This window comes from Taishania pollutisoli (assembly GCF_014518315.1).
GTDB lineage: Bacteria > Bacteroidota > Bacteroidia > Flavobacteriales_D > Crocinitomicaceae > Taishania > Taishania pollutisoli.
Window position 1 is genome coordinate 288,357 of sequence record NZ_JACVEL010000004.1, and the last position, 90,224, is coordinate 378,580.

Below are 90,224 nucleotides of genomic sequence, written 5' to 3' on the forward strand. Positions count from 1 at the left end.
TCTTCCGTTTCAAAACTTACTAATTTATCGTCTTCCGTCCAATCGTATGTGATTACGATTTCATTGGCATCAACATACGTTACTACTCCGGAACCTTCTGCATTTACCAATACACGTGAATCTCTTGCAACCAGGCGCTCGATTCCTGTTCCAACAATCGGTGAAGATGGTTTTAACAACGGAACTGCCTGACGCTGCATGTTGGATCCCATCAGGGCACGGTTGGCATCATCGTGCTCTAAGAACGGGATGGAAGATGCGGCAATGGATGCAATCTGGTTGGCACCTACGTCCATCAGGTTCAACTGATCCGGGTTCACCAACGGGAAGTCTCCTTCGTAGCGCGCTTTTACAAACTCAGTAAGGAATTGTCCTTTTTCGTCTACTTTCGCGTTTGCCTGTGCAATTGTTTTTGCATCTTCTTCTTCTGCTGTCAGGTAAATCGGCTCATCTTTCAAGTTAACGACTCCTTTATCTACCGGACGGTATGGAGTTTCAATGAATCCTAATTTATTCACTTTCGCAAATACACACAATGAAGAGATCAAACCGATGTTCGGTCCTTCCGGTGTTTCAATCGTACACAAACGACCGTAGTGCGTGTAGTGAACGTCACGTACCTCAAATCCGGCACGGTCACGGGAAAGTCCACCAGGTCCTAATGCAGACAAACGACGCTTGTGAGTTACCTCCGACAGCGGGTTGGTCTGATCCATAAACTGAGACAACTGGTTTGTTCCGAAGAATGAGTTAATCACGGAAGACAATGTCTTCGCGTTGATCAAGTCGATAGGAGTGAAGACTTCGTTATCACGAACGTTCATACGCTCACGGATTGTTCTGGCCATACGAGCCAAACCAACACCGAACTGAGCATATAATTGCTCACCTACCGTTCTTACACGGCGGTTAGACAAGTGGTCGATATCATCCACATCTGCTTTTGAGTTAATCAACTCGATCAGGTATTTGATGATCAGGATGATGTCTCCTTTCGTTAATACGCGGGACTCTTCTGAATCGTCGATACCCAGTTTTTTGTTCAATCTGAAACGACCAACTTCTCCTAAATCGTAACGTGTATCAGAGAAGAATAGTTTTTCGAATACAGATTTTGCCGTTTCGTAATCAGGTGGTTCTGCGTTACGCAACTGGCGGTAAATATGTTCAACGGCTTCTTTTTCCGAGTTGGAAGTATCTTTTTGAAGTGTATTGTAGATGATTGTAAAATCAGCACTGTTGGAATCTTCTTTGTGAAGGATCACTGTTTTGATTCCCGCATCGATGATCAAATCAACGTGATCGTCTTCCAGCACCGTTTCACGATCCAATAATACTTCGTTACGTTCGATGGATACTACTTCTCCTGTATCTTCATCCACGAAATCTTCGATCCATGATTTCAATACACGTGCAGCCAGTTTTCTACCTACTAATTTTTTCAGGGCAGCTTTAGAAACTTTGATTTCATCCGCCAGTCCGAAAATTTCTAATATATCTTTATCGCTTTCGTATCCGATCGCGCGGAAAAGAGTTGTAACAGGCAACTTTTTCTTACGATCGATATAAGCATACATTACATTATTGATGTCTGTTGCGAATTCAATCCATGATCCTTTGAAAGGGATAACACGAGCTGAATACAACTTTGCTCCGTTTGCGTGTCGGCTTTGACCGAAGAACACACCGGGAGATCTGTGCAACTGAGAAACGATCACACGTTCTGCTCCGTTCACAACAAATGATCCTTTCGGAGTCATGTAGGGAATAGTACCCAAATATACGTCCTGTACGATTGTTTCAAAATCTTCGTGTTCAGGATCCGTACAGTATAGTTTTAACTTTGCTTTCAGTGGAACACTATACGTTAACCCACGTTCGATACACTCTTCAATTGTATATCTAGGGGGATCAATAAAGTAGTCGAGGAATTCCAATACGAACTGATTACGTGTATCAGTGATCGGGAAGTTTTCTGCAAATACTTTAAATAATCCTTCACTTTCACGGTTTTCCGGGGTTGTTTCCAACTGGAAGAATTCCTGGAAAGATTTTAACTGAATATCCAAAAAGTCAGGATAATCAAATTGAGCTTTGCCAGATGCAAAGTTCACTCTTGTTGATATGTTATTTGATGTTGCCAATGTCAAACGTTTTTGTATATGAATATGGGCATTTCTGCGTCTCTACGCATTAAAAACAGGAATAGGCATCCGTCAAATGACGAACGCCTTCCTGTGCTATAAAGTAATAATTACTTAACTTCAACTTCAGCTCCAGCTTCTTCCAAAGACTTTTTCAGACCTTCAGCCTCGTCTTTAGAAACCGCTTCTTTCAATGTTGCAGGAGCACCATCTACTAATTCTTTCGCTTCTTTCAAACCTTGACCAGTCAATTCTTTTACCAATTTAACTACAGCCAATTTGTTAGCACCACCTGATTTCAAGATTACGTCGAACTCAGTTTTTTCTGCTGCAGCTTCTCCAGCTCCAGCTCCACCAACTGCTGCTACAGCTACTGCTGCTGCTGCTGGTTCAATTCCGTACTCATCTTTCAAGATAGTAGCCAATTCGTTAACTTCTTTAACTGTCAAGTTAACCAACGTTTCTGCGATTTGTTTTAAATCTGCCATTTTATTTAATTTTTAAAAAGGTTCAAAAATAATTTTAATTAATTTATGCTCTTTCTTCGAGCGTTTTAAGAATCCCGGCAATCTTGCCTCCTTGCCCTTTAAGAGCGGAAACAACATTTTTAGCAGGACTTTGAAGTAATCCGATGATATCGCCAATAACTTCTTCTTTGCTTTTGATCGCAACAAGCGCATCCAATTGGTTGTCACCAATAAACACAGCTTCTTCGATGTACGCACCTTTCAACAAAGGTTTTGCGTTTTTCGCACGGAAGTCTTTGATCAATTTCGCAGGAGCATTTCCTACTTCGGAGAACATGATTGAAGTTGCTCCACTAAGAACAGTTGGTAATTCACCGAAGTTTTTCCCTTCTACTCTTTCCAATGCTTTTGCCAGTAACGTGTTTTTAACAACACGGATACCGATGTTTTGCTGAAAGCATTTTCTTCTTAACTGGTTAACAACATCAACAGTCAAATCTGCCGTATCTGCCAGGTAGATGATGTTTGCCTCATTTAACTGGGCAACCAATTCATCTATATACTTTGCTTTTTCTTCTCTATTCATAATAAATCAGTTTTAAGCAACAACAGACTTTGTATCAACTTGTACACTTGGGCTCATTGTTGCACTCAAGTAAATACTCTTGATATAAGTCCCTTTTGCAGCAGACGGTTTCAATTTAATAAGCATTTGGACCAATTCGTTTACGTTTTCCTTGATTTTATCTCCGCTGAAGCTTGCTCGTGCAATTCCTGCGTGGATGTTACCAAATTTGTCAACTTTGAAATCGATCTTTCCTGCTTTTACTTCTTCAACAGCTTTAGCTACATCCATAGTAACCGTTCCTGTTTTAGGGTTAGGCATCAATCCTCTAGGACCTAAAATACGTCCCAAAGCACCTACTTTACCCATTACCGAAGGAACTGTAATAATCACATCGATATCTGTCCAACCTCCTTTGATTTTTTCGATATAATCGTCCAAACCAACGTGGTCAGCTCCGGCAGCTTTAGCTTCTGCTTCTTTGTCCGGAGTACACAATACCAATACTCTTACATCTTTACCAGTTCCGTGAGGCAATGCCACTGTTCCACGAACCATTTGGTTTGCTTTACGCGGATCTACACCCAAACGAACGGATACATCAATAGACGCATCAAATTTAGTAGTTGAGATTTCCTTTACCAAATTACTAGCGTCAGCCAAGTTGTAAGATTTGGAGAAATCGTATTTCGCCAAAATCTCTTTTCTTTTCTTAGATACTCTTGCCATAACTTACTAGTTTTTAGATTTAGGTTCTTCACCACCTTTTACTGTTACACCCATGCTTCGTGCAGTACCTGCAACCATCGACATTGCTGAGTCAACTGTAAAACAATTCAAATCCGGTAATTTGTCTTCTGCAATCGTACGAACCTGGTCCCAAGAAATAGATCCGATTTTAGAGCGGTTAGGCTCACCTGATCCTTTCTTGAATTTACCAATTTCCATGATTTGAGAAGCCGCCGGTGCTGTTTTCAATACAAAATCAAATGATTTATCACTGTATACAGTAATAACCACTGGAACTACTTTCCCTGCTTTATCCTGTGTTCTGGCATTAAACTGCTTACAGAACTCCATGATGTTAACTCCTTTAGAACCTAATGCAGGTCCTACCGGAGGAGCAGGATTGGCAGCACCACCTTTGATTTGCAATTTAATCAAGCCTGATACTTCTTTTGCCATTTGTATTTAAATTATGTAGTCAAACATGAGTATAGACGGGAAGCTTTAGTCGTCACTCACTCCTACGGGTTAAAAAAACGATTAAATTTCTTTTTCTACTTGCATGTAGCTTAGTTCCAGCAAATTCTTTCTTCCAAAGATTTTTACCATCACTTTTAATTTTTTCTTCTCTTCGTTGATTTCTTCGATTGTACCGGAGAAGTTATTGAATGGTCCGTCGATTACTTTCACGGATTCTCCCACAACATAAGGGATTTTCATTTCTTCTTCCGTTTCGGAAAGTTCATCTACTTTTCCTAAGATTCGATTCACTTCCGCCAGGCGCATCGGAACGGGATCACCTCCCTTTTCTGTTCCAAGGAAACCAATGACATTCGGAATACTTTTGATAACGTGAGAAACCTCACCAACCAAAGCTGCTTCAATCAACACATATCCGGGAAGGTAAGCTCTTTCTTTGCTTACTTTTTTCCCGTTTCTCATTTGAAATACTTTCTCAGTAGGGATCAATACCTGATCCACATAATCTCCCAGCTTTAAACGGGAAATTTCAAGGTCAAGATATTCTTTTACCTTTTTCTCTTTCCCACTTACAGCTCTTACAACGTACCAACGTTTCTTAATTTCTCCCATTTCCAAGAACTATTTAAAATCCACTGTAAATGAAGCCAAGAAGACCTTTCCAGAATCCATTTGAATCAACAGGTACGATTCCAACCAAATAATCGATCACGAAAATGATCAACGATATAATGATGGAAGCAACGACCACAATGATTGTGTTACTTTGCAACTCTTTCCAGGTTGGCCACGATACATTGTGAACCATCTCCGTAACTGTTTCGTTGATATAGTTTTTTACTTTTGACACTTTGCTTGTTTTAAAGTTGCACGGGCGGTAGGATTCGAACCCACGACCAATGGTTTTGGAGACCACTACTCTACCAGCTGAGCTACGCCCGTGTATAAGTAAGAGGAAGCCGAAACTTCCTCTTTATTTTTTGTGACTAATTAGTCAACGATTTCAGTTACCTGACCAGCTCCTACAGTTCTACCACCTTCACGGATAGCGAAACGTAATCCTTTGTCCATTGCAACCGGTACGATCAGGTTAACCTGGATAGATACGTTATCACCTGGCATAACCATTTCACGTCCGTCAGTCAAGATGATTTCACCTGTAACGTCAGTTGTACGGAAATAGAATTGCGGACGGTATTTGTTGTGGAACGGAGTGTGACGTCCACCTTCTTCTTTCTTCAAAACGTAAATCTCAGCTTTGAATGTTTTGTGCGGTTTTGTTGAACCTGGTTTACAGATAACCATTCCTCGTTTGATTTGAGATTTTTCAATACCTCTCAACAACAAACCAACGTTGTCACCAGCTTCACCTCTGTCCAAAATTTTACGGAACATCTCAACTCCTGTAACAGTAGAAGACAATTTCTCGTCACCCATTCCCAGGATATCTACTGCTTCACCAGAGTTGATAACACCTGTTTCAATACGTCCTGTTGCTACAGTACCACGACCAGTGATCGTAAATACGTCTTCAACCGGCATCAAGAAAGGCTTCTCAATATCACGTGGAGGCAATTCGATCCAAGTATCAACAGCGTTCATCAATTCGTTTACTGTTTCTACCCATTGTGGTTCTCCGTTCAAAGCTCCCAAAGCAGAACCTTTGATAACCGGTGTATTGTCACCATCATAATCGTAGAAAGAAAGCAAATCTCTGATTTCCATCTCAACCAATTCCAACAACTCAGCGTCGTCTACCATGTCCACTTTGTTCATGAAAACAACCATTCTTGGAACACCTACCTGGCGTCCTAAAAGGATGTGCTCACGTGTTTGTGGCATTGGTCCGTCAGTTGCAGCTACAACCAGGATCGCTCCGTCCATCTGAGCAGCTCCCGTAACCATGTTCTTTACATAGTCGGCGTGACCTGGACAGTCAACGTGCGCGTAGTGACGGTTTACTGTTTGGTACTCAATGTGAGATGTGTTAATTGTAATACCACGCTCTTTTTCTTCCGGTGCGTTGTCGATAGAAGAGAAATCGCGTGATTCAGCCAGACCTTGAGATGCCAATACACTTGAGATTGCTGCAGTCAAAGTTGTCTTTCCGTGGTCAACGTGACCAATTGTTCCAATGTTTACGTGTGGTTTGGAACGGTCGAAATTTTCCTTAGCCATTGTTTATCTTTGTTACTTAGTTAATAAAAAAACAAATTTATATATATACCAAATTTCACCCATACTATTGAGTGAAAGTCAATCCAAAGTAATTCTCGAGCCAATGACGAGAATTGAACTCGTGACCTCTTCCTTACCAAGGAAGCGCTCTACCACTGAGCTACACCGGCTGAAAAGATCTTTAATTTTTGTTGAGCGGGAGACGAGATTCGAACTCGCGACCCTCAGCTTGGAAGGCTGACGCTCTACCAACTGAGCTACTCCCGCTTAATCTTTTGTGGGGGGAGCAGGATTCGAACCTGCGAAGACATAGTCAGCAGATTTACAGTCTGATCTCGTTGGCCGCTTGAGTATCCCCCCAAAAAATATATTCAAACAAATAAGAGCCGATAGAGGGACTCGAACCCACGACCTGCTGATTACAAATCAGCTGCTCTAGCCAGCTGAGCTACATCGGCTTATTGTTTTGATTCAAGAATTAAAGAACTTTTTTCAACCAATTTTCACAAATCGGATTGCAAAGATATACAAGAATTCTTTATCTGCAACAGAAGAAGCGATTTTTTTTGAAGTATTTTAAAATAATTTTTGAAGTGCCGATCTTGTTATTTGATGCATGTTCGTTTAATTTGCTCACTTTCATGCTGAAAGCGTATAGCCACAGGATGATTTTCATGCAAAGGAACGGACTTCTTTTTTTGTGATGAAGACGGGATTTGGAGGTGTTTATCCGCCAATGAGTTCAAACAGTGCGCTCAGGTTGGGCGAGATGATGATCTCAATGCGTCTGTTTTTCGCTTTGTCATTCGGATCGACAGGAAGAAACTCAGAACGACCACCGGCCATTAGTTGCTTCGGGTTCATTTTTGAATTTGCCAGCATGATTTCAATCACGGAAGTTGCTCTGAGGACGGAAAGCTCCCAGTTATTTTTCGGATGTGATGCACTTGCCAGTTTATCTGTGTCTGTATGGCCTTCAACGATGATCTCAAGGTCTTTTTCAGATTCCAATACTTTGGATAATTCTACCAACGCTTTTTTCCCTTCCTCTTCTACTTTTGTACTTCCGGATGCAAACAATAATTTAGCTTCCAGGCTGACATAAATTTTTCCGTTTTTCTCGTTGACAGTCAACCCTCTGTTTTCAAAACCTTTCAAGGCATTTGCAACTTTTTGTTTCAATGCTTTTGTTGCCTGCTCCTGACGGGCAATCATTTCTTCCAGTTCATTTACGCGTTGTTCACGTTCTGCCAGTAGCTGAAGTTTTGACTTCAATTCGTTTTCAAGGCTTGTTAGTTCGTCTTGCTTGCGCTGTAATTCGATACTCTTGGCATCCAGATCTGCCTGTAACATTGCTGTTTGTTTTTCTCCTGAAAGACGGTATTTGTCAAATGTTGTTTCCAGTGTTTCTACACGTGCTACAATTTTATCGTATTGTGCCTGTAGCTCCCGGTATTCGTTTCCTAACCTGGTTGTATCGTTTTTTAGTGCGTCTACTTCTTTGGTCAGGACATTGTATTTTGCTTCGAATTCGGCCGCTTTTCCTTCACCTGTCAGTGCACGGCTTTTATAAGATTCCAGTTCTTCGTTGCATTGCTTTTCACGTTCCAGTAATTCGTTGTATTTTTTGGAAGGTACACATGCTGTTAGTGCAAGCATTAAAATCGCGGAAAAAAGAATCTTGTTGTTCATTATTTTTTGTTTTTTACAAAATTCTGAAGTTATCGGACAAGATTTCCCTGTATTGATCATAACTTGTTAACAACGGATATTGGATAAAGCTTTTTTTTAGAGAGCCGGTTCTAAAGATTCGGAAGATGATGTAGTGCCAATTTGCATGGTTTTTAGGTAGTTGATACAGGGAACTCCGGACTTCAGGTGAAAATATTCCCGAAAATTGATTCAACGATGCAAATGATTGATAGATTGGAGAACAAGTCGTTTAAAACAGCGTATCTCTTCGCTGGCTGTCTAACTTTAATAAAATGAAGAACATGGCAGAAAAGGACATCATGGATGATCCTCCGTAGCTAAAGAAGGGCAACGGGATCCCGATGACAGGAGCCAGGCCGATGTTCATTCCGATATTGATGGCAAAGTGATAGAAGAGAATCATTCCGACCGAATATGCATACACCCGGTTGTAAACAGAACGTTGTCGCTCGGCAATATATACAATGCGCAGGAGCAGGAATAAATACAGTCCCATCAGTACGGATGTTCCGACAAATCCCCACTCTTCGGCAAACGGACAGAAGATGAAGTCGGTTTCACTTTCGGGAACGTGATTGGATTCGACAGATGCGAGCGTTGCTTTTTTATATCCTTTACCGGTTAGTCCGCCTGAGCCTACTGCTGTCATAGCGCGGTTCCTGTTGTAGTCGTCTCCGTCCCGCTGATCTTCTTCATTCAATCCAAGTAGCAACTCAATGCGATTCTTCTGGTGTTGTTTCAGGTGACTGAATACGGTGGAGATAGATGCGGACAGGAATGAGACGATGCTAAAGGATAAAATCACGATGAATAACAATCTCCGCTTATTCCGGTTTCCGACAATCGTTCTGCCCACTACATAAAATAAGAGACCAATGATAAAATAAGCGGCAATGATTCCAAAAATAGAAGGCAATTCATACAGGCCCACGAAAGCGAGATCAAATGTGGTTTTACTCAACAGTAATGTGACAACGGATATGATTACAATGATGAACAGGAGCGGGATAAAGTGTGTTCCGATCCAGGTTTGTTTGAATTTCACTCCCGGGATGAGATTGATGAGGGAGAGGACAATCGGATCAAATGTAATTCCTTCCCTGTATAAAACGAAGAAAAACGAAGTGAATACAACAAACGTTCCCGCATCGGGTTGCAGAATAATCAGTCCCATCGGAATGATGATGATGGCCAGACAGGTCAGGACATTTTTTACGTTCTGTTGCTTGATGTTCATCCGATTGATGTAGTTAGCCAGCAGAATGGCCGTTCCGATCTTTGCAAACTCTGCGGGTTGAATACCAAAAGACCCTACTCCCAGCCATGCACGGGCCCCGTTGATTGGTGGTGTAAACAGTACTACTACCAGCAACATGAGCGTTCCGATGTAGATAGGAATTGAGAATTTCCGGTATATTTCCGAGTCGATCAGAAAGACAACAAGTCCCAGGAAGAGTGAAACGCCAATCCACATAACCTGCCGCCCGTAGAGCATAGAAAAATCAAGGATGTTCGGATGTTCGGCATCGTAAGCAGTGGAATAAACGGTCATCAATCCCATTCCGAGAATCAGGAAGTACACCAATAAAATCGGCCAGTCAATATTGCTTGTGAGTTTATCGCCCTGTCTCATTATTTGATATTATCCAGTACAGCATCCAGAATCCGTTTTTCTTTTTCTTTGTCTTTCACTTCACCAGTAAGGTATTTTTCAATCATCAGACTGGCAATCGGTGCGGCCCATGTTCCTCCGAAACCGGCATTTTCAATGAAGACGGAAATGGCTATTTTCGGGTTGTCCATTGGTGCGAACGCAATAAAGACGGAGTGATCTTCACCGTGTGGGTTTTGCGCTGTACCGGTTTTTCCGCAAACAGTGATTCCTTCGATTTTCGCTCGTCGTGCCGTTCCCCCCGCTTCGTTTACAGCCATGCGCATTCCTTCCACAACAGGAGGGTAATATTTGGGGTCAATTAATGTTTTGTGAACGACATTGAACTGTGACAATGGTCCGTTATCTCCGATTGATTTTACGACATGCGGGGTAATGTACCACCCGCGATTGGCCATGATCGCAGACAGGTTTGCCATCTGGAGCGGGGTTAATTTCACCTCTCCTTGTCCGATGGAAACAGACCGGATGGTTGAGAATGCCCAGGCATGGTGCCCGTACCATTTATCATAAAATTTTGGACCCGGAATCAATCCCGGCCGGATGGCAGCAATGTCGGAATCCAGTTTCATCCCGAGCCCGAAGCTGTGGAGGTATTCCTCCCATTTACCCAGTCCTATTTCGGCGTCTGCAAATATGTTTTTCTTTTTCCCCTGTTGAATAATTTTTCGGGTTACGTAGTAAAAATAAGGGTTGCAAGACATTTGAATGGCCTTTGATATACTCGTTGCCTGCGGATGGGAGTGACAGCCCACCATGCTTTGTGTACACGGAAACGATGCATTTTCGTCAATGACACCTTCCTGCATACCAATGAGTGCCTGTGTGAGTTTGAAAATCGATCCCGGGGGATATTCCGCCTGTAATGGACGCGGGAATAAAGGTTTTTTCGGATCGTTTACCAGGATCGGGTAGTTTTTAGCGATGTTGGATTTTCCTACAAACAAGTTGGGGTCATAAGACGGCGCGGAGACCATCGCCAAAATTTCCCCGGAGGAAGGTTCTATCGCTACAATACAACCCATCTTATTTTTCATCAGCAATTCCCCGTATACCTGCAATTCGATGTCCATACCGAGCTTGAGTGAAGGTGCCTGAATGGCCATCGTATCGTATTTACCACCGGCATAGGACTCAATGGCGTTATTCAACGCTGAAGTGACAATGTAGTGTACTCCTTTTTGTCCGCGAAGTTCCTTTTCATAATATTTTTCAATACCTGCTTTCCCGATGTTATCTCCTGAGCGGTAGAATTTGTCTTTTTCAATTTCTTCCCGATTTGTTTCCGCCAGGTAGCCTAAAATGTTCGCACCACCGGCATAGGGATAGTCCCGCATGCTTGTCACCTGCTCGTAAAAACCAGGGTATTTGTCCAGGTGAGGTGCAATCATCGCGATTTCATCGGCAGTCAATTCCTTTAAAAAAGGGTAGGGACGTACAGGTTGGTAATTGGGTATTTTCTTTCCGTCTTTACGGGTGAAATAACCTTCCCGCTCACGGATTTCGATGAACCGTTTTTTTACTTCCTCAGGAGTCATCCCGACAAGTTTTGCAAAGGCGATTGTATCCAGGTCTTCAATGTCCTTTTCTACAAACATTAAGTTGTAATACGCTTTGTTGGATACGACTTTTTTCCCGTTCCTGTCAAACATAACAGCGCGGGGAGGGGTAATGTACCTTCGTTTTTCAGCAATTTCCTGGGCACGTACTTTCCATTGATCATCTACAACCTGCATCTGAAACAAACGGAGGATATACACCACACCGATCAGTGCAACAAAAATAATGATGACATATTTACGGTTGTCGAAGTTCATTTATGACTTGTTTCGTTTGAGGAACAAAAACTGGAGCAGGATCACCAGGGAGTATGAGACCGGCAGGGTGAAGGCCAGTTTTCGCACGACGTACAATAACTCACTGAATTTAAATACTTCCATAAAGAAGAACCACAGGTGATGAATCAGCAATAGGGTGCCGAAGCTGTATAAGAACCACCGTTGCCCCATTTCGTATATCGAACCTTCTTTGGTGGGGTCATAACCATCCCGTGGACTGAATGCTTTGAAAATGACCGGACGGAATAGCGCAAATGCAAGCAGGGAAGAGGCGTGCAGTCCTCCGGTATTTGAAAGCACGTCAATGGAAAGCCCCATTCCGAATGCAAGTACCAGTAATAAAACCGAATTCGTGTTGAATGGCAGTAACATGATAAACAACGGATAGATCATCGGATGAATGCCCAACCCGATTTCCAGCTGATTGAAAACAAGTGCCTGTAATAATACAAACAGTATAAAACGAATGCTATGGATGAATATGATTCTCATTCTTTCGGGTCCCGGGGAATTAAGCGTTCCAATTTTTGTTGTTCAGTGGCCAACAAATTTTTTACGACATATACACGTTGCAGTTTTCTGTAATCTTCGGAGAATAGAATAGAGACATCCCAGAACGCTTCTCCTTCTACATTTTTTAATTTTTCAACTTTTCCGACCATGATTCCTTTCGGAAAAATTCCGGTTCCTTCGCGGGTTACTACTTTCGACCATTTTTTGATGTGCAGGTCATTGGAAATTCCGGCTACAGAACCTCTTCTTGGATCCATTCCATCCCATTTCAATAATCCGTAGAGTCCCATGTCTTCAATGACAACACTGATGTTGATGTTTTCCGTCAGTACTGATTTGACAATGGAATAATGTTCGCTGCACCGGTGAATTACACCCACAACTCCGTTGTCGGAAATCACTCCCAATCCTCTTTCTACGCCGTGGATTGAACCGACATTGATCGTAAAGTAATTATTGCGCTTTTCTACAGTAGAATTAATCACTTCAGCAGGGATGTATTCATATTGCTGACGGTAAAGGGTGTCATTTATTTTTACCAGGTTATCATCGATCCGCATGAAACTTTGAGGGAGCTTCTTCATCAGTTCGGCGTTGCTTTTTTGCAATTCCGTATTGGTATGACTCAATTTCAGTTGTTTGGTAACGGCATTGCGTGCTTCCCAGATTTTTGCATTGACAGTTGCTGTTGTAGTAAGGTATTGAGATCGTGGATAGTAAAAAAATGAGAAATAGAATGACAATGCAATAACCTGCAATACTGCAAAGACCAAAAATATTTGAAAACGCCTTAAAAAAGCAATGAGATTCCGCATAATTTACAAAGATAATAAAGCCTCAACATATAAGCAGACAATTGAAAAATACTTTTTCAATTCATACACCGGAATGGCGTCAGACTGAAATTTCTGAATAAGGATCCCAAAATAATTCCTTAAACTGAATGACTTTATCATCTTTTACCTCTACTCCTTCCAATCGGAGTAATCGCTCCATCTCATCCGGTGTTGAAAAATGCATCTTTCCGGTTAATAACCCGTTTCTATTGACCACCCGATGAGCGGGAACGTCTTCTTTGGAGTGCGCGGCATTCATTGCCCATCCAACCATGCGGGAAGAAGAAGCAGTTCCTAATGCTTTCGCGATGGCACCATATGAAGTTACCCTTCCCTCCGGAATCAAACGAACAATAGCATAGACCTTTTCGAAAAAGTCACGGTGTCGTTCATTCAGGTTCATCCGTTTATTCTACCGTTACGGATTTTGCAAGGTTACGCGGTTGATCCACGTTGCATCCTCTCATAATCGCGATGTAATAAGAAAGTAACTGGAATGGAATCGTTGCCAGTAAAGGAACCAAATGTTCATCCGTTTTCGGAATTTCGATTACCTGGTCAGCCATTGCCTTCACATGCACATCTCCTTCTGTGACAATTGCAACTACCTTTCCTTTTCGGGCTTTTACTTCCTGAATGTTGGATACTACTTTTTCGTAAGAAGGACCTTGTGTGGCGATTACAAACACCGGCATTTCTTCATCAATTAATGCAATTGGTCCGTGCTTCATTTCTGCTGCCGGGTAACCTTCTGCATGAATGTAGGAGATTTCTTTTAGTTTTAAAGCCCCTTCCAGTGCGACTGGAAAACAATTCCCTCTTCCAAGGTACAGTGCATTTGTTGCTTTACTATACAAAGAGGCAATGTCCTGAATCAGTTTGTCGGATGAATCCAGTACTTTTTGTACTTTTTCAGGAATGGCATCCAGCTCTGCGAGTAATGTTCTGTATTTGGATTCACTGATTGTACCTTTTTTATGTGCCAGCATCAATGCCATCAATGTCAAAACCGTTACCTGAGCCGTAAATGCTTTTGTGGAAGCAACTCCGATCTCTGGCCCTGCATGCGTGTAGGATCCTGCATCCGTAATGCGTGAAATGGAAGAGCCGACAACGTTACAGATTCCAAGGATAGTTGCTCCTTTTGATTTTGCCAGTTCCAATGCAGCTAATGTATCAGCTGTTTCTCCGGATTGTGATACGGCAATAACAATATCATTCTCGGTAATAATCGGGTTTCTGTATCTGAACTCACTGGCGTATTCTACTTCCACATTGATGCGCGCCAGGTCTTCAATTAAATACTCTCCGACAGTACATGCGTGCCAGGAAGTTCCGCAAGCCACCATGATCAGGCGTGGAGCTGCAATCAGTTTATTTTCGTAATCCTTGATTCCTCCCAGGGAAACCCATCCTTCCGCTACATTTAATCTTCCTCTGAAACAATCGCGGATAGAGCGTGGTTGTTCGTGAATCTCCTTAAGCATAAAGTGATCGTAACCTCCTTTTTCAAGTGCTTCCAATTGTAGCTCCAGTTGCTGGATGTACGGGATTTTTTCCTCACTGCTATTGATGTTATATACTTTCAATCCCTCTGTCCTGTCGACAATGGCAATTTCCATATCGTTCAGATACACCACATCTTTGGTGTATTCAACAATCGGAGTAGCATCGGATGCCAGGTAGAAGTCACCTTCCGTTCCGATTCCGACTACCAGCGGACTACTTTTTCGTGCCGCTACCAATCGGTTCGGATTGTTTTTGGAGATGACAACAATTGCATAAGCTCCTACGACTTGTTCCAAAGCCAGGCGTACGGATTCTGCAAATGAAACGTCTGTTTTTTTCTGAATGTCATCGATTAAGTGAACCAATACTTCTGTATCCGTTTCACTTCTGAAGGTATATCCTGCTTTCAACAGCTCGTGTTTCAGGCTGTCATAATTTTCAATAATCCCATTGTGAATCAGTGCTAAATCTCCGTTTTCAGAGAAGTGCGGGTGCGCATTCACGTCATTTGGTTCACCATGCGTTGCCCAACGTGTATGACCGATTCCGATTGTTCCGGAAATATCTTTCCCGGTTGCAAATTCTTCCAGGTTAGAAACTTTTCCCTTTCGTTTGTAAATATTTAAATCCTGCTGATTATTTAACAGGGCGATTCCTGCGCTGTCGTATCCGCGGTATTCAAGGCGTTTTAACCCGTTAATAATAATCGGGTAGGCTTGCTTTTGTCCAATGTAAGCTACAATTCCACACATAATTAAAACTTGGTATATGAAATGATAAGTCGGGGTTTTACTTTTTTATCGGTTAGTTGCCCGTTAAAAACAATCCGGTCAGCAGCGGATACAAAAGAAGTGGGTGAAACAGTCAGTTCTGCCAGTGTTTCAACACCTATTTTGTAGTCCTGAACAAACTTTCGGAGGTCTGCTACATACCCTTTAGTATAAGGGTCGTAAGTTGCTGTGATTGTAGAAGTCAGGCTGGGAGGGACTAAATAAATCGTACCTGGTGCTGAAAATTTGCTTCCCGGAAGCTGTTGGATCGGCAGGTAAATTTTAGCTGCGTGCACAACAATATTGTCCGGTAAATTTTTCAACGTCGGGAAATTGATTTTTCCCCTGTATTTTCCCGCTTGCACATAAAATTCGGATTGCCCCAGGGTTGAGTCTGCAATTACAGCCTCCACCCGTTTTCCTGTACTGTTGATTTTGTACCGGTTGTAATCTGCGCATTCGGAGTTGAGTACAAGATCGAAAGGTGGTTTAACAGCACCGTTTTCCTTATAGTAAATGATCAGTTTGGTGTCCTGGTCGAGCAAGTTAAAATAACCAACCATTCCGGCGTTTTGGGCAGGTGCAACACCATTTGTTTTTACGTACAACCCTTTCAGGTAATTAGCGGTAAATAAACTGTTGTTGGCATATTCTGCCGGGAAATTAGCTGCATCCTGAATAATTTGCAGCGCCTTAGCCGGTTTCAGGTGGATTCTCAATTGCGTTGTAACCGTATCGTTCCCTACCACCGTAATTCCATTGGGATTCATGTCATAGGTACCGGATCCGTTCACCCAGTTTTCTGATTTCACTGCCAGGTCTTCCGTTGCTAAATAAGCAGAGTCCAGGTACATTCGTTCATCAACTTCAAATACTTCGAATGTTTGATTTCCCATATAACCGTAACTTCCGGCATATTCCAGAGCCATCACAAAGGAATCGATCGTAATGAGAGAGGGGTTTCCAAAATTCGGGTTTAACCCGGATAAACGTACCTGTGTATAAAACCCAAGGTCCACGATTCCGAATTGCGGGTCGTTTAAAATACCCAGCAAACCGTAACGTGGATTGCTGGTGTTGATATTATCTTGCTCTACGGTATAAGTGATCAGTGAAAAGGTATCAATCCCTCCTGAATTCAACAGGTTGTCAGAATCAATCGCTTTTCCGCCCAGCAGGTTGTCTTTTTTCTTACATCCGCCGGTAGTAAGCCCGATACCAACTAAAAACAAAAAAGTAGCGGAAAGAATCATTCCTTTCCGCCACCCTAAAAAGATGTTTTTTAACATACTATTATATAAGTACTTCTTCAATTACTTTGTCAAAAAATTCGGACAACACTTTGTGCTGGTGTTCTTCCGGTACGAAATCCTGCTTGATGCAAGTCAAACCATCATAGATTTTTTGCAGTTCAGGGTTCAGATCTTCAGAAGCAATGTTGACACCGTCCACATATTTCAGCATATTTTCCGTCACGGAATGGAAGTCCGTTTGGGAAAAATTGTTGAGTGTTTCTTTATCCACGCCATCAAATTTAAGCTTTTCAGCTAATCGCGGATCCCAATTTTTGTTAAACTCATTATTGTACATGCTGTAGACGATTTTTGTATCGGCAAAATGTGGGTCTTTGTTGTAAATTTTCTTCACATAGAGCCCCATCGGAATGGTCATCCAGCCGTGGCAATGAATCACATCCGGTTGCCATCCAAGCTTTTTTACTGTTTCCAACACACCGCGACAAAAGAAGATGGAACGCTCATCATTGTCTTCAAAGTAAACGTTGTTTTCGTCTGCAACATTTGTTTTTCGTTTGAAATATTCATCATTATCGATGAAATACACCTGCATCCTTGCCTGAGCAATAGAAGCGACTTTGATAATCAGCGGATGGTCGGCATCATCAATCACAATATTCATTCCTGACAAACGAATAACTTCGTGTAACTGGTGCCTTCTTTCATTGATGCTGCCAAATTTGGGTGCGAAGACCCTGATTTCTTTTCCGGATTCCTGAATGGCTTGCGGTAATCTTCTTGCCGTCGATGCAATTTCTGATTTAGGTAAGAAAGGAGCAATCTCCTGTGAAATGAAAAGTATTTTCTTTTTCTCCATCTGATGTTTTTGGTTTGAAAAAACAGCACAAAAATATAGAAAAAAATGCGGAACTTCAAGAAAAAAAAATAGTTTTGCCGATTTGGACCAGACTGTAGAAACGGGAAATGAATAGAATAAGCACCGTAAAATCAATTCAGGACGAGGTTTTTGCCCTGAAAAAACAAGGAAAAAAGATTGGACTGATACCAACAATGGGTGCATTGCATGAGGGGCATCTTTCTCTCGTTGAACAGGCACGACAGCAATGTGATGTTATTATCGTCAGTATTTTTGTCAATCCCACGCAATTTAACAACCCCTCAGATCTTGCGAACTATCCGAGAACGATCGAAAAAGACATGGATTTGCTTTCCGGTCATGGCGTTATGTTTGTTTTTGCACCGTCAGTGGAGGAGATTTACCCTTCGGATTATGTGAAGCCGGCGATTGACCTGGGGGCACTTGGCCTGGTGATGGAAGGAAAATTCCGTCCGGGACATTTTCAGGGCGTCATCGAGGTGGTAAAACGATTGTTGGAGAGTGTGCAGCCCGATGCTGCTTATTTTGGGCAGAAAGATTTTCAACAGCTGGCCGTTATTCATTATATGGTCAACTACTTCAAGATTCCCGTTGCGATTGTCGAATGCCCGATTGTCAGAAGCGATCGCGGACTGGCGTTGAGTAGCAGAAATATGCGTTTATCTGAAGCTGAAAAGGAGCAGGCACTTGTGATTTACACTACATTGTTGTTTGTGAAAGCACATGTGGCTGATGCTTCTCCGGAAGCATTGATGAAACAAGCGGTTGAGCGGATTAATGCAGCAGGATTAAAAACGGAATATGTCGAAATTGTGCATCCGCTTACGCTGGAAACGTTGACTGATAAATGGATTCCGGGAGCTGTTTGCTGTGTTGCTGCCTATTGCGGGGAAGTACGCCTGATTGACAATATGTTGGTGGGGTAGTTGTTTAGTGAGAAGTGAATAGTTGAGAGTGAATAGTTGGAAGTGAGAAGTTCAATTATCAAAGCTTCGTAAAATATTGAATACTGAATTTTGAATGAGGTAGCTTAAAATCAATCACTCATAAAGCCAATCACTCATAACATCAAACAGTCAACCAGTCAATATTCCATGCCCAAAACTTCTTAATCAGAGAGATTCATATACAACATTTGACACTTCATAATTGAATCATTGATAATTAAACGTTGAAATGATTACTTTTGCACAAAATCTGTCTAATATGAAAAGCATTTCTGCACTTGAAGTCAGTAAAAATCGAGACGCTTATTTTATCCTGGATATCCGGGAGCGGTACGAGTATGAATTTGTCAATATTCAAGCGACCAATATTCCGATGGCTGAGGTGTGTTCACGCTTACAAGAGTTGCCGAAAGACAAACCTGTCGTTCTGATGTGCAAATCGGGGAATCGTGCTTCTGCATTGGCAAATTTATTGATCGTTGACTACAATTTTTCAAATGTATTGATCATGGAAGGCGGAATTACTTCCTGGTGTGAGTATGTAGACCAAACATTAATCTTAGAATAACTAATAAACCGATACCTGATGGAAGTACTTCATTCGTTTTTAGATTTTTTCCTGCACCTTGACGATCATTTGTTCGAAATGATTTTGAATTACGGAGTATGGATTTATGCCATTCTTTTCCTGATCATTTTTGTAGAAACAGGCTTGGTAGTGATGCCATTTCTTCCAGGTGATTCTTTGTTGTTTGCCGCCGGAACATTTTGCGCAGGAATTACAAAAGACGGACAAACAGCGGAACTCAATCTTTGGTTGGTACTTATCCTGTTACTGATCGCTGCGGTGATCGGAGATGCATTGAATTACTACCTGGGAAAAAGGGTTGGATTGAAAATGCTGCAATGGAAAATTCGTGGCAAACAATTAGTGAAGCAGGAATACATTGATAAAACACACACATTTTATGAGAAACACGGACCGAAAACGATTATCATCGCACGCTTCGTTCCGATTGTAAGAACATTTGCCCCTTTTGTTGCCGGAATCGGTGAAATGAGTTACGGGAAATTTTTCCGGTTCAATTTAATCGGTGGATTTTCCTGGGTAGTCGGCTTGACGTTACTCGGTTATTTTTTCGGTGGACTGGAAATTGTGCAGGAAAACTTCGAAACAGTGATTTTCGGTATCATTCTGATCTCAATCATTCCGATCATTATTGAGTTTATCCGCAATAAGGCGGCCAGTAAAAAAACGAAAAAATGAAACGCTTCGGATTGATTGGGAAGACACTCAAACACTCGTTTTCTCAACCCTTTTTTACAGAATTCTTCCGGGAAAACGGTATTGATGCGGTATACGAAAATTTTGAACTGAAGGATAAGAGTGAGATTCGTTCGTTGTTGCAAGAGAATCTTTCGGGGGTCAGTGTGACCATTCCGTACAAAGAAGAAATTATTCCGTTTCTGGAAGAACTTTCCCCGGAGGCAGCCACCATCGGAGCGGTCAACTGTGTTGCATTCAAAGAAGGGAAAACAATCGGACACAACACCGACGCGTACGGCTTTCATCAATCCATCAAGCCTTTTCTGACCAATAAGCACGAACGTGCCATTATTTTTGGTACAGGGGGTGCTTCCAAGGCGGTTGTGTACGTTCTGAAACAGATTGGAATCGATTGTATTTTTATTTCCCGGAATCCCGATGGGGGAAACCAGTTCTCCTATGCCGATATCAATGAACACATGTTGAATGCCTGTAAGTTGATCGTGAACTGTACTCCGGTTGGTATGTATCCCGATAGCGAGGCATGCATCGACCTTCCTTTTCAATACCTTACACCGGATCATTTGGTAGTGGACCTGATTTATAACCCGGTTAAAACACAGTTATTGCAACGAAGTGAAGCGCAAGGGGCACAGATTCTGAACGGTGAAACCATGTTGAAGCAGCAGGCGCTGATGGCCTGGAAAATCTGGCAGCAGGCACAGTGACATTGTAAAAAAATATAAAATCCGCGAACGTCGGGTTCAATTACTGTTTTCTTTCGCTTTTTATTGTATCTTAGCGACACATTAACAAGCAATGATTCACGACCTTTCAAACACCAATTCTGTTTTTAATACATTCCTTGCGGAAATGCGGGATAGTTCGATCCAAAAAGACCCGATGCGCTTCCGAAGAAATCTGGAACGGATTGCGGAAATTATGGCGTACGAAGTTTCAAAAACGCTGGAGTATGAAGCACGTGTCGTTACAACTCCCCTGGGAGAGGCAAAGACGCACCTGTTAAAAGAACAACCTGTTCTGGCAACTATTTTACGGGCTGGATTGGGGATGCACAGCGGATTACTGCATTACTTTGACAGAGCTGAAAGTGCATTTGTTTCGGCGTACAGAAAGCATTCTACCGCAGAGGACTTTGAAATTTACGTGGAATACATTGCGGCTCCGAATATCAATGGAAAAACATTGATCATTACAGATCCGATGCTGGCAACAGGCAGTTCAATGGTAACTGTTTACAAGGCGTTGCAGCAACAGGGGAAACCGGCAAAGATTCATATTCTGGCTGCGATTGCGCATCCGGATGCGATCAACTTTGTGCGGGAGCATTTACCTGATACAACGGAAATCTGGGTAGGGGCCATTGATGCTGAATTAACAGCACAATCTTATATCGTTCCTGGGATGGGAGATGCAGGGGATTTGGCTTACGGAACAAAATTATAAGAAGAATTTATGCAGTGGGTAGCGTTGAGTACCGTATTCTTTACGGCGATGGTGAAGTTCATGTTCAGTCCGGCATTGGGACCGGCGATGAAGTTGTCTTATATTGAGACATATATTGCAAATGCGGCGGGGGCAATTGTCTCCATGACCATTTTTTATTTTGCGGCGGAGTTTTTTCTAAAACGAAGTCATAAAAAAAAGGTGGAAAAATACCGGATGGCTGTTGTAGCGGGAATCGACGTGGTTCCTGTGAAATCATTTACCAAACGAAATAAAACAATTATCCGGCTAAAAAATCGAATCGGCATTGTTCCGTTTTGCTTTTGGGCACCGTTTCTTCTTTCCATTCCAATCGGAACAATTATTACCGCTAAATTCTTTGGTAAACGAAGATTGACGTTTCCATTGATGATCGTCGGTATATTTTTAAACAATACCATTACGGTAAGTTTTGTCTATTTTGTAAAAAATGAAGCGACATCTGTTCTTTGATCTGGACCGGACGCTATGGGATTTTGACCGAAATTCCGAGATAGCTCTGAAATGCCTGTTTGAAGATACACAATCGGTTCATCAGCTACCGAGCTTTTTCAAATTTAACCAGGTGTATAAAGAGGTAAATGCGAACCTCTGGAAAAAATACGGAAAAGGAAAAATCTCCAAGGAAGAATTGCGTGATACCCGTTTCCAGAAAGCTTTTTTGAAACTGGGAATCAACAATGCAGAACTTCACGAGCATTTCAATGCAGAATACCTGCGGATTTCTCCGCTTCAGACCGGGTTATTTCCCAATACAATTGAAACCCTTGAAACCCTGAAAGGGGAGGGATACCAGATGCATATTATTACCAATGGCTTCAAAGAAGTACAGTTGACAAAACTTGAAAAAAGTGCTATTCTTCCGTTTTTCGACGTTATTGTCAGCTCAGAAGAAATCGGGATCAACAAACCGGATCTGCGTATTTTCCGCCATGCGATGGATGCTGCCGAAGCTCAGCCCCAGCACTCAGTCATGATCGGTGACGACATGAACATCGATGTGATGGGGGCCGAACGGGCAGGAATGCACGGCATCCACTTTGATCCCAAAGAAGAACTCAGCCGGAAGAAAAATGATTTCCGCATCCGCGATCTGAATGAACTTCCGGGATTACTACCGTGGGTGTTTAGAGGGTGATTCTTGTCGTTTGTGCTTGCACAAAGTACATTTTTTCCTTATTCCCATGAATTATCAGGAATAATGGTGTCTTCCTGGAATGGTTTGGTGTCGCTTACGGACATTTTATTGGTAAACTGAGGCTTAACCGATCCGAACATATTGTACCGGGCAAAATTTGCAATAGGTGTAGATTTCACTCCTTCTTTAGACCAAAATTCTCCGTTGGTAGCTCGTGATTTGATGAAATTAAAATCAAATTTCAAATCCGCTATTTGGGAAACTTCTTGTGATACTTTTGCTGACAGAACTACTTTTGATTCTTTTGATTGCGCAAATGCAAACTTTAATTCAGTTTCCCAGATTTGCCATACGAATTTATATGAGTTTTTCCAGGATCCGTCATTTTTTAATGATTTTAGTATGTTCTTTAAATCATCGTTAAGATAAATGCTTCCGGTACGTGTATTCGTCAGATGTGCTACAAATCCGCTTTCAGAGTTAAAGCTATATTCAACATCTACTCCCACTAATTCATTGACTTCTCCTTTTATTTCTATGGGTAAAGATGTAGCCTCTTTGTTGTTAATCAGGTAATTGAATGCCGGTGATTCTTCAATTTTATCATTGATAAAGTCGTTTACATGCGTTCCGCTTTTCACAAAGAGGTTACCAACGACAAAAAAATCCCCTTGATTGTAAAAACCATAATCCCCAAGCTGAACTTTGCTTGTGGGAGGAAAAATAATAGCTGCAGAACCCAGGTTTTTTTTAACCGATTCTCTAAAACTTTCTTTAAGACTCATAATTATTAGAAATAAAAAACAACGCCTACTCTATAAGGTTTTCGGCATCTCCTTTCCCTACTCCCGTTTTGCGTGTATTTTCAGGTTGTTCCCACGTGTTTTTCATGAGAGGATAAATACTACCAATTCAGACTTCTTTCCCAAAGAATTAAGCTGCGTGATAATACAGGATGTGTAAGTGTGGAAATGTGACTTTCAAAAAAGCGGATTTCAAAATGTAGTATAGTGAGACGAGGTAATAGTAGTTAATCAGTTCATTTTTTTTAGTTTTAAAGTGTTTGTTTACAAATGTTTAAGTAGTAAAACAAATGTATGTTACTTTTTCCTGAAAAAAAATACCTATATGTAGTTATTTTATTGGGAATCTGTTGGTTATTTTTTTAAAATCAAAAAAGAGAGACCTGTTGATTGATCCCTCTTTGAGTAGTAGCTCCGGTTTTAATTTCCTTATTTTCCTACCTGAAGACTGCTTTCTTTCAGATGCGGTTATAAGTTTGCCCTCCCAGGCTAAAAGATGTTCCGTCTTCACTTACTTCCAGTTGCAAATAGTCGCCATCCGTCCAGGTGCCATTGTTATTGTAGTCATAAATGCGGTTTAGAAAGCGGTATGTAGTTCCTCCCGCATTGGTGATTTCTTTCATTGAATAGCCTCCGACAGCACCATCCGGCATTGCCGTACCATTGTCAATGACCATTCCGTTCCCCGATTTATCAGTGTCAATCCATACGGTAAATCCTGTCGATTCGTGTCTCCATTTTCCGGAAATAACACCGAACCCGCTTTTATTTCCGGGTACACGACTGTTTTCTTTTTCAGAAATATAAAACGGGGTATATGTCCCATAGGGAGTGATCATCTCGTATCCTTTGTTTTTGTGCTTGTATCCCATGCTTTTGAGTGATTCACCGGCATGATAGACATATTCCCTGTACACATCGCCAAAACCGGGAGTGGAAGATTCCAATACTGTAACACGTTCACCATCCTGTAGTGCGATATCATTTCCTGTTACGACACAATAAAATGAACTGTTACCGGTCTGGGCACCTACAAATTGTCCTCCCAAACCGTCATCAAAAACATAATATTGATATTCCCTGATTTCCAGTACTCCCTTCTTACTTTTCTTACACCCTGTGGTGAATACCAGTAATATAATTACAAGCATATTCACACCAATTGGTAGTGCTTTTTTCATGTGTTTTTGTTTTCAATAAATACACAACAAAGATAGTGCTGCGTCCAATGACAAAAAATCCCTATTTGTAGTGATTTTTTTCGTCATTTTTCTAACTTTAAAGCACTAAATCTGATGTATGTACAGGTTCTGGTTAAACGAGAAGCACGAATGGAGTTGATCAGGTATGATGAAATGAAAAAGACCTGGTACCAGATTGCCAGGAACAGCGACGGAAATATTCCCCCTTCGTTTGAATTGGAAGTATATAAAAAACTGCTCAACCTGTTTCATGTCGGGAGTTTCTATTACTATATCGTCAACATTGCGTCTGTAGAAATGGAGTTTGTGAGTGACACAGTGGAAGGTGTTTTGGGATTCAGGCCGGATGAATTTTCCGTTGAGCGAATCTTTGAAAACATCCATCCGGAAGATAAACAACGGTTTGTTGACCATGAGCGCCAGGTTACCACATTTTTTAATCAGCTTCCCCCCGAAAAAGTACTGAAATACAAAGTCAGTTATGATTACAGATTGAAATGCGCAGACGGATCGTACAAATGGATTTTGATGCAGACAGTCACGGTTCAGACAAATGAACAGGGGGCTGTCATCCGCGTTTTAGGTGTACAAACAGACATTACACATATGAAAACGGATAATCGTCCTTCGGGTCTGTCCTTTCTCGGATTGGAAGGAGAACCTTCGTTTTACAATGTTCCGATTGAATCAACCGTTTTCATTCCAACCAAAAAAATATTTACGAAGCGGGAAGCGGAAGTATTGAAACTCATCGTCAATGGACTTACATCGTTTGAAATAGCAGACCTACTGTGCATTTCTATGTATACAGTGAATTCCCACCGGAAAAATATCCTGCGGAAATCCGGGTGTGGCACACCGAACGAACTTGTTTCAAAAGCAATCCGGGAAGGGTGGGTGTGAAATAATTGTTTTTCCTATCAAAAATCCACGTACATTTGCTCCTATGAAGAAACTACTTTTTATTGCCGTGTCAATGGTGTTGGTGCCCACTATCGGATCGGCGCAAAAATGGAGCAAATCCGACAGTGAGATTTTTATTGAAAGTTGTGTAGGGGAAGCTCAAAACTACTTTACACCTGAAGGTGCTTTGCAGTATTGTAGCTGTACGATGGAAAAAATCATGGTACTCTACCCGGATGCAGCATACGTTGATGAGATGACCGATGAGGAGATGAACACTGTGGCAGAGGAATGTATTTTACAGATTGGTGAAACAACCGGTGACGATATTTTCCTGAAATGGACAGACGAAACAAAAGCAGCATTTATTGAAGGATGTTCGGGAGAATTGCTCGGTTCCGGTATCGACCCTTCCGTTTATTGCCCGTGCGCACTGGAGGAGATCATGAAGGTTTATACAACTCCGTTTGCAGCCATGAGCATGTCGGAAGAAGTCCTGTTTGAAATTGCTGCAAAATGTTTGGGAGGAGAATAGCTTGACTATTCAAATTCCAGTTCTACCTTCTTACGGCTCTTATCCTCCTGTTCCATCTTTTTGAGGAAATTGTTCAGTTTGGAATCTTTCTTTTTCTTTTCCTGTTCAAACTCTTCTGTTTGTTGCTTGTCTTCACCGTATTGAACTTCCAGAATTTCCTTTGGTCGTTTGACCTCCTGGTAGTGCTGGACCGTTGTATCTTTCTTAAACAAGCCCAGGTCACTTTTGAGCATACTTTTTACCGTTTGTTTTTCTTGTTCAATGTATGCTTTTCGATCCGCAACTTTGGAATCCTTATCCCATTCGAATTGAGGGTTGTCAATGGTTCCGAACATGCGCAGGTAAACAATCATACCGGTATTGTCGTCGACAATGTCACCGAATTCGGATGTCTTTTTCTCTTTGAGGTCGCGCAAACGGAATGAGAAGCGGTAGTCAATCTTATTGTCAAACGTATGTGTTCCCCGGGTTTCGATATTCAATGCGGAGGAATTGATCTTCATTTCAGGGATGGTAATAACTCCGTCACGGATGGTGAGCGTATTCTCAAGGGTTTCAAATTTCAAATCGGATAATTTATCCCCCAGACTTTTGATGTTCCCGGATCCCAGCACCAATTTGGCGGCCGGTGTTTTCAAACTTTCGACGATGTCTTTAAATGCTTCCACTCCCTTGAGACGCCCGTTTTCAATTTTCAATTGCAGGTCTGCCTTTACGTGTTTGAAATTGGCTCCGCTCCGTAGATCAAAGGGTGCATCCAGGTAGAGACTTGCGGCTGCCTGCCCGGAAATATGCTCGTCACGGATCACCGTTTGCGTAAAGTTATTCCAGTCTTTCATTAACGTCTTCAATTGGATATTGGAAGAACTTAATGTGCTCACGGTCTGAAAATATTCTTCTGATTGTTCCTTGATTTTAACGGATCCGGCTACATTCGCTCCGGACGTTTTAAATTTGATGTCGTTGAAACTTAAGGTTCGGTCACTCAGGAGTAAATTCCCCTGGATTTGTTCGAATGTATGTCCCTCATAACTCAATTTTCCTACTGCCAGTTTCAGTTTTCCCTCAATTAGTTGAGGCAGAACATACGCCCGTGGCGCATTGGTTTGTTTTTGGACTTCCTTACTGGTTGTCCCGAGGTCTTCCACACGAATGGCAGTACTTTGTACATCCATTGTTGCCTGCAGCTTACTTTCTTCTTTAAAGTAACCGATGAGGTTGGTAAACATTCCGTTCAGATTCAGGTCTGAATTTCCCAGTTTAACAGAGAGTCCATTGACTCCGACATCATTGTTTTTCAGGAACACGGCACCGTTGATGCTGTGAAAATAGCGCCGGTCATCGATCAGTTGCACAAAATTGTTGACCAGTTCCACACCTCCTTCACACTGAAGAATATGGTAGGTTGTTTTCCCGTTTTCTTTGGGGATTGATTGCACATTGAACGTTGTATTAACGACCAGGTTTCCTCCCAGCTTGTCGACAGTCGGTACCGGAAACAACAGATGTACTGCTGCCAGATCCAGGTTTCCGTCGGCCTTTCCTTCAAATCGCGGTGCATTGAATTCGCTGACTTTCAGATTTCCCCGGAACGGGCCTGTTTTGGTTTGGAAATGAATGTCGTTCAACAACAGGTATTCGTTTCCTTTTCCATTGTTATTGGTGTATTTTCCGTTCAGACTCAAGTCACTAATCCGGATGTTTTGAGTCGGCTCGATGAGTTTTCCGTTTTTTACACCGAATTCACAGTCCACGGCAACAGGGATGTCATCTTTTCGGCTGTCTTCAATGAGGAGGTGAAAATTAACCGTACCTGTTCCGGAATATTTTTTGACATGTTCCACTTCTTTCATCGAAAAATTGTTGGCTACATCTGTCAGTGCCAGTTTTTTTGCCTCGATACTGAATTTCATGTTGTCGGGACTCAGAAACCCGGAGAATTGAAACGGGAGTTTAGCAATATAAATGGTTGTAAGTGGAATGTCCAGCGTTCCTTTGTTCTGATCAATCGCAAGATTGATGTCCATATCGACGGCTTTACCGGAAACAAAATTTACCCGACCGCTTCGGGTTTCCCGCACGATCTGACTGCATTTTGCATGTACAGTAAATACTTTCTCCGCAAATTTTCCTTCCAACTCGGTGGTAATCAAATCCGTTGCGTACCGGTGATTGATTTGCCTGTTGGTATAAGAAAAACGCAAGTTATCGATGTTTACTTTCTGGAGGTCAAATTCAAATTCCGTTGCGGTGGTATCTGAGGTTTCTTTCAGGATATCATAATTCGGTTTTCCGTTATCGTCTACTTTGAGTTGCAGCGTTCCGGGATAAATATCAATGCGTTTCAACCGGTATTCTTCCCGCCAGATATCCATCGGGTTAAACCGAAGCCGAATCTTATCCGAATAGAACAAGGTATCTTTTGAGGTAGCATATTCATACGTATCCTGTATAAATACGTGATTGAAGTCGACAGACAGATTCGGAAAGCTGCTCCAGAAAGCAATGTCGACGTGTTCTACCTGTACTTTTGCTTTCAGATGGGCATTTACTTCATCAAGTACCATCCCGATAATTTCATCCTTGAAGTAATACAACGCGCCGGTAATGAGCAAAACGATGCCGACAACAATTCCGAAGAACCATTTTAAGATACGGATTATTCGTTTTTTTGTCATTGATAACAAAGGTATGCGATTCTGAATGGAGAATGATGGAGATATACCGAAGTTATTAACGTGGAAATGTTGTTTTTATTTCAATGATCAATGCTATAATTATGAATGATCAATGATCAAATGATCGGATATGCATTACCACCCTTTGATCATTGATAACGCGATCATTCAGAATTCAAAATTCAGTATTCCACAATCTCATCTATCCGTTCCGTCGGTCGCGCGATTACAGCTTTTCCGTTCACAATGACAATCGGTCGCTGCATGATCTTTGGCTCTTTCAGTATGTGTTCTGCCACCCAGCTTTTTGTCAGTTTTTCCGGCATACTGATCCCCAGTTTTTTTGCATCCGGCTTGCGAATCAGTTCATCGAGTTGGTCGCTCAGTAAATCAACGATATAACGGGCTGTTTCTTTACTCAATGGCTCATCCATGTACAAAATCACATCGATTTCATCTTCGCTGATTCCTTTTTCTTTCAGGTAATTCAGCGCCTGGTTGCTTTTCGAACAACGCTTATTGTGAAATAGGTGTATCCGATCCATTTTAATTGCCAAATTCCATTAAGTACGACTTTAGGAACGGGAAAATATCACCGTTCAATACTTTATCCGGGTCATTAACCGTATAATCTGTGCGGTGATCCTTCACACGCCTGTCGTCCAGTACATAACTCCGGATTTGCGACCCCCATTCAATCTTCTTTTTACCGGCTTCAATTTCCTGGCGGGATTCCATGCGCTTGCGCAATTCCAGTTCATACAACTGTGAACGGAGTAACTGCATTGCTTTTTCACGGTTTCCTAACTGTGAGCGGGTTTCGGTATTTTCAATAATAATTCCCGTAGGGGCGTGGCGCAAACGAACCCCGGTCTCTACTTTGTTGACGTTCTGTCCCCCGGCACCACCTGAACGGAAAGTATCCCAGGAGATATCTGCCGGATTGATTTCAATATGAATGGTGTCATCCACCGAAGGATACACATAAACCGAAGCGAACGAAGTCATACGTTTCCCCTGCGCATTGTACGGGCTGACACGCACCAGCCGGTGAATACCGTTTTCCCCTTTCAGGTAACCGAATGCATGATCACCTTCAATTTCGATCGTTACTGTTTTGATTCCCGCAACATCTCCTTCCTGGTAGTTCAGCTCCTGGGTTTTGTACCCGTTTTTATCGGCCCACATCTTGTACATGCGAAACAACATTTCTGCCCAATCCTGTGCTTCGGTTCCTCCGGCACCTGCTGTGATCTGCAGAACGGCATTCAGTGAATCTTCTTCTCCGGAAAGCATGTTTTTCAACTCCAGGTCTTCCACCGCACTGATAAGCCCGGCAGCCAGTTGATCAACCTCTTCTTCCGTAGCCATTTCCTCTTTTACAAACTCCATGGTAACTTCCAGGTCACCTAATTTTGTTTGCAACGCGTCATAAGCGTTGACCCAAAATTTAAGTCCGCGAATGTGCTTCATTTTGACTTCCGCTGCTTTTGCATCATTCCAGAATTCAGGATCCTGGGCTTTTAATTCCTCTTCCTTTAATTCCAAACGCTTTGCGGGAATGTTCAAATATCCTTCTATTGCTTTTACCCTTTCGGAAAGGGTTTTAAATTGTTCTTGATTTACCATTGCGGGAACAAAATTAATGAAAAGATAATTAGTTGGGAAACCCGATCTGATTTTAGATGCGGATCAATTAAGAAAATAGATGTTTAGTGAAAGGAATGCCGGTTTTTTATCATGCAGTCAGGGAAATGTAGTGGTTAATGCACCGTCTTTTCGGTGTTTTACTTATTTAATGAATAAAAGAATATACGCTTTGAAGTGTGTTTAAACTGCTCATAATGAGTTAATATTTTTCATTGTCTTGTTTTTGTCTTACAATTTTTTAACGAAAATTTAATGAAAATCAGAATCTTTGGAAAAAAGTTAAATTAAAAAAATGAAAACAAGAATTCCCCTCCTTTTAGCAGTGGTTGCCCAGTTGGTGTGCTCAGTCACATTTGCTGCACCGGGTGACACCACACATATCCGTGTACACGATGCGGTAGACATGGTTTGGTACGAAAACTACGACCGCCCTGTTTCATTCCCGAGCAGTAATGTGACGTATTCCAAAATTCTGATGCACTACACAATGGGATGTGCTTCTACCGGATGCAGTGACTGGGATTATACTACAAAAATTGAATTGAGAAATCCGTTGGGATACATGGATTCGACCATTGCGGATATTGATACCGTTTCAACAAGTCCGCTGGTAATTGATACCACCTGGAATGTGTTTGAAGCAAAAGAATCGTTCGAACTGGCGCGTGTCATTACTCCTTATGGAGGCTACATGCGTGTCGGGTCCAATGGTTACACTCCTGACTGGCAACACGTGCATACGTTTGATGTAACGGATTATGCTCCGTTATTAAAAGGAGACAAAGAGATTCGTGCGTTTTACGGAGGTTGGTCAAGTGGTTTCAGCGTGACGATTGATTTTGAGTTTATTGAAGGAACTCCTCCGAGAGAAGTATTGGAAGTGCGTAATTTATGGCAAACAGGAGGTGACGGCTGGCAATATCAGAATGCAACTCAGTTTGAACAAAACCGTTTGCATCCGTTATCTGTCGACTTTCCTGCGGAAATGGAAAATGCCAAGTTGCGTTTTATTCCTTCCGGACACGGATTTGATAACAATACAGGTTGCGCCGAATTCTGTGAGCGAAATTACTACCTGCGTTTAGACGGTACGCAAATTGGTTCCAACCTGATGTGGGATGACAAGTGTGGTGCTAACCCTATTTTCCCGCAAGGAGGAACGTGGCTGTACGATCGTGCGAACTGGTGTCCGGGACTCAGAGCGCATCATTTTGATCACGAATTGACAGGGTTGGTGAATCCGGGAGCGACACATAACCTGGATATCGATATTCAGGCAATCAACTGGAGCGGTACACAAGCGCCGGTTTATATACTGGAAACACAATTGTTTATTTACGGTAATAAATCGTTCCAGAACGATGCAGCGATTGAGGACATTATTTCTCCTTCACTGAAAGATGATCACAAACGATTTAACCCGATTTGTAACCACGCAACGGTGGAAATTAAAAACTACGGAGCACAAAACTTAACATCGGCAACGATTACCTATTCCGTTAACGGAAATAACTGGAGATCGTATGAATGGACCGGAAATCTGGCGTTTGAAGAAACGGAGATTGTCACGCTTAACCTAACAGAAGCCTGGGAATGGACCGGTGGAATGGGAGAATCTGAATTTATGGTATTGATTGAACATCCGAACGGACAAACAGATGAAAACACCCTGAATAATAAATTAACTTCTGTTTTTAAAACGACTCCTATGCTCCCTTCTTCTACGGAATTCCAATTCAGAACAAACGGAAGACCGGCACAAACAACCTGGCAATTATTTGATGCATATGGTGCGTTGTTGAAACAAAACATACCAGGAATGACTGCAAATACCTTGTACAAGGATACGTTCAATTTAGAACCGGGATGTTACTTGTTGAGAATTGAAGACAGCGGAGAGAACGGGCTTTCCTGGTGGGCGAATAATGAAGGTTCAGGTAGCGCGCGACTACGAATACTGGGAGGATCATATGTGCATACATTCAACCCGGATTTTGGTACGGCAATCGACTATTATTTTACAACCGGATATTCATTGAACCTGCCGGAAGAATTCAAGCAACAAGAACGTGAAGTATTGGTTTTCCCGAATCCAAGCGAAGGAAAATTTACCTTATCGTTTGACTGGTTTAATAATGAACAAATTACAATAGAAGTCACCAATCTGTTTGGACAGGTGATTGAACGGGATACGGTAAATGTGAATAACTATGAATCAGTTGTCAGAAAATATGATCTGAGTGATCAAGGTTCCGGGAATTACCTGATCCACATCATCACGGCAGATAAAAAAATTATAAAAAAGGTAACGGTTCTTTGAAGAGCAGAAGAGAACGTTCTTCCGGGTAATTAAAAAAGAACCCCCGGTGAATCAATCACCGGGGGTTCTTTATATACTATTTGTATGCTTAGTTACGTACCACTTTTTTCACCAATGACCCGTTCGCATTGGAAATAAGAACATGGTAGGTTCCCGGTGCCAGGTTACTCATGTCAATTGAAGATTCAACATCTGCTTTTACAGTAGTTGTTGAAATTGTACGACCAGTCAGATCAAGTACCTGAATAGTTGACGCTGTTGGAATAGCAGAAATAACAACTGCTCCGTTCGTTGGGTTCGGAGAAATAAAGATATTCTGTAAGGTTGCAGAACCGATTCCCAACTCTTCAATTATGTTGATTTTGTAATCTTCCGTTTCACCGTATACTTGTGCTTCGTCACACGATAAATCATCTGTCGCTCCTGTAGCAGCTACTGCAGCAACACGTACACGCATCATGTGTTCTCCCAGTGGCGAAGTTGCAGGAATTGTAAGTGTACCGTTGACAACACTTCCGGAACCTGTTCCGATGTATGTAAATTCAGATGGTTCAAAGACTCCGTTGTCATTGTAGTCAATCCAAACGGATACAGACTCACTTGTAAAACCACTTCCTACAGTTACATTGATTGCTGTAGATGCTCCTGCCTGGATGTCAGGGATTGAAAGAGAAGTATAATCGGTATACCCGTCTACACCACATGCAGAGGCATTGGAGAATCCTAAATCCGGTAAATCGACATTTGTAATCACATCGTCATCCGTACAGTCGAGTACAGGAATACACATACATTCTAATGGAGTTTTAACAGTTATAGAAATAACGTTTGATGTCACGGACTGCCCGTTTTCAGAACATGTTAACACAACGCGGTACTGAATAGCTCCCGTTACCGAAACTGTAAAATTATCCGATTGTGTAGGGGAAAGCATATCGTTCCAGTTTGTTCCGTCAGAGGATGCCTGTAGTTGATAAGACAATCCGGCTGCATCCGGGTAATAATCCATTGATAGTTGAATCGTCTCTCCTGCACAAACAGAAACGGAAGATGCCGTTAGTGTAATGGAAGATGGTAACGTGCTGCAATCCGGTGCTGCGGTTACATTCAACGTATAATCTTCAAACTCACCATAATCCAGCGGTTCATTGTAACAGCCCAGATCTGCAGTAATCAATCCTGCATACACCATGAAACGGATCGGGTAAAATCCTGCAGGTGTATTTGCCGGTAATGTAATGCTGGAAGTAATTGTGTTTCCTGAACCCTGACCGATGTAGATGAATTCATCTTCGGCGAATTGCTCATCTCCATTGTAATCAATCCATGCACCCACACTTTCTGTTGTCCACCCATCTCCGACAGTTACAGAGATCGGAGTACCAACTCCTGCTGTTACATTCGCAGTCATGATTTGGTAATCTCCATACCCGTTTGGAGAACAGGTTGTTGTGTTGTTAATAGTTGAATACGTAATATTCAAAAGCGCATCATTGTCGGAACAATCAATTGCAACGGCACACAATGCCTTTGTCTGGTTGTTTGTATGTACAACGTGCGGTTTCAGCGTGTTCATCTTAGAAACGGTGTTTTTCGGAACTACTGTAGATTTTTGTTGGGCAAAAAGACTGGTTGCACCAAAAGCAGTTAACAGGGCAACGCCCTTGAAGTAATTAATAGTGTTCATACTGAATAAAAGATTTAGTTTCCCCAAATATAAGACAATTATCCTGGTGTGATGCCCAAAAAATGTGCATTTAACATTTATAATGAAACAGGGGGCATTTTATAAGTGCCCCCTGTTTACTGGTATTTAGGTAGTCTAACTCTATTTTATTCAGCTACTTCTTCCACCTCGTTGATGGGTTTTCTGAACACGATTTTTCCGTCAAAAATATCCATCACAACATTGTGTGTTTTGTCGATGGTACCTCCGAGTAGTGCCTTTGATAGCTCATTCAGTACTGAACGTTGAATGACACGTTTTACCGGACGTGCACCAAAGAACGGGTCGTACCCTGTATCGGCAATCCAGTCAAATGCTTCCGGACTGATCACCAGGTTGATTCCCTGTTCGTGCAGCAATTGTTTCAATCCGTCCAGCTGGATGCGTACAATCTGGCGTACATTTCCTTTGGAAAGCGGGTTGAACATAATCGTTTCATCGATCCGGTTCAGAAACTCCGGACGGATTGTTGCTTTCAACAATTCCATGACTTCCGTTTTTGCTTTTTCGGCTGCCCGTGGATAATCCATTTCCGAAACACCATCAAATTTCTCATGAATAATGTTTGATCCGAGGTTGGAAGTCATAATAATGATCGTATTCTTAAAATTGACCATGCGCCCTTTGTTATCGGTCAGACGCCCGTCATCCAATACTTGTAGCAAGATGTTGAATACATCCGGGTGTGCTTTTTCAATTTCATCCAGTAATACAATGGAGTATGGTTTTCTGCGAACGGCTTCCGTCAGCTGACCACCTTCATCGTATCCCACGTATCCCGGAGGCGCTCCAACCAATCGCGACACAGCGTGTTTTTCCTGGTACTCACTCATATCGATCCGCGTCATGGCATTTTCGTCATTGAACAAATATTCAGCCAGTGCCTTTGCCAATTCGGTTTTACCGACTCCCGTTGTACCTAAGAAGATAAACGATCCGATTGGTCTGCGTTTGTCCTGTAATCCGGCTCTTGAACGACGAACAGCATCCGAGAGTGCTTCAATTGCTTGTTCCTGTCCTACAACCCGTTTTTCCAGTTCATCTTCCAGTCGAAGTAATTTAGCGACTTCACTTTCCAGCATTTTGGAAACAGGTATACCGGTCCATTTTGCTACTACTTCAGCAATTTCATCAGCATCTACCTCCTCCTTGATGAGGTTTGATTTGGATTGAATTTCTGCCAGTTTCGCCTTATTTTCTTCCAGTTTTACTTCCGCTTCTTTGATTTTACCATAGCGCAATTCAGCGACCTTACCATAGTCTCCTGCACGTTCGGCCTGCTGTGCCTGCAATTCGAAGTTGTCAATGTCCTCTTTTGCCTGTTGCACGGCATCAATTACATCCCGTTCCGCTTGCCATTTGGCTTTAAAGGCATCCCGTTGTGCGTTTAGTTCAGCGAGTTCTTTTTCAAGTTGCTCAATTTTCGCTTCGTCCTTTTCCCGTTTGATGGCTTCCCGTTCGATTTCCAGCTGCATAATCTTGCGTTCGATCTCATCCAGTTCTTCCGGTTTGGAGTTGATTTCCATCCGCAGTTTGGATGCTGCTTCATCAATAAGGTCAATCGCTTTATCCGGTAAATGACGATCTGTGATATACCGCTGGGACAATTCCACCGCTGAAACGATTGCAGAATCTTTGATCAGTACTTTGTGGTGATTTTCATATTTTTCTTTGATTCCGCGCAGGATGGAGATAGCATCTTCTGCACTTGGTTCGTCCACCAATACTGTTTGGAAACGGCGTACCAACGCTTTGTCTTTTTCAAAGTATTTTTGGTATTCGTTCAAAGTTGTTGCACCAACAGCTCTCAATTCTCCACGTGCCAGTGCCGGTTTCAGGATATTCGCGGCATCCATTGCACCTTCACCCCCTCCGGCTCCGACAAGCGTATGGATTTCGTCAATGAACAGGATGATCTCTCCGTCAGAAGCGATGACTTCTTTGACAACAGATTTCAACCGTTCTTCAAATTCCCCTTTGTATTTCGCTCCGGCAACCAACGCTCCCATATCGAGCGAGTAAACGATTTTACTTTTCAGATTTTCAGGTACGTCTCCATTGACAATCCGGTGTGCGATTCCTTCCGCAATTGCTGTTTTACCGACTCCCGGTTCACCGATCAGGATCGGGTTGTTTTTAGTTCTTCGGGTAAGGATCTGCAACACCCGGCGGATTTCTTCATCCCGCCCGATTACCGGATCCAGTTTTCCCTGTTGCGCCAGTTCATTGAGGTTCTTGGCGTATTTTTCCAATGATTTATAATTCCCGTCCTGAGAATGAGAAGTTACTTTTTCACCGTTTCTTAAATCCATAATGGTTTCTTTCAGATTTTTCTTTGTGATTTTATTGTCTTTTAATAATTGAGCGACAGCATCATTGCCATCCAACATTGCATAAAGCAATAACTCGATGGAAACGTATTCGTCACCGAAGTTTTTCATTTCAACAAACGCGTTGTTCAATGTTTTCTGAGCGTTTGATGACAGGTAGAGTTGTCCGCCACTGACTTTTGCTGTCGCATCCAGCATGCGATCCAGTGTTTGTTCCACGATGGCTGTGTTGACATTTAACTTTGAAAACAGGTAAGGTACAACATCTTTGTCTGCTATCAAAATGCCTTTCAATATGTGCACATTTTCAACTGCCTGATGTCCTCTGGCTGTCGCCAGTTGTTCTGCTTGTTGAATTGCTTCCTGTGATTTTATTGTGAATTTTTGGATGTCCATATCATTTCATTTTTTCATCAGTTCGTCAAATTTTAAACCAGTTGAAGTATATGGGCTAAAATCGGAAATTTTGTCTTAAAAACCAATTAAAATCGCGATGTCTTAATGACTTTTTGACAGTTTTTGTGCCGTTAGACCTGTATAATTTCGTAAAAATTTGACTTGGAGCAAACAGATTGCATTCTTAAATTTACGGAAGTTCATTCGATTAAAAAATCTTTTTTTAAAAGACGCGATTGGTCGTTTGAGTGGAGAGATAGTTTTATTTTATAGTTTAGCCGTTAGGTCGACGTTGGATGGGATGAAAAATTCTGTCCAATGTTTTTTCAAACATGCAGGAAGTAATACGCTTTGAAGCATGTATTTTTAGTTATATGGCATAATCCGGATCAGGTTATGCTGACAATTTTTAAGTGAAGATTGGGCAGGATTATTTCCTGTCCAATTTTTTTGTGTAGCAATTGTTGCCCGATGGGAGAGTGTGCAGAGATACAAAAGACGAAATGTTCCAGGTAATTGATTCTGCCGATGCCGGGTCCGAGGAAGTACCAACCGTTAGAAAGCTGAATCAATGATCCGACAGTAATCGTTTCCGGATGGGAATTCTGTCGTTGAAGTTGCTTGATCCATTGCAACTGCTGCTGGTAATCGGATAGTTGTCCTCCCAACTTTTCCATTTCCAGCTGTGCCATTGCCCGTGACGTTTCGTGTTTGTCGCCTGCTGTGCTTTTGGAATCGGAAGCAATATCTGTCCGCAACTGATCCAATTCGTGCTGTAACAGTTGAATTTTCCCGGACAGATGATTTTCCAGGTGCTGTGTAAATGCTTCTTTGCTGATCATTGGTTTGCAAAGATAGAAAACGGTTTATTTGCCTGTATTGATCCGTTTCAATAAATCTTCCAGGTAATCGATCTGTACTTCCTGAATTTCCAGTAATTTCCTGTTTTGCTGGATGAGTAAATGATCCACTTTTTCATTCAGGAGTTGTATTTCCAATTCCGCTTTCAGGTTTATTTTGTAATCCTGTTCAGCCCGCAACCTGTCTTTCTTTTCCTGCCTGTTCTGACTCATCATGATGATCGGAGCCTGGATTGCCGCAATACACGATAAGAGTAAATTCAACAGGATAAACGGATACGGATCAAATGGTTTTTGAGTAAAAACAAAAATATTAATTGCCATCCAGACAATCAGAAACAGAAAAAAACAGGTAATAAACGTCCAGCTTCCGCCAAATTCAGCAATTCGATCCGACAGACGTTCACCGAATGTCAGATTTGAACTGATATCCGGCTCGATGTTCTCTGTTAAAATGGAATTGTTGTTGATTGCTTTTAACACATCCTTGTCAATGACTGCTAACTCTCCTTTCTCCTGTTCTACAAGTGAAATCAGGTATAATTTCCGGTACTTGTTCAGTTCCTCAACCGAGAGGATACTCTCAAAATTAAAATGGGGATGATCTGTTTTGATCAACTCAAAAATACCTTTTCGAATATCCTGACCTTTGATCGCTTCAAAAGAGGAAATTTCTTTATTGGAGATGCTGCTTACAGGCATGGGAGTGCTAAATTTGAACCGTTAATCAAGGTAAACGCGGATGTACCCGTTTCCTTTTTCTATAAATGTGATTTTTTCCGCATTCCAACGGTGTTTATTTTCGCCTTTTGAGAAAATAATAAATTCATTTTCAGTAGTGATTCCCTCCAGCCACGTTGCTGTATAGCTTTTTTCTACTCCCCTTGAAATCATAATAATCTCCCGGCATGCGCATTCTTTTAATACTTCGGCCACTTTACCGGCGTCTTGCGAGAAAGAGTTGGATGTGATAACAGCAAACGCTGCAGCTAATAAGTAGTTATACATATTCATAATCATTTGGTTTATTAGCCGAATGTACACATTTCCTTGTTACGGAAAAAGAAAAATGATTAATTTCAGGTTATGAATGAGAAACGGCAGGTTTTTTCGCTTCGACAAGTGGTTGCTTCCGTCCGGAAAACCATTGAAGAACGCTACCAGTCCCTTTATTGGGTAAAAGCGGAGATGCACAAACTTAATTTGTATCCGAGCGGGCATGCCTTTCCTGAACTGGTGCAGAAAGAGGAGGGAAAAATCGTTGCTCAAATCAACGGGAGTATCTGGAAGCACAACCTGCAACGGATCAATCAGCAGTTTATGACGGTTTTGAAAGAACCAATGAAGGAAGGATCTACACTGCTCTTACAGGTAAGAGTAAGCTTTTCGGAATTGTATGGTGTCAGTCTGCAGATTATGGACATTGATCCAAGTTATACACTGGGGGAATTGCAACGGGAACGGCAGGAAACATTACTCCGGTTACAGCAGGAAGGATTGATCAATAAAAATCAACAGTTGGCATTTCCAATGTTGCCGCAGCGGATTGCGATCATTTCAGCAGACACGAGTAAAGGATTGTCTGATTTTATGAAGGTACTGAACCAGAATCAATTCGGCTACGCATTTTTCACCCACTTGTTTTTTGCATACCTCCAGGGAGACGCGGCAACAGAATCCATTACCCGGCAGTTGAAAGCCATCGAAAAGGTACGACACCACTTTGATATCGTTGTCATTGTACGGGGAGGTGGAGGAGAAGTCGGCTTGTCGTGTTACAACAACTATGAATTGTGCAAAGCCATTGCGACGTGTCCGTTACCGGTTCTGACGGGCATAGGACACTCCACAAACCTGACCGTTGCGGAGATGATTGCTTACCGGAATGCGATTACACCGACAGAACTGGGAGAATACCTGTTGCAGGTGTTCCACGAATTCAGCGTTCCTGTCGAACGTGCCGTGGAGCAAATTCAACGTGCTTCACGAACAGTTTTAGAGCGTACGAATGCAACGTTTTCACAAACGGTAAAGCAACTGAAAAGTACTGTGCAAACCAATTTGCTGACTCATCATAATAAATGGTCGACCCTCAGCCGGAAACTGAACGCCAAAAGTGAATTGTCTGTTCAGCGGCAGCATGAGCGTTTGAAGTTTATGCAAAAAGATTTGACGACGATATCAAAACGCTTTCAGTTGGAAAAAATGACATATCTCAATGATGCGGAGTTGTTTCTGAAACAGAATGCAACAAAAACGGTGCGAAAAAAAAGTGAAGAGATGGATGTCTTACAACGACAAATTCAGTTGCTCGACCCAAAAAACGTACTGAAACGCGGTTACAGCATTGTCCGGATGGAAGGAAAATCAGTTGCTGCATCGAATTCTCCTAAGGCAGGGGAGCAATTAGACATTGAAACCTACGATTTTAAAATTTCAGCAACAATTGATCAGGTGGAAACGAACAAAAACGATTAATTTTAGAACAAATTTGAACATGAGTAAAGAATTGAAATATACCGAAGCGTTTGATGAGTTGCAACAAATCGTTTCGGATCTGGAAGACGGGGAAATTTCGGTAGACGAGTTGTCCCTGAAAATCAAGCGCGCTTCCGAGTTGATCAAAGTTTGTAAGCAAAAATTAGTAGCTACGGAAGAGGATGTTAACCAGATTTTAAAAGAATTGGAAGGGTAATCATTTCCGGTTTTCGCCGTTGATTGTTTTTACGAATGTTGGTTATACTTGAATGCATTGCTATGAATAAATGTACATTACTTTTTATCCTGTTACTTCAACTACCTGTTTTTTCTCAGAAAGATGTGCTGCCGTTTCTGAAGAAAAATAACGGAGAGTTTTATGCTGAATTGCAGAAAAGCGCATTACTGGATGCCGGATTTTCTGCTAACCGGTATATCTTCCTGGGGGAAATACATGGATTTGCAGAACCGCAGCAGGTCGATTTGGCGCTTTTCAAGCGGTTGAATTCCAGGGATTCATTTAATTATTACATTGCTGAGATAGATGATGCAAAAGCATGGTTGCTGAATGAGTACCTGGCAACAGGGAATGAACTCCTGCTGGAAGATGTTTTTTACAGTTGGAAACAGGATACCGCGCAATGGTCCAACAAACAGTATTTTGAAAAATTCAGAGAGTTACATGCCTACCAGCAATCGCTTCCTGCACAGAAGAAATTTACAGTTGTCGGGGTCGACCAACCTCAGGATTTGATCATCACACTTCGCTACTTTAAACTGCTGTTCACAAAAACAAGCTTGTTTGTCGACGAAGTACGTCAGTTGGAAAAAGCACTGGAAGAGCAATCGCTTCCGTTGATTGAGCAGACGGCAAAGATCTTGTTGGACAGAATTTCTTCTGAAAAAGATGCTTCACAACAGGTATATGGAATCAATTATGTTAAAATTGCGCTTTTGTTGAATAATTTACAGGGAATCAACCAGTCGCGGGATTTTTCCATGTACCAAAACCTGAAAAATTATGTAGCTGCATATGAGCTTGAAACGAAAAAGATGTACGGATTTTTGGGAATGTTTCATTGCCTGCAGACCTCTTACAATAATGTGACACCATTTGCACAGTTGGTGAGGATGAACATGAGTGAGCAGACGTGTACAATTTTGGGATACTATACCGATGGTTTTATTATGATGCCGTATATCGGGCAAATGAAACAGATGTTGCCTGCTGCTGTTGTAGACCAGATGAAAGGATCACACCCTGATTTTGCTCACACAGACCGGTATGTTGCGTTGCCGTATTCGAATAGTCAATCCAACCCGTTTATGGAAAAAGTTGCTGAAATTGAGAAGTTGGAACAACTGGCAAATCCTTCATCAGTACATTTATTTCGTTTGACAGGAAAAGACAGCCCGTTCAATAAGCAATCGACATACGCACAGGTAAATGGTGCCATGGGGCTTCAGTTGACAAATAAAAATGATGCGACAACTAAAGCGTTTCAGTACATTCTATTGATTCGGAATGTAAACCCGGCATCGCCAAGGTAGTTTTTAATCCACAATTTTCAGGATCACATTTCCTGTTTTTTGCCCCGTTTCTACATATTTGTAAGCTTCAACAATCTCTTCCAATCGATACGTGCGGTCGATAACAGGTTTGAAATCCCCATTTTCCACCCGGTGTTTCAGAAAATCGATCATTTCTTTGTTCATTGTCGGGATAGGGAAAATTACTTTCTTTCCACCGAATAAAGGAGTGAAAAGCGCCAGGTAGATGTTTTCGGCATTCTTGCCCAACTCGGTTGAAACATACTTTCCTTTTTTAGTCATCAGAGGTTTGCATGCACCGAATGAGCTTTTACCAACAGCATCGAAAACCAGTTCAAACCGTTGGGATGTTTTTGTGAAATCTTCTGTTTGGTAATCAATCACAACATCGGCACCCAGTGATCGTACCAGTTCAACACTTTTTGTATTGCAGACTGCCGTTACATGTACGCCGAAGTATTTTAGCAGTTGAACGGCGGCGGAACCAATGGCCCCGGTTGCACCATATACCAATGCATGCTGTCCTTTTTGAATACCGGAACTTCGAATGTCGCAAAGTGCATAATGCGCTCCTTCCGTAAAAGCAGCCGCTGTTTCAAAATCATAATTTTCTGGAATCAAAGCAATGGCCCCATCTGCTGCAGTCGTCAGGTATTCGGCATGCCCTCCGCATGTTTTATCGTTAAAACCAAATACCCGGTCCCCTTTTTTGAAAGTGGTGACATCGCTTCCTGTGGATTCGATGACACCTGCAAATTCACATCCCAACGTCTGGTATTTCGGACGAAAAAGACCGCTCCAGAAGCGGGAAATAAAATATTCTGCACTGCGGAATCCCGAATCGGTCCGGTTCACAGTTGACGCATAAACCTTGATGAGTACCTCGTTGGAAGCAGGAACAGGTTGGGGAATTTCTACTAATTGTGCGACTTCCGGTGGTCCGTATTTTTTGTAAATAACTGCTTTCATGGGTTGATTTTGGAGACGAAATTACAAAGAAAATCAGAGATGGAAATGTGTTGTTTGACATTCCATAAAAGATATAAATTCCGAAAAAGTTTTATTTTTAAAATAAAAACTGCATGATTAATCGTTTTCTGTCAAAAAATTGAGCAAAAGCTATTCAAAAAGAAAGCTATTCTGCTAATGGGAGCAAGGCAAATGGAAAAAACGTCGTTGTTAAAAAAGATGTTTTCCCATAGGACGGACGTTTTATGGCTGAGCGGAGACAAGCAAGATATAAGACAACTTCTTGATGGATTGTAATTCAATACAAATGCTCAACAAACATCAACTACCTTAAGCCAAATTTTATTCCTTTTAAGCCTTTTTTAAGGTTGTTCCCCTCACTTTTGTCTGCATAATTGAAAGTTATCAGATGAAACAACTATTGGTTTTACCATTTATCGTGTTTGGTTCTTACCTCCATGCCCAGGATACCCTATCGCTGAGCCGGGAAGAATGCGAAGGCGTTTTTCTTAAAGAAAATTTACTATTAATCGCTGAAAAGTTAAAAATCTCGCAATCCGAGGCATTGGTGCAACAAGCAAAGCTGTGGCCTAACCCGAGTTTTACACTGGATCAGGTTAACTTCTGGGCGACAAATTACCAAACGCAGGGACAGGAGATTGTTCCACCGCTGTGGGGGAATTTCGGAAGAAATCAGCAGTTTGGAATGGAACTGGAACAGTTGATCCTGACCGCTGGAAAACGAAAAAAATTAATGGCACTGGAACGGGTCGGTGTCGATAAAGCAGGCGTTTATTTTGAAGAATTGCTGCGCAGTCTGAAAACAGAATTCCGTAGCCTGATTGCCGAATTACAGTACATTCAGGGAATTGAAGCAGCATATAGAGAACAATTGACCTCTGTTGCAAAACTGACTGTTTCCTTTCAAAGTCAGGTGCAAAAAGGAAATATTTCCAGGGGAGAATATGTGCGTCTCAAAGCACTGGAACTGGAGTTGACAAGTGAACTGAACGACTTGAAAAATGACCGGAATGCGGTTCAGAAAGAATTAAAATCATTGATGCGACTCAATCCGCTTACCATTCTTGTGATCACAGATAAACCGGGAACGGTTGCAGGAAATTTGTCTCAACTCAGAGCTGCCGACCTGATTGAACAAGCAAAATCGAACAGGCAGGAACTCAAATTAGCCGAACTGGAAAAAGAGTATTACAGCAAGTTGTATGCCTACGAACGGGCACAGCGTGTTCCGGATTTATCGCTCAAGGCAACGTACGACAGAAACGGAAACACCATGCTTGACTTTATCGGATTCGGATTTTCCATTGACCTGCCGTTTTTTAACCGCAACCAGGGGAACATAAAATACGCTGAAACAGGATTGGAAATCGCAAAAATCGAAAATGAGTTCCGGCAATTGCAGGTAGAAAATGAGGTCGTTGCAGCCTACCAAAACCTGTTGATTGCCTCTGATTTTATGAACAATATTGAACCGGGATATGAACAAACACTGGATGACCTGCTGAAACATTACGCTTCAAATTTTCAAAGCAGAAACATCAGTATGATCGAATTTATCGATTTTCTGGACGCGTACCTTGACAATAAAAAGATCATCCTGGACGCAGAGAAAAATGTCAGTCAAAAGCTGGAAGAATTGAATTACGCTGTAGGAACAGAAGTGTTGCAGTAAAAAAGGTAGAAAAGAAAATAAAAACAGATTGAATAGAAAGACAATGAATAAGTACATAGTATATAGCATATTATCACTCGGAGCACTGGCTTCTTGTGGAAGTGAATCCCCGGAAAACGGAAGAGGTACGGAAGAAAAGTTTTGCCTGGATGAAACATTTCGCAAAAAAATAGCATTTACAGCAGCTTCTGAAGACCTGGTATCAGAAACCATCCACCTGACAGGAAGTGTGGAGGCCAATCCGGATAAAGTTGTAAGCTTTGTCAGTCTGGTAAGCGGGGTAGTTGTCAATACGCATTTTTCACTGGGAGACAATGTCAGGAAAGGACAGGTGCTTGTAGAGTTGAGAAGTGCTGAATTAAGCGCGCTGCAGGCGGAATGGAGTAGCCTGAAATCACAGATCAGAGTTGCTGAACGAAACCTGCAGTCTGTTAAATCCATGTTTGAAGAAGGAATCGCTTCTGAAAAAGACTTTTTTGCTGCACAAAGTGAATTAAGTGTGTTGAAGGCAAATGAACTAAAAATCAGCAGTGATTTATCCCTCTATCAGGCAAGTCCTGAAAAAGGAGTATTCCAGATCAAAGCAGCAGCGTCGGGGATTATCACTGCGAAAGATGTGACACCGGGAATGTCTGTTACTTCAGATGGTGCGACTCTGTTTACCATTTCAGACCTGAATGATGTCTGGATCATGGCCAATGTATATGCAGGGAATGTACAAAACATTCAACCGGGAATGAAAGTGACCATGACAACACTTTCATATGCAGATGAAGTGTTCGAAGGAAAGATATCCGTTATTTCAAGTGTGTTGGATGAAGAAGCAAAAGTACTCAAAGCGCGCATTGTCCTTGACAATAAGGATCTGAAGTTAAAACCCGGAATGCTGGTGGATATTCATGCGCTGAAGGAATCACAGACCAAAGCAGTGAGCATTCCAACAGCGGCACTGATCTTTTCAGACAATCAGAATTATGTATTGGTGTACAAAGATGATTGCAACATCGAGGTCAGAAAAGTAACGATTCTGGCACAGAACACACACAGAACATTTATTTCCGAAGGATTGGAAGACAAGGAATCGGTGATCTCGAAAAATCAATTATTAGTATTCGGAGCAATCAGATAGAAGCCAACAGTTATGCAAAAATTCATTCAATCAATTGTTTCTTTTTCACTAAAGAATTCAATCATCGTTTTTTTCCTTACAGCGCTGCTCATTGTAGCAGGTGTTGTGAGTTATATTCACACACCTATTGAAGCGTTTCCGGATGTAACGAACACGCGTGCACGGATTATTACACAATGGCCGGGAAGAAGTGCCGAAGAGGTGGAGAAATTTGTAACACTTCCCATCATGAAGAAAATGAATACCATTCCGAAAAAAGCACAGGTACGTTCCATTTCGCTATTCGGATTGTCCGTTGTGACGGTCATTTTCGACGATGATGTGGAAGACTTTTATGCCCAGCAATATGCTTCAAATCGCTTGCAGGGAGTGGATCTGCCACATGGTGCTGATGCGGAAATCGAACCGCCTTACGGTGCAACAGGAGAAATTTTCCGGTATGTCATCAAAAGCGATCGTCCGATCAAAGAGTTGACAGCGATCCACGATTGGGTCATCGAACGGGAACTGGTTGCCGTTCCCGGAGTGGCAGATGTTGTGAGTTTCGGAGGAGAGGAAAAAATCTATGAGATAAAAATCAACCCGACGGAATTGGCGAATTATGACCTTTCTCCGTTGGAAGTATTTGAAGCCGTTTCAAAAAGTAACATCAACGTCGGGGGAGATGTAATTGAAAAAGGAAGCCAGGCGTATGTTGTACGCGGTGTCGGTTTGCTCGACAGGGTGGAAGACATTGAAAACATTCTTATTGAAGTCAAGGGAGGGACACCGATCCTGGTGAAACACGTGGCGGAAGTACAAATCGGTGCCAAACCGCGATTGGGACAAGTCGGATTTCAGAACGATACCGACCTGGTACAAGGAATTGTGATGATGTTGCGGGGGGAAAACCCCGGAGATGTGATCCCCCGTTTAAAGGAAAAAATCGCGGAGCTGAACGAAAGTATGCTGCCGAATGATGTAAAAATTGAACCATTCATCGACCGGACGGAATTGGTAGATGCAACAGTTGGAACAGTTACCAAAAACCTGGTAGAGGGAATTTTCTTTGTGTCATTGGTGGTGTTTATTTTCTTGTTCGACTGGCGTTCTACATTGATTGTTGCAACCGTAATTCCGTTGTCATTTTTGTTTGCATTGCTGATGCTGCGCATCCAGGGATTGCCGGCCAATCTGATTTCTCTCGGTGCGATTGATTTTGGATTGCTCCTCGAAGGAACGCTCGTCATCGTGGAAACGGTCTTCGTCGCCATGGAGAAAAAAGCCCATCACCTGGGAATGGAAAAATTCAACCGGATCGGGAAATCCGGGTTGATCAAAAAGAGTGCAGGAAGTGTTGCAACGTACATTGTATTTGCACAGATTATCCTGATTGTTGCATTGATTCCGATTTTCTCTTTTCAGAAAGTGGAAGGGAAAATGTTCTCCCCACTGGCATTTACATTGGGATATGCATTGATCGGTTCCCTGATTCTCAGTATTACGTATGTTCCGGCAATGTGTAAGCTCATTCTGAAGAAGAACATTAAAGAGAAAGAAAACATCATTTCCCGCTTCTTTAAAAATACATTGTTTAAGCTGTTTTTGCTGAGCAATCGCTTTAAAAAGGCAACCATTGCAGCCTTTGTCGGCTTGATCGTGATTTGTACAACGAGTTTCCTGTTCTACGGATCGGAATTTATCCCGAAACTCAATGAAGGAGCATTGTATGTACGGGCAACATTGCCAAACAGCATCAATATTCAGGAATCTACCCGCCTGGCGGAAGAGATGAAATCCAAAATCCGCGATTTCAAAGAAGTGAAATTTGTACTGAACCAGGTCGGGCGACCGAATGACGGAACCGATCCGACAGGATTCTTCAACGTGGAGTTTCACATTCAGTTGTACCCGGAGAAAGAATGGAAACGACATGTGAATAAGGAACAACTGATCGAAGAAATGCGGGGAAAACTGCAAACGTACCCGGGGGTTGTATTCGGATTCAGCCAACCGATCCAGGACAATGTGGAGGAATATGTTGCAGGAGTAAAAAGTTCACTGGTTGTTAAAATTTTCGGAGAAAATCTCTTCGAACTGGAAGAATATGCCGACCAGGTGGCAGCCAGTTTGAAAGGTGTAGAGGGAATTGAAGACCTGAATGTGTACCGGAATATCGGATTGCCGGAATTAAGAATCCAACTGCACGATCACAAAATGGCACGCTATGCAATTGATGTGGCGGATGCACAGGCGGTAATCGAGATGGCCATCGGAGGTAGTGCGGCGACAAAATTCTATGAGGATGACCGGATGTTTGATGTTCGTCTGCGTTTCCAGAAAGAATACCGGGACGACGAAGAAAAAATCGGTGATATTTTGATCCCCGCTGAAGACGGGAAGAAAATTCCACTGAAAGAAATTTCTACAATCAGTTACATTACCGGTCCGACGTTCATTTACCGCGAGGGAAGTAGTCGTTACATTGCTGTCGGATTCAGTATCGAAGGTCGTGACCTGGGGAGTGTAATTGCCGAAGCAAAAGAAAAAGTCGCGCGGGAAGTACACATTCCGGAAAAGAACAAAGTGGTCTGGGCGGGAGAATTTGAAAGCAAGGAACGCGCGACAAAACAGTTGGCGGTCATTGTCCCGGCAGTGTTGGTATTGATCTTATTCCTGTTGTATTTCAATTTCGGAACAATCAAAGACACCCTGATTGCTGCAAGTACGATTCCGTTTGCATTCATCGGAGGATTTATCTCCCTCTGGGTAACGGGAACTGTTTTTGGAATCTCAGCAGGAATCGGATTCATTATTCTCTTCGGCGTAAATACCATCAACAGCATCATATTAATCGCAGTAATGAAAGAAAATTTGCGGAAAATGAGTTTGAAAGAAGCGATTTCCAACGGAGTACACAGCCGGATCCGACCGATTGTCATGATTGCGCTCATGGGATCATTGGGATTATTACCTGCTGCATTGTCCACGGGAATGGGGTCTGAAATTCAGAAACCGCTGGCCATTATGATCGTGGGAGGATTATTGATCTGTATGGTATTGGCACTAACGGTACTTCCTCAGGTATTTCACTGGGCGTATCGAAAAAAATAAGGGAAAAGAAAACGTAGCGGCATGTTGAAACTCCGATATGCCGCTACATTTTCCACACAATTTCAAAAATATTTATATTGTTGTTTCCCCGGTAATGGATATCTCCTTTGTGCAGGTCGACAATTTTGCGGGTTAAAACCAATCCCAATCCGAAACCAGCTTTATTGTTGCTGTTTTTCCCCCTGAAAAACCGGGTAAATAAGTACTGTTCATCTTCCGGATCAATGGTCTTTCCGGAATTGGAAATGCTGATCTTCAACCGGTCGGTGTAAGAACAATCGATTTTTATTTCTGCACGCTCATTGTCTGAATAAGCAATGCAATTCAGCAACAGGTTTTGAAATGCGTGACGAAGCAGGTCTTCATTGGCGTCGATCTGTAGCTTTGTTTCATCGAAGTAAACCGGGAAAAAATTAATTTCAAAGTGGAAATCAGGATACAATACATTGATATGTTCCACCACATCGAACAGTAATTCATCTACGCGCAGTGCCTGTTTACTGACTTCCTGACCCGATTCTATTTTTGCAATTTCCAATAGTGCGTTGATAATCCCTCCCAATGATTTTGAACGGATGATCTGATCATGAACGCCTTCTTTTATCGTGTCTATATCATCGGAACTGTGAATTTTTTCCAGTTCGGAAACGAGAATTGCCAACGGTGTTTTCAATTCATGAGATACATGGTTAATAGTGTGTTTCTGATAAGTAAAGGCGTCATTGGTACGCTTCAGCAATGCATTGAAACGATCCACGAGATTTTGCAATTCATACGTTGTTGTGGTAAGTGCAATTGTTTCATTGACTTCCTTGTTCGGATCGTAGTGATTCAATTGCTCCGACAGATTGGCAATCGGCTTGGCGATGAGGTTGGACAGGTAAAGCGATAGTAAAACGACAATAATAGTGGTCGCAACCAGGATGCCGATCAGGACTTTTCCTAAGAAGTTTTTCTTGGAATAACCAAATGCATCATAGGCTTTACTGACCGCGTAATAACTTTCTTTTTTTGTTTCAATATATACCCCGATGAGGTCGTAGTCCCCGTCTTTTGTTTCAATCCAGCGTTTGGAAGGGGACAATTGATTGAGGATTTCATTGGCGCGTGCAATGGACAAATTATCCAGGCTGGAAAAAATCAGTTTTTTATTCCGGTCAAAGATCAGCATCTTTTCATCGTAAAAATCGTGAATCGTCTGTCGGTCGATGGCTTCGGAGATTTCCAGGCTCATCTGTTTAAATTCCTTGATCAGGTCAATTGTCTGCCTGATTTTTTCATTTTGCAGTTGTTGAAATTCTTCTTCCCGGTGCTCGGAGAATAAAATATAAATGATGGTCAGCGTGATTGCTGTCAGCACAATAATAGCACTGGAAAAGTAGAACAATATTTTATTTCTGATCTTCATGCGGATCAATGTAGTAGCCGAATCCTACTTTCGTTTTAATGGAATTTTCCCCGAACGGTTTATCAATTTTATTTCTCAGGAAGTTAATGTATACTTCAATGGTATTTGTATTGGCATCGACAGATGCGCCCCATATTTCCCGGATCAAATCGCTTTTAGAAACGACATCACCCCGGTTTTTGCAGAGTTTCACAAGAATTTGAAATTCCCGTGGTGTGAGCGTGATTTCCGTTCCTCTCCGTTCCACTTTCTTTTGAGCCAGGTTGATGCTGATGTCATTCAATATCAAATGGTCATTTCCGCCCGATGATTTGTGTTCACTCCGCTTGATCAGCGAGTTAATGCGCAGAATCAACTCCCGCATGTAAAACGGTTTGGTCAGGTAGTCGTCTGCTCCGTTATCAAATCCTTTGACCTTGTCTTCCAGTTCCCCGAAAGCCGTCAACAGAATCACGGGGGTATGATTATTGTAACTGCGGAACTGTTTGCAGAGGTCAAATCCTGTTGTTCCGGGAAGATTCACATCCATAATGATGCAATCATACGCTTCCTTGATCAGTAGTTTATGAGCCAGCGTACCATCGTAGACATTTTCAGTAACAAATCCTTCGGATGTGAGTGCTTCGTTAATGTTGTGTGCTAAAATCGCATCGTCTTCGATGATCAGAACCTTCATGTATCAAAGATAATAAATTTACAGAGAACAGATCCGTCCGGAAAACAGATGTATCAATCCATCAGGTAGATTTTATTTCCCATCAGGTCTACATTCTTGATCAGTGCATGTGTGTTGAGACGTAACATCACAGCCTGCTTATTTTTAGCCAGAATTGCCGATTCATTGTCAAACTTTTCAATTTCCCGGTCAAACCGCGTAATGCAGGTATAGGTTCCTTGTTTGAGCAGCTCCATGTCATCGGCTTTTAGTTTGTTGGCCTGATCAACGGCTATTTTAGGAATGGAACGGGAAAGCGTGTTGTTGGTCCAGCTGATCCATTGGTATTCATCCATCTCATTTTTCTGGTGCTTTGTGATCCCGTTAATGGTCTTTTTGATACCTTCCTGAAGGAGTGTCACATTATCAAAATCACAACTCAGTTTAAAAATGTAGTTGGTAAAATCTTCTTCAATCAGAATGTTTTTTATTCCTTCTTGCTGGGCCAGTTTACTCTTGAAGTCACTGATTTTTTGTTTGATTTCATCTTTGGAAGGAACAGGCCTGCCATCCAGGGAATCCAGTGCCAGAATTGAATTGATTTTTACTTTGCTCGAAGAAAGATTTATTGAATATTTAAAGGATCCCGAACCATCTGAATTCAGGCTAAGATCATCAATGATTTCAATACAACCGGTAAGGATAAATGTGCAAAAAGATAAACTTAAAATCAACCATTTTTTCATGTGACAAATGTATAGCATTTTTTGAATCAAAAATTAAACCACTTTTCCTGCACTTGCTTTTTTAAAATGATGGCACGTCTGTCAAAGTGTTTTTATGCTGCTGACAGACCGCTGTTTATATGCCAGCTGCATCGGGTGTGACTACCCCGGTAATTAATAACTCATAATTAACATCCGATCATTCGTAATTCTTATTTTTTTTCTACTTTTGCAGTCAATTATTTTAAAACACGATAAAAATGTCATATTTGTTTACATCTGAATCCGTTTCTGAAGGGCATCCTGATAAAGTTGCGGATCAAATATCTGACGCATTAATAGACCATTTCATGGCTTTTGATCCGACATCAAAAGTTGCATGTGAAACATTGGTCACAACAGGGCAGGTTGTTTTGGCCGGAGAGGTGAAAACAAAAACATACCTGGATGTTCAGTCAATTGCACGCGAGACAATTAAAAAGATCGGATACACCCGTTCAGAATATATGTTTGATGCCAACTCATGTGGTATTCTTTCCGCTATTCATGAGCAATCTGCTGATATCAATCAGGGAGTAGAACGTGCCAACCCGGAAGATCAGGGGGCAGGCGACCAGGGAATGATGTTCGGGTATGCAACAAAAGAAACAGATAACTACATGCCGTTGGCACTGGATATCGCGCACAAAATTTTGCAGGAATTGTCACACATCCGCAGAAATGAACCAGAATTGATCGGTTATTTGCGCCCGGATGCAAAATCTCAGGTAACAATTGAGTATTCAGATGACAATGTTCCGCAACGCATCGATACAATTGTGGTTTCCACACAACACGATGACTTTGCAGGAGAGCAGGAAATGCTGGCAAAAATCAAAAACGATATCATCACGATCGTAATTCCTCGTGTGAAAGCGAAATTGCGTCCGGAGATTCAACGTTTGTTTACAGATAATATTACTTACCACATCAACCCGACAGGAATTTTCGTAATCGGAGGTCCTCACGGAGATACTGGTTTGACAGGAAGAAAAATCATCGTTGATACATACGGAGGGAAAGGAGCGCACGGAGGTGGTGCATTCTCAGGAAAAGATCCTTCCAAAGTAGACCGTTCAGCAGCATATGCTACACGTCACATTGCGAAAAATGCAGTTGCTGCAGGATTGGCAGATGAGATGCTGGTACAGGTTTCTTACGCGATTGGTGTAGCTGAACCATGTGGATTGTTTGTGGAAACATACGGAACATCTAAAGTAAACATGACAGACGGAGAAATTGCTAAGAAATTAGGAGAAATCTTCGACATGCGTCCTTACTTTATCGAACAACGATTGAAATTGAGAAACCCGATTTATTCTGAAACAGCTGCTTACGGGCACATGGGACGTAAGAATGAAGTGGTGAAGAAAACATTTGTTGGTCCGGACGGAACTGCAATTGAAAAAGAAGTAGAATTGTTTACGTGGGAAAAACTGGACTACGCAGACAAAGTAAAAGCTGCTTTCGGATTGTAATAAAAACCATTCAATACCATGAATCCCGTTTCACACCGAAGCGGGATTTTTTATTGCACCCCACTACGCACTCACTAATAATCAAAACATTGATAATTGAATCATTGATGATTCATGATTCAAAACTCATCATTCAATATTTATCATCCAAAAAACGGCACGATTTTGTAACGTTTTTACACATATTCCCGTTAAGTAGAGAATAAAACTCAGTCATCATATGAAATTCATCGCAGTATGTATTTTTCTTGTCTCGTCCGGAATGCTGTTCGCCCAGAAAGCGTTTACGGGAAAACTGGCGTACCGTGTCGAGATAGCAGACACCTCGTTGCAGAACATGTTTCCCCCGTCCACCATGACAATTTATACCAATGATACAATTCTGCGGGTAGAAACACGAACAGATGCACTGGGTTCCCAGGTATTGATTCAGCACATGGCGAAAAAGAAAGCATACCTGTTGATTGAATCACCCATGGGAAAATACGCCATTCAGATTCCTGAAAAAGAAGAAGAGGGAGAAAAAAAGTACACCTATAAAAAAGCAAAAGGGAAAAAAACAGTACAGGGGTTAGACTCTAAAAAACTGATCGTTGAAAACCCCTCCATAAAAGAACAGCTGGAATTTTATTACCACAAAAAAATTGCTGCCAAATACCTTCCTGGTTTTGAAGATTTCCCGGGATTGCTGACCGATTATTACGTCGTGTCCACAGACGGTGTGTACCATCACCAATTAATAGAGTGTACTCCGCAACAGGTTTCAAGGGACTTATTCGGAATTCCTTCCGACTATCAGAAAATATCCATGTCTGATTTTGTCGATTTAGTGACAGGAGGAGAGGAGGAATAGACGTTTAAATAGTGAATATTCATAACTCAACACTCATAATTTACTATCTTTGTACCCGATGATGACAGTAAATGAGATAATGTTGCCCGTGCAGGAGGAAATCAAAGAATTTGAAGTTCGTTTTCCCGATAGCATGAAGTCCAACGTGAAGCTGTTGAACAGAGTAACGCAGTTTATTGTCAAACGAAAGGGAAAGCAAATGCGTCCGTTGTTTATTTTTCTGACAGCAAAAATGTTGGGAAAAGTAAATGATAACACATATGATGCAGCCTCATTGGTCGAGTTATTGCACACGGCGTCCCTCGTTCACGATGATGTAGTGGATGATGCAAGTGAGCGGAGAGGATTCTTTTCCGCAAATGCATTGTGGCGGAATAAAATCGCAGTTTTAGTTGGTGATTTTATGCTCTCGCGGGTGTTATTATTGTCCATTGAACGTAAGAATGTCGAATTACTGGAGATTGTGGCGCGTGCTGTACGCGAAATGAGCGAAGGAGAATTGTTGCAAATAGAAAAAGCGCGTAGTTTGGATATTACAGAAGAAGTCTACTTTGAAGTAATCCGCAAAAAAACAGCCTCACTGATTTCTACCTGTTGCGAAGTGGGCGCAGTTTCCGTTGAGCGACAAGACATGGCATTACTGATGCGGGAATTCGGAGAATTAGTCGGGTTGGCATTCCAGATCAAAGACGATATTTTTGATTACGGAACACCTGACAACATCGGAAAACCGACAGGAAACGATATCCGGGAGCAAAAAATGACACTGCCGATCATTTATGCATTGAGTACGACAGATAAAGAAACAAAGCGGGAACTGTTGAATATTGTCCGCAACCATAATGACAGCTCCAAACACATTCGCAGAGCCATTGATATTGTGATTCAGGCGGGAGGAATTGACTATGCGCATAAACGAATGATGGAAATAAAGGAAAAGGCATTGCAGCTCCTCACAACCATTCCCGATTCTGCACCAAAACAAGCATTGATCGGATTGGTCGAATATACAACTTTAAGAACAAAATAAATACACATGAAACAAGTCATTTTTTTTCTTTCATTGATCACATTTGTTGCCTGCAAAAGCAATGAGGGTGATGTTGACAACAAGACACCTGAAAAGGTGACGGAAGATTATGAGAAAGTCGAAGGAGGAAATTACCGTGCTTTTTACGGGAGTAATGATCAACTTAAAACCGAAGGAATGTATGATGAGTCCGGGAAAAAACACGGTGTTTGGACACATTACTTTCCGGATGGAAGAAAACAATCGGTACTGGAGTACAAACACGGAGTAAAAGACGGATTTTCCGTTGTATACCATGCCAATGGTTCCATTTATTACAGCGGAGAGTACCGCAACGATAAAATGATCGGGATCTGGGATTTTTATGACACAGAAACAGGTAAAAAAAGCCATACGAAAGATTATGGAACACCTGAATTTAAATAATCAATGAAAACAAAAACCCTTAGGAAAAATAAAGTCAACGTAGTGACGCTTGGCTGTTCCAAAAATATTTTTGATTCGGAAGTGATGATGGCGCAGTTGCGTGCCAATAAATTTGATGTGGAACACGAATCAATGAACGATGATGCAGAAATTGTAATCATCAACACCTGTGGTTTCATTGATGCGGCAAAACAAGAGTCAATCGATACCATTATCCGCTATGCTGAGGCAAAAGCAGATGGAATGGTCGACAAGGTATACGTCACCGGATGTCTTTCCGAGCGATACCGCGATGAACTGGAAGTGGAAATTCCGGAAGTGGATGCCTTTTTCGGTACACGTGAATTACCACGTTTGCTAAAAACATTGAAAGCGGATTACAAACATGAATTGGTGGGAGAACGCTTGCTGACGACCCCCAATCATTATGCGTATTTCAAAATTGCCGAAGGATGTGACCGCCCGTGTTCATTCTGTGCCATCCCGTTGATGCGGGGAAAAAATGTTTCCACCCCGATTGAAGAATTGGTAAAACAAGCAAAAGACCTGGCAGCGAAAGGTGTTAAGGAATTGATGTTGATTGCACAAGATTTAACCTATTACGGGTTGGATTTATATAAGAAACGTGCACTGGCGGAATTGCTGGAGCAATTGGCGCAGGTGGAAGGAATCGAATGGATTCGTTTACATTATGCATTCCCGGCAGGATTTCCGATGGATGTGCTGGACGTCATGAACAAATACGACAACATCTGTAAATACCTCGATATGCCACTGCAACACGGATCGACCAATATTCTGAAAGCGATGCGAAGAGGTACGACACGTGAAAAAACAGAAGAACTGGTGGCACAAATCCGGGAGAAAGTTCCGGGAATCACCATCCGTACTACGTTAATTGCCGGCTATCCGGGAGAAACAGAAGCAGATTTCCAGGAAATGTACGACTTTGTGGAGTCATCACGTTTTGACCGGTTGGGGATCTTCACCTATTCACACGAAGAAAATACACACGCATACAACTTCGAAGATGATGTGCCGGAAGAAGAAAAGCGCCGTCGTGCAGATGCCATTATGGAATTGCAGTCCGGGATCAGTTACGAACTGAACCAGCAGAAAGTCGGGAAGATCTATAAAGTATTGTTCGACAGAGTTGAAGGAGATTATTTCATCGGGCGTACAGAATTTGATTCACCGGAGGTGGACAACGAGGTGTTGGTAAAAAAATCAGAAGACTATGTGCGCATCGGTGATTTTGCACTGGTGGAAATTACCAGCGCAGACCATTACGATTTATACGGCAAGGTGATCGGATAAGAGATTGATTTCGGTTTATAATTTCGGAATTTACAGTTCCTTTTTTGTTCGTTTATGCAGTAAGAACGAAGTGTGCAGGATTGTATTTACAGGTATTTTTTCCCGCATCAAATTTCGTTGATTTTTAGAATCCTCACTGTTAACAATCCTTGCCGAAAGAGGTTTTTGAATCGTTGATAAAATAATGCAAAAAATCGGGTAGTTTTTATAAATAATTGCATATCTTTGCGCCCAAAATAAGAGGAATTTACATTAAAACAGGCAATCAATGTCAGCAATTAAAGGTAAAATAGCACAGGTAATCGGTCCCGTGGTTGACGTAAGCTTCGACAAAGGGGTAGAGCTTCCAAAAATCTATGATGCACTTGAAGTTCGTAAACATGACGGAACAAAAGTTATTCTTGAAGTTCAATCTCACGTTGGTGAAAGCTCAGTAAGAGCCATTTCAATGGACTCCACAGACGGATTTACCAGAGGTATGGAAGTAGTGAATACAGGTGATGCAATCAAAATGCCTACAGGTGAAGCAATCAAAGGTCGTGTATTCAACGTAGTTGGAGATGCAATCGATGGTATCGCAAACGTAAGCAATGCAGGTGGGCTTCCGATTCACCGTGAAGCTCCTAGATTTGAAGACCTTTCTACAGCAACGGAAGTGCTTTTTACAGGGATTAAAGTAATTGACTTAATTGAGCCTTACGCAAAAGGTGGTAAAATCGGTTTGTTCGGTGGTGCCGGTGTAGGGAAGACAGTATTGATCCAGGAATTGATCAACAACATCGCGAAAGGACACGGAGGTTTATCTGTGTTTGCAGGAGTAGGTGAGCGTACACGTGAAGGAAACGACTTGCTGCGCGAGATGTTGGAATCAGGAATTATTAAATATGGTGATGCGTTCATGCATTCGATGGAAGAAGGTGGATGGGACCTTTCAAAAGTTGACTTCAACGAATTGAAAGAATCCAAAGCGACATTCGTATTCGGTCAGATGAATGAGCCTCCCGGAGCACGTGCACGTGTGGCATTGTCCGGATTGACATTGGCAGAATATTACCGTGATGGTGAAGGAGACGGACAAGGACGTGATATCCTGTTCTTCGTTGACAACATCTTCCGATTTACACAAGCTGGTTCTGAGGTGTCTGCGTTATTGGGACGTATGCCTTCAGCAGTAGGATACCAACCGACATTGGCAACAGAAATGGGGGCAATGCAGGAGCGTATTACTTCAACGAAAAACGGTTCCATTACTTCCGTACAGGCGGTTTACGTACCTGCGGATGACTTGACAGACCCGGCTCCGGCAAATACATTTGCTCACTTGGATGCTACAACGGTATTGTCTCGTAAAATTTCTGAGTTGGGGATTTACCCGGCAGTGGATCCATTGGATTCAACTTCCCGTATCCTGACTCCGGAAATCGTTGGTGAAGAGCACTACAACTGTGCACAACGCGTAAAAATCACATTGCAGCGATACAAAGAATTGCAAGACATCATCGCGATTCTTGGTATGGATGAATTGTCTGAAGAAGATAAATTGATTGTACACAGAGCACGTCGCGTACAACGTTACCTTTCTCAGCCGTTCCACGTAGCAGAGCAGTTTACAGGTATCCCTGGAGTGTTGGTTGATATCCAGGATACAATCAAAGCGTTCAACGACATCTTAGACGGTAAATACGATAAATATCCGGAAGCAGCTTTCAACTTGAAAGGAGGAATTCAGGATGTGATCGAAGCCGGAGAAAAAATGTTGGCTGAATCACATTAATATTAAACAATCAAACGCACAGAAATGCAGTTGGAAATCATAACACCGGAAGTAAAAGTTTTTGCAGGAGAAGCAGAAGCAGTACAATTACCGGGATTAGATGGCTTGTTTCAGGTTTTGAACGGACACGCTCCTATCATTTCCGCTTTGAAAGAAGGAACAGTGAAGATAGACTTGGCGACCGCTTTTGAAATCACTGAAAAAACAAGCGATTTGATTGAAAAAGATGCAAAAGATGCAAAGATTATTCGGGTCACTATTAAAGGTGGCGTTGCAGAGTTGACCAACAATAAATTGATCGTACTTGCCGAATAAAATTTAAAATAACTTGAAAGAGAGGGATTCGGGAGACCAATCCCTCTTTTTTGTTAAGGTATGTTAAGCTTTCTCAAGGAAAGTTTTCAGTTACACAATAGTTTCATTAATTTCGTCGTTTCGTAGACTCAGAATGATTGATCGTACTAAAATAGACTTATCGAAAACGCCAAAGCACATCGCAATTATTATGGATGGGAACGGTCGTTGGGCAAAAAAACAGGGTGAAATGCGCCTGTTTGGCCACAACGTAGGCGTAGAGTCTGTTCGTGAAGTGCTCAAGGGAGCAAAAGAATTAGGAATCAAATACCTGACGCTTTATGCCTTTTCTACCGAAAACTGGAACCGCCCCAAAGAAGAAGTGGAGGGGTTGATGGATTTGCTGGTACGCACCATTGCCGGTGAAGTACAGGAACTCCACGATTCAGGTGTGCGCCTTCAGAGCATCGGAGATGTGGAAGGACTTCCGGTGAATTGCCAGAGCGAATTGATGGCGGCGATAGAACATACCAAAGAGAATACAGAAATTACATTAGTGCTTGCATTGAACTATTCCTCCAAGTGGGAAATTGTGAATGCAGCGAAGAAAATTGCAGCCGATTTTGCAGCCGGAAAAATCGCTGAACAAGAAATTACCAGTGAATTATTTGATTCCTATCTGACAACAGCAGGAATTCCGGATCCGGAACTGTTGATCCGAACGTCGGGAGAATGCCGTATCAGCAACTTCTTGTTGTGGCAAAGTGCCTATACAGAATTCTATTTTACCGAAATTCTCTGGCCCGACTTTAAAAAAGAACATTTGTACGAAGCAGTATACGATTACCAGAACCGGGAAAGACGTTTTGGATTGGTATCTGAACAATTAAATAGTAATATATGAAATTAACTCAATGGCTTTTCTTCCTGGTGTTGCTGGCAACAACTTCTGTTGTAAGGGCGCAGGAAGACTCACTGAAAATCGTGGCGGAAGAAGATACCTTATCCCTTCCGGAAGCAACAAAGCCAAACAGCCAGATCAGTATTGGCGGAGGAATTGAACTCGATTATGCCAATCCTGTGGAATATACCATCGGACCGATTAACATTGAAGGAGCAGAGGGATATGACCCGAATGCGATTCGTTTGGTGGCGGGCTTGCGACAAGGGCAGAAAATCACCATTCCCGGACAACAGATTTCCGACGCAATCAGCAATTTGTGGAAAGAAGGATTGTTCTCCGATGTTCAGATCTTTGCAGACAAAGAAATTGCAGGTGTCATTTACCTGACTATCCAGGTAGCTCCGCGCCCGAAATTATCCAAATACCGGTTTACGGGAATCAATAAACGCCAGGCAGATAAAATCAGGGAGCAAATCGAATTATTCACAGGAAAAACTATTTCTGAGAACTTAGTTTACAAAACAAAAGCAAAAATCATCGGGTACTTCCGGGAAGAAGGATATTCTGCCGCAAAAGTCAACATCAAACGCATTCCGGATGAAATCATGATGAATTCCGAAGTCTTTTTGATTGAGTGCGACAGAGGAAAAAAAGTAAAAATCAAGAAAATCAATATTATCGGGAATGAATCGGTAAAATCAGGGAAATTGCGCAGAGCCATGAAAGATACCAAACAAATGGCAATCTGGCGCATCTTCAAAAGTTCCAAATTTACAGAGTCCGCATACTCCCGGGATAAAATTGCGATGCTGAATAAGTTCAATGCCGTTGGTCTGCGCGATGCTAAAATCGTGAAAGATTCGGTCTACATGGTCAACGACAAGCACCTGATGATCGATATTACAATCGACGAAGGTGAAAAATACTACTTTGGCGACATTACCTGGATCGGGAATACCAAATTCCGTTCGACATACCTGGATACGATCCTGGGAATTAAACCGGGAGATATATACAACAAACAGTTATTGGAAGAGCGCTTGAGAATGAGCCAGGATGGCCGCGACATTTCTTCCCTGTACATGGACAGAGGATATTTGTTCTTTGATGTAACGCCGGTAGAAACAGATTTTACAGACAACCGCATCAGCTATGAAATTCGTATTCGCGAAGGAAAAGAAGCACGTGTAGGAACCATTTTTATTCGCGGGAATACCAAAACAAACGACCATGTAATTTTGCGGGAAATCCGAACACGGCCGGGAGACCTGTTTAGTCGAAATGATATCATCCGTACCCAGCGGGAATTAGCACAGTTAGGTTACTTCAACGAACAAGCCTTCCAGGTAAACCCAATGCCCGATCCGCAAAAAGGAACCGTTGATATTGAATACGTAGTAGAAGAAAAATCATCCGACCAGATTGAATTGTCCGGAGGTTACGGAGGTCGGAACCTGGTTACAGACCGACCAATGGTAATCGGAACACTCGGATTGACATTCAATAACTTCTCCGTTAGAAAATTATTTACCGGTGGGGCATGGTCGCCGCTACCTTCCGGAGACGGTCAGCGCCTTTCGTTGAGAGGACAAACCAACGGAAAATACTTCCAGGCATACAATTTCTCCTTTACAGAACCGTGGTTGGGAGGTAAAAAACCAAACTCATTGACCGTTTATATGTCACATACCCTGTTGGGGAACGGTTACCTGAAACGCAATGCAAAATACGAAGGAATCAGCATCACAGGAGCAGGTGTTGTGATGGGAAGACGTAAAAAATGGCCGGATGATTATTTCTCCGAATCGTTTGAATTGTCCTACCAATATTACGATGTGAATAATTACGGATCTTTGTTCCCTGATTTACCGGTAGGGTATTCAAATGACATTTCATTCAAATATACCATTCAGCGTAGCTCTGTAAGTTCACCGATCTATCCGCAATCAGGAAGTGTGATTACCTTGTCGGGAAAAACCACACTGCCGTATTCGACTTGGGAAGGAATCGATGATTATTCGTCCATCAGTTCACAGGATCGATTCAAATACCTGGAGTACTACAAGATTAAATTTGGAGCGGAATGGTACTTCCCGTTATCAAAAGACCAAAAACTCGTCCTGAAGACCCGTGTGGGAATGGGATACATGGGAGCGTATAATTCGTCAAAAGGAATTTCCCCGTTTGAACGCTACTACTTAGGAGGTAGTGGTATTACAGGGATGAACCAGATTGGTGGACGTGAAGTGATTGCACTTCGAGGGTACGATGACAACATGCTTTCATCTTCTGCGGGAGACCCGATTGCAACGAAGTATACCATGGAGTTGCGTTACCCGATTTCATTGAACCCTTCGGCTACCTTCTTCGTACTGGCATTTGCTGAAGCAGGAAATAGTTACCCGAGCTTCAAACGTTTCAATCCCCTGGATGTAAAACGTTCCGTCGGAGCTGGTGTACGTATCTTCCTGCCGATGTTTGGTATGCTTGGAATTGACTATGGATTTGGATTTGATAAATTGAGTCCGTGGGCTTCCGGGTACAATGGAAACAGTGATACGTCCATTCAGCAAAAAGGATATTTTGGCAAGCTGACGTTTACCATTGGTATGAATTTGGGTGAGTTATAATGATTAATTCACAATAAATTACGTTATTTGCACGTTTCGCATCAGAAAACTAATTAAATTATGAAAAACATAGCATTTATTCTTCTTCTGTTCTTTGGCACAGGATTTGCCTCTGCTCAAAAGTATGCGTACATTGACTCGGATTTTATCCTGAATAAAATTCCCGAGTACAATGAAGCAAAAGAACAGTTGGATAAACTGGCGGATCGTTGGACGAAAGAAATCGAAGAACGATACGAAGTGTTGAAAACGAAAAAAGAAAACTTTGCGCGTGAAGAAGTGCTTTTACCAAGCGAGGAAAAAGCAAAACGATTAGAAGAAATTCAGACCATGGAGTCGGAAGCAATGCAGATGCAACGGCAACGATTCGGAGTAGGAGGAGATTACTTTCAGAAACGACAGGAATTGATCAAACCGATCCAGGATAAAGTTTACGATGCGATGCAGCAGGTCGCTTCCAAAAGAAATTATATCTTTGTCTTCGATAAAGCAAACCAGAGTAACCTGGTATACGCCGATAGCAAGATGGATATAAGTGACGATGTTCTGAGAGAACTGAATGTTAAAGACTAAAAATTAAAAAAAGAAAAATGAAAAAAATCTTAGCAGGATTAGTAATGTTGATGAGCTTCGGTGTGATGGCTCAGGTGAAAATCGGATTTGTAGACTCACAAAAATTGTTAGACACAATGCCTTCCAGAAAAGCGGCGATGGAAAAATACCTGGCGCATGAAAAAGAACTGGCAGATGAGTTCAATACAATGAGAGCCGATTTGGAAAAGGCATATGCTGATTACCAGGCAAAACAAGGTGATTTGACTCCGGTATTGCGTCAGGCGGCTGAGAAAAAAATCATGGATAAAGAACGTGCCGTTCAAGAGCGTCAGCAGTCAATTCAACAAGAATTACAAGCATTTGGTGAAGAATTGAACGTTCCGATCTTAGACAGAATCCAAAAAGCAATCGCTATTATCTCTGAGCGTCAGAAATTATCAATGGTAATTGACAAAACATCAACATTGTACTTTGCTCCGGATATGGACATTACAAGTATTGTTGTTGTTGAATTACTGCGTCTGGAGAAAGAAGCAAAGTAAGTAAAGAAAACATTAAAAATACGGAAGGACGGCAAAACCGTCCTTTTTTATTGCCTATCCATTCAGTAATGAGTTGTTTTTTACAGTCCCAGCACCTTTGCAACTGCGTCAGCACAGTGATCCCATCCGAATAATTTGGCGCGTTCTGATCCTGCCCGGGATAATTGGCTTAACCGCTCCGGATCATTGTCTAACCGGGCCATATTGGATGCGATGTCTTCAACGTCAAACGGATCACAATACACTGCGGCGTCCCCGGCAACTTCAGGTAAAGACGTGAGGTTTCCGGATAAGATGGGAGTTCCGCACTTCATAGCCTCCACTAATGGAATGCCGAATCCTTCAAAATAAGGTACGAAGGTTAGCAATTTGGCTGCTCCGGTTACGCGGATTAATTCTTCCAGCGAAAGATGTCCGGTGAATTTTATTTCGGAGTGATTGTCTGTTGAAATGGCTTGCCTGAATTGTTCATTCTTCCACAACAGTTCACCGACAATTAAGAGCTGTGTGGTGGAATTCGTTGTTTGTTTAAACCGCTCAAAGGCTTGTACCAACCGGATCAGGTTTTTTCGCGGGTGGAGTGCTCCGACAAATAAAAAATAATCCTGTCCATCCGTGTAGCGGGATTTTACAGCTTGCTTTTCTTCGTCCGGCAACGGTTTGAATGCATCAGAAGCCCCATTCCAGATCGCTGTGACTTTCTCCGGTGAAACCCCGTACGTCTCAATAATATCCTGTTTTGAATACTCCGAAACAGTAATAATATGTTGCGCTTTATCGGCAAATTTCGGAAAGAACCGGCGAAGGTACTTCAAGGCATTTTTAGGTAAATCCTGTGGATGATGTTCAAAATTTAAATCGTGAATAACACCGATTTGCTTCACATCCGACCCGAGTGATAAATAACCGTCGGGAGAAAAAAACAAATCTATATTGTATTTTTTCAACGCGCGTTTCACAGACCATTCAAACCAAATGTAAAACAAAACGGGATGGCGTGCCGGTGGATTTAAAACGATGGGCGTTACGTTTGTACCGAAAATAAATCGCTTGTCGTAAGGACGGTCAAAGAAAAAATAAAAATCGTGTTCGGGATACTGTTCCACCAAGCGTTTGGTGACCTCGTAGGTATACCAGCCGAATCCTTCCATTTTGGCAGGAAGTAAGAACCGGGTATTGACCGCAATCCGCAAAACTAAAAACTTAAAATGTAATTAAACGCTTTTTCTTTTTGAATGGTTGTTTTTTCCCCGTGACCGCAATACACAACTGTTTCTTCCGGCAATTCAAACATGACCTTGAAAATGGAGCGCTTCAACGTTTCCAGGTCCCCTCCCGGTAAATCCACACGCCCGAAACTGCCGTTAAACAACACATCACCATTGATCACAAACCCGTTTTCAGCATTGTAAAATACAACATGTCCCGGTGCGTGTCCCGGTGTAAACAAAACTTCAAATTCAATATCCCCGAACGTTAATTTTTCTCCATGGGAAAGTTGCTGTGTCGGTTGCGGAGAAACTTTGTAATTGGGGAAACCATATACATGTGCATAATTTTGGACCGAATTCAGGGTAACAACATCCAGCGGATGAATGTAAAAATCCACATCATAGTTGCCCAATACAAATGCATTTCCCAATACGTGATCGATGTGTGCATGCGTATTCAGCAGTGCATGTACTGTCAGATTATTGGATGCAATGAAATCTGTCAACTCCTCCTCTTCATACCGTTCATAACAACCCGGATCGATGATAACGGCGTCCCCGCTATCAGAATAGACAACGTATGTATTCTCCTGAAACGGATTGAATGTAAATTGCTGTACATGTAATTTCATAAGCGTAAAGTTAGCCCGATTTTTTGAATAGAAACCTTTCTCCGTGCAACTTTCAGGGGAAACAATTAACCATTCAGCTGTTTAACGATTTCTCCTTCTATTGCCTCCGGTTTTACGGTCGGTGCATAACGCTTAACAGGATACCCGTTTCTGTCCACTAAAAATTTAGTAAAATTCCACTTGATTTTACTCCCGAACCAACCGCCTAATTTCTTTTTCAAATATTTAAAAACAGGATGTGTATCCGGACCGTTTACGTCACATTTTTCAAGCAATTGGAATGTCACGCCAAAATTAACCTGGCAACTTTCCACCATTGTATCGTTGGTTTCCGGCTCCTGGCTCAAAAACTGGTTACAGGGAAATCCCAATACAACCAATCCTTTATCCTGATACTCTTGATGTAATTTCTCCAGTCCTTCAAACTGAGGAGCGAGCCCGCATTTTGTCGCTGTGTTGACAATTAAAATGACCTTTCCTTTGAATTCCGTCATTGAAATCTCTTGTCCCGAAGGTGTTTTGACTTTGAGTTGGTAAAAATCGGTGTTCATGTGTTGTTGATTTAATAAACCGAAAGATACACATTTCTATTAAAAACATATACGACTTTATGACCGATTTATAAGAGAGAAATACGAACTTCCGACTGCCGGGTGATTCTCATTTTTAAGAAAAATAGTTACATTTGCTTCCATGGAAAAAATCGAACAATACAAGCCCCTTAATAAAGTAAGAATTGTTACTGCTGCGTCATTATTTGATGGCCACGATGCATCAATTAACATCATGCGTCGTATTATCCAGGCAACTGGTTGTGAAGTCATTCACCTGGGACATGACCGTTCCGTTGAAGAAGTGGTGAACTGCGCCATTCAGGAAGATGCACAGGCAATTGCAATGACGTCTTACCAGGGAGGACATACCGAATATTTCAAATACATGTACGATTTGTTGAAAGAAAAAGGTGCTCCCCATATCAAAATTTTTGGCGGTGGAGGCGGAACCATTCTTCCTTCAGAGATCGATGAGTTGGAGGCCTACGGTATTGAGCGTCTGTATCACCCGGACCATGGACGTGAAATGGGATTGCAGGGAATGATCAACGACCTGGTGCAACGGTCGGATTTTCCGGTCGGGAAAGATGTGAACGGCAACCTGGACAAAATCAAGGAGAAAGATGTGCCGACAATTGCACGGGTTATTTCTGCAGCGGAAAATTTCCCGGAAGAAGCAAAAGAAATTTTTAAAGACATTGACGCCATTGCTGCTGAATCAAAAGTTCCGGTACTGGGAATTACAGGTACAGGAGGAGCAGGAAAATCATCGTTGGTAGATGAATTGGTGCGTCGTTTCCTGATCGATTTTGAAGACAAAACAATCGCGGTAGTATCTGTAGATCCTTCCAAACGAAAAACAGGAGGAGCGTTGCTGGGAGACAGAATCCGTATGAACGCTATTAAAAATCCGCGTGTGTATATGCGTTCACTGGCTACCCGTCAATCCAACCTGGCGTTGTCAAAGCACGTCGCAGAAGCGATCAACGTATTGAAAGTAGCCAATTATGACCTGATTATCCTGGAAACTTCAGGGATTGGGCAGTCGGATACGGAAATCCTGGATCATTCATCCATGTCATTGTATGTAATGACACCGGAGTATGGTGCAGCAACGCAGTTAGAAAAAATTGACATGTTGGATTTTGCCGACATCATTGCCTTGAATAAGTTTGACAAGCGCGGAGCATTGGACGCGCTGCGTGATGTACGAAAACAATACCAGCGCAACCACAATTTGTGGCACGAAGACGTGGATACCATGCCAGTGTTCGGTACCATCGCTTCGCAATTCAACGACCCGGGAATGAACTCGCTCTACAAGTCAATCATGGACAAAATTGTAGAGAAAACGGGAGCAGATCTGCAATCGAATTTTATCATCACCGATGAGATGTCAGAGAAAATTTTTGTCATTCCACCGGACAGAACACGTTATTTATCTGAAATTTCCGAAAACAACCGTGCGTATGATAAATGGGTGGAATTACAGGTGGCTGTTGCAGACCGTTTGTATGGATTGGAAAAATCGATGGAAACATTGAAAGCTTCATCGCTGGATGACAAAGATCGTTTGATAAAAGGATTACAGGAAGCATTTGAAAACGAAAAATTGAATTTTGATCCGAAAAACTGGGAAATTATCCAGAAATGGGAAGAAAAACGCAACTTATACAAAGAACCGGAATTTAAATTCATGGTGCGCGACAAGCAATTGTCCATCCAAACGCATTCCGAGTCATTATCACATTCTCAGATTCCAAAAGTTGCAACACCGAAATACAAGGGGTGGGGAGACATTCTTCGTTGGGTATTGCAGGAAAACGTACCGGGAGAATTCCCGTACACTTCCGGTTTGTTCCCGTTCAAGCGTGAAGGAGAAGATCCGACACGTATGTTTGCCGGAGAAGGTGGACCGGAGCGTACCAATAAGCGTTTTCACTACGTGAGTTTGGGAATGCCGGCAAAACGCCTCTCTACAGCATTTGACTCCGTAACATTGTATGGAAACGATCCTGCATTGCGTCCGGATATTTATGGAAAAATCGGTAACTCCGGAGTTTCAATCTGCTGTCTGGATGATGCAAAGAAATTGTATTCAGGGTTTGATTTATCACATCCGTTGACATCCGTTTCGATGACGATCAACGGTCCTGCGCCGATGTTGTTGGGATTCTTCATGAATGCTGCAATTGACCAGAATTGTGAGAAATACATCAAGGCAAACGGACTGGAAAAAGAAGTAGAAGCGAAAATCAACGCGATTTACAAAGAAAAGGGAGTGGAACGTCCGCGCTACCAGGGAGAATTACCGGAAGGAAACGACGGATTGGGATTGTTCCTGTTGGGTGTAACGGGAGACCAGGTGTTACCTGCAGATGTCTATGAAACAATCAAGGCGGAAACGTTGACACAAGTGCGGGGAACCGTACAGGCAGATATTCTGAAAGAAGACCAGGCACAAAATACCTGTATTTTCTCTACCGAATTTGCATTGCGTCTGATGGGAGACGTCCAGGAGTACTTCATTCATAAAGGAGTGCGCAATTTCTACTCGGTATCCATTTCCGGTTACCACATCGCAGAGGCAGGAGCTAACCCGATTACGCAGTTGGCATTTACATTGGCAAACGGATTCACATACGTTGAATACTATTTGTCAAGAGGAATGGACATCAATGCATTCGGACCGAATTTATCGTTTTTCTTCTCCAACGGAATTGACCCGGAATATGCAGTCATTGGTCGTGTAGCAAGAAGAGTATGGGCCAAAGCGTTGGCGAAAAAATACAGTGCAAACGCACGTGCACAGATGTTGAAATACCACATTCAGACATCCGGGCGTTCATTGCACGCACAGGAAATTGATTTCAACGATATCCGAACAACATTGCAAGCGTTGTATGCAATCTATGATAACTGTAACTCATTGCACACAAATGCATATGACGAAGCTATTACTACTCCGACAGAAGAATCAGTGCGCCGGGCAATGGCCATTCAGTTGATTATCAATCGTGAGTTGGGACTGGCAAAAAATGAAAATCCGTTGCAAGGTTCATTCATCATTGAAGAATTGACGGATTTAGTGGAAGAGGCCGTATTGTCAGAATTTGACCGCATTACTGAACGCGGAGGTGTGTTGGGAGCAATGGAAACCATGTACCAGCGTTCAAAAATTCAGGAAGAATCACTGTACTATGAAACATTGAAACACACAGGGGAATTCCCGATTATCGGTGTGAATACATTCTTGAGTTCCAAAGGATCGCCGACGGTTGTTCCGAAGGAAGTGATCCGAGCAACAGAAGAAGAAAAACAGTACCAGATTGATATGTTGGCCAATCTCCACAATGCTAACGGAGCAAAAGCGGCAGAAAAAATCAAATTGGTGCAGGAAGCTGCAATCCAAAACAAAAACATGTTCGAACAATTAATGGAAGCGTGTAAATATGCTTCATTAGGAGAAATCACAAGTGCATTGTTTGAAGTAGGAGGACAGTATAGAAGAAATATGTAGTTGGAATTTTATTCCAACTGAACTAAATCAGTCGCCCCTACGGGACTTACAAAGTCCCGTAGGGGCGATCTCTAATTCATCGCGGGTGATTTTAATCACCCGCTTTTTTAAATTAATTTTCTTTTTATTTGGCTGAGAATCATCTTTTTTCTTAAATTATAATAGAAAAGAGTATGGCAAACAGTTATAGTCAGGTGTATATTCAGGCAGTATTTGCTGTGAAATACAGGCGTGCAGTGTTGCACAAAGCATGGAGGCAAGAAGTATTTGCAGTCATGGGAAATCTCATCAATGAAACAGGTTGTAAAGCAATAATCGTCAACGGAGTGGAAGATCATGTTCATTTATTCTTCGGATTGAAACCGACATGTTCTTTGTCAGAAGTGATGAAAGTCGTAAAGGCAAAATCTTCTAAATTTATTAATGAATCCAATTTTCTTCAACACCGGTTTGAGTGGCAGAGAGGATACGGTGTTTTTTCATACAGTAAATCCGCAGTCAGTAATGTTTACAACTACATCGAACGACAAGAACAACACCATGCAAAAAAATCAATGCGGCAAGAATACATTGAGCAATTGAAACGATTTGAAATTGACTACAATGAACAATACATCTTTGAAGAATTACAATAACCGCATACCAGTCCCATAGGGACGACCGAAACTGCGTTGTTGGAATTCATTCCAACCCTGAAAATTTTGATTATTTTTGAATAAAATCTAAATTCCATGAAACCGACACTTTTTGAATTTCTGTCAGCATTGCAGCAAAATAACAACCGGGAATGGTTTGCTGAAAACAAAGAAGCGTATGAACATGCGAAAGATCAGGCCTATGCTTTTTATGAGACAGTTGCCAATGAACTGGCAAAAATTGACGACTTTAGTAAGTTCAAAATGTATCGTATTTATCGGGATGTTCGGTTTTCAACGGATAAATCCCCGTATAAAAATCACTTTGGTGCCATTTTTTCACGTCTGCAACCACATAACAGAGGGAGTTTTTATGTACACCTGGAACCCGGGCATACATTTATTGGCGGAGGATTCTGGGATCCGAACAAAGACGATTTACAACGCATTCGTCAGGGAATTGAAATCGAAGATGATTTGGAAATGATTCTCAATGAGCCCAAACTGAAAAAAGAGTTCGGAGGGCTGTTTGGTGAATCACTTAAAACAGCACCCAAAGGGTTCGACAAAGAACACCTGCGTATCGGGATGATTCGGTACAAACAATTTTTACTTAAAAAAGATTTTAATGACAAAGCTGTTTTTCAACCGGATTTTAAAGATCAGGTTGTTGACGGATACAAAACGATGCAGCCATTTTTCAGATACATGACCGATGTATTGACAACAGATGCAAACGGAGAGAGCATTATCTGAGTTTGAATCATGAAAAATAATTTGTTCCCCATCAAAAGTGGAAATAAAGCCTATCTTGTAATATAAATATGTGAAAAGAACATCATTATAATTATTAGAATATAATGCTTGTTGCTGGTATAGTTCTCCCTTCGGAGGGGGATTAAGGGGGAGGAGAGGAGCATAAATACATTCATTACCCTATAAAACCAAAAGCCCCATCCGTCAACTGACGAATGGGGCTTTTTCTTAGCTTTCTCTGAACTCCGGACCGGAAAAAATCCGTTTCGGATTCCCGCGGGTAATGTTGATTTGTTTCAACCATGCACCGGTTTGCGATTGCAATGTAGCATCCGCGTTTAGTTTCGCTGCTTTTTCACGCAAGCGAACCAATGCTAGTTGCTTATTTTGCAACTGCGAACGAGAGTCCATTACCTGCACAGTTAAACCGGTCGGAACATGTGTCGCACGGATTCCCGTACTGACTTTGTTTACATTTTGTCCGCCGGGACCTGCACTTCTCATTGACTGATAGGTAACATCCCGTTCATTGATTGTATCGACAAGTGCTGCCTGCGAAATTTCTACCACAGCTACAAACCAGTTTTTACGCTTGTGAAAAGGCCTGAACGGACTTTTACATATCCATTGAATCGTACCAATCCATTGCTCCAGAAACTGGTCAGTTGCCTTTCCTGTCAATTTCAGTGTGACGGAATAAGGCAAATCCGCAGCACCCTCAATAGCATGCCGTTCTACAACAACAGCATGTTTTTCGAGTTCTTTTAACAGGCGGTCGACCACCTTCTGAACTGCCAGATTGCATTCTTTCGGACCACGTCCTGAAGTTATTTGTACTAATTTCTCCATGTCGTTTTTATTTGTCCATTCGTACAATCTTCGGTGTAAACGTCCCCAACACATTGACTAATTCATCCTGCAGCTTCATCACTGTATGAATGTTTTTGTAGGCCATCGGAGCTTCATCGACAGCACCGCCAATCAGTGTGACTCCCTGATTTTCCAGTTCTTTGGTCATACTGCTTTTGGTAATGGTACCTTTGCATTGCGCCCGCGATAGCAATCTACCTGCTCCGTGTGAAGCGGATTGAAGACTCAGCGGATTTCCTTTTCCTTCCACAATAAATCCGGGAGCAGTCATAGAACCGGGAATAATTCCCAATACTCCTTCCTGCGCAGGTGTTGCACCTTTTCGGTGAACAATCACCTCCTTTCCGTCAACGATTTCTTTCCACGCAAAATTGTGATGATTTTCAATCGTTACAACCGGACGTTTTCCCAGTGCTTTGGCAATGCGTCGGTGAATGTCATCGTGACACGCCTTTGCATAATCACCCGCCAGGTTCATCGCGATCCAGTATTCCTGCCCGTCATGTGTATTCAAATCCAACCAAGCCAGATGTTGAACATTTCGGGGCAACGGACATTGTTTTGTTGCCAGATACGTATAGTGTTTGGCAATGTTAGCTCCAAGTCCTCTTGATCCGCTGTGCGACAACACTCCGAGATAGGTTCCCGGTGCGATTTTCCACTCTGGCCTGACTGTTTCCAGGTGTACAATTCCGAATTCCACAAAGTGATTTCCTCCACCCGACGAACCCAATTGCTTGTAGGCCTTGTCGTGCAAAGATTTCAATAAAGGCAGATCCCGAAATTCTCTTCGTTCAAGCACTTCATGATCATGTTTGATCTTGTGTGTTTCATACATTCCGAATTTGGTATTTTCCTTCAGAATGTTTTGCAACTGAAAATCTTTCCCTTTGAAGAAAGAAGCAGGTAAATCGAAAATTGACAGACTCATTCTGCACCCGATATCTACTCCGACTCCGTAAGGAATAACTGCATTTTCTGTTGCCAGAACACCACCGATCGGTAACCCGTATCCACCGTGTGCGTCGGGCATCAATGCACCCTGAACGGCTACCGGTAGTTTCAATGCGTCGTACAATTGCCGTTTGGCCAGTTCATCAATTTCGTTTTCTCCGAAGATTGTAAACGGAGCACGTTGATTTTTGAGTTGTTGCATGCGTACTTCAACAGGTTTGATCAATCCTTCGGCGACTTTTCCCCAGGTTCCGTCCCCAAGGAACTTCTCCGGTGATAAAAGCACCTCTTTTACCTCTTGTAATGCCCGTTCTTTTTTCTCTTTTTTTCGGTATCGGTGTATTAGACCAAGGGCAATGTTAACTGTATTATTTTTAGGGTAACCTAGTTTGATCAGGTCTTTCCCCGAAAATTTACTTCCCATGTTTTTTAATTAAATTGTTAATAGAAACCGGAGACACATCAGTAGTTGATGGATCATACCGGTTGGATTCACAGAAAAAGTTTTCCGTGAGGGTCATTAAAAACATTCGGGATTTTTGGTTCAGTGTCCGGAATAAAACAAAAAAGCCCGAATCATCTTCGAGCTTTCATTGTATTATTTAGTTAGATAAATTTCTAATGAGAAGCACGAAGAAAAGCCACAGCAAATCCATTTGCTGACGATGCTTGTACTGATGTGTTTTTTGCAAACATTTTTCTTCGTTTTTTACTTGTTAAATACTTAATTATCGCCACAAAGATATTGTAGAAGATTTTTAATTTCCAAATTAATTATAGAAAAAATAAATTTTTACTTCAAATACGGATTCACATTTTTGTAGTTCCGTACCACAAAATCAATGGCAAATTCGACCAGTTCTCCCATGGAATTGGATCGTTTGAAATTGACATCCTTTGCAAATTTATACAAGGATAATTTGAGTTGGCTAATATGTTTGTCCTCCGAAAGCGGAGATTCTTTCATGCATTCCATCAATTCTTTCAACCGTAGCCATTCGCTGGAAGCACGCCGGGCAATTAACGCACGTTCTTCGCGCCGGTATTGCTCAACAGAACCGGGAGACAGAAATTCATCAACCAATTGCTGATAGGTTTCATTTTCCTTGAAAAATTTAGGAGAATAAGTGCTCAGGTCACCTTCATACGATTGCTGATCAAAATCGATCGCACGAAAACGAAACTGAATACGATCAAAATCGTGTAGCAGGACCATTACGAAATTATAGGCGCGCATGTCTCCGAGAAGACGTACAAAACAACGCTCATTGAACTTAACAAATTCCTTTGCAATGGCTGATTTTTCAGCATTGGTGGCAGTTTTCAGGTAGGTATTGATAAATTCATCACCCGGAATTCCCGAAATATGTTCTTCCACCAGAGTCTCTTTGTCCAGCAGGAACAATATCTGGTTGGGAGAAAGCAGATGCTCCAGTTCCAGTCCGTACGCGCGTGATGCATCTGCATTTTTGATGTACATAAGCGTGTAATTGTCATTCAGGATGTTGCGGACTTTTACCCGAAAGGGTTTGGTATTTCCGAACGTGCAGAAGTCAATTGCGTCGACATTCAGGTAGGGAAGAATTTCTTCTCCTCCGTCGACATACATCATTGAGTACAACCGTTTCAACTCCTGGTCAATTTCAACACGATCCTGCGGATTAAAAAACGTATTCAGCCACAGTGTATTATTCCCGTGTTGGTCGTAAACTGCCATTCCGTCATCAAAACGCAGCAAATCCTGATAATTGATGGGTAGTTTTGCCCCTCTTCCGTACTTTTTCAGATACGCATTAAATTTATCGGAAACAGGATATACCTGTTTTTTATAACGAATCAAATCTTTATCCATCACTTTCCGCTCTTCTCCGGCAGTTCATTTGTTATTCAACTTCGATGATCAGGTCATTTTGGTCGACCATTGTGTTTGGTGTCAGTACCACACGTTTTATTTTTCCTGATACCGTTGCAGTAACAGTACTTTCCATTTTCATTGCTTCAATGACAAACAAAGGTGTCCCCGTCGTGACTTCATCTCCCTCTTTGACCATGATCGCAGACAAGCTTCCTTGCAACGGTGCGCCGACTTCTTTCGCTGGGTTGGTTACTTTCAGATGAGCCGGTTTTGTAGAAGTAACATTGTTGTCTTTCACTTTTACCGTCCGGTTCCCTCCGTTGAGTTGAAAGGTAACAGTGCGCATACCGTCCTCGTCCGGTTCGGAAACATATACAAGGCGGACCAGAATTTCTTTTCCTTTTCTCAACCGCACCAAAATTTCCGTGTGTTTTTGTAAAGGGTAAAAGAAAGCAGTTGTCGGAATTTCAGTCACAACGCCGTATTCCTTTTTGTGATTGAAATATTCGTCATACACTTTCGGGAACATTTGGTAGGATAAGAAATCGGAGAAGGTGCTTCCCGGGTACTTTTCATAGAATGCTTTTGTTGCAGTATCCAAATCTACATCCGGAAGTATTTGTGCCAATGCCTGGACAGATTTGTCTTCATTTTTCAGGACAATATTTCGCAGTTTTTCTGGAAAACCACCATACGGAATTCCCAGATCACCTCTGAAAAATCCGATCACAGAGGCAGGAAACGAATGATTTTTGGTGTCGTCCAGTACATCCTCTTTTGACAAACCATTGGCAGTCATAAACAAGGCCATGTCTCCCACCACTTTGCTACTTGGTGTAACTTTTACAATATCACCGAATAACTGATTAACAACGGCATAGTTTTCTTTGATTACAGCCAGTTTCGAACCGAGTCCGACCCCTTCCGCCTGTTGACGCAGGTTGGAATACTGTCCTCCGGGAATTTCATTATCATAGACTTCTGCTGTTGATGTTTTCAGATCACTTTCAAACGGGTAGTACATTTCCCGCACGGCTTCCCAATAATTACTGTATTCATTGAGGCTATGCAGGTTTAGTTGATTTTCACGTTCATGTCCCTGCATGAGTGCTGCCATGGAATTCAGACTTGGTTGCGAAGTCGTTCCGCTGAATGAAGCCAATGCACAGTCAATACTGTCTATTCCTGAGTCAATTGCTCTCAGGTATGTCGCAATTTGCGTTCCTGCAGTATCATGTGTGTGCAGCGCAATCGGGACGGTAACGGTTTCGCGGAGTGCATGAATCAGTACTTCAGCTGCCTGTGGTTTCAACAATCCTGCCATGTCCTTGATAGCAATCATGTGCGCCCCTGCATCTTCCAATCGTTTTGCAAGATCGGTGTAATAAGTAAGGTTATATTTGTTGTTGTCTTTTCTTAAGACATCTCCAGTGTAACCAATGGATGGCTGTGCAATGGCTTCCGTATTTTTCACAACGAATTCGATGGCCGGAAGCATGGATTCCAGGTTGTTTAATGAATCAAAAATCCGGAAGACATCAATTCCCTGTTTCCAGGATTCTTCAATGAATTTTCCTACAATATTTTTAGGATAGGCAGAATAACCAACCGCATTACTTCCGCGGAACAGCATTTGCAACAGTGTATTCGGCATGGCTTCCCGTAGTTTTTTCAACCGTTCCCAGGGGCATTCGTGCAAAAAGCGAAGTGCCACATCAAATGTTGCCCCTCCCCATACTTCTGCGGAAAAAAGTTGTGGATTATCTTTTGAAAAACCTCCTGCGACTGCTAAAATATCCTTTGTTCGCATGCGTGTGGCAACCAGCGATTGGTGTGCATCGCGGAAGGTTGTATCGGTGTAATGAATCTGCTTGTCATTCCTGATGCGTTTCAGAAATTCATCACGTCCGAGTTCTGTCAGCAAATTTTTTGAACCCTTCGGATGTTCCAGGTTGTGGATTAGTGGTATAACAGGTGTTCTGAATGTTTTGTTTTCGTCCGGGTTTTTTACATCCGGATGTCCGTTTATTTTGACATTTGCCAGGTATTTGAGAATTTTTGTCGAACTGTCTTTGAGGTTGTGCAACTGAAATAATTCCGGATGCTGTTCGATGAAATTCACCGTACACTCGCCGGCAATGAATTTTTCATGGTTAATCACATTTTCCAGGAAAATGATGTTTGTGGTTACTCCTCTCACCCGGAATTCAGTCAAACTGCGATGCAATCGTTTTGCAGTACTGGATAGAGTTCTTCCACTTGCTGTCACCTTCACGATCATGGAATCAAAAAACGGGGAAATTTTCATTCCCTGGTAAGCACTTCCTTCATCCAGACGAATTCCGAAACCACCTGCGTTCCGGTAGGCGATCAATGTTCCGTAGTCCGGTTTGAAATTATTTTCAGGGTCTTCTGTTGTGATCCGGCACTGAATGGCAAATCCGTTGACAGAAACGCTTTCCTGATTGGGAATCCGGATACGGTTGTCAGATAATGCTGTTCCCTGTGCAATCAACAATTGATTTCGTACAATGTCAATCCCGGTCACTTCTTCCGTGACGGTATGTTCTACCTGTATCCGCGGATTGACTTCAATAAAATAAATGTTGTGTGCTTTATCGACAAGGAACTCAACGGTTCCGGCATTATTATAATTTACTGCCTTTCCAATAGCAATGGCGTAATCGTATAATTTATTCCTGACCTCCTGGGGAAGGTTGGGGGCAGGTGCGATTTCCACTACTTTCTGAAAGCGGCGTTGTACAGAGCAATCACGTTCAAATAAGTGAATGATATTCCCGTGATTGTCTGCGAGTAACTGTACTTCAATGTGCTTGGGAGAATCAATGAATTTTTCAATAAAGATTGTTCCGTCACCAAATGCTTTCAATGCTTCACTGGATGCTTCTTTGAAAGAAGGAAGTACATCTTCCTGTTTTCGAACTACGCGCATTCCTCTTCCGCCACCACCAGCTGCTGCCTTTAAAATAATGGGAAATCCGATTGCAGCAGCTCGTTCAGCAACTGTCCCGATTTCATCTGCTCCAAGAATACAGTCTTCAATGACTGGAACCTGGATGGAGCGGGCGAGCTTCTTCGCTGCGATCTTATCACCTAACTGTTCCATGACTTCGGGAGCAGGACCGACAAAAATGATTCCTTCCTCCCGGCATCGTCGCGCAAAATTCACATTCTCACTCAAAAAACCGTAACCGGGATGAATGGCGTCTACATCATTTTCCTTTGCAACACGGATAATTGCTTCAATATCCAGATAGGGTTTTAACGGTTCCGTATCATCACCAATCTGGTAGGCTTCATCGGCTTTATAGCGGTGAAGTGAGTACCTGTCTTCGTGTGTGAAAATTGCAACAGTTCTAACGCGCATTTCCGATGCTGCACGAAGTACCCGGATCGCAATTTCCCCGCGGTTGGCAACCATTAATTTTTTAATTACCTTTTGATCTTGATTGTTAGTCATTTGAGTCGTTTTGTGTGTAAAAAATATGCGTGTGGATAATTGCTTTTAAAGTTATGTAAACTTTGTTCGCTTTTCCAAATTTATTTCAGAAAATAAACAATTCTAAGGGAAAGGCAATGGAAAGGAGCCCGTACCCTGTAAGGGGTAAAATTTCCTTATTTTCTGAAAACACTCCCTGTGTAGCGGAATTTTTTCTACTTTCGGAAATCATAAAAATGTAATTTTTCCATGAAACACCTATTTTTAACATGCATCGCATTATCCTTGCTGAGTACTGTTGCGATTGCCCAGCAAAGCCTTGAATACCAAAAACCGTCCCAGGAGATTTTAGAACTGGTTGACGTAGAGCGGGCGCCATTCGTAACAATGGATAGCAAAAAACAAACACTGGTTTATTTTTATACTTCCATGTATAAATCCATTGAAGCCGTTTCGGAAACAGAGCTGAAAATTGCAGGACAACGGATTAATCCGAAAATCAATGCACGTTCAAAAATCAGTTACATTACGAAGATTCAGGTACAGAAAAACAGAACGGGGGCCATTCAGGATGTAAAAGGATTGCCTGCTAATTTACAATTGGCGCATTATTCATGGTCTCCGAATGACTGCTTTATGGCATTTGGAAACGTCGTCAGTAACGGAGTTGAGTTGTGGGTATTGAATATGGAGACGCTGGAAGCAAAAAAAATCAGCGATGCCGTTTTAAATGCTAATTTGGGAACACCTTTTTCCTGGTATCCGAATAGTGAAGCGCTGTTGGTGCGCACATTGCCTGCCAACAAAAAAGGATTTATCGACATCACATCAGCCGTTCCGAACGGTCCTTCAGTATTGGTGAGTGACGGAACAGTCGGGCAGAACCGGACATATCCCGATTTGTTAAAAAGCAAAGACGACGAAGAGAATTTCCGTACAATGGCACGAAGCGAATTGTACAGAATTGATCTGAACGGGTCAAAATCATTGTGGAAACAGGCAGGATTGCACAAAGGAATCAGTTTTTCACCGGATGGAGAATATGTGATTTTGAGTACCATCGAGGAACCGTTTTCTTACCTGGTGCCATGGTCCAGTTTTGCTGAAAAAACTGTTGTTTATGATAAAACCGGGAAATTGATCCAGGAAATTGATAACCGCCCGGCATCGGATAATTTACCGAAAGGATTCATGTCAACCCATAAATACAAACGTGCCGTTTCCTGGCGGGATGATAAACCTGCTACATTGATTTATGTGCTGGCACTGGATGGTGGTGATCCTGAAAACAAAGTCGATTACAGGGATGAGGTATTTTCTATGGAAGCCCCGTTCAAACCGGGAACAGAAAAATCATTGCTGAAAACACAACAACGTTTTTCAGGAATCGAGTGGGGGAAAGAAGACCTTGCTATCGCTTACGATTATTGGTACAATACACGGAATATGAAGACGTATGTGTTCAATCCTTCCAATCCGTCAGCTGCACCGGTAATCTTGTGGGATCGAAATTACCAGGACAGGTACACGGAACCGGGTGATTTCCAGTCAACCAAGAATCAGTTTAACCGGGATGTATTATTGCTCGATGGCTATACTGCTTATTTGATCGGGGATGGTTTTACGCCGGAAGGGCAATTTCCGTTTGTGGATCAGATCAACTTAAAAACAAAAGCGAAAAAGACATTGTACCGTTCAAAGTATACGGATAAACTGGAATCAATCAGCGCGATTCTGGATGTGAAAAAAGGAGAATTGTTGGTGAATATACAGGCGCCGACACAATATCCGAACTATTACCTGAGAAAAATCGGAAGTAAGGCAGAACCGGTCCAGGTGACACAGTTTAAAAACCCGTTTGCTAAATTAGCGGGGATCAGTAAAGAAGTAATTACCTACAAGCGCGAAGACGGACTGGAGTTGACGGCTACACTTTACCTCCCGGCAGGATATGACAAGGCCAAAAAAGAAAAATTGCCGATGGTAATGTGGGCGTATCCGCAAGAGTTTAAAGACAAAAGCAGTGCCGGACAGAATACAACCAATCCGAATGAATTCATTTACCCGTACTACGGTTCTCCGATTTACTGGGTCATGAAAGGATACGCGATTCTGGATGATGCAGCTTTCCCGATTGTAGGAGAAGGAGATGAGGAACCGAATGATACCTTTATAGAACAATTGGTGAGCAATGCAAAAGCAGCAATTGACGCGGTAGATAAATTGGGGTATATCGACAGAACACGTGTTGCAGTCGGAGGGCATTCATACGGAGCTTTTATGACGGCGAACCTGTTGACCCATTCAGATTTGTTTGCAGCAGGAATTGCACGAAGCGGTGCATACAACCGTACATTGACACCATTTGGATTTCAGGGAGAAGAACGCAATTACTGGGAAGCAAAAGAAGTATACGACAAGATGTCTCCGTTTAATTATGCAGATAAAATGAAGACACCAATGTTACTGATTCATGGTGCTGATGACAATAACTCCGGGACATTCCCGATTCAAAGTGAACGTTATTTCCAGGCATTAAAAGGGTTTGGAGCACCTGTTCGTTATGTTGTGCTGCCGAAAGAAAGTCACGGATATGAAGCAAAAGAATCCATCCTGCATTTGTTGTGGGAGCAGGATCAGTGGTTGGAGCAACACGTGAAGCAAAAGAAATAGTTCGATTATTGAACACTTAATTAAAACGGGCAATATACATCTGTATATTGCCCGTTTTTTTATAGCTTGTTTGTTTACTTGTCTGCTTTCTTGACCAGGTTGATCTTCACTTCACATTCATGGAATTGCGGATAGTGTGTTCCCGGTTCAAACTTTAATCCAAGTACATAGGTGCGTGCGCGCACCTGCAGCGGTGTTGATATTTTGGAGGATTGCTCCGGAATAATCTGGGCAGAAGTTACTTTTCCTGTCCGGTCGACTGACAGCCGGTAAACAATTGCACCTTCTGTTGATTCATACATGGTGAATTCTGAAGGAACAGCCAGTTTTCTACCTTCTTTTACCAATTCGCCACCCATCAACTGAGCATGAGAAACAGTACTGAAAAAACACACGGAAAAAACAAAGAAAAGCACTTTCATAAGAGACCAAATTTTGACCAAAATAAGTAATTTTCCGTCATACAATCAATTCTTATCGCGAATCAATGGATTACTTGCTGTTTAATCATTTAAAATCCAACACCTGATCATTGATAATTAAAAACTTAATAATTGATAATTTATCATTCAAAACTTGATCATTCAAAATCCCCTTTCACCCAACACTCGCTTTGCTTGCTGAATATGCCGTATGTTGTGATAAATCACAAACCGGAAAGTATCTCCTAACCTTAATTTAATCCATTTCGAAATCGAAATGCTGACTTTCGTGTGTGTCAGATCTGCTGTTCTTGCCTTTTCGAGTAACTGGAGCATTTGCTGCTGCTGATCGATGAATTCATCAATGACGGACAGATCCAGCTGGCTGTGAATGGGATTCATTTCCTTAAATGTTTTCATCTTCTTGAGGCGTTCTTTGGGAAGCATACTGTTTGCAAAGTAATTCCCCAGCCAACCACTTTTGAAAAATTGCAACGGTGTATCAGGCGCCTTTGTATTCTTCAGACGACGCGTCAGTTCAGGGATGTAAAATCGGCCGTACAGGTTCAGGTGTTGCAGGCATTCGAGTGCACTCCAGCTATCTGTAGATTCCCGGTGATTCAATTGCTCCAGTGATTGCTCTTTTAATGCGGCTGCGTATGTAGCAATGGCCTGTGTTTGTGCCGTCAATTCGTTGAGGAGGTTCTGTGTTTTAAATTTCATCTTTTTTTGAGCAAAATTCGGAATGTTTCACGATTTAAAAATTGATCGAAATCAAGACTTTTTTAAGCGGGATAATGTCTCCGGCGTCATCCGCAGGTAGTTGGCGATGTGTTTGTGCGGAATTTCCTGAAACAATCGGGGGCTTCGTCTCAATACCCGTTCGTACCGCAATTTAGGAGAATTGGTCAGCAGGTCTTTTTCCCGCTCAATTTGCTGAAGAACGAGGTCTTCCAGTAGTTTCTGGTACCACAGTACATGTTCCTGCGACGAATGGATCAAACCCATGAAATCAGCTTTTGAGGCAACAGAAAGTGTTGTTTTTTTGATGGCTTGTATGATAAAGTCGGATGGCTGTCCACTTATGAATGAATCGAGGGAAACAATTATATTGTTATTGTATCCGAAGCGGATATTGCGTTCTTCTCCTTCGTCAATTGTAAAGATGCGCAGGCTTCCGCTTTCTACAAAATAGACATTTGTATCAATTGATTGATAGTCTTTTAAGTAATCATTGCGTTCCAAAATAACCTGTTTTTTAAATATCCCGGCGTCTTTAAGGTGTTTCATGCTGATGATTTACCTACTGCTGTTGTGCGATAGTGAGATAAAAATACCTATTATTGTAATACGATTAAAATAAATACAACTATGACATTTCCTGCTTCAGAATTGGTATTGGACAAACACGGGCGTGTATATCATTTAGGATTGAGTCCACAGGAACTTGCTTCAAAAGTCATTTTGGTTGGTGACCAGGATCGGGTGGAATTGGTAAGTGCGTTTTTTGATACGGTTGAACACCGTTCCCAACACCGGGAATTTGTTACACACACCGGTACATACAAAGGAAAACGCATCAGTGTTCTTTCCAGCGGGATCGGAACCGACAATATCGATATTGTACTCAATGAACTCGATGCGCTGGTCAATATTGACCTGGAAAAGAGAGAGACGAACGAGCAGCATACTTCACTTGAATTGGTCCGGATCGGTACATGCGGGATTTTACAGGCAGACATTCCCGTTCATTCCTACCTGCTCAGCAAAGCAGCATTCGGGTTGGATAATGTAGCTCATTTTTACGAAATTCCGTTTTCTGAAAAGGAAACCGGACTGAAAAATACCATTTGTGAGCACCTTTCCCTTCCAAAGGAAGTTGTACCTTATTATATAGGAGCGGATGAATCGTTATTCGCACGGTTTCAATCCGGTCAGACACATGCAGGGATTACAGTTACCAGCAGTGGCTTTTACGGACCCCAGGGGAGACAGTTAAATCTGAAAACCAAAACGACCGGATTAAATGATAAGTTAACGTCTTTCCGGAGCGAAGATATGAGAATCATCAATTTTGAAATGGAAAGTTCGGCATTGTTTGCACTTGCGAAAGCATTGGGACACAAAAGTACAACCATTTGCCTGGGAATTGCCAATCGTCCGAAAATGGAATTTTCAAAAGGATATTCCGCAGAAATGAATGAATTAATCCAGTACGTGCTCGACCGTATCTGATTGGGAATACGGCTCCTGTTACGGTAAGGCAGTTGTGAGGTAGTTATACACATTTACGTGTCAAATATTAATTAAATGTTAGTGAATATTCATTTTAATTTAACATTTGTACACTTTGCCTTAAAAAGAGGGTATTTAAAATGGAGAAACCCCCATTTCAATAAAAAAAGTTACACACAGGCTCTATGATTTAGTAATATTTCAAATCCTTTTATTAAGTTTGCCCTATTAACTAATGTTTAAGAACTTAAAAATTGAATTATGAGTAGTAGAAAGACAGCAGGAGGATTTTCTGCACTGGTTGGTGCAATTGCAATCGTAATTGCTTTGGTTATTGGTATTGTAATTTATAAGTACATACTTGGAAATCCAGCTAACTTTATTGATAATAATCCGGAGAATGAACCATTACAAGGAAATTATTTAGGAATTGTCTACAAAGGAGGTTTTATTGTACCGATGCTGATCGCAGTTAACATTACTGTACTTATTTATATGTTCGAGCGTTTCATTACATTGTCGATAGCGAAAGGAAAAGGTAACTTAAATGCATTTGTTACCAAATTGAAAGACTTATTGGCTTCAGGAAACATCGAAGAGGCAAAAGAAGCATGTGAAACACAAAAAGGTTCATTGGCAAATGTTGTTGCTGCCGGTTTGGAGAAATATGAATTGATGGCAAATGACACAACATTGGATAAAGAACAAAAAATAGAAAGCATTAAGAAAGAATTGGAAGAAGCTACATCATTGGAATTGCCGATGTTGTCTAAAAACTTACCTGTACTTTCTACAATCGCTTCTATCTCGGTATTGGTTGGTTTGATCGGTACGGTAATGGGGATGATCAAATCCTTCGGTGCGATGTCACACGGAGCTCCTGATACAGCTCAGTTGGCAGCAGGTATTTCCGAAGCCTTGATCAACACGGTATTGGGTATCTCCGGTTCTTGTTTGGCGATCATTTTCTACAACTTCTTTAACACGAAGGTAGACCAAATGACACACAGCATGGATGAAGCAAGCTTCACAATTGTACAAGATTTCTCTAAGTCTGTAAAATAATCTCAGACGGAAACAATATTTAATTTATTAAATTAACGAAATGGCAAAGATTAGCAGACCGAAAAGTGCCCCTGCGATAGACATGACGCCTATGGTGGACCTGGCATTCTTGTTGGTTACGTTCTTTATGCTTTCGGCTAATTTCCGTACGGATGAAGTGGTTCAGGTAGATACACCTTCAAGTATTTCAGAAATGACAATGCCTGAAAATGTAGTGTTGATCACGGTAGATCAGGGAGGGCGTGTTTATTTTGGTATTTCAGGAAAGGAAGAAGCAAAACAAAATTTGCTGAAACGAATGTCTGAAAAATACAAAGTCCCTTTTTCTCCTGAGCAGATCACAACATTTGGATCATTGACAGACTTTGGATGTACGATCCAGGAAATGCCGGCATTTTTGAATATGTCCAGTGAAGAAAGAAAACGATTCGTAGCAGAAGGTAAAACGATGGCAATCCCGACAGACTCCACCAATAATCAGTTAAAAGACTGGATTAATTTTGGAAACATTGAAATGTTGGCTGTTGGAGAGAAAGCTTACTTTGATGCAAAAGACAGAGGATTGGAACCAAACATCAATGAGTTCAAACCCAAGTTTGTCTTGAAAGTTGACGGGAAAGCAGAATACCTGTACGCAAAGAGAGTAATTGAAACATTCCGTGATTTGAATCTCAACAACTTGAACTTTATCACGTCGTTGGAAGCAGATCCGAGAAAACCACAGTAAGATATGGCACAGATACAAGATACAGGCGGCCAGGAAAAAGGTGGCAAGAAAAGAGCAAAGCGAGGCGTCCCGACAATAGACATGACACCGATGGTGGATTTGGCATTCTTATTGTTGACATTTTTCGTAATGACGTCGACGTTTAGTAAACCAAAAGTAATGAGTTTGGTTTATCCTGCAAAGCCAAAAGTAGATGATCCAAAACCGACACAAGAAATTAACAATGCTGTTACTTTTTTATTGTCTGATGACCGGATTTTTTACTACCAGGATGCATTCTACCTCGAGGGGAATCCAAAAGGAAAACCTGCAACACAGTTGGAGGAAACGGATTTCAGCCCTCAGGGAGTGAGAAAATTACTCACAGACTTGAACCGATTTGTACTTGAGAAAAAAGCAGGGTATGATCAGGAGTTGAAACGCGGGCAAATTGCCGACAGTACTTACCTGCGTTTGGTAAGAGAGGCAAAAAGTGATAACGCAGCGTTGAAAGTGTTGATCAAAACAGATGATATGGCAACGTGTAAAAACTTCATCGACTTGATTGATGAGTTGAAAATTGCTGACATCGGGGTAATTGCTCCGGTTGACATCACTGCCGAAGAGCTCAAGTTAGTTAAAGCTAAAACGGATAAATAATTAAGCTATGGAAATTATCATTTTCATTACAGTTTTGGTGTTTGTGGTGTCACTTTATGATTATTTTTCTTCAAAAAGTTGGCAACAGGTAACATCAACTGCTCGAAACGAAGTAGTCTTCGATGAGAGAAACAAGGAGTACGGTGCGTATCAAATTCGTAGAAATTACGACCGAAATTTGATCCTCATCATTTTGGGATTGGCAACAACTATCGGACTTGCTTACGGAACGTATTTGTTTATAAAGTCGTTACCGGAAGAAGAAATCGAAGCGCCGCCAATCGATACATCGGTATTTACAATCGAAGCACCGCCATTGGATGATGAAGTACCACCACCACCACCGGTTGAAGAAGTACCCGTACAGTTGGAGAAAACGGTAGAGTTCTTACCACCGGTAGTAACGGATGAGCCGGTAGATAATCCTCCTCCGATTCAGGATGCGATGACAGATACGAAAGCATCTACACAGACAAACGATATTGAGACGGAAACATTCACACCTCCGACAGTTACAGCTCCGAAAGTTGTAGAAAAAGAGGAAGAAATCCTGACATTCGTTGCTGAAGAAGCTTCTTTCCCTGGAGGAACAGCGGAAATGATGAAGTACCTGGGGAAAAACATCAAGTATCCTGAGGTAGCGATTCAGGCAGGAATCCAAGGAAAAGTAACATTGCGTTTCGTAGTCGGAAAAGACGGTAGCATCGAAAACGTAACTGTTGCAAGAGGTGTTCCGGGATGTCCTGAGTGTGACAAGGAAGCAATTCGTGTGGTAAAATCCATGCCTAAGTGGAAACCTGCGAAAAACGACGGTAAAGTAGTGAAAAGTTACTTCAACTTACCTGTAACGTTTAAACTGCAATAGTTCATTTTTAAACATAGATAGAAAGCCCGGTTCAATTTGATCCGGGCTTTTTTATGCCTTAAAAACAGACCTGTTTAGCAGGTCAAATTCCGGAAGTGACGGTAGAATCAATAGCTTGCTTACTTCCATCGTTTACCCTGTTTTTCATAATCGAATGGTTTAACTTAGATATAAACCTTTAAAATTTGAGTTATGGAAATTATCATTTTAATTACGGCCCTGGTACTGGCAGTTTCACTGTATGACTTCTTTACCTCCCGCAGTTGGCAGCAGGTCACATCTTCTTCCCGGAATGATGTTGTTTTCGATGAAAGAAACAAGGAATACGGAGCCTACCGGATCCGGAGGGACTATGACCGGAACCTGTTGTTTGTGCTTTTAGGAATTGCAGGATCTATTGCAATTGCCTACGGTTCGTTGATGTACTATTATTCATTTCGTAAAGATGCTGAAAAACTTCCACCTGTTGATCCGACGGTTACGACAATTACACCTCCGCTGATTGAATTTGAAATGGAGATTGAACCGCTTCCGGATGACGGAGCTGCAGCGACTCAGGCTACAAATACCACAGAATATATTAATCCTGTAGTTGTGGATGATGTGGTGACGACAGTAACACTGACACAGGATCAGTTGGAAGGAACACAAGCTTCAACATCGACCTCCACAACAGGAAGTGAGTTTGGTACAACAACAGGGGGTGAGGTTACCGCAACAGGAAGCGGAACTGGCGATGGTGACATCGGCGAACCGGCAATCTTTGTCCAGCGCGAAGCAATGTTTCCCGGGGGTTATACGGCAATGGCAAAATACCTCGGAAATAATATTAAATACCCGGAATTGGCATTAATGGGAGGAATTGAAGGAAAAGTAACGTTGCGGTTTATAGTTGGAAAAGACGGAAATATTGAAAATGTTACTGTGGCAAGAGGTGTTCCGGGATGCCCCGAGTGTGATAAGGAGGCAATCAGGGTGGTGAAGTCAATGCCGAAATGGGAACCTGCGATGAACGATAATAAAATAGTGAGAAGCTATTTCAATTTACCGATTACCTTTAAGATCAAATAGGTTTACCTATCAGCAAAATACCCCGGATCACAATTGATCCGGGGTATTTTTATTGCAAAGGTAGGTTATGTTGGGAATGAAAAGAATGGGAGCAACTTATAAACCAAGTATGTGTTTGACTTCTACTTCGGTAATTGTTCTTTTCACTCCTTCGGGGTTGAAATATGACCGGGTTATCAATCGTCCATGGATCGCCACTTTTTTACCTTTTTCACCAAACTGTTCGATAAAACCGGCAATATTTCCCCATGCAAAGGCTTTGTGCCATTCTCGTCCTTCTCTGATTTTACCATTGTTAGCACGGTATTGTTTTTCTGTTGTGACATCAAACCGAACAATTTTATTACCGTTTTCAAATTGCATAATCCGGTTGTCTGAAGCAATACTGCCGATTAAGGTCACATGATTTCTGATGGTTGTCATAGCTGTTTGGAGTTAAAGGATTACTAAATCGTTGATCTCTACTTCCGATACACATTTACGTTGTCCGTTCGAATTGTAAAAGCGGGTAATTAATTTCCCTTCTACAGCGAGTTCCATGCCACAGAAACCTAACTCTTCGAGTACACGTGCCCATTTCCCCCAAGCGGTCATTCGGTGCCACTGTGTTTTTTTCTTTGATGTCCCTTCTGCGGTAAGTACCATTTCATTGGTCGACATGGAAAATTTTGCGATACGTTTTCCGTTGTCTAATTCTACAATTTTGGGTGTAGAGCACATTTTCCCGATTAAATTTACGTGATTCATGGTTTGTTTAGTTTTATGCGGGAAGATCATAAAACCTTCCCGCAGGTAAGTTATTTTTTTACTTGTCAGATTTTGGGCTGAGCACCAGGAATTCATTCATTTCAACATTTGTTGCATAGCGTTTCTCTCCTGCTTTCGTTTCAAAACTTCTGTTGACCAGTTTCCCTTCAACAACAACCTCTTGCCCTTTTGATAATAATCGTTTTACCAAATCTGCGGTTTTTCCCCACGCATTGATGTTGTGCCATTGTGTGTCATCTACCCATTTACCGGATTTATCCTTGTAACCGGAATTGACAGCCAGGGAAAAACGTGCGAGTGCTCTTCCGTTTTCTGTTGTTACATACTCCGGTTGCGCTCCCAACCGTCCGATCAAACTAACTTTGTTTCTTAATGTGTTCATAATGTAAATTTTTAAAAGTTTGAAAAATTTGTTTTGTGTGATTTGATCTGTTCAATCGAATCGACATTGCAAAGTTGAGGCGGTATGAAAATTTTATCCGGTAATTAATTAATTTCTGTCGGTTAACATTCGGTTGTAGTCGGTTGTAAATGAATATTAGTTTGATTTTTAGATTGTTATATTGTATAGTTGTCAAATACAGAAGTGGATGATACAAATAACAAAAGAGGATGATACAAAAGTGAATTTTTGAATGTAAAATGCTCTAATAAACTGTCAAAATTATTAGAAAATGATAGTAGATGTCATTTTCAGAAGTAATTGAGAATAGTTGTCAGATACACAGAATAGAATAATACAGAAACGAAATTTAGATACTAGAAATTCTTTTGTGAATTGCTGAAATTATCAGATAATATTATCGGAATTGAAATTAGGTATAAATACCTGTTTTACAAAGATGTAACGATTTTTCGAGATTTGATATATATATTTAAGCCGTCATTCATAACTATTGAAAATGTTTTATAGAGTAAAAAAATACGATAAAACCTACAAAAACATGTTTGTTCTTGATAGTGATTTAGATTTAACAAGTTTAAAATCTCGGACAGAAATTGAAGATTGCGCAAAAAGGGGCTATGAACCTTTTAGCAATGATGTAACACATATCACTTCACAAGATGTTACATGCAAATCAATGGGAGGAAAAAAACGGCATTCTGATATAATTGAGATTTAAAATGAGAGGGTTTAATATAATTGTAATTGTGATTTTGATTATCTCGACAATTAGTTGTGGTACAACATTAAAACGATATAGAACATTAAAAAGGACAGTTACCAATGATACATTAGTAACTGTAAATATGATTTCTTCGTCAATTAATAATTCTATAGTAGAAGAGCAATATAAAACTATTTTTGATTTATCAGATAGAGGGCAACAAGCTATTTTAACTGATAAAACCAGTGATAAAATTCCAGAAATTTTAAATCAAAAATTTCAAATTAAACAGAGTCAAAAATTAAAAACAATTGACTTAACAACAAAAAAATTACGTGTAACTTTTTCAATAAATAGACTTAGATCCTTTGATAGGAGTACGCTAAATGCTTATGACAGAATTGAAGACTTGAAATATACATTTAAGTTGTCTAAAGATATATATGATGAAGTCAAATTTTTGAAATGGAATAAGTATACTACTGAATATGGAACTATTGATATAGGTACTCTTGAATATAATCAAGGTTATACAGCAGATCTAAGTATAAATGGGAAAATTGGAGCTAGTTATAGCTCTGCGGATACGCAAAAAGTAGATGAGAATAATTCTAAACAATCTTCAACCTCATTAGGCCCCGAGATATCTGTAGGGGGAAATTTTGGGTATACACAATCAAGAAAAGAAAATCAAATATTTAAGCAAAGATATATACAGTTTACAGGTGAGTTTAATGATTCCAGTTTCTCTGTACATCAACAAGGTGTTAGGGAAATAGTGTATCGACCCCTTATTAATTGGACGGATTTCCGCTGTTAGTTTAGGTTGATTTTATAGTTTTACGGCTTTCGCCG

The 90,224-nt window shown here is 41.7% G+C and carries 83 protein-coding genes and 5 tRNA genes (1 of these 88 only partly in view); 39 read left to right on the plus strand and 49 right to left on the minus strand.

The genetic code is table 11. The annotated features are described in order from the left end of the window. The 22 genes from rpoB to H9Y05_RS08470 all read right to left on the minus strand — a co-directional run. A protein-coding gene (gene rpoB / locus H9Y05_RS08365; protein WP_163489867.1) for a DNA-directed RNA polymerase subunit beta crosses the window boundary here: on the minus strand, positions 1 to 2,144 show its 5' portion. 1,669 nt of this gene lie to the left of the window's left edge; only the first 2,144 of its 3,813 coding nucleotides appear in the window; its start codon is at positions 2,142 to 2,144; its stop codon lies beyond the left edge, outside the window. Between the two features lie 110 nt (positions 2,145 to 2,254). Then, complete coding sequence (rplL, locus tag H9Y05_RS08370; RefSeq protein ID WP_163489868.1) at positions 2,255 to 2,632, minus strand: 50S ribosomal protein L7/L12; 378 nt, start codon at positions 2,630 to 2,632, stop codon at positions 2,255 to 2,257. 43 nt (positions 2,633 to 2,675) lie between these two features. Then, complete coding sequence (gene rplJ, locus H9Y05_RS08375; protein WP_163489869.1) at positions 2,676 to 3,197, minus strand: 50S ribosomal protein L10; 522 nt, start codon at positions 3,195 to 3,197, stop codon at positions 2,676 to 2,678. A gap of 12 nt (positions 3,198 to 3,209) precedes the next feature. Next, positions 3,210 to 3,905, minus strand: coding sequence for a 50S ribosomal protein L1 (gene rplA, locus H9Y05_RS08380; protein WP_216714025.1), 696 nt, complete (start codon positions 3,903 to 3,905; stop codon positions 3,210 to 3,212). Between the two features lie 6 nt (positions 3,906 to 3,911). Continuing rightward, positions 3,912 to 4,361 carry a 50S ribosomal protein L11 gene (rplK, locus tag H9Y05_RS08385; RefSeq protein ID WP_163489871.1) on the minus strand — a complete coding sequence of 150 codons (450 nt, stop codon included), beginning with the start codon at positions 4,359 to 4,361 and terminating at the stop codon, positions 3,912 to 3,914. A gap of 81 nt (positions 4,362 to 4,442) precedes the next feature. Next, positions 4,443 to 4,994, minus strand: coding sequence for a transcription termination/antitermination protein NusG (gene nusG / locus H9Y05_RS08390; RefSeq protein ID WP_163489872.1), 552 nt, complete (start codon positions 4,992 to 4,994; stop codon positions 4,443 to 4,445). A 13-nt stretch (positions 4,995 to 5,007) separates the two neighbouring features. After that, the gene (secE, locus tag H9Y05_RS08395) at positions 5,008 to 5,232 is read right to left on the minus strand and encodes a preprotein translocase subunit SecE (RefSeq protein WP_163489873.1); all 225 of its coding nucleotides are present in this window, start codon (positions 5,230 to 5,232) and stop codon (positions 5,008 to 5,010) included. A gap of 19 nt (positions 5,233 to 5,251) precedes the next feature. Continuing rightward, a tRNA-Trp gene (locus tag H9Y05_RS08400) sits at positions 5,252 to 5,324 on the minus strand. 48 nt (positions 5,325 to 5,372) lie between these two features. Beyond that, entirely contained in the window at positions 5,373 to 6,560 is a 1,188-nt protein-coding gene (gene tuf / locus H9Y05_RS08405) for an elongation factor Tu (protein ID WP_163489874.1), read from the minus strand. Positions 6,561 to 6,658: 98 nt separating this feature from the next. Further along, positions 6,659 to 6,730, minus strand: a tRNA-Thr gene (locus H9Y05_RS08410). Positions 6,731 to 6,754: 24 nt separating this feature from the next. Next, positions 6,755 to 6,827 (minus strand) — tRNA-Gly (locus H9Y05_RS08415). Positions 6,828 to 6,838: 11 nt separating this feature from the next. Then, positions 6,839 to 6,920: transfer RNA gene (locus H9Y05_RS08420), tRNA-Tyr, on the minus strand. Between the two features lie 24 nt (positions 6,921 to 6,944). Further along, a tRNA-Thr gene (locus H9Y05_RS08425) sits at positions 6,945 to 7,018 on the minus strand. A gap of 268 nt (positions 7,019 to 7,286) precedes the next feature. Beyond that, positions 7,287 to 8,252, minus strand: a complete 966-nt coding sequence (locus tag H9Y05_RS08430) for an OmpA family protein (RefSeq protein WP_163489875.1) — start codon at positions 8,250 to 8,252, stop codon at positions 7,287 to 7,289. A gap of 250 nt (positions 8,253 to 8,502) precedes the next feature. Then, positions 8,503 to 9,906 carry a rod shape-determining protein RodA gene (gene rodA, locus H9Y05_RS08435; protein WP_216714026.1) on the minus strand — a complete coding sequence of 468 codons (1,404 nt, stop codon included), beginning with the start codon at positions 9,904 to 9,906 and terminating at the stop codon, positions 8,503 to 8,505. Next, the gene (locus H9Y05_RS08440) at positions 9,906 to 11,762 is read right to left on the minus strand and encodes a penicillin-binding transpeptidase domain-containing protein (protein WP_163489877.1); all 1,857 of its coding nucleotides are present in this window, start codon (positions 11,760 to 11,762) and stop codon (positions 9,906 to 9,908) included. Before H9Y05_RS08440 ends, rodA begins: the two co-directional genes overlap by 1 nt. After that, positions 11,763 to 12,275, minus strand: coding sequence for a hypothetical protein (locus tag H9Y05_RS08445; protein WP_163489878.1), 513 nt, complete (start codon positions 12,273 to 12,275; stop codon positions 11,763 to 11,765). It abuts the gene before it with no gap. Then, complete coding sequence (gene mreC, locus H9Y05_RS08450; protein WP_216714027.1) at positions 12,272 to 13,069, minus strand: rod shape-determining protein MreC; 798 nt, start codon at positions 13,067 to 13,069, stop codon at positions 12,272 to 12,274. The genes H9Y05_RS08445 and mreC overlap by 4 nt, the downstream gene beginning before the upstream one ends. 121 nt (positions 13,070 to 13,190) lie before the next feature. Continuing rightward, entirely contained in the window at positions 13,191 to 13,535 is a 345-nt protein-coding gene (locus H9Y05_RS08455; protein WP_216714028.1) for an MGMT family protein, read from the minus strand. Positions 13,536 to 13,539: 4 nt separating this feature from the next. Further along, the gene (gene glmS, locus H9Y05_RS08460; protein ID WP_163489882.1) at positions 13,540 to 15,393 is read right to left on the minus strand and encodes a glutamine--fructose-6-phosphate transaminase (isomerizing); all 1,854 of its coding nucleotides are present in this window, start codon (positions 15,391 to 15,393) and stop codon (positions 13,540 to 13,542) included. Positions 15,394 to 15,395: 2 nt separating this feature from the next. Next, positions 15,396 to 16,700 (minus strand): DUF4270 family protein, encoded by a 1,305-nt coding sequence (locus H9Y05_RS08465; RefSeq protein WP_216714029.1) that lies wholly within the window; start codon positions 16,698 to 16,700, stop codon positions 15,396 to 15,398. A gap of 4 nt (positions 16,701 to 16,704) precedes the next feature. Beyond that, the gene (locus H9Y05_RS08470; protein ID WP_216714030.1) at positions 16,705 to 17,523 is read right to left on the minus strand and encodes a glycogen/starch synthase; all 819 of its coding nucleotides are present in this window, start codon (positions 17,521 to 17,523) and stop codon (positions 16,705 to 16,707) included. A 107-nt stretch (positions 17,524 to 17,630) separates the two neighbouring features. Between H9Y05_RS08470 and panC the strand changes: the two genes are divergently transcribed. From panC to H9Y05_RS08505, 7 genes are all read left to right on the plus strand, one after another. Beyond that, the gene (gene panC, locus H9Y05_RS08475; protein ID WP_216714031.1) at positions 17,631 to 18,470 is read left to right on the plus strand and encodes a pantoate--beta-alanine ligase; all 840 of its coding nucleotides are present in this window, start codon (positions 17,631 to 17,633) and stop codon (positions 18,468 to 18,470) included. Positions 18,471 to 18,750: 280 nt separating this feature from the next. Then, the gene (locus H9Y05_RS08480) at positions 18,751 to 19,059 is read left to right on the plus strand and encodes a rhodanese-like domain-containing protein (RefSeq protein ID WP_163489886.1); all 309 of its coding nucleotides are present in this window, start codon (positions 18,751 to 18,753) and stop codon (positions 19,057 to 19,059) included. A gap of 18 nt (positions 19,060 to 19,077) precedes the next feature. Continuing rightward, complete coding sequence (locus H9Y05_RS08485; protein WP_216714032.1) at positions 19,078 to 19,758, plus strand: DedA family protein; 681 nt, start codon at positions 19,078 to 19,080, stop codon at positions 19,756 to 19,758. Then, a complete protein-coding gene (locus H9Y05_RS08490; protein ID WP_163489888.1) occupies positions 19,755 to 20,486 on the plus strand; it encodes a shikimate dehydrogenase family protein in 732 nt (243 codons plus the stop codon). The genes H9Y05_RS08485 and H9Y05_RS08490 overlap by 4 nt, the downstream gene beginning before the upstream one ends. Positions 20,487 to 20,577: 91 nt before the next feature. Next, positions 20,578 to 21,225: a uracil phosphoribosyltransferase gene (upp, locus tag H9Y05_RS08495; RefSeq protein WP_163489889.1), complete on the plus strand. Its 648-nt coding sequence runs from the start codon at positions 20,578 to 20,580 to the stop codon at positions 21,223 to 21,225. Positions 21,226 to 21,234: 9 nt separating this feature from the next. Beyond that, on the plus strand, positions 21,235 to 21,717 hold the full coding sequence (locus tag H9Y05_RS08500) for a hypothetical protein (protein ID WP_163489890.1): 483 nt from the start codon (positions 21,235 to 21,237) through the stop codon (positions 21,715 to 21,717). Continuing rightward, the gene (locus tag H9Y05_RS08505; protein ID WP_163489891.1) at positions 21,695 to 22,402 is read left to right on the plus strand and encodes a YjjG family noncanonical pyrimidine nucleotidase; all 708 of its coding nucleotides are present in this window, start codon (positions 21,695 to 21,697) and stop codon (positions 22,400 to 22,402) included. Before H9Y05_RS08500 ends, H9Y05_RS08505 begins: the two co-directional genes overlap by 23 nt. Before the next feature lie 38 nt (positions 22,403 to 22,440). Here the strand turns inward: H9Y05_RS08505 and H9Y05_RS08510 are convergent, their stop codons facing one another. Beyond that, a complete protein-coding gene (locus tag H9Y05_RS08510; protein WP_163489892.1) occupies positions 22,441 to 23,187 on the minus strand; it encodes a hypothetical protein in 747 nt (248 codons plus the stop codon). A gap of 476 nt (positions 23,188 to 23,663) precedes the next feature. Then, positions 23,664 to 24,386: a hypothetical protein gene (locus H9Y05_RS08515; RefSeq protein WP_216714033.1), complete on the minus strand. Its 723-nt coding sequence runs from the start codon at positions 24,384 to 24,386 to the stop codon at positions 23,664 to 23,666. Between the two features lie 114 nt (positions 24,387 to 24,500). On the opposite strand from H9Y05_RS08515, the gene H9Y05_RS08520 reads away from it, so the two are divergent. Then, positions 24,501 to 25,310 carry a LuxR C-terminal-related transcriptional regulator gene (locus tag H9Y05_RS08520; RefSeq protein WP_163489893.1) on the plus strand — a complete coding sequence of 270 codons (810 nt, stop codon included), beginning with the start codon at positions 24,501 to 24,503 and terminating at the stop codon, positions 25,308 to 25,310. Between the two features lie 43 nt (positions 25,311 to 25,353). Beyond that, positions 25,354 to 25,845, plus strand: a complete 492-nt coding sequence (locus H9Y05_RS08525) for a hypothetical protein (RefSeq protein WP_216714034.1) — start codon at positions 25,354 to 25,356, stop codon at positions 25,843 to 25,845. 5 nt (positions 25,846 to 25,850) lie between these two features. Here H9Y05_RS08525 and H9Y05_RS08530 read toward each other — a convergent pair whose 3' ends face one another. The 3 genes from H9Y05_RS08530 to prfB form a co-directional block, all read right to left on the minus strand. Further along, positions 25,851 to 28,523 (minus strand): AsmA-like C-terminal region-containing protein, encoded by a 2,673-nt coding sequence (locus H9Y05_RS08530; RefSeq protein WP_216714035.1) that lies wholly within the window; start codon positions 28,521 to 28,523, stop codon positions 25,851 to 25,853. Positions 28,524 to 28,705: 182 nt separating this feature from the next. Continuing rightward, positions 28,706 to 29,068, minus strand: coding sequence for an ArsC/Spx/MgsR family protein (locus tag H9Y05_RS08535; RefSeq protein WP_216714036.1), 363 nt, complete (start codon positions 29,066 to 29,068; stop codon positions 28,706 to 28,708). Position 29,069: 1 nt separating this feature from the next. Continuing rightward, on the minus strand, positions 29,070 to 30,152 hold the full coding sequence (gene prfB / locus H9Y05_RS08540; RefSeq protein ID WP_163489897.1) for a peptide chain release factor 2: 1,083 nt from the start codon (positions 30,150 to 30,152) through the stop codon (positions 29,070 to 29,072). Positions 30,153 to 30,465: 313 nt separating this feature from the next. On the opposite strand from prfB, the gene H9Y05_RS08545 reads away from it, so the two are divergent. Next, on the plus strand, positions 30,466 to 32,493 hold the full coding sequence (locus H9Y05_RS08545) for a peptide-N-glycosidase F-related protein (RefSeq protein ID WP_216714037.1): 2,028 nt from the start codon (positions 30,466 to 30,468) through the stop codon (positions 32,491 to 32,493). A gap of 88 nt (positions 32,494 to 32,581) precedes the next feature. On the opposite strand, the gene H9Y05_RS08550 is transcribed toward H9Y05_RS08545, so the two are convergent. From H9Y05_RS08550 to H9Y05_RS08570, 5 genes are all read right to left on the minus strand, one after another. Further along, positions 32,582 to 34,180 (minus strand): T9SS type A sorting domain-containing protein, encoded by a 1,599-nt coding sequence (locus tag H9Y05_RS08550; protein WP_216714038.1) that lies wholly within the window; start codon positions 34,178 to 34,180, stop codon positions 32,582 to 32,584. A gap of 146 nt (positions 34,181 to 34,326) precedes the next feature. Further along, positions 34,327 to 36,945: an ATP-dependent chaperone ClpB gene (clpB, locus tag H9Y05_RS08555; protein WP_163489900.1), complete on the minus strand. Its 2,619-nt coding sequence runs from the start codon at positions 36,943 to 36,945 to the stop codon at positions 34,327 to 34,329. 389 nt (positions 36,946 to 37,334) lie between these two features. Beyond that, entirely contained in the window at positions 37,335 to 37,787 is a 453-nt protein-coding gene (locus H9Y05_RS08560) for a 3-oxoacyl-ACP synthase (RefSeq protein ID WP_216714039.1), read from the minus strand. Positions 37,788 to 37,811: 24 nt separating this feature from the next. After that, positions 37,812 to 38,507 (minus strand): DUF1003 domain-containing protein, encoded by a 696-nt coding sequence (locus tag H9Y05_RS08565; protein WP_163489902.1) that lies wholly within the window; start codon positions 38,505 to 38,507, stop codon positions 37,812 to 37,814. Between the two features lie 21 nt (positions 38,508 to 38,528). Then, the gene (locus H9Y05_RS08570; RefSeq protein ID WP_216714040.1) at positions 38,529 to 38,819 is read right to left on the minus strand and encodes a hypothetical protein; all 291 of its coding nucleotides are present in this window, start codon (positions 38,817 to 38,819) and stop codon (positions 38,529 to 38,531) included. A 72-nt stretch (positions 38,820 to 38,891) separates the two neighbouring features. On the opposite strand from H9Y05_RS08570, the gene xseA reads away from it, so the two are divergent. The 3 genes from xseA to H9Y05_RS08585 all read left to right on the plus strand — a co-directional run bounded on the left by xseA (position 38,892) and on the right by H9Y05_RS08585 (position 41,834). Continuing rightward, the gene (gene xseA / locus H9Y05_RS08575) at positions 38,892 to 40,283 is read left to right on the plus strand and encodes an exodeoxyribonuclease VII large subunit (RefSeq protein WP_216714041.1); all 1,392 of its coding nucleotides are present in this window, start codon (positions 38,892 to 38,894) and stop codon (positions 40,281 to 40,283) included. Between the two features lie 19 nt (positions 40,284 to 40,302). Continuing rightward, positions 40,303 to 40,500: an exodeoxyribonuclease VII small subunit gene (xseB, locus tag H9Y05_RS08580; protein WP_163489905.1), complete on the plus strand. Its 198-nt coding sequence runs from the start codon at positions 40,303 to 40,305 to the stop codon at positions 40,498 to 40,500. 62 nt (positions 40,501 to 40,562) lie between these two features. Beyond that, entirely contained in the window at positions 40,563 to 41,834 is a 1,272-nt protein-coding gene (locus H9Y05_RS08585) for an erythromycin esterase family protein (RefSeq protein ID WP_163489906.1), read from the plus strand. Positions 41,835 to 41,837: 3 nt separating this feature from the next. Here the strand turns inward: H9Y05_RS08585 and H9Y05_RS08590 are convergent, their stop codons facing one another. Further along, positions 41,838 to 42,803, minus strand: a complete 966-nt coding sequence (locus H9Y05_RS08590) for an NAD(P)-dependent alcohol dehydrogenase (protein WP_216714042.1) — start codon at positions 42,801 to 42,803, stop codon at positions 41,838 to 41,840. A 409-nt stretch (positions 42,804 to 43,212) separates the two neighbouring features. Here H9Y05_RS08590 and H9Y05_RS08595 point away from each other — a divergent pair, with 409 nt between their 5' ends. The 3 genes from H9Y05_RS08595 to H9Y05_RS08605 are packed head-to-tail and all read left to right on the plus strand — an operon-like array spanning position 43,213 to position 48,718. After that, positions 43,213 to 44,496, plus strand: coding sequence for a TolC family protein (locus H9Y05_RS08595; RefSeq protein ID WP_216714043.1), 1,284 nt, complete (start codon positions 43,213 to 43,215; stop codon positions 44,494 to 44,496). A gap of 43 nt (positions 44,497 to 44,539) precedes the next feature. Continuing rightward, entirely contained in the window at positions 44,540 to 45,625 is a 1,086-nt protein-coding gene (locus tag H9Y05_RS08600) for an efflux RND transporter periplasmic adaptor subunit (RefSeq protein WP_163489909.1), read from the plus strand. Positions 45,626 to 45,637: 12 nt separating this feature from the next. After that, positions 45,638 to 48,718, plus strand: a complete 3,081-nt coding sequence (locus H9Y05_RS08605) for an efflux RND transporter permease subunit (RefSeq protein WP_163489910.1) — start codon at positions 45,638 to 45,640, stop codon at positions 48,716 to 48,718. A gap of 43 nt (positions 48,719 to 48,761) precedes the next feature. On the opposite strand, the gene H9Y05_RS08610 is transcribed toward H9Y05_RS08605, so the two are convergent. The 3 genes from H9Y05_RS08610 to H9Y05_RS08620 are packed head-to-tail and all read right to left on the minus strand — an operon-like array spanning position 48,762 to position 51,527. Further along, positions 48,762 to 50,126 (minus strand): sensor histidine kinase, encoded by a 1,365-nt coding sequence (locus tag H9Y05_RS08610; RefSeq protein ID WP_163489911.1) that lies wholly within the window; start codon positions 50,124 to 50,126, stop codon positions 48,762 to 48,764. Continuing rightward, positions 50,110 to 50,802, minus strand: coding sequence for a response regulator transcription factor (locus H9Y05_RS08615; RefSeq protein ID WP_216714044.1), 693 nt, complete (start codon positions 50,800 to 50,802; stop codon positions 50,110 to 50,112). Before H9Y05_RS08615 ends, H9Y05_RS08610 begins: the two co-directional genes overlap by 17 nt. 53 nt (positions 50,803 to 50,855) lie before the next feature. Further along, a complete protein-coding gene (locus tag H9Y05_RS08620) occupies positions 50,856 to 51,527 on the minus strand; it encodes a hypothetical protein (RefSeq protein WP_163489913.1) in 672 nt (223 codons plus the stop codon). A 239-nt stretch (positions 51,528 to 51,766) separates the two neighbouring features. Here H9Y05_RS08620 and metK point away from each other — a divergent pair, with 239 nt between their 5' ends. From metK to H9Y05_RS08675, 11 genes are all read left to right on the plus strand, one after another. Beyond that, a complete protein-coding gene (gene metK, locus H9Y05_RS08625) occupies positions 51,767 to 53,023 on the plus strand; it encodes a methionine adenosyltransferase (RefSeq protein WP_216714045.1) in 1,257 nt (418 codons plus the stop codon). Between the two features lie 220 nt (positions 53,024 to 53,243). Beyond that, positions 53,244 to 53,876 carry a hypothetical protein gene (locus H9Y05_RS08630; RefSeq protein ID WP_163489915.1) on the plus strand — a complete coding sequence of 211 codons (633 nt, stop codon included), beginning with the start codon at positions 53,244 to 53,246 and terminating at the stop codon, positions 53,874 to 53,876. 58 nt (positions 53,877 to 53,934) lie between these two features. Further along, positions 53,935 to 54,906 (plus strand): polyprenyl synthetase family protein, encoded by a 972-nt coding sequence (locus tag H9Y05_RS08635; RefSeq protein WP_163489916.1) that lies wholly within the window; start codon positions 53,935 to 53,937, stop codon positions 54,904 to 54,906. A 6-nt stretch (positions 54,907 to 54,912) separates the two neighbouring features. After that, a complete protein-coding gene (locus H9Y05_RS08640; protein ID WP_216714046.1) occupies positions 54,913 to 55,332 on the plus strand; it encodes a toxin-antitoxin system YwqK family antitoxin in 420 nt (139 codons plus the stop codon). Between the two features lie 3 nt (positions 55,333 to 55,335). Continuing rightward, positions 55,336 to 56,649 carry a 30S ribosomal protein S12 methylthiotransferase RimO gene (rimO, locus tag H9Y05_RS08645; RefSeq protein ID WP_163489918.1) on the plus strand — a complete coding sequence of 438 codons (1,314 nt, stop codon included), beginning with the start codon at positions 55,336 to 55,338 and terminating at the stop codon, positions 56,647 to 56,649. Between the two features lie 268 nt (positions 56,650 to 56,917). Further along, complete coding sequence (gene atpD / locus H9Y05_RS08650; RefSeq protein ID WP_163489919.1) at positions 56,918 to 58,423, plus strand: F0F1 ATP synthase subunit beta; 1,506 nt, start codon at positions 56,918 to 56,920, stop codon at positions 58,421 to 58,423. Between the two features lie 24 nt (positions 58,424 to 58,447). Next, positions 58,448 to 58,738, plus strand: coding sequence for a F0F1 ATP synthase subunit epsilon (locus H9Y05_RS08655; protein ID WP_216714047.1), 291 nt, complete (start codon positions 58,448 to 58,450; stop codon positions 58,736 to 58,738). A 133-nt stretch (positions 58,739 to 58,871) separates the two neighbouring features. Next, the gene (locus tag H9Y05_RS08660; protein ID WP_163489921.1) at positions 58,872 to 59,621 is read left to right on the plus strand and encodes an isoprenyl transferase; all 750 of its coding nucleotides are present in this window, start codon (positions 58,872 to 58,874) and stop codon (positions 59,619 to 59,621) included. Continuing rightward, positions 59,618 to 62,251, plus strand: coding sequence for an outer membrane protein assembly factor BamA (gene bamA, locus H9Y05_RS08665; protein WP_163489922.1), 2,634 nt, complete (start codon positions 59,618 to 59,620; stop codon positions 62,249 to 62,251). The genes H9Y05_RS08660 and bamA overlap by 4 nt, the downstream gene beginning before the upstream one ends. A gap of 60 nt (positions 62,252 to 62,311) precedes the next feature. Beyond that, positions 62,312 to 62,824 carry an OmpH family outer membrane protein gene (locus H9Y05_RS08670; protein WP_163489923.1) on the plus strand — a complete coding sequence of 171 codons (513 nt, stop codon included), beginning with the start codon at positions 62,312 to 62,314 and terminating at the stop codon, positions 62,822 to 62,824. Positions 62,825 to 62,841: 17 nt separating this feature from the next. Continuing rightward, complete coding sequence (locus tag H9Y05_RS08675; protein ID WP_163489924.1) at positions 62,842 to 63,348, plus strand: OmpH family outer membrane protein; 507 nt, start codon at positions 62,842 to 62,844, stop codon at positions 63,346 to 63,348. A gap of 80 nt (positions 63,349 to 63,428) precedes the next feature. Here H9Y05_RS08675 and H9Y05_RS08680 read toward each other — a convergent pair whose 3' ends face one another. From H9Y05_RS08680 to H9Y05_RS08690, 3 genes are all read right to left on the minus strand, one after another. Next, positions 63,429 to 64,499, minus strand: a complete 1,071-nt coding sequence (locus H9Y05_RS08680) for a glycosyltransferase family 4 protein (protein WP_163489925.1) — start codon at positions 64,497 to 64,499, stop codon at positions 63,429 to 63,431. A 44-nt stretch (positions 64,500 to 64,543) separates the two neighbouring features. Beyond that, positions 64,544 to 65,191 carry an MBL fold metallo-hydrolase gene (locus H9Y05_RS08685; RefSeq protein WP_163489926.1) on the minus strand — a complete coding sequence of 216 codons (648 nt, stop codon included), beginning with the start codon at positions 65,189 to 65,191 and terminating at the stop codon, positions 64,544 to 64,546. Between the two features lie 65 nt (positions 65,192 to 65,256). Continuing rightward, entirely contained in the window at positions 65,257 to 65,742 is a 486-nt protein-coding gene (locus H9Y05_RS08690; RefSeq protein ID WP_163489927.1) for a glutathione peroxidase, read from the minus strand. A gap of 142 nt (positions 65,743 to 65,884) precedes the next feature. Here H9Y05_RS08690 and H9Y05_RS08695 point away from each other — a divergent pair, with 142 nt between their 5' ends. The 3 genes from H9Y05_RS08695 (at position 65,885) to H9Y05_RS08705 (ending at position 70,656) form a co-directional block, all read left to right on the plus strand. Then, complete coding sequence (locus H9Y05_RS08695; RefSeq protein ID WP_216714048.1) at positions 65,885 to 69,265, plus strand: methylmalonyl-CoA mutase family protein; 3,381 nt, start codon at positions 65,885 to 65,887, stop codon at positions 69,263 to 69,265. A 173-nt stretch (positions 69,266 to 69,438) separates the two neighbouring features. Next, complete coding sequence (tnpA, locus tag H9Y05_RS08700) at positions 69,439 to 69,900, plus strand: IS200/IS605 family transposase (protein ID WP_163489929.1); 462 nt, start codon at positions 69,439 to 69,441, stop codon at positions 69,898 to 69,900. Between the two features lie 96 nt (positions 69,901 to 69,996). Beyond that, entirely contained in the window at positions 69,997 to 70,656 is a 660-nt protein-coding gene (locus tag H9Y05_RS08705; RefSeq protein WP_216714049.1) for a DUF2461 domain-containing protein, read from the plus strand. Positions 70,657 to 70,884: 228 nt separating this feature from the next. On the opposite strand, the gene prfH is transcribed toward H9Y05_RS08705, so the two are convergent. The 4 genes from prfH to H9Y05_RS08725 all read right to left on the minus strand — a co-directional run bounded on the left by prfH (position 70,885) and on the right by H9Y05_RS08725 (position 77,816). Continuing rightward, on the minus strand, positions 70,885 to 71,505 hold the full coding sequence (prfH, locus tag H9Y05_RS08710; RefSeq protein WP_216714050.1) for a peptide chain release factor H: 621 nt from the start codon (positions 71,503 to 71,505) through the stop codon (positions 70,885 to 70,887). Positions 71,506 to 71,512: 7 nt separating this feature from the next. After that, the gene (locus H9Y05_RS08715) at positions 71,513 to 72,904 is read right to left on the minus strand and encodes an RtcB family protein (RefSeq protein WP_216714051.1); all 1,392 of its coding nucleotides are present in this window, start codon (positions 72,902 to 72,904) and stop codon (positions 71,513 to 71,515) included. A gap of 369 nt (positions 72,905 to 73,273) precedes the next feature. Continuing rightward, on the minus strand, positions 73,274 to 74,332 hold the full coding sequence (locus H9Y05_RS08720; RefSeq protein ID WP_163489931.1) for a hypothetical protein: 1,059 nt from the start codon (positions 74,330 to 74,332) through the stop codon (positions 73,274 to 73,276). A 31-nt stretch (positions 74,333 to 74,363) separates the two neighbouring features. Continuing rightward, on the minus strand, positions 74,364 to 77,816 hold the full coding sequence (locus H9Y05_RS08725; RefSeq protein WP_216714052.1) for a pyruvate carboxylase: 3,453 nt from the start codon (positions 77,814 to 77,816) through the stop codon (positions 74,364 to 74,366). Positions 77,817 to 78,044: 228 nt separating this feature from the next. Between H9Y05_RS08725 and H9Y05_RS08730 the strand changes: the two genes are divergently transcribed. Continuing rightward, positions 78,045 to 80,468, plus strand: coding sequence for an alpha/beta hydrolase family protein (locus H9Y05_RS08730; RefSeq protein WP_216714053.1), 2,424 nt, complete (start codon positions 78,045 to 78,047; stop codon positions 80,466 to 80,468). A 74-nt stretch (positions 80,469 to 80,542) separates the two neighbouring features. Here H9Y05_RS08730 and H9Y05_RS08735 read toward each other — a convergent pair whose 3' ends face one another. The 3 genes from H9Y05_RS08735 to H9Y05_RS08745 form a co-directional block, all read right to left on the minus strand. Continuing rightward, on the minus strand, positions 80,543 to 80,890 hold the full coding sequence (locus tag H9Y05_RS08735; RefSeq protein ID WP_216714054.1) for a hypothetical protein: 348 nt from the start codon (positions 80,888 to 80,890) through the stop codon (positions 80,543 to 80,545). Positions 80,891 to 81,052: 162 nt separating this feature from the next. Further along, positions 81,053 to 81,613 carry a DinB family protein gene (locus H9Y05_RS08740; protein ID WP_216714055.1) on the minus strand — a complete coding sequence of 187 codons (561 nt, stop codon included), beginning with the start codon at positions 81,611 to 81,613 and terminating at the stop codon, positions 81,053 to 81,055. Positions 81,614 to 81,664: 51 nt separating this feature from the next. Continuing rightward, a complete protein-coding gene (locus H9Y05_RS08745) occupies positions 81,665 to 82,180 on the minus strand; it encodes a Crp/Fnr family transcriptional regulator (protein ID WP_216714056.1) in 516 nt (171 codons plus the stop codon). An 81-nt stretch (positions 82,181 to 82,261) separates the two neighbouring features. Between H9Y05_RS08745 and H9Y05_RS08750 the strand changes: the two genes are divergently transcribed. The 6 genes from H9Y05_RS08750 (at position 82,262) to H9Y05_RS08775 (ending at position 87,492) form a co-directional block, all read left to right on the plus strand. After that, positions 82,262 to 83,125 carry a nucleoside phosphorylase gene (locus H9Y05_RS08750; RefSeq protein WP_216714057.1) on the plus strand — a complete coding sequence of 288 codons (864 nt, stop codon included), beginning with the start codon at positions 82,262 to 82,264 and terminating at the stop codon, positions 83,123 to 83,125. Between the two features lie 261 nt (positions 83,126 to 83,386). Beyond that, positions 83,387 to 84,190, plus strand: coding sequence for a MotA/TolQ/ExbB proton channel family protein (locus H9Y05_RS08755; RefSeq protein WP_163489938.1), 804 nt, complete (start codon positions 83,387 to 83,389; stop codon positions 84,188 to 84,190). A 40-nt stretch (positions 84,191 to 84,230) separates the two neighbouring features. Then, positions 84,231 to 84,917, plus strand: coding sequence for an ExbD/TolR family protein (locus H9Y05_RS08760; RefSeq protein WP_163489939.1), 687 nt, complete (start codon positions 84,231 to 84,233; stop codon positions 84,915 to 84,917). 3 nt (positions 84,918 to 84,920) lie between these two features. After that, positions 84,921 to 85,556 carry an ExbD/TolR family protein gene (locus tag H9Y05_RS08765; protein WP_163489940.1) on the plus strand — a complete coding sequence of 212 codons (636 nt, stop codon included), beginning with the start codon at positions 84,921 to 84,923 and terminating at the stop codon, positions 85,554 to 85,556. A gap of 7 nt (positions 85,557 to 85,563) precedes the next feature. Further along, entirely contained in the window at positions 85,564 to 86,421 is an 858-nt protein-coding gene (locus H9Y05_RS08770; protein ID WP_163489941.1) for an energy transducer TonB, read from the plus strand. A gap of 192 nt (positions 86,422 to 86,613) precedes the next feature. Further along, positions 86,614 to 87,492 (plus strand): energy transducer TonB, encoded by an 879-nt coding sequence (locus H9Y05_RS08775; RefSeq protein WP_216714058.1) that lies wholly within the window; start codon positions 86,614 to 86,616, stop codon positions 87,490 to 87,492. A 96-nt stretch (positions 87,493 to 87,588) separates the two neighbouring features. Here the strand turns inward: H9Y05_RS08775 and H9Y05_RS08780 are convergent, their stop codons facing one another. The 3 genes from H9Y05_RS08780 to H9Y05_RS08790 are packed head-to-tail and all read right to left on the minus strand — an operon-like array spanning position 87,589 to position 88,642. Then, positions 87,589 to 87,915 (minus strand): single-stranded DNA-binding protein, encoded by a 327-nt coding sequence (locus tag H9Y05_RS08780; RefSeq protein WP_163489943.1) that lies wholly within the window; start codon positions 87,913 to 87,915, stop codon positions 87,589 to 87,591. A gap of 12 nt (positions 87,916 to 87,927) precedes the next feature. Further along, positions 87,928 to 88,239: a single-stranded DNA-binding protein gene (locus tag H9Y05_RS08785; RefSeq protein WP_216714059.1), complete on the minus strand. Its 312-nt coding sequence runs from the start codon at positions 88,237 to 88,239 to the stop codon at positions 87,928 to 87,930. 58 nt (positions 88,240 to 88,297) lie between these two features. Further along, the gene (locus H9Y05_RS08790) at positions 88,298 to 88,642 is read right to left on the minus strand and encodes a single-stranded DNA-binding protein (protein ID WP_163489945.1); all 345 of its coding nucleotides are present in this window, start codon (positions 88,640 to 88,642) and stop codon (positions 88,298 to 88,300) included. Between the two features lie 520 nt (positions 88,643 to 89,162). Between H9Y05_RS08790 and H9Y05_RS08795 the strand changes: the two genes are divergently transcribed. Continuing rightward, positions 89,163 to 89,384: a hypothetical protein gene (locus tag H9Y05_RS08795; protein ID WP_216714060.1), complete on the plus strand. Its 222-nt coding sequence runs from the start codon at positions 89,163 to 89,165 to the stop codon at positions 89,382 to 89,384. Between the two features lies 1 nt (position 89,385). After that, a complete protein-coding gene (locus tag H9Y05_RS08800) occupies positions 89,386 to 90,189 on the plus strand; it encodes a hypothetical protein (RefSeq protein ID WP_216714061.1) in 804 nt (267 codons plus the stop codon). The last annotated feature ends 35 nt before the right edge of the window (positions 90,190 to 90,224 follow it).

Excerpts from the sequence above, each read along its gene's own strand:
- H9Y05_RS08535 (WP_216714036.1), bottom strand. The coding sequence starts at position 29,068 with ATGGATCGGATACACCTATTTCACAATAAGCGTTGTTCGAAAAGCAAC.
- H9Y05_RS08800 (WP_216714061.1), top strand. The coding sequence starts at position 89,386 with ATGAGAGGGTTTAATATAATTGTAATTGTGATTTTGATTATCTCGACA.
- H9Y05_RS08670 (WP_163489923.1), top strand. The coding sequence starts at position 62,312 with ATGAAAAACATAGCATTTATTCTTCTTCTGTTCTTTGGCACAGGATTT.
- glmS (WP_163489882.1), bottom strand. The coding sequence starts at position 15,393 with ATGTGTGGAATTGTAGCTTACATTGGACAAAAGCAAGCCTACCCGATT.
- H9Y05_RS08740 (WP_216714055.1), bottom strand. The coding sequence starts at position 81,613 with ATGAAATTTAAAACACAGAACCTCCTCAACGAATTGACGGCACAAACA.
- tuf (WP_163489874.1), bottom strand. The coding sequence starts at position 6,560 with ATGGCTAAGGAAAATTTCGACCGTTCCAAACCACACGTAAACATTGGA.
- rplK (WP_163489871.1), bottom strand. The coding sequence starts at position 4,361 with ATGGCAAAAGAAGTATCAGGCTTGATTAAATTGCAAATCAAAGGTGGT.
- xseA (WP_216714041.1), top strand. The coding sequence starts at position 38,892 with ATGAATGAGAAACGGCAGGTTTTTTCGCTTCGACAAGTGGTTGCTTCC.
- H9Y05_RS08660 (WP_163489921.1), top strand. The coding sequence starts at position 58,872 with ATGATTGATCGTACTAAAATAGACTTATCGAAAACGCCAAAGCACATC.
- H9Y05_RS08505 (WP_163489891.1), top strand. The coding sequence starts at position 21,695 with ATGAAGCGACATCTGTTCTTTGATCTGGACCGGACGCTATGGGATTTT.
- prfH (WP_216714050.1), bottom strand. The coding sequence starts at position 71,505 with ATGGAGAAATTAGTACAAATAACTTCAGGACGTGGTCCGAAAGAATGC.
- H9Y05_RS08780 (WP_163489943.1), bottom strand. The coding sequence starts at position 87,915 with ATGACAACCATCAGAAATCATGTGACCTTAATCGGCAGTATTGCTTCA.
- H9Y05_RS08485 (WP_216714032.1), top strand. The coding sequence starts at position 19,078 with ATGGAAGTACTTCATTCGTTTTTAGATTTTTTCCTGCACCTTGACGAT.
- H9Y05_RS08585 (WP_163489906.1), top strand. The coding sequence starts at position 40,563 with ATGAATAAATGTACATTACTTTTTATCCTGTTACTTCAACTACCTGTT.
- H9Y05_RS08510 (WP_163489892.1), bottom strand. The coding sequence starts at position 23,187 with ATGAGTCTTAAAGAAAGTTTTAGAGAATCGGTTAAAAAAAACCTGGGT.
- H9Y05_RS08550 (WP_216714038.1), bottom strand. The coding sequence starts at position 34,180 with ATGAACACTATTAATTACTTCAAGGGCGTTGCCCTGTTAACTGCTTTT.
- H9Y05_RS08525 (WP_216714034.1), top strand. The coding sequence starts at position 25,354 with ATGAAGAAACTACTTTTTATTGCCGTGTCAATGGTGTTGGTGCCCACT.
- H9Y05_RS08465 (WP_216714029.1), bottom strand. The coding sequence starts at position 16,700 with ATGTTAAAAAACATCTTTTTAGGGTGGCGGAAAGGAATGATTCTTTCC.
- metK (WP_216714045.1), top strand. The coding sequence starts at position 51,767 with ATGTCATATTTGTTTACATCTGAATCCGTTTCTGAAGGGCATCCTGAT.
- H9Y05_RS08560 (WP_216714039.1), bottom strand. The coding sequence starts at position 37,787 with ATGATCAGCAAAGAAGCATTTACACAGCACCTGGAAAATCATCTGTCC.
- H9Y05_RS08480 (WP_163489886.1), top strand. The coding sequence starts at position 18,751 with ATGAAAAGCATTTCTGCACTTGAAGTCAGTAAAAATCGAGACGCTTAT.
- H9Y05_RS08615 (WP_216714044.1), bottom strand. The coding sequence starts at position 50,802 with ATGAAGGTTCTGATCATCGAAGACGATGCGATTTTAGCACACAACATT.
- H9Y05_RS08760 (WP_163489939.1), top strand. The coding sequence starts at position 84,231 with ATGGCAAAGATTAGCAGACCGAAAAGTGCCCCTGCGATAGACATGACG.
- H9Y05_RS08600 (WP_163489909.1), top strand. The coding sequence starts at position 44,540 with ATGAATAAGTACATAGTATATAGCATATTATCACTCGGAGCACTGGCT.
- H9Y05_RS08595 (WP_216714043.1), top strand. The coding sequence starts at position 43,213 with ATGAAACAACTATTGGTTTTACCATTTATCGTGTTTGGTTCTTACCTC.
- H9Y05_RS08705 (WP_216714049.1), top strand. The coding sequence starts at position 69,997 with ATGAAACCGACACTTTTTGAATTTCTGTCAGCATTGCAGCAAAATAAC.
- H9Y05_RS08630 (WP_163489915.1), top strand. The coding sequence starts at position 53,244 with ATGAAATTCATCGCAGTATGTATTTTTCTTGTCTCGTCCGGAATGCTG.
- H9Y05_RS08755 (WP_163489938.1), top strand. The coding sequence starts at position 83,387 with ATGAGTAGTAGAAAGACAGCAGGAGGATTTTCTGCACTGGTTGGTGCA.
- bamA (WP_163489922.1), top strand. The coding sequence starts at position 59,618 with ATGAAATTAACTCAATGGCTTTTCTTCCTGGTGTTGCTGGCAACAACT.
- H9Y05_RS08725 (WP_216714052.1), bottom strand. The coding sequence starts at position 77,816 with ATGACTAACAATCAAGATCAAAAGGTAATTAAAAAATTAATGGTTGCC.
- prfB (WP_163489897.1), bottom strand. The coding sequence starts at position 30,152 with ATGGTAAATCAAGAACAATTTAAAACCCTTTCCGAAAGGGTAAAAGCA.
- H9Y05_RS08440 (WP_163489877.1), bottom strand. The coding sequence starts at position 11,762 with ATGAACTTCGACAACCGTAAATATGTCATCATTATTTTTGTTGCACTG.
- H9Y05_RS08775 (WP_216714058.1), top strand. The coding sequence starts at position 86,614 with ATGGAAATTATCATTTTAATTACGGCCCTGGTACTGGCAGTTTCACTG.
- H9Y05_RS08515 (WP_216714033.1), bottom strand. The coding sequence starts at position 24,386 with ATGAAAAAAGCACTACCAATTGGTGTGAATATGCTTGTAATTATATTA.
- H9Y05_RS08785 (WP_216714059.1), bottom strand. The coding sequence starts at position 88,239 with ATGAATCACGTAAATTTAATCGGGAAAATGTGCTCTACACCCAAAATT.
- H9Y05_RS08795 (WP_216714060.1), top strand. The coding sequence starts at position 89,163 with ATGTTTTATAGAGTAAAAAAATACGATAAAACCTACAAAAACATGTTT.
- H9Y05_RS08565 (WP_163489902.1), bottom strand. The coding sequence starts at position 38,507 with ATGCCTGTAAGCAGCATCTCCAATAAAGAAATTTCCTCTTTTGAAGCG.
- H9Y05_RS08455 (WP_216714028.1), bottom strand. The coding sequence starts at position 13,535 with ATGAACCTGAATGAACGACACCGTGACTTTTTCGAAAAGGTCTATGCT.
- H9Y05_RS08545 (WP_216714037.1), top strand. The coding sequence starts at position 30,466 with ATGAAAACAAGAATTCCCCTCCTTTTAGCAGTGGTTGCCCAGTTGGTG.
- H9Y05_RS08770 (WP_163489941.1), top strand. The coding sequence starts at position 85,564 with ATGGAAATTATCATTTTCATTACAGTTTTGGTGTTTGTGGTGTCACTT.
- H9Y05_RS08675 (WP_163489924.1), top strand. The coding sequence starts at position 62,842 with ATGAAAAAAATCTTAGCAGGATTAGTAATGTTGATGAGCTTCGGTGTG.
- H9Y05_RS08690 (WP_163489927.1), bottom strand. The coding sequence starts at position 65,742 with ATGAACACCGATTTTTACCAACTCAAAGTCAAAACACCTTCGGGACAA.
- H9Y05_RS08530 (WP_216714035.1), bottom strand. The coding sequence starts at position 28,523 with ATGACAAAAAAACGAATAATCCGTATCTTAAAATGGTTCTTCGGAATT.
- H9Y05_RS08520 (WP_163489893.1), top strand. The coding sequence starts at position 24,501 with ATGTATGTACAGGTTCTGGTTAAACGAGAAGCACGAATGGAGTTGATC.
- H9Y05_RS08685 (WP_163489926.1), bottom strand. The coding sequence starts at position 65,191 with ATGAAATTACATGTACAGCAATTTACATTCAATCCGTTTCAGGAGAAT.
- H9Y05_RS08500 (WP_163489890.1), top strand. The coding sequence starts at position 21,235 with ATGCAGTGGGTAGCGTTGAGTACCGTATTCTTTACGGCGATGGTGAAG.
- H9Y05_RS08430 (WP_163489875.1), bottom strand. The coding sequence starts at position 8,252 with ATGAACAACAAGATTCTTTTTTCCGCGATTTTAATGCTTGCACTAACA.
- H9Y05_RS08735 (WP_216714054.1), bottom strand. The coding sequence starts at position 80,890 with ATGAAAGTGCTTTTCTTTGTTTTTTCCGTGTGTTTTTTCAGTACTGTT.
- upp (WP_163489889.1), top strand. The coding sequence starts at position 20,578 with ATGATTCACGACCTTTCAAACACCAATTCTGTTTTTAATACATTCCTT.
- H9Y05_RS08610 (WP_163489911.1), bottom strand. The coding sequence starts at position 50,126 with ATGAAGATCAGAAATAAAATATTGTTCTACTTTTCCAGTGCTATTATT.
- xseB (WP_163489905.1), top strand. The coding sequence starts at position 40,303 with ATGAGTAAAGAATTGAAATATACCGAAGCGTTTGATGAGTTGCAACAA.
- rplA (WP_216714025.1), bottom strand. The coding sequence starts at position 3,905 with ATGGCAAGAGTATCTAAGAAAAGAAAAGAGATTTTGGCGAAATACGAT.
- H9Y05_RS08790 (WP_163489945.1), bottom strand. The coding sequence starts at position 88,642 with ATGAACACATTAAGAAACAAAGTTAGTTTGATCGGACGGTTGGGAGCG.
- rimO (WP_163489918.1), top strand. The coding sequence starts at position 55,336 with ATGAAAACAAAAACCCTTAGGAAAAATAAAGTCAACGTAGTGACGCTT.
- H9Y05_RS08655 (WP_216714047.1), top strand. The coding sequence starts at position 58,448 with ATGCAGTTGGAAATCATAACACCGGAAGTAAAAGTTTTTGCAGGAGAA.
- rodA (WP_216714026.1), bottom strand. The coding sequence starts at position 9,906 with ATGAGACAGGGCGATAAACTCACAAGCAATATTGACTGGCCGATTTTA.
- rplL (WP_163489868.1), bottom strand. The coding sequence starts at position 2,632 with ATGGCAGATTTAAAACAAATCGCAGAAACGTTGGTTAACTTGACAGTT.
- tnpA (WP_163489929.1), top strand. The coding sequence starts at position 69,439 with ATGGCAAACAGTTATAGTCAGGTGTATATTCAGGCAGTATTTGCTGTG.
- H9Y05_RS08635 (WP_163489916.1), top strand. The coding sequence starts at position 53,935 with ATGATGACAGTAAATGAGATAATGTTGCCCGTGCAGGAGGAAATCAAA.
- atpD (WP_163489919.1), top strand. The coding sequence starts at position 56,918 with ATGTCAGCAATTAAAGGTAAAATAGCACAGGTAATCGGTCCCGTGGTT.
- H9Y05_RS08490 (WP_163489888.1), top strand. The coding sequence starts at position 19,755 with ATGAAACGCTTCGGATTGATTGGGAAGACACTCAAACACTCGTTTTCT.
- H9Y05_RS08590 (WP_216714042.1), bottom strand. The coding sequence starts at position 42,803 with ATGAAAGCAGTTATTTACAAAAAATACGGACCACCGGAAGTCGCACAA.
- clpB (WP_163489900.1), bottom strand. The coding sequence starts at position 36,945 with ATGGACATCCAAAAATTCACAATAAAATCACAGGAAGCAATTCAACAA.
- H9Y05_RS08715 (WP_216714051.1), bottom strand. The coding sequence starts at position 72,904 with ATGGGAAGTAAATTTTCGGGGAAAGACCTGATCAAACTAGGTTACCCT.
- H9Y05_RS08720 (WP_163489931.1), bottom strand. The coding sequence starts at position 74,332 with ATGGATAAAGATTTGATTCGTTATAAAAAACAGGTATATCCTGTTTCC.
- H9Y05_RS08640 (WP_216714046.1), top strand. The coding sequence starts at position 54,913 with ATGAAACAAGTCATTTTTTTTCTTTCATTGATCACATTTGTTGCCTGC.
- H9Y05_RS08745 (WP_216714056.1), bottom strand. The coding sequence starts at position 82,180 with ATGAAACACCTTAAAGACGCCGGGATATTTAAAAAACAGGTTATTTTG.
- H9Y05_RS08750 (WP_216714057.1), top strand. The coding sequence starts at position 82,262 with ATGACATTTCCTGCTTCAGAATTGGTATTGGACAAACACGGGCGTGTA.
- H9Y05_RS08680 (WP_163489925.1), bottom strand. The coding sequence starts at position 64,499 with ATGGAAGGATTCGGCTGGTATACCTACGAGGTCACCAAACGCTTGGTG.
- panC (WP_216714031.1), top strand. The coding sequence starts at position 17,631 with ATGAATAGAATAAGCACCGTAAAATCAATTCAGGACGAGGTTTTTGCC.
- H9Y05_RS08730 (WP_216714053.1), top strand. The coding sequence starts at position 78,045 with ATGAAACACCTATTTTTAACATGCATCGCATTATCCTTGCTGAGTACT.
- H9Y05_RS08570 (WP_216714040.1), bottom strand. The coding sequence starts at position 38,819 with ATGAATATGTATAACTACTTATTAGCTGCAGCGTTTGCTGTTATCACA.
- H9Y05_RS08605 (WP_163489910.1), top strand. The coding sequence starts at position 45,638 with ATGCAAAAATTCATTCAATCAATTGTTTCTTTTTCACTAAAGAATTCA.
- H9Y05_RS08695 (WP_216714048.1), top strand. The coding sequence starts at position 65,885 with ATGGAAAAAATCGAACAATACAAGCCCCTTAATAAAGTAAGAATTGTT.
- rplJ (WP_163489869.1), bottom strand. The coding sequence starts at position 3,197 with ATGAATAGAGAAGAAAAAGCAAAGTATATAGATGAATTGGTTGCCCAG.
- nusG (WP_163489872.1), bottom strand. The coding sequence starts at position 4,994 with ATGGGAGAAATTAAGAAACGTTGGTACGTTGTAAGAGCTGTAAGTGGG.
- H9Y05_RS08445 (WP_163489878.1), bottom strand. The coding sequence starts at position 12,275 with ATGAGAATCATATTCATCCATAGCATTCGTTTTATACTGTTTGTATTA.
- H9Y05_RS08620 (WP_163489913.1), bottom strand. The coding sequence starts at position 51,527 with ATGAAAAAATGGTTGATTTTAAGTTTATCTTTTTGCACATTTATCCTT.
- H9Y05_RS08765 (WP_163489940.1), top strand. The coding sequence starts at position 84,921 with ATGGCACAGATACAAGATACAGGCGGCCAGGAAAAAGGTGGCAAGAAA.
- H9Y05_RS08470 (WP_216714030.1), bottom strand. The coding sequence starts at position 17,523 with ATGGAGAAAAAGAAAATACTTTTCATTTCACAGGAGATTGCTCCTTTC.